The 115,343-nt window shown below is 65.2% G+C and carries 90 protein-coding genes and 1 pseudogene (2 of these 91 cut by a window edge); 47 read left to right on the forward strand and 44 right to left on the reverse strand.

Features of this window, described 5'->3' with window-relative positions; translation table 11 throughout:
* Window positions 1-830: the 3' portion of a LysR family transcriptional regulator gene (locus P8T11_RS10015; RefSeq protein ID WP_268082081.1), read on the forward strand. Its footprint begins 76 nt before the window's first position; only the last 830 of its 906 coding nucleotides appear in the window; its start codon lies off the left edge, out of view; the stop codon is at window positions 828-830.
* 133 nt (window positions 831-963) lie between these two features.
* Window positions 964-1,404, forward strand: a complete 441-nt coding sequence (locus tag P8T11_RS10020; RefSeq protein WP_268082080.1) for a CBS domain-containing protein — start codon at window positions 964-966, stop codon at window positions 1,402-1,404.
* Between the two features lie 39 nt (window positions 1,405-1,443).
* Here P8T11_RS10020 and P8T11_RS10025 read toward each other — a convergent pair whose 3' ends face one another.
* Complete coding sequence (locus tag P8T11_RS10025) at window positions 1,444-2,208, reverse strand: sulfite exporter TauE/SafE family protein (RefSeq protein WP_268082079.1); 765 nt, start codon at window positions 2,206-2,208, stop codon at window positions 1,444-1,446.
* A gap of 210 nt (window positions 2,209-2,418) precedes the next feature.
* Between P8T11_RS10025 and P8T11_RS10030 the strand changes: the two genes are divergently transcribed.
* The 4 genes from P8T11_RS10030 to P8T11_RS10045 all read left to right on the forward strand — a co-directional run bounded on the left by P8T11_RS10030 (window position 2,419) and on the right by P8T11_RS10045 (window position 7,841).
* Window positions 2,419-3,306, forward strand: a complete 888-nt coding sequence (locus P8T11_RS10030) for an FxLYD domain-containing protein (RefSeq protein WP_268082078.1) — start codon at window positions 2,419-2,421, stop codon at window positions 3,304-3,306.
* The gene (locus P8T11_RS10035) at window positions 3,296-4,132 is read left to right on the forward strand and encodes an FxLYD domain-containing protein (protein ID WP_268082077.1); all 837 of its coding nucleotides are present in this window, start codon (window positions 3,296-3,298) and stop codon (window positions 4,130-4,132) included. Before P8T11_RS10030 ends, P8T11_RS10035 begins: the two co-directional genes overlap by 11 nt.
* Before the next feature lie 219 nt (window positions 4,133-4,351).
* Window positions 4,352-6,943, forward strand: coding sequence for a bifunctional aconitate hydratase 2/2-methylisocitrate dehydratase (gene acnB, locus P8T11_RS10040; protein WP_268082076.1), 2,592 nt, complete (start codon window positions 4,352-4,354; stop codon window positions 6,941-6,943).
* Window positions 6,944-7,235: 292 nt separating this feature from the next.
* Entirely contained in the window at window positions 7,236-7,841 is a 606-nt protein-coding gene (locus tag P8T11_RS10045; protein WP_278072170.1) for a hypothetical protein, read from the forward strand.
* A gap of 111 nt (window positions 7,842-7,952) precedes the next feature.
* Here P8T11_RS10045 and P8T11_RS10050 read toward each other — a convergent pair whose 3' ends face one another.
* Window positions 7,953-10,175, reverse strand: coding sequence for a TonB-dependent receptor (locus tag P8T11_RS10050; protein WP_268082074.1), 2,223 nt, complete (start codon window positions 10,173-10,175; stop codon window positions 7,953-7,955).
* Between the two features lie 263 nt (window positions 10,176-10,438).
* On the reverse strand, window positions 10,439-11,239 hold the full coding sequence (locus tag P8T11_RS10055; protein ID WP_268082073.1) for a pirin family protein: 801 nt from the start codon (window positions 11,237-11,239) through the stop codon (window positions 10,439-10,441).
* 369 nt (window positions 11,240-11,608) lie between these two features.
* Between P8T11_RS10055 and P8T11_RS10060 the strand changes: the two genes are divergently transcribed.
* Window positions 11,609-12,520 carry a LysR substrate-binding domain-containing protein gene (locus P8T11_RS10060; RefSeq protein WP_268082072.1) on the forward strand — a complete coding sequence of 304 codons (912 nt, stop codon included), beginning with the start codon at window positions 11,609-11,611 and terminating at the stop codon, window positions 12,518-12,520.
* Window positions 12,521-12,583: 63 nt separating this feature from the next.
* On the opposite strand, the gene P8T11_RS10065 is transcribed toward P8T11_RS10060, so the two are convergent.
* The 3 genes from P8T11_RS10065 to P8T11_RS10075 form a co-directional block, all read right to left on the reverse strand.
* Window positions 12,584-13,567 carry a Bug family tripartite tricarboxylate transporter substrate binding protein gene (locus P8T11_RS10065; protein WP_418910313.1) on the reverse strand — a complete coding sequence of 328 codons (984 nt, stop codon included), beginning with the start codon at window positions 13,565-13,567 and terminating at the stop codon, window positions 12,584-12,586.
* A gap of 92 nt (window positions 13,568-13,659) precedes the next feature.
* Complete coding sequence (locus P8T11_RS10070) at window positions 13,660-15,186, reverse strand: AMP-binding protein (RefSeq protein WP_268082071.1); 1,527 nt, start codon at window positions 15,184-15,186, stop codon at window positions 13,660-13,662.
* Complete coding sequence (locus tag P8T11_RS10075; protein WP_268082395.1) at window positions 15,183-16,070, reverse strand: SDR family oxidoreductase; 888 nt, start codon at window positions 16,068-16,070, stop codon at window positions 15,183-15,185. The genes P8T11_RS10070 and P8T11_RS10075 overlap by 4 nt, the downstream gene beginning before the upstream one ends.
* Window positions 16,071-16,206: 136 nt before the next feature.
* On the opposite strand from P8T11_RS10075, the gene P8T11_RS10080 reads away from it, so the two are divergent.
* Both P8T11_RS10080 and acnA read left to right on the forward strand, forming a co-directional pair.
* On the forward strand, window positions 16,207-17,136 hold the full coding sequence (locus P8T11_RS10080; protein WP_268082070.1) for a LysR family transcriptional regulator: 930 nt from the start codon (window positions 16,207-16,209) through the stop codon (window positions 17,134-17,136).
* A 299-nt stretch (window positions 17,137-17,435) separates the two neighbouring features.
* The gene (acnA, locus tag P8T11_RS10085; RefSeq protein ID WP_268082069.1) at window positions 17,436-20,141 is read left to right on the forward strand and encodes an aconitate hydratase AcnA; all 2,706 of its coding nucleotides are present in this window, start codon (window positions 17,436-17,438) and stop codon (window positions 20,139-20,141) included.
* Window positions 20,142-20,238: 97 nt separating this feature from the next.
* Here the strand turns inward: acnA and P8T11_RS10090 are convergent, their stop codons facing one another.
* Window positions 20,239-21,015, reverse strand: coding sequence for a DODA-type extradiol aromatic ring-opening family dioxygenase (locus P8T11_RS10090; protein WP_268082068.1), 777 nt, complete (start codon window positions 21,013-21,015; stop codon window positions 20,239-20,241).
* 229 nt (window positions 21,016-21,244) lie between these two features.
* Here P8T11_RS10090 and P8T11_RS10095 point away from each other — a divergent pair, with 229 nt between their 5' ends.
* The 3 genes from P8T11_RS10095 to efp all read left to right on the forward strand — a co-directional run bounded on the left by P8T11_RS10095 (window position 21,245) and on the right by efp (window position 24,323).
* Window positions 21,245-22,447 carry a DUF2863 family protein gene (locus P8T11_RS10095; protein ID WP_268082067.1) on the forward strand — a complete coding sequence of 401 codons (1,203 nt, stop codon included), beginning with the start codon at window positions 21,245-21,247 and terminating at the stop codon, window positions 22,445-22,447.
* A 6-nt stretch (window positions 22,448-22,453) separates the two neighbouring features.
* Window positions 22,454-23,581, forward strand: a complete 1,128-nt coding sequence (earP, locus tag P8T11_RS10100; protein ID WP_268082066.1) for an elongation factor P maturation arginine rhamnosyltransferase EarP — start codon at window positions 22,454-22,456, stop codon at window positions 23,579-23,581.
* 184 nt (window positions 23,582-23,765) lie between these two features.
* Complete coding sequence (efp, locus tag P8T11_RS10105) at window positions 23,766-24,323, forward strand: elongation factor P (RefSeq protein WP_046804079.1); 558 nt, start codon at window positions 23,766-23,768, stop codon at window positions 24,321-24,323.
* 110 nt (window positions 24,324-24,433) lie between these two features.
* On the opposite strand, the gene P8T11_RS10110 is transcribed toward efp, so the two are convergent.
* The 17 genes from P8T11_RS10110 to P8T11_RS10190 form a co-directional block, all read right to left on the reverse strand.
* Window positions 24,434-24,892 (reverse strand): DUF1178 family protein, encoded by a 459-nt coding sequence (locus P8T11_RS10110; RefSeq protein ID WP_268082065.1) that lies wholly within the window; start codon window positions 24,890-24,892, stop codon window positions 24,434-24,436.
* A gap of 144 nt (window positions 24,893-25,036) precedes the next feature.
* Window positions 25,037-25,744: a DUF2968 domain-containing protein gene (locus P8T11_RS10115; protein ID WP_268082064.1), complete on the reverse strand. Its 708-nt coding sequence runs from the start codon at window positions 25,742-25,744 to the stop codon at window positions 25,037-25,039.
* 117 nt (window positions 25,745-25,861) lie between these two features.
* Entirely contained in the window at window positions 25,862-27,262 is a 1,401-nt protein-coding gene (locus P8T11_RS10120; RefSeq protein WP_268082063.1) for a sigma 54-interacting transcriptional regulator, read from the reverse strand.
* Window positions 27,263-27,311: 49 nt separating this feature from the next.
* A complete protein-coding gene (locus P8T11_RS10125) occupies window positions 27,312-29,408 on the reverse strand; it encodes a TadG family pilus assembly protein (protein WP_268082062.1) in 2,097 nt (698 codons plus the stop codon).
* A 42-nt stretch (window positions 29,409-29,450) separates the two neighbouring features.
* Complete coding sequence (locus P8T11_RS10130) at window positions 29,451-29,927, reverse strand: DUF3613 domain-containing protein (protein WP_268082061.1); 477 nt, start codon at window positions 29,925-29,927, stop codon at window positions 29,451-29,453.
* A gap of 21 nt (window positions 29,928-29,948) precedes the next feature.
* A complete protein-coding gene (locus P8T11_RS10135) occupies window positions 29,949-30,824 on the reverse strand; it encodes a tetratricopeptide repeat protein (RefSeq protein ID WP_268082060.1) in 876 nt (291 codons plus the stop codon).
* Window positions 30,824-31,822 (reverse strand): type II secretion system F family protein, encoded by a 999-nt coding sequence (locus P8T11_RS10140; protein ID WP_268082059.1) that lies wholly within the window; start codon window positions 31,820-31,822, stop codon window positions 30,824-30,826. Before P8T11_RS10140 ends, P8T11_RS10135 begins: the two co-directional genes overlap by 1 nt.
* A 12-nt stretch (window positions 31,823-31,834) precedes the next feature.
* The gene (locus tag P8T11_RS10145; RefSeq protein ID WP_268082058.1) at window positions 31,835-32,758 is read right to left on the reverse strand and encodes a type II secretion system F family protein; all 924 of its coding nucleotides are present in this window, start codon (window positions 32,756-32,758) and stop codon (window positions 31,835-31,837) included.
* Window positions 32,758-34,116 carry a CpaF family protein gene (locus P8T11_RS10150; protein ID WP_268082057.1) on the reverse strand — a complete coding sequence of 453 codons (1,359 nt, stop codon included), beginning with the start codon at window positions 34,114-34,116 and terminating at the stop codon, window positions 32,758-32,760. Before P8T11_RS10150 ends, P8T11_RS10145 begins: the two co-directional genes overlap by 1 nt.
* 34 nt (window positions 34,117-34,150) lie before the next feature.
* Complete coding sequence (locus tag P8T11_RS10155) at window positions 34,151-35,491, reverse strand: pilus assembly protein CpaE (RefSeq protein WP_268082056.1); 1,341 nt, start codon at window positions 35,489-35,491, stop codon at window positions 34,151-34,153.
* Window positions 35,488-36,870: a type II and III secretion system protein family protein gene (locus P8T11_RS10160; RefSeq protein WP_268082055.1), complete on the reverse strand. Its 1,383-nt coding sequence runs from the start codon at window positions 36,868-36,870 to the stop codon at window positions 35,488-35,490. The genes P8T11_RS10155 and P8T11_RS10160 overlap by 4 nt, the downstream gene beginning before the upstream one ends.
* Window positions 36,871-36,935: 65 nt before the next feature.
* A complete protein-coding gene (gene cpaB, locus P8T11_RS10165; protein WP_268082054.1) occupies window positions 36,936-37,886 on the reverse strand; it encodes a Flp pilus assembly protein CpaB in 951 nt (316 codons plus the stop codon).
* A complete protein-coding gene (locus P8T11_RS10170) occupies window positions 37,883-38,383 on the reverse strand; it encodes a TadE family protein (protein ID WP_268082053.1) in 501 nt (166 codons plus the stop codon). The genes cpaB and P8T11_RS10170 overlap by 4 nt, the downstream gene beginning before the upstream one ends.
* A 1-nt stretch (window position 38,384) precedes the next feature.
* On the reverse strand, window positions 38,385-38,822 hold the full coding sequence (locus P8T11_RS10175) for a TadE/TadG family type IV pilus assembly protein (RefSeq protein WP_418910312.1): 438 nt from the start codon (window positions 38,820-38,822) through the stop codon (window positions 38,385-38,387).
* A complete protein-coding gene (locus P8T11_RS10180; RefSeq protein WP_268082051.1) occupies window positions 38,792-39,319 on the reverse strand; it encodes a prepilin peptidase in 528 nt (175 codons plus the stop codon). The genes P8T11_RS10175 and P8T11_RS10180 overlap by 31 nt, the downstream gene beginning before the upstream one ends.
* A 145-nt stretch (window positions 39,320-39,464) precedes the next feature.
* A complete protein-coding gene (locus P8T11_RS10185) occupies window positions 39,465-39,647 on the reverse strand; it encodes a Flp family type IVb pilin (RefSeq protein WP_268082050.1) in 183 nt (60 codons plus the stop codon).
* Between the two features lie 116 nt (window positions 39,648-39,763).
* Window positions 39,764-40,594: an MHYT domain-containing protein gene (locus tag P8T11_RS10190; protein ID WP_268082049.1), complete on the reverse strand. Its 831-nt coding sequence runs from the start codon at window positions 40,592-40,594 to the stop codon at window positions 39,764-39,766.
* Window positions 40,595-41,082: 488 nt separating this feature from the next.
* Here P8T11_RS10190 and P8T11_RS10195 point away from each other — a divergent pair, with 488 nt between their 5' ends.
* The 3 genes from P8T11_RS10195 to P8T11_RS10205 all read left to right on the forward strand — a co-directional run bounded on the left by P8T11_RS10195 (window position 41,083) and on the right by P8T11_RS10205 (window position 45,463).
* Window positions 41,083-42,792: a ShlB/FhaC/HecB family hemolysin secretion/activation protein gene (locus P8T11_RS10195; protein WP_268082048.1), complete on the forward strand. Its 1,710-nt coding sequence runs from the start codon at window positions 41,083-41,085 to the stop codon at window positions 42,790-42,792.
* 393 nt (window positions 42,793-43,185) lie between these two features.
* Entirely contained in the window at window positions 43,186-44,886 is a 1,701-nt protein-coding gene (locus P8T11_RS10200; protein ID WP_268082047.1) for a collagen-like triple helix repeat-containing protein, read from the forward strand.
* 28 nt (window positions 44,887-44,914) lie between these two features.
* Entirely contained in the window at window positions 44,915-45,463 is a 549-nt protein-coding gene (locus P8T11_RS10205) for a MarR family winged helix-turn-helix transcriptional regulator (RefSeq protein ID WP_268082046.1), read from the forward strand.
* Window positions 45,464-45,589: 126 nt separating this feature from the next.
* On the opposite strand, the gene P8T11_RS10210 is transcribed toward P8T11_RS10205, so the two are convergent.
* The 7 genes from P8T11_RS10210 to P8T11_RS10240 form a co-directional block, all read right to left on the reverse strand.
* The gene (locus tag P8T11_RS10210; RefSeq protein ID WP_268082045.1) at window positions 45,590-47,296 is read right to left on the reverse strand and encodes an ABC transporter ATP-binding protein; all 1,707 of its coding nucleotides are present in this window, start codon (window positions 47,294-47,296) and stop codon (window positions 45,590-45,592) included.
* Window positions 47,293-48,801 (reverse strand): ABC transporter permease, encoded by a 1,509-nt coding sequence (locus tag P8T11_RS10215; protein ID WP_268082044.1) that lies wholly within the window; start codon window positions 48,799-48,801, stop codon window positions 47,293-47,295. The genes P8T11_RS10210 and P8T11_RS10215 overlap by 4 nt, the downstream gene beginning before the upstream one ends.
* Before the next feature lie 5 nt (window positions 48,802-48,806).
* The gene (locus P8T11_RS10220; protein WP_268082043.1) at window positions 48,807-49,784 is read right to left on the reverse strand and encodes an ABC transporter permease; all 978 of its coding nucleotides are present in this window, start codon (window positions 49,782-49,784) and stop codon (window positions 48,807-48,809) included.
* Complete coding sequence (locus tag P8T11_RS10225) at window positions 49,781-52,015, reverse strand: ABC transporter substrate-binding protein (RefSeq protein ID WP_268082042.1); 2,235 nt, start codon at window positions 52,013-52,015, stop codon at window positions 49,781-49,783. The genes P8T11_RS10220 and P8T11_RS10225 overlap by 4 nt, the downstream gene beginning before the upstream one ends.
* 140 nt (window positions 52,016-52,155) lie before the next feature.
* Window positions 52,156-52,830 carry a thermonuclease family protein gene (locus P8T11_RS10230; protein ID WP_268082041.1) on the reverse strand — a complete coding sequence of 225 codons (675 nt, stop codon included), beginning with the start codon at window positions 52,828-52,830 and terminating at the stop codon, window positions 52,156-52,158.
* A gap of 176 nt (window positions 52,831-53,006) precedes the next feature.
* Window positions 53,007-54,059 (reverse strand): magnesium and cobalt transport protein CorA, encoded by a 1,053-nt coding sequence (locus tag P8T11_RS10235; RefSeq protein WP_268082040.1) that lies wholly within the window; start codon window positions 54,057-54,059, stop codon window positions 53,007-53,009.
* 64 nt (window positions 54,060-54,123) lie between these two features.
* Window positions 54,124-56,244, reverse strand: coding sequence for an ATP-dependent helicase (locus P8T11_RS10240; protein ID WP_268082039.1), 2,121 nt, complete (start codon window positions 56,242-56,244; stop codon window positions 54,124-54,126).
* A gap of 92 nt (window positions 56,245-56,336) precedes the next feature.
* On the opposite strand from P8T11_RS10240, the gene P8T11_RS10245 reads away from it, so the two are divergent.
* Complete coding sequence (locus P8T11_RS10245) at window positions 56,337-57,233, forward strand: DUF72 domain-containing protein (protein ID WP_268082038.1); 897 nt, start codon at window positions 56,337-56,339, stop codon at window positions 57,231-57,233.
* A 47-nt stretch (window positions 57,234-57,280) separates the two neighbouring features.
* Here P8T11_RS10245 and P8T11_RS10250 read toward each other — a convergent pair whose 3' ends face one another.
* Window positions 57,281-58,774, reverse strand: coding sequence for a PLP-dependent aminotransferase family protein (locus P8T11_RS10250; RefSeq protein WP_418910311.1), 1,494 nt, complete (start codon window positions 58,772-58,774; stop codon window positions 57,281-57,283).
* Window positions 58,775-58,870: 96 nt separating this feature from the next.
* Between P8T11_RS10250 and P8T11_RS10255 the strand changes: the two genes are divergently transcribed.
* The 3 genes from P8T11_RS10255 to P8T11_RS10265 all read left to right on the forward strand — a co-directional run bounded on the left by P8T11_RS10255 (window position 58,871) and on the right by P8T11_RS10265 (window position 62,794).
* On the forward strand, window positions 58,871-60,133 hold the full coding sequence (locus tag P8T11_RS10255) for a 4-aminobutyrate--2-oxoglutarate transaminase (protein WP_268082037.1): 1,263 nt from the start codon (window positions 58,871-58,873) through the stop codon (window positions 60,131-60,133).
* Window positions 60,134-60,260: 127 nt separating this feature from the next.
* Window positions 60,261-61,730, forward strand: coding sequence for an NAD-dependent succinate-semialdehyde dehydrogenase (locus P8T11_RS10260; protein WP_268082036.1), 1,470 nt, complete (start codon window positions 60,261-60,263; stop codon window positions 61,728-61,730).
* Between the two features lie 209 nt (window positions 61,731-61,939).
* Window positions 61,940-62,794, forward strand: a complete 855-nt coding sequence (locus tag P8T11_RS10265) for an inositol monophosphatase family protein (protein ID WP_268082035.1) — start codon at window positions 61,940-61,942, stop codon at window positions 62,792-62,794.
* Between the two features lie 138 nt (window positions 62,795-62,932).
* Here P8T11_RS10265 and P8T11_RS10270 read toward each other — a convergent pair whose 3' ends face one another.
* The 7 genes from P8T11_RS10270 to P8T11_RS10300 all read right to left on the reverse strand — a co-directional run bounded on the left by P8T11_RS10270 (window position 62,933) and on the right by P8T11_RS10300 (window position 72,646).
* Entirely contained in the window at window positions 62,933-63,751 is an 819-nt protein-coding gene (locus tag P8T11_RS10270) for an NAD-dependent protein deacetylase (RefSeq protein WP_268082034.1), read from the reverse strand.
* Between the two features lie 73 nt (window positions 63,752-63,824).
* Complete coding sequence (epsC, locus tag P8T11_RS10275) at window positions 63,825-64,772, reverse strand: serine O-acetyltransferase EpsC (RefSeq protein WP_259245995.1); 948 nt, start codon at window positions 64,770-64,772, stop codon at window positions 63,825-63,827.
* Between the two features lie 148 nt (window positions 64,773-64,920).
* Window positions 64,921-65,988 carry a UDP-glucose 4-epimerase GalE gene (galE, locus tag P8T11_RS10280; protein WP_268082033.1) on the reverse strand — a complete coding sequence of 356 codons (1,068 nt, stop codon included), beginning with the start codon at window positions 65,986-65,988 and terminating at the stop codon, window positions 64,921-64,923.
* Between the two features lie 71 nt (window positions 65,989-66,059).
* Window positions 66,060-67,727 carry a glucose-6-phosphate isomerase gene (gene pgi, locus P8T11_RS10285; protein ID WP_268082032.1) on the reverse strand — a complete coding sequence of 556 codons (1,668 nt, stop codon included), beginning with the start codon at window positions 67,725-67,727 and terminating at the stop codon, window positions 66,060-66,062.
* Window positions 67,728-67,740: 13 nt separating this feature from the next.
* Entirely contained in the window at window positions 67,741-69,144 is a 1,404-nt protein-coding gene (locus P8T11_RS10290) for a phosphomannomutase/phosphoglucomutase (RefSeq protein WP_268082031.1), read from the reverse strand.
* A gap of 20 nt (window positions 69,145-69,164) precedes the next feature.
* Window positions 69,165-71,426 carry a GNVR domain-containing protein gene (locus P8T11_RS10295; RefSeq protein ID WP_268082030.1) on the reverse strand — a complete coding sequence of 754 codons (2,262 nt, stop codon included), beginning with the start codon at window positions 71,424-71,426 and terminating at the stop codon, window positions 69,165-69,167.
* 83 nt (window positions 71,427-71,509) lie between these two features.
* Window positions 71,510-72,646: a polysaccharide biosynthesis/export family protein gene (locus P8T11_RS10300; RefSeq protein WP_268082029.1), complete on the reverse strand. Its 1,137-nt coding sequence runs from the start codon at window positions 72,644-72,646 to the stop codon at window positions 71,510-71,512.
* 244 nt (window positions 72,647-72,890) lie between these two features.
* Between P8T11_RS10300 and P8T11_RS10305 the strand changes: the two genes are divergently transcribed.
* The 13 genes from P8T11_RS10305 (at window position 72,891) to P8T11_RS10365 (ending at window position 86,170) form a co-directional block, all read left to right on the forward strand.
* A complete protein-coding gene (locus P8T11_RS10305; RefSeq protein ID WP_268082028.1) occupies window positions 72,891-74,300 on the forward strand; it encodes an undecaprenyl-phosphate glucose phosphotransferase in 1,410 nt (469 codons plus the stop codon).
* Between the two features lie 112 nt (window positions 74,301-74,412).
* Window positions 74,413-74,829: a GDP-mannose mannosyl hydrolase gene (locus tag P8T11_RS10310; RefSeq protein ID WP_259249216.1), complete on the forward strand. Its 417-nt coding sequence runs from the start codon at window positions 74,413-74,415 to the stop codon at window positions 74,827-74,829.
* A gap of 5 nt (window positions 74,830-74,834) precedes the next feature.
* Window positions 74,835-76,265, forward strand: a complete 1,431-nt coding sequence (locus tag P8T11_RS10315) for a mannose-1-phosphate guanylyltransferase/mannose-6-phosphate isomerase (protein WP_268082027.1) — start codon at window positions 74,835-74,837, stop codon at window positions 76,263-76,265.
* The gene (locus tag P8T11_RS10320) at window positions 76,252-76,662 is read left to right on the forward strand and encodes a VanZ family protein (RefSeq protein ID WP_268082026.1); all 411 of its coding nucleotides are present in this window, start codon (window positions 76,252-76,254) and stop codon (window positions 76,660-76,662) included. The genes P8T11_RS10315 and P8T11_RS10320 overlap by 14 nt, the downstream gene beginning before the upstream one ends.
* Before the next feature lie 10 nt (window positions 76,663-76,672).
* The gene (gene gmd, locus P8T11_RS10325) at window positions 76,673-77,782 is read left to right on the forward strand and encodes a GDP-mannose 4,6-dehydratase (protein WP_100856592.1); all 1,110 of its coding nucleotides are present in this window, start codon (window positions 76,673-76,675) and stop codon (window positions 77,780-77,782) included.
* A gap of 6 nt (window positions 77,783-77,788) precedes the next feature.
* On the forward strand, window positions 77,789-78,751 hold the full coding sequence (locus tag P8T11_RS10330; RefSeq protein WP_268082025.1) for a GDP-L-fucose synthase family protein: 963 nt from the start codon (window positions 77,789-77,791) through the stop codon (window positions 78,749-78,751).
* Window positions 78,752-78,783: 32 nt separating this feature from the next.
* A complete protein-coding gene (locus P8T11_RS10335) occupies window positions 78,784-80,100 on the forward strand; it encodes an oligosaccharide flippase family protein (RefSeq protein WP_268082024.1) in 1,317 nt (438 codons plus the stop codon).
* Window positions 80,101-80,122: 22 nt separating this feature from the next.
* Complete coding sequence (locus P8T11_RS10340) at window positions 80,123-81,025, forward strand: glycosyltransferase family 2 protein (protein ID WP_100856595.1); 903 nt, start codon at window positions 80,123-80,125, stop codon at window positions 81,023-81,025.
* A 12-nt stretch (window positions 81,026-81,037) separates the two neighbouring features.
* A complete protein-coding gene (locus P8T11_RS10345) occupies window positions 81,038-82,342 on the forward strand; it encodes an O-antigen ligase family protein (protein WP_268082023.1) in 1,305 nt (434 codons plus the stop codon).
* A complete protein-coding gene (locus P8T11_RS10350) occupies window positions 82,335-83,462 on the forward strand; it encodes a glycosyltransferase (RefSeq protein ID WP_268082022.1) in 1,128 nt (375 codons plus the stop codon). Before P8T11_RS10345 ends, P8T11_RS10350 begins: the two co-directional genes overlap by 8 nt.
* 13 nt (window positions 83,463-83,475) lie before the next feature.
* The gene (locus P8T11_RS10355) at window positions 83,476-84,369 is read left to right on the forward strand and encodes a glycosyltransferase family 2 protein (protein ID WP_268082021.1); all 894 of its coding nucleotides are present in this window, start codon (window positions 83,476-83,478) and stop codon (window positions 84,367-84,369) included.
* Window positions 84,366-84,926 (forward strand): putative colanic acid biosynthesis acetyltransferase, encoded by a 561-nt coding sequence (locus P8T11_RS10360; protein WP_268082020.1) that lies wholly within the window; start codon window positions 84,366-84,368, stop codon window positions 84,924-84,926. Before P8T11_RS10355 ends, P8T11_RS10360 begins: the two co-directional genes overlap by 4 nt.
* Entirely contained in the window at window positions 84,923-86,170 is a 1,248-nt protein-coding gene (locus P8T11_RS10365; RefSeq protein WP_268082019.1) for a glycosyltransferase WbuB, read from the forward strand. The genes P8T11_RS10360 and P8T11_RS10365 overlap by 4 nt, the downstream gene beginning before the upstream one ends.
* Before the next feature lie 1,279 nt (window positions 86,171-87,449).
* Here the strand turns inward: P8T11_RS10365 and P8T11_RS10370 are convergent.
* The 3 genes from P8T11_RS10370 to P8T11_RS10380 form a co-directional block, all read right to left on the reverse strand.
* The gene (locus P8T11_RS10370) at window positions 87,450-88,115 is read right to left on the reverse strand and encodes a response regulator transcription factor (RefSeq protein ID WP_268082018.1); all 666 of its coding nucleotides are present in this window, start codon (window positions 88,113-88,115) and stop codon (window positions 87,450-87,452) included.
* Window positions 88,116-88,468: 353 nt separating this feature from the next.
* On the reverse strand, window positions 88,469-89,221 hold the full coding sequence (locus tag P8T11_RS10375; protein WP_268082017.1) for a response regulator transcription factor: 753 nt from the start codon (window positions 89,219-89,221) through the stop codon (window positions 88,469-88,471).
* A gap of 562 nt (window positions 89,222-89,783) precedes the next feature.
* On the reverse strand, window positions 89,784-91,388 hold the full coding sequence (locus P8T11_RS10380; protein ID WP_268082016.1) for a glucosamine inositolphosphorylceramide transferase family protein: 1,605 nt from the start codon (window positions 91,386-91,388) through the stop codon (window positions 89,784-89,786).
* Window positions 91,389-91,776: 388 nt separating this feature from the next.
* Between P8T11_RS10380 and P8T11_RS10385 the strand changes: the two genes are divergently transcribed.
* The 10 genes from P8T11_RS10385 to P8T11_RS10430 all read left to right on the forward strand — a co-directional run bounded on the left by P8T11_RS10385 (window position 91,777) and on the right by P8T11_RS10430 (window position 106,161).
* Window positions 91,777-92,448, forward strand: a complete 672-nt coding sequence (locus P8T11_RS10385) for a TetR/AcrR family transcriptional regulator (RefSeq protein ID WP_050448705.1) — start codon at window positions 91,777-91,779, stop codon at window positions 92,446-92,448.
* A 72-nt stretch (window positions 92,449-92,520) separates the two neighbouring features.
* On the forward strand, window positions 92,521-94,869 hold the full coding sequence (locus P8T11_RS10390) for an acyl-CoA dehydrogenase (protein WP_268082015.1): 2,349 nt from the start codon (window positions 92,521-92,523) through the stop codon (window positions 94,867-94,869).
* A gap of 12 nt (window positions 94,870-94,881) precedes the next feature.
* Window positions 94,882-96,177, forward strand: a complete 1,296-nt coding sequence (locus P8T11_RS10395; RefSeq protein WP_268082014.1) for an acetyl-CoA C-acetyltransferase — start codon at window positions 94,882-94,884, stop codon at window positions 96,175-96,177.
* Complete coding sequence (locus tag P8T11_RS10400; protein ID WP_268082013.1) at window positions 96,174-98,252, forward strand: 3-hydroxyacyl-CoA dehydrogenase NAD-binding domain-containing protein; 2,079 nt, start codon at window positions 96,174-96,176, stop codon at window positions 98,250-98,252. The genes P8T11_RS10395 and P8T11_RS10400 overlap by 4 nt, the downstream gene beginning before the upstream one ends.
* 64 nt (window positions 98,253-98,316) lie before the next feature.
* On the forward strand, window positions 98,317-99,639 hold the full coding sequence (locus P8T11_RS10405) for an OmpP1/FadL family transporter (protein ID WP_268082012.1): 1,323 nt from the start codon (window positions 98,317-98,319) through the stop codon (window positions 99,637-99,639).
* Window positions 99,640-99,694: 55 nt separating this feature from the next.
* Window positions 99,695-102,085 (forward strand): 3-hydroxyacyl-CoA dehydrogenase/enoyl-CoA hydratase family protein, encoded by a 2,391-nt coding sequence (locus P8T11_RS10410; protein WP_268082011.1) that lies wholly within the window; start codon window positions 99,695-99,697, stop codon window positions 102,083-102,085.
* A 10-nt stretch (window positions 102,086-102,095) separates the two neighbouring features.
* Complete coding sequence (locus P8T11_RS10415; RefSeq protein WP_268082010.1) at window positions 102,096-103,295, forward strand: acetyl-CoA C-acyltransferase; 1,200 nt, start codon at window positions 102,096-102,098, stop codon at window positions 103,293-103,295.
* Between the two features lie 53 nt (window positions 103,296-103,348).
* A complete protein-coding gene (locus P8T11_RS10420) occupies window positions 103,349-103,894 on the forward strand; it encodes a DUF4442 domain-containing protein (protein ID WP_268082009.1) in 546 nt (181 codons plus the stop codon).
* A complete protein-coding gene (locus P8T11_RS10425; RefSeq protein ID WP_268082008.1) occupies window positions 103,858-104,448 on the forward strand; it encodes a chalcone isomerase family protein in 591 nt (196 codons plus the stop codon). The genes P8T11_RS10420 and P8T11_RS10425 overlap by 37 nt, the downstream gene beginning before the upstream one ends.
* A 15-nt stretch (window positions 104,449-104,463) precedes the next feature.
* Window positions 104,464-106,161, forward strand: a complete 1,698-nt coding sequence (locus tag P8T11_RS10430) for an AMP-binding protein (protein ID WP_268082007.1) — start codon at window positions 104,464-104,466, stop codon at window positions 106,159-106,161.
* A gap of 515 nt (window positions 106,162-106,676) precedes the next feature.
* Here the strand turns inward: P8T11_RS10430 and P8T11_RS10435 are convergent.
* A pseudogene (locus P8T11_RS10435) lies at window positions 106,677-108,280 on the reverse strand (sulfatase-like hydrolase/transferase).
* Between the two features lie 8 nt (window positions 108,281-108,288).
* Entirely contained in the window at window positions 108,289-109,251 is a 963-nt protein-coding gene (locus tag P8T11_RS10440) for a Bug family tripartite tricarboxylate transporter substrate binding protein (protein ID WP_268082393.1), read from the reverse strand.
* Between the two features lie 311 nt (window positions 109,252-109,562).
* Between P8T11_RS10440 and P8T11_RS10445 the strand changes: the two genes are divergently transcribed.
* The 5 genes from P8T11_RS10445 to pdxA all read left to right on the forward strand — a co-directional run.
* On the forward strand, window positions 109,563-110,045 hold the full coding sequence (locus P8T11_RS10445) for a MarR family winged helix-turn-helix transcriptional regulator (RefSeq protein ID WP_268082392.1): 483 nt from the start codon (window positions 109,563-109,565) through the stop codon (window positions 110,043-110,045).
* 241 nt (window positions 110,046-110,286) lie between these two features.
* Window positions 110,287-112,410, forward strand: coding sequence for a TonB-dependent siderophore receptor (locus tag P8T11_RS10450; protein WP_418910310.1), 2,124 nt, complete (start codon window positions 110,287-110,289; stop codon window positions 112,408-112,410).
* A gap of 217 nt (window positions 112,411-112,627) precedes the next feature.
* Window positions 112,628-113,620, forward strand: a complete 993-nt coding sequence (locus tag P8T11_RS10455; protein ID WP_083447492.1) for a 2-keto-3-deoxygluconate permease — start codon at window positions 112,628-112,630, stop codon at window positions 113,618-113,620.
* Window positions 113,617-114,834, forward strand: coding sequence for a D-threonate kinase (dtnK, locus tag P8T11_RS10460; protein ID WP_268082005.1), 1,218 nt, complete (start codon window positions 113,617-113,619; stop codon window positions 114,832-114,834). Before P8T11_RS10455 ends, dtnK begins: the two co-directional genes overlap by 4 nt.
* Window positions 114,831-115,343 carry the beginning of a 4-hydroxythreonine-4-phosphate dehydrogenase PdxA gene (gene pdxA / locus P8T11_RS10465; RefSeq protein ID WP_050448674.1) on the forward strand. The gene runs 540 nt beyond the window's last position, so only the first 513 of its 1,053 coding nucleotides appear in the window; the start codon lies at window positions 114,831-114,833; the stop codon falls past the right edge of the window. Before dtnK ends, pdxA begins: the two co-directional genes overlap by 4 nt.

Below are 115,343 nucleotides of genomic sequence, written 5' to 3' on the forward strand. Positions count from 1 at the left end.
ATATGTCGCAGCCGCCGCTGTCGGTGTCGATCCGCAAGCTGGAAGAGAGCGTGGGCGTGCCGCTGTTCGTGCGCGGCCGCCAAGGCGTGCAACTGACCGAGGCCGGCCTGGCGGCGCTGGACGAAGCGCGCCGCGCCTTGTTCCATGCCGAGCAATTCCGGCTGGCCGCGCGCGCCGGCGCGGCGGGCGAAGGTGGCACGGTGCGCGTCGGCTTCGTCGGGTCGGCCACGCACGCCATCCTGCCGCGCGTGCTGCCCTTGTTCCGCCAACGCTATCCGGGCGTGACGGTGGTGCTGCGCGAAGCCACGTCCATCCGCATCATGCAGGACCTGGCCGACGACGCCCTGGAAGTCGGCATCGTGCGCGTGCCGGTGGCCATGGGCTCGAACGTTCGGCTTGCCCCCCTGACCACCGAGAACTTCGTGCTGGCCGTGCCCAAGGGCCATGCCCTGGCGCGCCGGGGCCGACTTCGGCTGGCCGACCTGGCCGACGAGGCCTTCATCATGTACACCGCAACCGAAGCCGCGGGCTTGCGCATGGCCGCCATCAACGCTTGCCAGTTGCGCGGCTTCACGCCCCGCATCACGCAAGAGGCGGTGCAGGTGCAAACCTTGTTGAGCCTGGTTGAAAGCGGGCTGGGGGTCGCGCTGGTTCCGGCCGGCGCCCGCCGCCATCCCGGTTCGAACGTGGTCACCAAGACACTGTCGGATTTTCCCGCCGACACCACGATTGGCATCTCCCTGGCCTGGAATCCCGCTACCGAACGCAGCGCCGCGCGCAACCTGCGCGAGCTGGCCGTCCACGCCTTTCGCCCCCGGCCAGCCAAATAACGGCGCCGCGCTTGCGGCAAGGTGGCCGGCAGGCTTAGGATGGAGCATGACCGCGCCGCGCCGCCCTGACCTTTATCGCAGGGCGCAACGCGCGGTCCGCGGTTGAACCTTGTCAGCGATACGGGAGCACATCGTGAAAACAGTGGCTGAGATTCTCAGGGAAAAGTCGAACCATTCCGTGGTGACGGTTTCACCCGATTCCTCGGTGTTCGACGCCATCAAGACCATGGCGGAACGCGGCATCGGCGCGGTGGTGGTCGTGGAAGGGGAAACGGTGCTGGGCATGCTCTCCGAGCGCGATTACGCCCGCAAAGTCGTCCTGCAGGATCGTTCATCGCGCAGCACCAAAGTGCGCGACATCATGACCGACTCGGTCTATTACGTGGGGCCTGCCGATACGCGGGAACACTGTATGGCCATGATGACCGAACGGCATTTTCGCCATCTTCCGGTCATCGACAAGCAAAAGCTCATTGGCCTGCTCTCCATTGGCGACTTGGTCAAGGACGTCATGAGCGAACAGAAATTCATCATCCACGAGCTGGAACGCTACATCAGCGGCGGGCACGCCTAGGCTGCTTGGCGCAACCCCGCGCCAACGCGGCGCTGGCGGCTACCCCGCCGCCAGTATCCGCGCCGCCGGCACGATCAGGCCCATGCCTGCCGCCAGCAACAGCACGAACACCATGCGCTTGACGGTCTTCATGGACCCGGACGTGCTGAAACGCCGCGCCGCCCACGTCACGATGATCACAACGGGCAGCGCATACACGCTGAGCCAGAACGACGAGGCCTCGAATTCGCCCTGCCCGGTCACCAGCGTCAGGCGCACCACGGAATTCAGCGAAAACAGCACCAGCAGGCTGTTGCGGATGGCCACCAAGGGCAAGGGTTGGCGATACAGGTGATACACCATCGGCGGCCCGGCGCTGGAAAACAGGCCGCCCAACACCCCGGATATGCCACCAAAGAACCAGAAGGACGCCTTGGACGACAGGCGTTCCAACGGTTTGGCGCGCGCCACCAGCAGCACGGCACAAGCCAGGATCGTGATGCCCAGCAGCAACTGCAACAACACCGTCATTGAGCCGCTGATCCACGTCAACGCGGCAACACCCACGCCCACGCCGACAAAGCTGGCGATCATGGCGGGCCGCATCAGCGACCAGTTCACTTGCGGCTTGGTGCGCGCCAGCGTGACGGCGGCATTCACCAGCGACAGCACGCTGACCACATTGGCTACTTCGGCCACCGAGGCCAACTGGAATACGCCGGACAGGCCCAGAAGCACGAGACCGAACGCAAAGCCGGTCATGGTCTGGGCATAGGTGGCGAGCGCCACGCAGGCCAGGAATAGCAAGTGATGGGTGAGGGTCATGCGGAGGGGTGGGGTGTAGTCGCGGCGATGATATCACCCAGGCATCGGTGGCTTAGGCCAGGGCCACGAGCCAAAAGCGGGCAGCCACCGTCAACGGCAGGCACATATTGTCACAACCGGAAGCGCACCCGCACCCCGAGAGCGATGCCCTGCCGCTATCCTTCCCGCCCTGTCCCCCTGTCCGCTTTGCCCCGGTCAACCCCGCACAGAATGACGCCCCGACACACTACGATCAACACGGTCACGCTGACCTGCTCGACTTGCGGCAGCGCACAGTTCACCAAGCTCGCCCCCAACGAATACCGCTGCAATCACTGCCACGCGCTGACGCTGGTAGAGGACGACGTTGCGCAGCGGCTGGAGAAGATCCTGGCGGGCATGCAGCGGCCCGCCCACCCTGCGCCGATCAAGCCCCGCGTGGTGGCGATCATCGCGCTGGTGGTGGCGGCGGTAGTGGCCATTCCGCTGGTGGCGTCGATGTTGACCTCAAGTCGCCCGTCGGCGCCCTACCGCGCGCAACCCGTCACGCCGCCCATCGATGCCGCCAAGGTCAAGCTGACGGACGTGCGCGAAACCCAGACGCATGGGCGCAAGCAGTTGGTGATGATCATGCGCAACGAAACCGGCAGGAAGATCGACCCGCCCCGCGTCACGGCAACCTTCTACCAAGGCGAGCTGACGCTGTCGTCATCGTCGGCATCGCCGTCGGCGCGCTCGTTGCAGCCGGGTGAATACGTGCCCGTGCTGATCTCGGTGCCTGACAAGACCTACTCGCGCTACACGCTTGAGGTGGCCACGCCCAGGGCCGCGCGCGGCAAGAACAACCAGGTCACGCCCAGCAAGGTGCAACTGGTGAAGAACGACGGCGCCTACCGCCTGGTGGGCCTGGTGAAAAACGAGGGCGACGCGCAGGCGGGCAGCACGCAGATCACCGTCATGCTGTACGGCGAAGACGGCACGATGATCGGCACCGGCAACGGCTACGCCACGGCCAACCCGCTGGCGCCCGGTGCGCTGACGGCGTTCGACGTGCGTTGTGAAATGCTGGCCGACGGCAAGGTCGCGTCCTACGACTACATGGTGCAAAGTGAAAGCTGATCGTCGCGGCGCCCCGCCGCTGTCCTGGCCGATCAAGGCCGTATCGGTGCTGATGATTTTGACGGCCGCCCAGGCGTCCTCAAGGGCGGAAACGCCCAAGGAAGCCGATTCCGCGTCCCGCATCGTGCGGGTCAGCCCGGCCGAGGTGCGGGTGATCGACCACGTGCGCCTGACCACCGAAGAACTGCTGGACCCCGGCTTTGCGCTGTTCGATAACAAAGCGCTGACCTTGTCCCCGCCGCGCCGCCTGCTGGATGAAATTGACCGGCCACTTATGTACGCGGAAGTCGTCAACACCAGCCCGGACTACGTGGCGCTGTCGCCCAAGGCACAGATCACCGTGTTCGACGGCTCGACCCCGCTGAAGGTACGGCAGGACTGGACCCTACCCGCCTATCTGTACCCGGGCGAGCGCGTGCCGGTGGCGCTGGTTGGCGGCAGCTACGACCGCTATACCGAGGTCAAGACCGACTGGATGCCCGCCAAGCGAGCCGCCCTGCCCGGCCCCCGGCCAAAGCTGGACATCAGTGTCGACAACACCGAGACCGGTATCGGCACCGGGACGCTGAACTTCAGCTACCGCTACCGTTACAAATACGTCACCGTGACGGGCCGCGTGCGCAATGAAGACCAGGCGGAAGTGAACAACGTGCGGGTCTGGGTCAGCCTGTATGACGCCCAGGACAAGCTCAGCGGCGCCACTTTCAAGGAACTGCGCCTGCCCAAGCTGCAACCGGGCGAGAGCGCCCCGTTCGAGGTCATCGTCAAGCAGCACGGCGGGAATTTTGCACGGGTGGGCGTGGTGTACGACGTCGCGGCGCGCTAGTCGGCGCTAGTGCCGGCACCTGTTGGCGTCTGTGCCTGCGTCTGTGCTGGCGTCTGTGCCGGCCCGCACCCAGCGTGGCGCCCACCCCGCGTCGCCGCAACGCAACAGCTATCGGCTCAGGTCTTATATAAGATATAAGACATTTGCTAGCGCCTTCTGTTGCCTCTACAATTCCGCCCGACAACCCTTCTTCCAACCCGACTTTTGAGCAGGCCTCACATGCTGGATAACTACCGCCAACACGTTGCCGAACGCGCGGCTCTGGGGATTCCCCCGCTGCCCCTGACGGCTAAACAAACCGCCGAACTGATCGAACTGCTGAAGAACCCGCCCGCTGGCGAGGAGCAGAACCTGGTCGAACTGCTGACCCACCGTGTGCCGGCCGGCGTGGACGATGCCGCCAAGGTGAAGGCGTCCTACCTGGCCGCCGTGGCGCTGGGCAAGGAAGCTTGTGCGCTGATCAGCCGTGCCAAGGCGACGGAACTGCTGGGCACGATGCTCGGCGGCTACAACATTGGCCCGCTGGTCGACCTGCTGGACGATGCGGAAATCGGCACCATCGCCGCCGATGCGCTGAAAAAGACCCTGTTGATGTTCGACGCCTTCCATGACGTGAAGGAAAAGGCCGACAAGGGCAACGCCAACGCCAAGTCCGTGATGCAAAGCTGGGCTGACGCCGAATGGTTCACCAGCCGTCCGGAACTGCCGGAAAGCCTGACCATCACCGTCTTCAAGGTGCCTGGCGAAACCAACACCGACGACCTGTCGCCCGCGCCCGACGCCACCACCCGCCCCGACATCCCGATGCACGCCCTGGCGATGCTGAAGAACAAGCGCGACGGCGCGGCGTTCGAACCGGAAGAAGACGGCAAGCGCGGCCCGGTCAAGTTCATTGAATCGTTGAAGGAACAAGGCCACCTGGTTGCCTACGTGGGCGACGTGGTCGGTACGGGTTCGTCGCGCAAGTCGGCCACCAACTCGGTGCTGTGGTTCACGGGCGAAGACATTCCCTTCGTGCCGAACAAGCGTTTTGGCGGCGTGTGCCTGGGCAACAAGATTGCCCCCATCTTCTACAACACGATGGAAGACGCCGGCGCGCTGCCGATCGAACTCGACGTTTCCAAGATGGAAATGGGCGACGTCGTCGAACTGCGCCCGTACGAAGGCAAAGCCATCAAGAACGGCCAAGTCATCGCTGAATTCGAAGTGAAGTCCGACGTGCTGTTCGACGAAGTGCGCGCCGGTGGCCGCATTCCGCTGATCATCGGCCGTGGCCTGACCAGCAAGGCGCGCGAAGCACTGGGCCTGGCCCCGTCGACGCTGTTCCGCCTGCCCAATGACCCGGTCGATACCGGCAAGGGTTACACGCTGGCCCAGAAGATGGTTGGCCGTGCCTGCGGCCTGCCGGACGGCAAGGGCATCCGCCCGGGCACCTACTGCGAACCGAAGATGACCTCGGTCGGCAGCCAGGACACCACCGGCCCGATGACCCGCGACGAACTGAAGGACCTGGCTTGCCTGGGCTTCTCGGCTGACCTCGTGATGCAGTCGTTCTGCCACACGGCCGCCTACCCCAAGCCCGTGGACGTCAAGACGCACCACACGCTGCCGGAATTCATCAGCACCCGTGGCGGCGTGTCGCTGCGTCCGGGTGACGGCGTGATCCACTCGTGGCTGAACCGCATGCTGTTGCCCGACACCGTCGGCACCGGCGGCGATTCGCACACGCGCTTCCCGATCGGCATTTCGTTCCCCGCCGGTTCGGGCCTGGTCGCCTTTGCCGCCGCCACCGGCGTGATGCCGCTGGACATGCCGGAATCGGTGCTGGTCCGCTTCAAGGGCAAGCTGCAACCTGGCGTCACCCTGCGCGACCTGGTCAACGCCATCCCGCTGTACGCCATCAAGCAAGGTTTGCTGACGGTTGCCAAGCAAGGCAAGAAGAACATCTTCTCGGGTCGCATCCTGGAAATCGAAGGCCTGCCGGACCTGAAGGTCGAGCAAGCTTTCGAACTGTCGGACGCGTCCGCTGAACGTTCGGCCGCCGGCTGCTCGGTGTTCCTGAACAAGGAACCGATCATCGAATACATCAACAGCAACATCGTGATGTTGAAGTGGATGATCGCCAACGGCTACGAAGACGAACGCACGCTGGGCCGCCGCATCAAGGCCATGGAAGCCTGGCTTGCCGACCCCAAGCTGCTGGAACCGGACGCCGACGCCGAATACGCCGCCATCATCGAAATCGACCTGGCCGACGTGCACGAGCCCATCGTGGCCTGCCCGAACGACCCGGACGACGTGAAGACGCTGTCGGAAGTCGCCGGCGCCAAGATCGACGAAGTGTTCATCGGCAGCTGCATGACCAATATCGGCCACTTCCGCGCGGCGTCCAAGCTGCTGGAAGGCAAGCGCGACATCCCGGTCAAGCTGTGGGTTGCCCCGCCCACCAAGATGGACGCCACGCAGTTGACTGAAGAAGGCCACTATGGCGTCTTCGGCACCGCCGGCGCCCGCACGGAAATGCCGGGCTGCTCGCTGTGCATGGGTAACCAGGCACAAGTACGCGAAGGCGCGACCGTCATGTCGACCAGCACCCGCAACTTCCCGAACCGCCTGGGCAAGAACACGAACGTGTACCTGGGGTCGGCGGAACTTGCCGCCATCTGCTCGAAGCTGGGCCGCATCCCGACCAAGGACGAGTACATGGCCGACATGGGCGTCATCAACAAGAGCGGCGACCAGATCTATCAGTACCTGAACTTCGACAAGATCGCGGACTACAAGGACGTGGCGGACGTGATCGAGGTGTAAGCCTTGCACGCTAGCCAGGTGTCTTGACCTGCTTGCGGTAGGAACGACGGCCCCGGAGCAATCCGGGGCCGTTTTCTTTGCGGGGCGGATTTCGGAAGGTGGACTTCAGACGGCGAGCTTTCGGCATCAGGTGCCGGCATCGGCTTTCAGCGGCTCCTGCCTGAACGCCTGAGCAAGCATCCGAACAGGAAACTTTTCCCTCGATACGTTTTCATACAATCGCGGTACTTTGTGACCCTTGCCTCGGCGCAGCAATCCGCGCGCGCCATGACCCGAAGGAGGAAGCCCGCCAATGACCCGGCTTTTGCTGCCGCCGCTGCTACTGCTGGCGCTTGCCGGTTGCGCCACGGCGCCGCCATCCAACCCCGAGAACATTTGTGCGATCTTCCGCGAAAAGCCGGACTGGCACGACGCCGCCCTGAAGGTGCAAAAGAAATGGGGCGCCCCCGTGCCGGTGCCCATGGCGATGATGTATCAGGAGTCCTCCTACAAACAGGACGCCCTGCCGCCCCGCTACTACTTCCTGGGCTTCATCCCCTGGGGCCGCGTCAGTTCCGCCTACGGCTACGCGCAAGCCAAGGACGAAACCTGGGCCGACTACAAGCGCGATGCCGGAAGCTGGGGCGCCAGCCGCGACGACTTCGCCGACGCCCTGGACTTCATGGGCTGGTACATGAGCAAAAGCCAGCGCATCAACGGCGTATCCAAATGGGACGCGTACGGCCAATACCTGAACTACCACGAAGGCTGGACGGGCTACCGCAACCGCAGCTACGACCGCAAGGCATGGTTGAAAACGGTGTCGCTGAAGGTCAAGGCGCGCGCGGATAAGTTCACGTCGCAATACAAGAGCTGCGAGGCGGATTTGACGCGCGGGGGTGGTTTTGGTGAGGGATGATTAAGGCGTTTCAAGATGCCGCCTGATATCCCCCTGCTTTCCCCCCAAAATAAAAATCCCGGCACCAGGCCAGGATTTTTGTGGCATGCCGGCCGAAGCCGGCCGCCTCGATCAGAAGTCCATGCTTGCCGACAGCAGGAAGGTGCGCGGGCCGCCCAGCACCAGGTAGCCGTTGCCCGGGTAGCCGCCCACCGACGACCAGTAGTTGCGGTTGGCGATGTTCTCCACGCGGGCGCGCAAGGTGACCAGATGGCCGCCTACGTCCGTCATGTAGCGCACGCCAGCGTCAAAGCGGGTCCAGCCGGGGACTTTGAGCGTGTTGGCGTCATCCGCGTAGGACGAACCGGTGTAGACGACGCGGCCGTCCACGGCCAGACCTTGCACACCCGGGATATCCCATTCCACGCCCATGTTGGCCTGGAAGCGCGGCACGCCGATCACGCGGTTGCCATCCAGCGAGGCGTTGCCGGTGGAACGTTGCTCGGCATCCAGCCAGGTCAAGCCGCCCAGCACACGCACGCTCTTGATGGGCTCGCCGTAGACGGTCAGCTCCGCACCTTGGTGGCGGTCTTTGCCCGACGTGGTCAGCTCGTTGTTGGCGTTGTACAAGGCGCGCGGCTTGTCGGTGGAGAACAGGGCCAAGCCAGCGCCAAGGCCGTCGCCTTCGTACTTCACGCCGATTTCCTTTTGCTTGGACACGTACGGTTGCAGGCTTTGGCCGACGTTAGGCACCGGCTTGCCGTTGGCATTGGCGGGCGCGGTCGGCCCCGCGACCAAGGCTTCGATGTAGTTGGCGTACAGCGAAACACTGGGTGCCACCTTGAAGACGATACCGGCGGCCGGCGAGTTGCGGCTGGCATCGTAGGCGCCACTTTCATTACCCGTGTTGTAGGCGTAATCACGCTGCGACAAGCGCTGATGACGGATGCCCAAGGTGAGCAGCACCTTGTCGTCCAGGAACGACATCGTGTCGCCCAGCGCGTAGCTGCTCATCCGCGTGCGTCCTTGCAACGCGGGGTTGTCGATATCGTTGCCGCGCAATGCACCCGCGCTGAAGGCAGGCTTGTCGTAGGAGATCGGGTCGTAGATATTCGTCGGGAATGTGTTCCCGAAATCCATGATGTAGGCGTTCTTCTTCTTAAGATCGAAGAAGGATGCCGATGCGACGATTTCGTGGCCGACCGGGCCAGTACGCACTTTGGCGCGCAGGCCGAATTCGCCCGTATTGACGCTGTCTTCACGGGTGTTGTCAAAGCGGTAGAACGTGCCATCGCCCGTGCTGCCGTTCGTCAACGTCACGTTGCCCAATGAGTTCGCTTCGTCGCTGCGGCGGAAGCCATACGCGGCCCAGCCGGTCAGCTTGTCGCTGAAGTCATGTTCCGCGCGCACGGTGCCGAACACATCACGCTCATTTGAATACGACCACGGTTGCGCGTAGTTGGAGCTTGCGTCCGGCGCATCGGGCACGGTGGTCACCCCCGAGCCCAGCGTCACATTCGGACGCGCCCGCTTCAGCTTGTTTTCCTGCCAGCCGATATCCGCCGACAAGCGCGTGTCCGCCGAGCGCCAATCCAGGCCCAACGACACCAGGCTGGTGCGCGAATGTTCGTCGTCAATGCCCGTGTCGCCACTGCGTTGCGCGGCGTTCAGGCGGATGCCGGTGCTGTCGTCCGGGCCAAAGCGGCGGGCGATGTCGGTGGAGACCTGGAACTGGCCGCCGCTGGAAACGCCGGTGGTGATGCGGGTCAGCGGCTCGTTCGGGGCGCGCTTGGGCACCAGGTTGATCACGCCGCCGATGCCGCCGCCGCCGGGCGTGGCGCCCGTCAGGAAAGCGGTTGCGCCGCGCAGCACTTCCACGCGCTCGAACAGTTCGGTGGCGATGTACTGGCGCGGCAGCAGGCTGTACAGGCCGTTGTAGGCCACGTCGTCCGAACTGAGGATGAAGCCGCGGATGAAATAGGACTCTTGGAAATTGCCGAAGCCGCGTGCCACGCGCACGCCCGAATCGTTCTGCAAGACATCGCCCACGCTGCGGGCCTGCTTGTCCTGGATCAGTTCGTTCGTGTAGCTGGTGATGCTGAACGGCGTGCTCATGTTGTCCAGCGTGCCCAACACGCCCACCCGGCCGCCCGTGGCCACCTGCCCGCCCGCGAACGCCGGAGCCAGGCCGCCGGCCGATGCGTCGGCGCTGGCCTCTACCTTGATGGCTTGCATCGACACCACCGAGCTGCTGTCCGTGGCGGGTTGCGCTTGGACAGGGGTGGCGGTTTGCGCGTGGACGACGCCCATGCATGGCAGCGTCGCGGCCATGCAAGCGAGAGTTCGAATTTTCATATCGGGATCAAGAGAGGAAGGTGAGGCGCGTTGCCGCGCGAAAAAACACACAATCCCGATTGGGTCACGCACGGAAAACGGCTTATCAGTGGGCACTACCGCGGAAGCCTGGCATCAGGCCCTGACCGAGCCCGTTCACCAAGGGGGTCTTGAGGTCTTGAGTCGCAAATGTTATCAAACCGATAATCATTCTCAATACTTCCCCATTATTTGCGTTGATTGACGTTGCCGTCACACAACAGACATCCCTGATGCCAGCAGGGTCAAGCCGCGACTGACTTGGCGCCATTACGTCGGGACATTGCCGACGGCGGTACGCTGACCGCCCCGACCGCGCTGCTAATGCCGCCGACCAGCACAAAGTGAGCGGGCACCCTGCCCGCCATCAAGACCAGCACACCTTCTTCGTCGCCGACCGAGGACGACGCGACCAGGGCCGATCCCGCGTCAAGCACCGCGAAGTCCAGGTCGCCACCCGCTTGCCGGGGCAAGGGCGGCGCCCCGATTCGACGATGCCTGGCCCGCACCCCAAGCTCGCCGGATACCGCGTAGACCCAGGCGCTCCAGCCCGGCGCCAGCGGCACCAACTGGGTTGCGCCGGGGCGCAGCCAGGCGTCCAGAATGGTCATGGGCGCAGGCGTGGCCAGGGGCGACTGCGAACCGGCATGGCTACCCGCCGCCACCCGAATGCGGCCTGCATCGGTCTGTATCACCGGCATCTGCCAGCCACGCAGCAACGCAGGCGTGGCGCGCAAAGCCTGGGGTTCAGATTCGGATTCCGGGCCGGCTCCCGGTTCGGACTCGCCATGCAGGCCCACCACCATGCGCAGGCCGTTCAACCGTAGCTCAGCGCTCGGCGACGCTCCCTCCCCTGGCGCCCGGGCTCGCATGACGCCGGCGTCTTCCCGAGTCCAGAGCAGATCCCCGGCCTGCAGTTGATGGTCTTCGCCGTTGCCGCCCAGGCGATGCATTAGGCCTCGGCAATCCTCCAGCATCAGCGTCGCCACCCACAGGCCAGGCCGCGCGCCGGGCACCGACGGGAACACGGCGTCCGACGCGGTCATGGCGAAATGGTCCATCCGGATCAAAGGCGAAGAAGCCCGGGAAGGCGCCTGATGAGAAACCGCGGAAGCCTCGCGGTAAAAATCGGCGTGGCAAAACGGACGGATCGTGCAGGAATCGCCGGCTGCTTGCGGCTGGCTGGCAACGACGTTGCTGAGATGAATAGTCAAAAAGCTGCTGCCTGATTGGGATGACGCTTGCTGGGGCGAAGCGCGGGGGAATGAGGCTTGCCGTGCCCAAGCGCGTGTGAAACGACGTTTGAAGTGCCGAAGCTTATTCGTTCCACCTGGCGGACAATAGAGGCCAATTTCAGGAATCGTTGTCCTGCCATACAGGACAATTCACCTCTTCCCCCTCTAGCCGCCTCATCAATGCCCCCGCCCCTGTATCACCTTGACGATCTGCTGCTGTTCAGCGAAGTGGTCGCGAAAGGCGGCTTCTCGGCTGCCGCGCGCGTGTTGAACATGCAGCGTTCCAAGCTCAGCCGGCGCGTGGCCGAACTGGAGGCGCGGCTGGGCGTGCGGCTACTTCATCGCAACACGCGTCGCGTGTCGCTGACGCCGATGGGTGAACAGATTTACGTACACGCCCAAGCCGTGGCCCGCGAGGCCCGTACTGCATTCGACCTGGCGGCGTCCATGGGCGACACGCCCAGCGGCCTGATGCGCATCACCGCGCCTTCGCCGCTGGCGGTCACGTTGCTGGGCGATATGGTGGCCCGCTTCTGCCTGGCGCATCCCGGCGTGCGCGTGCTGCTGGACACGCGGGATGAAATCATCGACCTGGTGGGCGAAGGCTATGACCTGGCGTTTCGCGCCATGGGTGCGCCGCTGACGGATTCGCGGCTGATCGGCCGCGAGTTGGCGCTGGCGCCCTTGACGCTGATCGGCACGCCGGCACTGATAAAGGCGACCGCGCCGCGCCATCCGCGCGACCTGGCCGCGCTGCCGCTCCTGGCCCATGCCACGCAAGACAATCTGCACACTTGGCGCTTTACCGGCCCGGGCGGCGAAGCGGCGTCGCTGGAGTTTCAGCCGCGTTGCCTGAGCAGCAATATGGCAACGCTGCGCTCCATGGTGCTGACGGGGCTGGGCGCGGCGTTGATTCCGCACTACCTGTGCGCCAACATGCTGGCCCAGGGCGAGCTGGTCGAGATACTGCCGGGCTGGCGGGCCGCGCCGTCGCGCATCTACGCCATCATGCCCGCGCGCCGGGGCGAGCCCCTGGCTTTGCGCCGCTTCCTGGAAGTGGCGGCGGTCGAACTACCCGCCTTGCTGGCGTGACACGACCCGCTGGTGTGATGTGATCCGCTGGCGCGCCGTGCCCTCTGCCGTAACGCCGCCCGCTTAGTCCAGCTTGATGTGGTTCGCCCGGATCACCTCGCCCCAACGCTTGCGGTCTTCCTCCACGTAGCGTTCGGTCTCGGCCTGGTCACGCGGCGCCTGGATCACCAGCCCCAAGGCCTGAAAGCGTTCGCGGAAATCCGGCTGGCGCATGACCCGGGCTACCGCGTCCCGCAGGGCGCCGGCCTCGGCCGCCGGGGTTTCCGCAGGCACGGCAACCCCGAACCACGTGGCCGCGCGAAACCCGGGGAAGCCGCTTTCGGCCACCGTGGGCACCTCGGGCAGCACCGGCAGGCGTTCGGCCGTGGTCACCGCCAGGGCCTTGATCTTGCCCTCCTTGACCAGCGGCAACGACGTGCTGATCACATCGACCATCAACTGTGTGTCATTGGCCATCAGCGAACTGAGCGCGGGCGCGCTGCCGTTGTAGGGAATGTGCGCCACGTCCATGCCGGTGCGCGATTTCAGCAGCTCCGTCGCCAGTTGCAGCGGGTTGCCGATGCCGACCGAGGCGTAGTTCAGCTTGCCGGGCCGCGCCTTGGCCACGCTGACGAATTGCGCCAGCGTGGCTGCCGGCACCTGGTTGTTGGCCACCACCACCAGCGGCAGTTCGGCCACCACGGACAGCACGCGGAAGTCGCGCGCCGCGTCGTAGGCGATCTTTTGGTAGAGCATCGGGTTCAGCACCATGCTGGCGTTGCTGGCCAGGAACAAGGTGTAGCCGTCGGGCTGCGAGCGCGCCACCTGCGTGGCGGCAATCATGGTGTTGGCGCCGGGCTTGTTTTCAACGACGACCGGCTGCGCCAGTTCCCGCGACAGGCGCTCGGCCAGCACGCGCGACAACTGGTCGGCCGCGCCGCCCGGCGTATACGGCACCACCAGCTTCAGCGGCCGGTCGGGAAACGCCGCCACCGCAGGCGACGCGGCGGCCGCGCAAACGCACATCGCGGCCGCGGCGCGGCCGATCCAACGATTCATCTTCAACATGCTTGTCTCCCGAGTCTTTGGCGACTCTGATTTTTTGACGTCTATCGTGGTGTTGCCCGGCAATCGGGCGGTGCTGCGTGGCGGCCCGGCACTTACACCTTGCGCGCCTGGCCTGCCCAAAACTCGGCGCGCAAGCGGCGCTTGGCGATCTTGCCGTTGTCGTCGCGCGGCAGCGCCGGGCGCAACAGCAATTCGCGCGGCACCTTGTAGCGGGCGATGCGGGTGGACAGCCATTGCATCAGGTCCTGCACGTTGATGTCGGTGTCGGCCGCGGGCTGGATCAGCCCCAGCAAGCGTTCGCCGAATTCCGCGTCCGGCACGCCGAACACGGCGCAGTCGGCCACGCCCGGGTACTGGGTCAGGTGATGTTCGATTTCGGCGGGATAAATGTTCACACCGCCCGAGATCACCAGGTCTGATTCGCGGTCGCACACGAACAGGTAGCCGTCTTCGTCCACATAGCCCAGGTCGCCCAGGCCGATCAGCCCGTCGCGTTCCACTGCTTGGCGGGCTTCGGGATGGTTGCGGTAGGTGAAGTCGGCGTAGGCGGGCTGACGCACGTAGATGCGGCCGACTTCGCCGGGCGCGCAGACGCGGCCGTCGTCGCCGTAAACGCGCACTTGCGCCGGCCCGATCGGCCGCCCCGCGCTGCCGGGCTTGGCCAGCGCTTCGTGCGAATCAATCACGGTCACCATGCCCGCTTCACTGGACGCATAGGTTTCATGGATGACCGGCCCCAGCCAGTCGATCATCGCGCGCTTGAGTTCGGGCGCGCAGGGAGCGCCGGTGGACGCCACGAAGCGCAAGGAGGACAGGTCGAACGACGCCCGCGTGCGCGCATCCAGCTTCAGCAGGCGCACATACATGATGGGCACGAGATAGACGGTGTCGATGCGGTGCTGCTCGATCAGACGCAAGACTTCAAGCGGGTCGAACCGCGCCGTCAGCACCAGCGTGTCGCACACGCGCAGCGCCACCTGCGCGAAGACGCTGGGCGCGCTGTGATAGATCGGCGCCGGCAGCAGCGCGCGGCAGCCCTGCCGCAGGCCGTAGGCCTGTTCCACCACGGACTCCACCGCCGCCAGATGCTCGGCCAGACGGTCCACCGGGAACGGCTGGCGCACCACGCCCTTGGGCCGGCCGGTCGTGCCCGAGGTGTACGCCATGTGGCCGCGCGGGGCGACCACCGGGCCGTCGTAGCGGGGCTGTGCGTTGCGCCAGGCGTTGTAGTCGGCGCTATCGCCACCGTCTTCGCTGCGCGGAGCAGCCACCGCATCGCCCGTTGCCGCGACTCGCAGCGCGGGCAGGCCAGCGGGCAAGGTGGCGTGCACCTGACGCCACAGATCATCTTCAGCGATCAACACCCTGGCGCCGCTGTCGGCCACCAGGAACGCCACCTCGTCAGCCGTGTAGTGCCAATTGATGGGGCAGTAATAACAACCCAGCCGCTTGCAGGCCTGGATGATTTCCAGGTACGGCATGCCGTTGCGCAGCAGCACCGCGATGACGTCGCCTTCGCGTACGCCCATCGCCGCCAGGCCCGCCGCGACCTGCTCGCCCCGGGCCACCAGCGCCTCGCGCGTCAGGCTCAGGTCCCCGGCAATGATGCGTGCCGTCATGCCGGCTTCCCCGCGCGTTGCGCCTTGTCTTCCGCGGTGCGCGCTTCGATGGCGGTGCGGGCGGCGGCCCAGTCTTCGTCGGACCAATCGAAGTACTGCTTGAAGTAGGCACCGTTGGCCAGGTAATCGCCCCCGTCCAGTGCAATCGTCTGGCCATTGATCCAATCGTTGCCCGGCCCCAGCAGAAAGGCCGCCAGTTCGCCGATGTCGTGCCCGGTGCCCAGGCGCCGCATGGGGTTTTGTTGCGTCAGGGCGTCCTGCCCGTCGCCATTGGGACGCAAGCGCGCCGTCGCGCCCTCAGTAGGAATAACCCCCGGCGCAATGGCGTTCAGGCGGATGCCATGCCTGCCCCACTCCACCGCCAGCGATTTGGTCATGGCGTCGATGCCGGCCTTGGACATGGCCGAGGGCACCACGAACGGCGATCCGGTCCACACCCAGGTCACCACGATGGACACCACCGCGCCGTGCGTGCCGGACGCGATCCAGCGTTTGCCCACCGCCTGCGTCATGTAGAAGGTGCCACGAAACACGGTGTCGGCGATGGCGTTGAAGCCGCGCGCCGACAATTTCTCGGTGGGGCTGATGAAGTTGCCCGCCGCGTTGTTGACCAGGCCGTCCAACCCGCCGTGCGTGGTCCAGATGCCTGCAACCATGGCATCCACCGCGTCGGCGTCGCGGATGTCGACGGCATGCGCGTAGGCCTGGACGCCGTACTTGGCGCGCAACGCGGCGGCGGCGTCTTCCACCACGGTCTGGCGGCGGCCGCACACATGCACGGTGGCGCCCAGCGAGGCCAATTGTTCGGCCATGGCCAGGCCCAGCCCCGTGCCGCCTCCCGTAACGAGGATGCGCTGGCCGCGGAACAGGTCCGCGCGGAACATGCTTTGCACCATGGTTTGTCTCCTTGATCTGATCGCAATGCCGGTGTGGGAAGCAGATTATCAACGCACCGATAGCGCGACAATCCTTCAGCCTGAGTAAACTCTGTTTCCTCAGAGGCAACAATCCAAGACAGCCATGTCCGCCTTGCCCGCGCTAGACCTGAACCTGATCCAACTGTTCGTGACCATCGTCGAGGCCGGCACGCTAAGCGAGGCTGCCTTGCGCCAAGGGGTGACGCGGTCGCACGTCAGCCGCAAGCTGCAAAAGCTGGAACGCGCGTTCGGCGCCCAGTTGATCCGGCGCACCACCCGCCGCCTGGAACTGACCCAGCAGGGCACGGTGCTGTACGAACACGGGGCGCGCATGGCGCGCGAAGTGGAGTCGGCGCGGCATGCCTTGCAGAAGCTGGGCACGGAACCCACCGGCCACGTCCGCTTGTCCCTGCCCACCGGCCTGGGCGAACTGGACGCGCTGCGCCCCCTGCTGGTGCGCTTTGCGCTGGAGCACCCCAGCCTGAGCCTGCGGGTTCTGTTTTCCAACCGCGTCAGCGATCTGATTTCGTCAGAGATCGACGTGGCGTTGCGGGTAATTTCGCAGCCGCCGCAAGACTACGTGGCCCGCGAGCTGGGCGACGTGAAATGGCACTTGTGCGCCGCTCCCGATTATTTGCAGCGCGTCGGCATGCCCGCGCACCCGCGCGACCTGGCCCGGTTTGACTTGCTATGCCCGCCCGGCCCGAAGCCGCAGGCAACGTTGCGGCTGACCCGCAAGGGGCAAACCTATGAAGCCAAGCTGGCGCCCCGTCTGCAATCCGAATACTTCCCTTTTCTGGCCCAGGCCGCGCGCGACGGCGCGGGCATCGCCTTACTGCCCGCCTACATCGTGCAACCCGACCTGGAATCGCAGCGGCTGCGTGAAGTGCTGCCCGCCTATCGGGCAGAAGGCCCCGGTGACAAGCTGTTCATTCTGACGTCGCCCACGCCTTACCCGTCTACCGCCCAACGCGCCCTGGTCGCCTTCCTGAAACGGGAGCTGGAGCCGCTGCTGCGCGGCTATTTGAATTGATCCGGGCAGCCGCTTCCCGGGCAACACCCGTCGCCACGCCGCTGTAGGACAACCCTGGTAAAACCACGGGGTCTTGCGGGCTTGCTCCATGTCCGCCAAAGTAGGGGTTTCGCAGTCGCTGAACGGGACCTGACTGGACTTGGGCTTGAACTTTGACGTGCGCCCCAAGTCTTATATAAGATATAAGACATACGGCCGCGCGCGGGCTTGTGTCCCCTACAATGACAAACGCGCAAAAACGCCAGAAAATGCCGCCTGCGCCTGGCCGAACACAGCCGGGCAAAACCACGGAGTCCATCATGCCGCACAACACCCTAGACACTCTCAAGAATTTCAAGATCGGCAATAAATCCTGTCAGTACTATTCGCTGCCGGCGCTGGGCAAGTCCCTCGGCATCGATGTGCAGCGGCTCCCGGTATCGATCCGCGTCGTGCTGGAATCCGTGCTGCGCAACTGTGATGGCAAGAAGGTCACGGAAGAACACGTCAAGCAACTCGCCAACTGGCAGGCCAACGCGCGCCGCGAAGACGAAATCCCCTTCGTCGTGGCGCGCGTCGTGCTGCAGGACTTCACCGGCGTGCCGCTGTTGGCTGATATCGCCGCGATGCGGTCGGTGGCCGACAAGATGGGCAAGAGCCCCAAGAGCATTGAACCGTTGGTGCCGGTTGACCTGGTCGTCGACCACTCGGTCATGATCGACTACTTCGGCACCAAGAATGCGCTGGACCTGAACATGAAGCTGGAATTCAAGCGCAACCAAGAGCGCTACCAGTTCATGAAATGGGGCATGCAGGCGTTTGATACCTTCGGCGTCGTGCCCCCGGGCTTTGGCATCGTCCACCAGGTCAACCTGGAATACCTGGCGCGCGGCGTGCACCAGGACAAGAAGAACAACGTCTATTACCCCGATTCGCTGGTGGGCACCGACAGCCACACCACGATGATCAACGGTATCGGCGTGGTGGGCTGGGGCGTGGGCGGCATCGAAGCCGAAGCCGGCATGCTGGGCCAGCCCGTGTACTTCCTGACGCCCGACGTGGTGGGCGTTGAACTCAAGGGCCAGTTGCGCGGCGGCGTCACCGCCACCGACCTGGTGCTGACCATTACCGAAATGCTGCGCCGTGAAAAAGTGGTGGGCAAGTTCGTTGAATTCTGCGGTGAAGGCACCGCCAGCCTGACCGTGGCCGAACGCGCCACCATCGGCAACATGGCGCCGGAATACGGCGCCACCATGGGCTTCTTCCCGGTTGACGAACGCACCATCGCATACTTCCGTGGCACCGGCCGCACGGAAGACGAAATCGCCGCCTTCGAAGCCTATTTCAAGGCACAGAAGATGTTCGGCATCCCCGCTGCCCAAGACATCAACTTCACCAAGCTGCTGACGCTGGACCTGTCCACCGTGGCGCCGTCGCTGGCCGGCCCGAAGCGTCCGCAAGACCGCATCGAAATCGGCAACGTCAAGAACACCTTCATTGACCTGTTCTCCAAGCCGGTCGCCGAAAACGGCTTCAACCAGCCGGCCGAAAAGCTGAACCAGACCTTCACCACCAGCACCGGCACCAAGATCAAGAACGGCGACATCCTGATTGCGGCCATCACGTCCTGCACCAACACGTCCAACCCGAACGTGCTGCTGGCCGCCGGCCTGTTGGCCAAGAAGGCGGTCGAAGCCGGCTTGAAGGTGCCCAAGCACATCAAGACGTCGCTGGCCCCTGGATCGCGCGTGGTGACCGACTACCTGACCAAGACGGGTTTGCTGCCCTACCTGGAAAAGCTGGGCTTTGACGTGGCCGCCTATGGCTGCACCACCTGCATCGGCAACGCCGGCGACCTCACGCCCGACCTGAACGAAGCCATCATCGGCAACGACCTGGTCTGCTCGGCGGTGCTGTCCGGCAACCGCAACTTCGAAGCGCGCATCCACCCGAACATCAAGGCCAACTTCCTGGCCTCGCCCCCGCTGGTGGTGGCCTACGCGCTGGCCGGCACCGTCACCCGCGACCTGATGACCGAACCGGTTGGCAAGGGCAAGAACGGCGACGTCTGGCTGGGCGACATCTGGCCCACGGCCGAAGAAGTCGAAGCGCTGATGAAGCATGCGCTGGACCCGAAGGTGTTCGAGGCCAACTATGGCCAGGTCAAGAGCAACCCCGGCAAGCTGTGGGAAAACATCAAGGGCGTGGCTGGCGACACCTACAACTGGCCCGACTCCACCTACATTGCCGAACCGCCCTTCTTCGAAGGCTTCGACATGACGCCGGCCGCGATGCCCACCGTCAAGGGCGCGCGCGCGCTGGGCGTGTTTGGTGATTCCGTCACCACCGATCACATCTCGCCCGCGGGCTCCATCAAGGAAACCTCGCCGGCCGGCAAGTGGTTGAAGGAAAACGGCGTCATGAAGGCCGACTTCAACAGCTACGGCTCGCGTCGCGGCAACCACGAAATCATGATGCGCGGCACCTTCGCCAACGTGCGCATCAAGAACCTGATGATCCCGTCGCTGCCGGACGGCAGCCGTTTTGAAGGCGGCGAAACCCTGTTCCAGCCCACCGGCGAACAGATGTCCATCTACGACGCGGCCATGAAGTACGTGGCGCAGGGCACGCCCACCGTCGTCTTCGGCGGCGAAGAATACGGCACCGGCTCGTCGCGCGACTGGGCGGCCAAGGGCACGCAACTGCTGGGCGTCAAGGCCGTGATCACCCGCAGCTTTGAACGCATCCACCGCAGCAACCTGGTGGGCATGGGCGTGCTGCCGCTGCAATTCAAGGGCGCCGACAGCGTGGAGTCGCTGGGCATCACCGGCGAAGAAACCTACGACATCTCGGGCCTGGAAAACGGCATCAAGCCGATGCAGGACGTGACGCTGACGATCACCCGCAAGGACGGTTCGAAGCAGGACGTGACGGTGCTGCTGCGCATCGACACCCCGATCGAGGTCGATTACTACCAGCACGGCGGCATCCTGCCCTTCGTGCTGCGCCAACTGCTGGCGGCCTGACCCCGCCACTCGCTTGCGCCGCCCTCACGGCGGCGCAATGCACAAGCCCCGAAGCCATGCGGCTTCGGGGCTTTTTACTGTCCAGGCACTTCGCGTGTCAGTCGTCGAACTGATAGGCATCCATGGCCAGTGCGCTGTACGAGATCTCGTCATTCAAGCGCTTGGCCGACGCGCCGCCCGCGCCCAGCGCCACATACAGCGGCATCAGGTGATCGTCATGCGGATGGGCCTGCGATGCGCCCGGCGCCTGCGCCTGCCAGTCCAGCAATGCCGGCACGTTGTTGTCGGCCAGGTTGCGCGCATACCAGTTTTGAAACTCGGGCACATAGGGCGCCGCCGGTGCGTCTTGCGGCATGCGCAGGTGGCGCAGATTGTGTGTCAGCGAGCCCGAGCCGATGATCAGGATGCCCTCGTCGCGCAGCGGCGCCAGCGCGAGCCCCAGCGCCAACTGGCCGGCAGCGTCGCGGCCCATGTCCAGCGACAGTTGCACCACCGGCACGTCGACATCGGGATACAGGTAGCGCAGCGGCACCCAGGCGCCATGGTCCAGTGGGCGGCGCGGGTCGCGGTCGGCGGCGATGCCCGACTCGGCCAGCAGCGCCTGCACGCGCGCGCCCAGTTCGGGCGAACCGGGCGCCGCGTATTGCAGCGTGTAGAGCTCGGGCGGAAAGCCGCCGAAGTCGTGCCAGGCCACTTGCTGGTCGCGGGTGGACAGCGCCAGGCCTTCGCCCATCCAATGCGGTGACACCACCAGGATGCCGCGCGGCTTGCGGCCCTGGGCCTGGCTCCAGGCCGCCAGCACGGGGCCGGTCAGCCCGGGTTCAACGGCCAGCATGGGCGAACCGTGGGAAACGAATAGCGTAGGCCAACGCATGGCGAAGCCTCCAGGAAATAAAGTCGATGCCTGGATTTTCGAACGTTTCCGATCAGCAATAAACCCCTACGACGGGGATGATCTATTGCCGATCCGGCATCAATACGGAAGCGCAGCGCCGCCCCCGTGCCCAGCCGCCCCTGTCCTTGCAAACCCTAGCGTCCACGCCGACGCGCGCGGCGGGCGTTAAACTACGTCGTTACACACTTACTGGACGTCCCTCGAAGTTATGGCCCGATCCCGCAGCCAATCCGCTCCCCGCATGACCCGCGACGCCACCCGCCTGGTGGCGCTGTCCCAAGCGCTTAACCGCTCGGGCAGCCGCGTTGAAGACGTGTTCTGGGAGAACCAGCTTGGCGAAGCGATTCCCAAGCTGCTCAAGGCGGGGCAGGACGCCCCGCTGGAAGCGGCCCTGGACCACCTCGCGCAAAGCGACATAGGCGCCTACGAAGTCTTGATCGAACAGGCGGAAACGCTGTCCGAATCCATGAAGATCGAGAAAGACGGCGTCGTGCACGACGTGCTGCTTATCGTCGCGCCGATTGTCGCCTGGACCCGCTACGCCATTCCAACCGGCCCCGTTTCCGCCAGCGCCCAGCAGGCGCTGCTGGCGCAGTTGCACGGCCATGTGCTGTCCAGCCATGCGCGCACCGCGCTGATGCCGATGCTGGTCAGCGTGGACCAGATGCCGCGCACCTTCGGCGAAACCTGGCAGTGGCTGCAACGCCTGGGCTCGCAGGCCCTGGGCGGCGAAGCCACCAAGCCCGTGCTGAACACCGAAGTGGAAACGGCCAACATGCTGGCCGACACGCGCTACATCATCGGCGCGGTCGCCGTGCCCGAAAACGCGCCCATTTTCCGCTGGCAGGAAAGCCTGGGCGAAGCCGACGCCACGCGCGACGCCTGCCAGGAACAATGGGCCGCCCAGGCGCAACCCACGCTGGCGGCGCTGCTGCCCGGCTGCGGCTTTGAGGCCTTGCTGCCCGACGCCTACTACGTCAGCAACCGCGAAGCCGACCGGCGCGTGCGCCCCCTGTCGCTGCGCGCGGCCGTGAGTTGGCTGGAAGGCGCGGTCAGCCTGGAGGCCTCGCAGCTGCGCGCGGTGGTGGCCGGCTGCGGCGAAAACCGCATCGACGAATACCGCATCAGCTTCACGGCGCGCAACAGCAATGACGTGTATTACGGCTGCGTATGGCCCTTGTATGGCCGCGAGGAAGAAACCCCGTCCGACGAAGGCCAACCCGACGTGGTCGATGAAATCGCAGCTTTGCTGAAGGAATATGGCGTCACGGAAATGCGCCGTATCCCGGGCGTGCTGCCCGCGGAATACTGCGAAGACTGCGGCGCGCCCTACTTCCCGAATCCGCTGGGCGAATTGGTACACGCCGAATTGCCCGAGGACGCCGAAGCCGCGCCGGCCAAGTTCCACTAACCCCCCATGCAAGCGGATATTTTCTGCCGAGTCGTCGATAACTATGGCGACATCGGCGTGTGCTGGCGGCTGGCCCGCCGGCTGTCCCAGGGTTTCGGCTGGGATATCCGCTTGTGGGTGGACGATCTGGCCAGCTTCGCCCGCATCCAGCCGGGCGTAGCCGACAACGCCGCGCGGCAACGCTGCGCGGGCGTGGATGTCGTGCGCTGGTCCGACACCCCCGACCCGACCCTGGGCGCGCGCGATGTCGTCATCGAGGCCTTCGCCTGCGATCCCCCGGACGCCTTCCTGCAAAGCATGCGCCAGGTGCACCCGGCCTGGATCAATCTGGAATATTTAAGCGCTGAAGCCTGGGTGGAAAGCTGCCACGGCCTGCCTTCGCAACGGCCAGATGGGCTGGTGAAGCACTTTTTCTTTCCCGGCTTCACCGCCGCCACGGGCGGCCTGCTGCGCGAACCGGGCCTGAGCGCGGAACGCGACGCGCTGCAGGCGTCGATAGAACAACAAAACAACTTTTTGCACGCGCTGGGTGTGGACGACGCCGTGCTCTCGCGCCGCCGCGACGGCGCGCGCACGGTCAGCCTGTTCTGCTATCCCACGGCGCCGGTGCAGGCATTGGTCAGTGCCCTGGCGGCCGACTCCCGGCCCAGCGTGCTGCTGGCGCCCATCGGCATCGCGCCGGGCCTGGAGGGCGCCTGCGCGGAGGCCGCCTGCGCGGCGCCGGGCGCCCCGCTGCTGGCGCGCCTGCCCTTTGTGGCACAGCCGGATTTCGACCGTGTGCTGTGGTTGTCGGACCTGAACTTCGTACGCGGCGAAGACTCGTTCATCCGCGCCGCCTGGGCAGCGCGTCCGCTGGTGTGGCAAATTTACCCGCAGGATCAGAACACGCACCTGGAAAAGCTTGAAGCCTGGCTGGCCCGCTATCCGGCCCCGGAATCCGCGCAGTCGTTGATACGGGCCTGGAACGCACCGCAAGGCGAACAGACCGTTGCGGCGGCCTCCGCGGCGCTGGCGCCGGACGCCTGGCACGCCTGGGCCAAGGCCGCCCGCGACTGGGACGCCAAGCAGGCGGCGCTACCCGATCTGGCTGAAAATCTGGCTGGGTTTTGCGCAGACCTGGCCAAGAAACGTTAGAATAGAGAGTTTTCTGAGCTGCCCTGAATTTTGTCGGGCCTCAACATGACGCCTCCCGGGGTGTGCAAAAAGTCGCAAGTACGCAATGCAAGTACGCAATGCAAGTACGCAATGCAAGTACGAGTAAGCGTACAGCGGCTTTTTGCAAGCACGGCGAGTGCACCCTACCCCCGGAGTTTTATCGATGAAAACCGCTCAGGAATTGCGAGTCGGCAACGTGGTCATGGTCGGCAAGGATCCCCTCGTGGTCCAGAAAGCCGAATACAACAAGTCTGGCCGTAACGCTGCTGTTGTGAAGCTGAAGTTCAAGAACCTGCTGACCGCCTCGGCCAGCGAATCGGTCTACAAGGCCGACGAAAAGTTCGAAGTCGTTCAACTGGATCGCAAGGAGTGCACCTACTCCTACTTCGGCGACCCGATGTACGTCTTCATGGACGAAGAGTACAACCAGTACGAAATCGAAGCGGAAAGCATGGGCGACGCCCTGAACTACCTGGAAGAAGCGATGCCAGTGGAAGTGGTCTTCTACGACGGCCGCGCCATTTCGGTGGAACTGCCCACGACGATCGTTCGCGAAATCACCTACACCGAACCCGCCGTGCGTGGCGATACGTCGGGCAAGGTCACCAAGCCGGCCAAGATCAACACCGGCTACGAACTGAACGTGCCGCTGTTCTGCGCCATTGGCGACAAGATCGAAATCGACACCCGTACCAACGAATACCGCAGCCGCGTTCAATAATTGATTCGGCAGCAGGTACGAAAAAGCCAGGCCCTGACAACAGGGCCTGGCTTTTTTTCATGGGCGCGCCGTTCTGAAACGAGCACGCGTGCTTATTGCGTACGACGTGCCTACTGCAAGCGTTCGTCGTCCAGGAAGTCAGGCACCGCCATGACTTCAATGCCGTCCTCGGCCAGGGCCTCGCGTTCTTCCGGCGTTGCGGTGCCACGGATGGGGCGCTCGTCGGCGTCGCCGTCGTGGATGCGGCGGGCTTCTTCCGCAAAGCGGGGGCCGACGTTTTCGGTGCTGCGCAACAGCGCCCGCACCTGCTTCATGACCACGGCCTGCACGGCCGCCATTTTCTCGGCGTCCGACGCGCCGGCCGGCACCGCGGGCGGCTGGGCCGGCGCATGCAGGTGCGACACGTTCAGGCGCGGCGCCGACAGCCGCTTGGTGATGCTGGCCGAGCCGCAAACAGGGCACGTGACCAGACCACGCGCCTGTTGCGCGTCATAGTCGTCGTGCGAACCGAACCAGCCTTCAAAGATGTGGCTGTGCTCGCACTGCAGGTCGAAAACTTTAAGAGCCATGGTCGGTATATGGGGGCCAGCGGCCAGAATACAAGAATCTGCCCGCCGCGCGTGCTATCCCCTTGAAAGCGCAGGGACAAGGCGCCGCGCCCCAAGAAAAAACGGGCCCGCGGGCCCGTCTTGGCACGGCGTAACGAACAACACTTACTTGCCGCGTTTGGCGCCCGGGCCCGCGTCGATCTTGGCTTGCTGGGCTTGCAGCGAATCAATCTGGCGCTGCAAATCACGCAGTTGCTGGCGCACGTCCTTTTGCTGGTCTGCCAGCGCCGTGGTTTCCTGGCGCGACTGCTCCTGACGCGCGGCCACCTGCTGTTCCTGCTGCATGCGCAATGCGCGGTCGGCTTGCAGCGTGCTGAGCTGGGCGCTGCGGCTGGCCAGCAGCTTTTCGGCATGCGCGTATTCGGCTTGCAGCTTGATGCGCTTGATGTCGACTTCGGCCAGCTCCGCCGACTGCGCGGCAAACGCGCGGTAAGTGGATTCGGCCTGCTTTTCGGACACGGTCTTCAGCACGCGCCAAAAATCTTTCTGCTGGAACAAGGCCACGTAATAGGTCAGGTCCTCGGGCTTGAACAGCAGGCTGGCGCCATACGTACCGTTATAGGCGGTGCGCAGTTCCGACACCTGGCGGCTTTGGATCAGCTCTTGCAATTCGGCCACCGTGGACGACGGCCGTGCGGGCGCGACCGGTGCGGCGGGCGGGGTCACCGGCGTGGCAGCGGCCTGCGGGTCTTCGACCTGCTTGACCGTGGGCCGCGGCGCTTCGGGCTGCGCGCTGGCGCACGCCGCCAAGCCGGACATCACCGTGCCTAACAGCGCCATGCGTGTGGCGGCACGGATAAATTGGACGTTCATGCCTTCCCCAAAAAAATCGTTGCGGAACTATAGCAATTTATTTCGCTCACGGCTGATCCGCTTACATTAGCCGCTGGCGAATTGTCGCCCCCTAGGGGGCTTCCCCAATTGCAGCAATCAAGATGCCTCGACGACCCCTTCCGCCGTTTCACCCTGGCCGCCGCCCAGATGCAGTTTTCGCATTTTTTCCCATAGCACCTTGCGGCTGATGCCCAGCGTGTTGGCGGTGTCCTGGCGGCGCCAGCCGTTGACGTCCAGGGCAGCCAGGATGCGGGCGCGCTCGGCGCGTTCGGCGTCAGTGAATACCGGCGGTTCGCACATCGCGCTGGTGGCGCCCAAGGCGCCCGCGGCACGCAGCGGCTCGGCAATCTGGTCAAAAATGCGCTCGATGCGGGCTTGGTCCCAGCTTTGGAATTGCCGGCGCATGATGGCCACGCGCTCAGCCACGTTGGACAGTTCACGCACATTGCCGGCGTATCGGGTGCGCGCCACGCGCTCCAGCAGCCAATCCGGTGGCTCGCCCTCACCGCCCATGCGCTCAAGCAATGCACGGAAAATGGCGACCTTTTCTTCGCCGCCGCGTTGTTCCAGGTTGGGGATGCGCAGTTCGATCACCGCCAGGCGGTAATAGAGATCCGCGCGGAATTCATCCTGGCCAACCAGCACGCGCAGGTCTTTGTTGGTGGCCGCGACCAGGCGGAAATCCACCGGAATTTCTACCGTCGAGCCCAGCCGCGTCACGGCGTTTTGCTCCAGCACGCGCAAAAGCTTGACCTGTTGATACAAGGGCAAGTCGCCGATTTCGTCCAGGAACAACGTGCCGCCATTCGCCTGTTCGAAATAGCCCTTGTGCGCGCCGACCGCGCCGGTGAACGCGCCCTTGGCGTGGCCGAAGAAATGCGCCTCAAACAGCCCTTCCGGAATGGCGCCGCAGTTCACAGCCACGAAGGGGCCGTCGGACCAGGCCGCGCGATCGTGCAGCAGCCGCGCAATGCGTTCCTTGCCCACGCCGGTTTCACCGTGGATCAGCGCGTTGCTGCGGCAATCGGCAAACATCTCGGCCTCGGCCAGCAGCGCCCGCATGGGCTCGGAAACGGCGATCAGCGGCTGCTCGCGCTTGGGCGCGGATCGATTGAACTGATCCAGCGTGCCCAACAGTTCATACAGCAGCTTGCGCAAGTCAGAGGTCGTGAACGACAACGGCAAGGTGTAGGAATATTCAGGCGGGTAATAGCGCGAATCGCGCCCTCGCGCCTCGGCCGACACCCATATCACCGGCATGGCTTGGGCCGATAACCAGTCGTAGCCGCTGAAGCGGTTGTCGCCCATGACCGACACCGACACCAGGGCCACCGCGGGGCGCGTCGGGTCGCGCGGCGGCGGGAAAGCGGTGCCGGCATCCGCGCGCACCAGCGTCACGTCCATGCCGGCCAGGCAGCGTTCCGCGCGGCCGGCAATGTCGGACGTGCCTTCCCAGACATACACATCGAACTCGTCGCGAGCAAATTTTTGGGTCATCGCAGACACCATGCCGACAAAGAAAGGGCGAAGTCCAAAAGCATCCTCATCAGTACACCAAGCGGGGTTGCCCGCAATCCACGGACAGCAGCGACACGTCGGTCTGACCCACGCTGACGCCCAGCGTGTCCAGCAGTTGCTGTAGCAAGGCCGACAGGGGCGCCAGCACGGGCTGCAACAGATTCACCACGATGGACAGCACCCCGCCCACCTGCGAACCGCCGTCCAGCGCCAGCGCCGCAACCGAATTGATGCGGCACTGGCGGATGGCGCTGGGCGTGATCGCCAGCGTGCAGACCAGGTCATTCACGGGCGCCACCAGCAGCGACGTGAGGATATTGCCCACCAGTTGCAGCGTGCCGCCCAGCACGCCCGTCAAGCCGCCCGTGGACAGCCGGTTGCCCAACTGATTCAGCGCGGCCGAGGACCACTGCATGTCGTTGAATACCTGCGTGATCGACTTGCCGGCATTGTTGCCACCGCCGCCGACCAGGTTGGTGGCTAGCGCCGTGCGCTCCGCCGCGGTCAGCGGCGTACCGGCATTGACCAGATCACCCAGGATGCCGCCCACCACGGCGTCCGCCAGGTTCGAAGCCAAGCTGCCCAGATCAATGGACGTGGCGTTCACCGTCTGGGTGGACGGCGCGCCCGGCGGTTCCGTCAGCGTGACGGACACCGGCGCCGTGGAATTGAAGACCGGCAAGGTGACCTTGGCGGTCAGGGGCAGAATGCCCAGCACGTTCAACACCTGGTGGCGCTGGATGGCGCCAAACGAACTGGGCTGGCAGCTATTGGTCAGCGACACGAAATTCGCGGCAGTCTGATCGGTGCTGGAGGTCATGCCGGGAAAGCGCCCCAGGCAGATGCTGGCCGCCGACGCGGTCACCGCAATGGTGGCCTGATGCTCGGTCAGCGGCGCCTGGCACAGGTTGGTCAGCGTGCCGGTGGATTGCGCCACATCGATGATGATGGGCAGGTCAACCCGTGTACCCAGGGTGTTTGCCAACAAGGGCCCCACCAGCGGAATGTTGCTGGTGTTCAAGCGCAGGTAGACGCGGATGCCCGCACTGGTGGCCTGGGTGCCGATACCGCCAATGGCCAGCGTGGGCGGTTCCACCACGCGCACCCGGGCGTCCACGCCCAGCAACGGCACGCTCAAACCCAGGTTGATCAGGTTCTCGCCATTAGCCACAACCAGCGCGGTTTCCAATAGATTGAGCGCGTTCACGTTCGCCGCCAGGGCGCCTGTGGCGTCTCCCCCCACCACCGACAGATCCAGCACGCCGCCATCGCCAAACAGCTTCACGGGCAGGTTCAGCGGCATTACCGCCAGCACCGTGTTGATGGCGTCGCTGATCAGGCCGATGTCGGCCGCTGCCGTGCCGCTTTGGTTGACGACCGTCAGCGTGGCCTGCAGCAACTGCCCCAGGGTCAGGTTGTCGAGCGCCGCCAGTTCCGTCGGCGTGCCCACGCCGGTGGCTACCGACAGCGGCAGGCCCAGCGCCTGCAGCAGGCCCGACGGCGTAATGTTGACGCTGGCCAGGCCGGCCGCGTCCAGCACGTCCAATTGCGCGGGCGAGGCACCCACGGTCGACAGCAATTGCGACAGCAAGCCACCCCGTTCCAGGCGCAGCAAGCGCGAACCCACGGTGAATGCCGCCACAGGCTGCGTATTGGTGGCAACGGCGCTGACAGACACGGTCGTGCTCAACCCCAAGGTGCCGAACAGGCTGGCCAGTTCCTTGCGAATGGTCAGGCGCACGGCGTTGAGCGCTTCACCGCCCGCGGGGTCGAACACATGCATGCCGCTGGCGTCAGCGCGGGTGGAATCCCACAGCTTGCATTCCACCGTGACGTCGCCGGCTTCGAAGGTGTCAAAGATGTTGGGCAGGTTGGCCAGGGCGGATGTCTTGCCGGCCGCGCTGGCCCGCGTGCAATCCGCTGGGGACCCCATGCCCAGCACCTGAACCGCCGACAGCGCGGCCAGGTCCGCGGCCTTTTGCACTTCGCGCTTCATGTAGTAGCCGTAGCCCAGTTGCGCCACGCCCAGCATCGCCACGCCCACCAGCACCGCGAATACGACGGCCACGGCCATGCTGCCGCGCTGGCGGGGCAGAGACGCACAACGATGAGGTCTGGCGGGCATGGGGCAATCCTGGACTGCAGCGGTGAGGAGGGTGGGCCGGGTTCAATTGGTGTTCTTGGTCTCTACGCGCTTTTGCAAAAATTCGGGGATCGGATGCGAAAAACTCTCCAGATAGCGGTTCCAGGCGGCGGTGGACACCGGCCCCAGCACGGGCAGCATGTTCCCCGCGCGGCGGCCGTCGGCCTGCGCGGCCAACAAGCCGCGCGTGACGTCGCCAAACGCTTCCTCGGCCGGGGCGGCTGGCTGAGCGCCTTGGGCGGGCTGCGCGACTTGTGTGGAAGCGGCGGCGGATGCGGCCGGCTGCGGCATCGGCGTCTGCACCTGCTGCACCACCGGCCGCGCGGGCAGTTGCGCCTGCGGCAAGGCCTGGGCCGGCGCGGCAGCGGGCGGGCTGCTGGTCATGCCGCCGGTCAGCGGCGCGTTCGATTGCGCCTGGCTGGTCAACGGCGCCAAGGCCATCAGCGTGGTGGCCAGCGCGGCGGTCAGGACTTGCGAAGCGGAATAACGGGAGTCAGACATGGATCTCTTCCTGAATTCGGGTTAGCGCACGATGGGTCCATTGCCCAGGCCTTCCATCAACGGACTCATCACCGGCATGATCATGCCGCCGCCGCTCGACACGCGGGTCGCCGATGCATCGGCCGCCACGGGCACCGGCATCGGCGCACGCTGCGCGCGAATGTCGGAGGCCATGCGCAGTACCTGGTTGCGTGCCTCGTCGGTGAGCTTGGCCTGGTCCATCAGCCGCTGCGCACGCACGGGCTCTCCCTCCACCAGCAGCAACACCGCCAGATTGGCCAGCACCTTGCCGTTGTCGGGCGCAAGCTCGGCCGCCTGCCCCAAGGGCACACGCGCGCCTGCCGGATCCCCGGCGCGCAACCTCGCATAGCCCAGGTCCCCCAGAATGCGCGCATCCATCGGCGACAACTTCGCCGCGCGCGCAAAGTCATCGGCGGCCTGGTCGAATTGACCGCGCGATCCGGCGATCAAGCCCAGGCCATGCCAGCCATCGGCCGCCTGATCGGTGCCAAGCAGCGCGCGATACGCCTGTTCGCTCAGCACCATCTGACCGGTCTGGCGCAAGGCTTCCGCCCGCAGCACCGACACGCGTGCATCGTTGCCGAACCGTTGTTGATAGGCGTCGATATACGCCAGCGACGCGAAATAGCGCTCTTGGCGCTGCGCTTCGGAAATCAGAGACAGCATCATCTCGGGTTCTTTGGGGCGGCCCTTGGCATCGCCCTCTTCTTCCTTCTGCCGCGCCAGCGCCTGTTCCTGCTGTTGCTGCTGGATAAGCTGCCAGGCCGACTCCGCGCTATTGGTCTTGCATCCGGTCAACCCCGCGCCGGCAGCCGCCGTGGCCGCCACCAGGGCCCACCGCAAGACGCGCGCCTTGCTGTTGATTACGCCAGCCATTACATCCCCCCCATGCGCGACATGCCGCGCAATACCGCGATGAACCCCGCCCCGCCCGTCACGATCAACAGCGCGGGCAGCAAGGTCACGATCATGACCCCCGTCATCTTGACGGTGGTCTTGCCGACCTTTTCCTTCAACTCCAGCCTGCGCTTGTCGCGCAGACGCTCGCCAAACCGATTCAAGGGCTCTTGCACCGCGCCGCCGTGCTGGTCCACCTGCGCAATCAAGCGGCAGATGGCCGACAGGTCGTCGTTGTCAAAGCCCGAAGCCAGCCGCGCCAGCGATTGCTCGCGGCTACGCCCGCGCACATGCAGTTCGGACGCCAGCCGCAGCTCATGCGACAGCACCGGCAGCACCTGCGCGAATTCCTTGATCAGCACCTGCATGCTTTGATCAATGGACAGCCCCACCCCTTGCAGCAAGCGCAACAGGTCGATCAGCAGCGGCAGCTCGTCGCTGGCCATCCGCTTGCGGCGCGACAGGCGCCGGCTGACCACCCACTTGGGCAGCATGTAGCCGATGGCGAAGCCGAAGAAGGCGGCGATGAGGCCGCCCATCGGGGAATCAATCCACTGCTTCTGCTGGTTGAGCAGCACCGCCGCGATGGGCAGCACGATGGCCAGGCCAAAGCGCGCCGCCACAAAGCGCGACCGCGCGGTGCCGGCATTCGCATAACCGGCCATGTCGACCATCTTGCGGTCTTCGGCGGCCAGCAGCGTGTCGGCCAGGCGGCCTTCGCTCAAGCGTTTGCCGAACGCGTCGGCGGCGCGGGTGGCCGATGAAAACCGCCCTTCGCCCGGGTCAGCGGGAATCATCGTCGCCGTCGCGCCAGGGTTCTGCCGCGTTGCCAGTGCCTGGTCGATCACCTGGCGGCTGCGGTCCTGCCCGCGCAGGCGCCGCGCCATGCCGATGCCCAGCACCAACAGCGCGGCGGCCACCAGCATCAGCGCCGCCGCCAGCACGGTTGAGGCATTCCAGGATTGCAGCATTTCCATCGTCGCCATCCCTTAAATTGACTTGGCCATGCGATACAGCCAATAGCAGCCGCCAATCTGCAACACCACTGCGGTCAGCAGCATCTTGAAGCCCAGCGGGTCTTCCCACAGCCCCATGAAGAGCTTGTTGTTCGCCATCATGATGAAGCCGGCAATGCCCACCGGCAGCAAGGCCAGGATCCAGGCGGACAAGCGCACCTCGGCGGAACTGGCGGTCAATTCGTTGCGGGCCTGCGCCACGTCCCGCATGAAGGCGGCCATGCGTTCCAGCACCTGGTCGCTACGACCGCCGAACCGCATCGCCAGCGACACCACGGCAGCCACCATGTACAACTCTTTCAAGCCATACATGCGCGACACCTGCACCAGCGCCGCATCCAGCTCCTTGGCCGACCGGCTCAGGCTGGCCGCCGTTTCCACCACTTCCAGCAAGGGCTGGTCGGTTGACGCCGCGGCCGTCTGGAATGCAGCGCCCATGCTGTTGCCGATGGTGATCAGGCGCACGATGTTGTCCAGGAAGGCGGGCAGTTGCGAGATCATTCGGCGGCGGCGTTTGTCGGCGCGCAGCCAGAGCAGGAAGTACGTCAGCACGGCCAGCATGATGAACGACACCACGCCGGACAAGGGCCCGAGAAACACCCAGGCCAGCACCGCGCCCGCCACCACGGGAATGGAGATCCGCAGATAGAAGCCCACGCTTTGACGCACGCCCGCCAGCAGCAGCAGGCGGTCCCAACTGGAGAACCCGCTGCGCATCGCGCGCCCGCCTTCGGCGAACGGCGCCGCTTCGGGCGCTTCGCGGCCCCGTTTGAGCTGGTTGTCCAGGAACGCGGAACTGGCGGCGCGGCGCGCGCCGCTATTGGCATGGCGCCACAGCAGCACCGCGCCGGAAGCCAGCACCAACGCCAACGCGCCCAGGATCAAAGCGTCTTGCATCAGCGCCTCCGGCTCCAGAATCCGCCGCCGCCGTCGTTGTCGCCGGGCGGAGGGTCATTGACGCGCGCGTCGTTGCGCAGCTTTGCCAGCTTGGGCGTGTGCGGATGGATGCCCAGCCAGTTCCAGCGGTCCTTCTCTTCGCCCTCGGGCGTGGTGAAGGTTTCGTGGCGGTACAGCTCTTGCGTCGAGATGACGTTGTCGCCCATGCCGGTGACCTCGGTCACCGACAGCACGCGGCGCTTGCCGTTGGACAGGCGACCGATCTGCACAATGAAGTCCAGCGCGCTGGCGATCTGGCGGCGCAGGCTGTCCTCACTACCCTGAAAGCCCGCGAAGCCCGCCAGCATTTCAATGCGGTACAGGCATTCACGCGGTGAGTTGGCGTGGATGGTGGCCATGGAACCTTCGTGGCCGGTGTTCATGGCTTGCAGCATGTCCATGACTTCGGCGCCGCGAACTTCGCCCACCACCACGCGGTCAGGCCGCATTCGCAGGCTGTTGCGGATCAGCTCGCGGATGCTGACCGCGCCGCTGCCGTCAAAGCCGCCCTGGCGCGATTCCAGCCGCACCACGTGCGGATGGTTCAGCGACAGTTCGGCGGTGTCTTCCACCGTCACCACGCGTTCCGTTTCCGGAATGAAAAACGCCAGCGCGTTCAACAGCGAGGTCTTGCCCGAGCTGGTGCCGCCCGACACCAGCACGTTGCAGCGGTTCTTCACCGCTTCGTGCAGCAGCCGGTAGATGTCTTCGTCAAAGGTGCCCAGCGTCAGCAGGTCGGCGGGCTTGAGCGGATCCTGGCGGAACTTGCGGATGGACACCATCGGGCCATCGACGGCCAGCGGTTCAATCACCACGTTCAGGCGGCCACCGTCGGGCAAGCGCGCATCCACCATGGGGCTGGACTCGTCCAGCCGCCGGCCGATGGGCGCGAGGATGCGGCGCACGATGCGCAACACATGCTGGTTGTCGGTGAAGCGCAGCGTCTCGCGGGCCAGCACCCCGCGCCGCGACACGAACACGTTGTCATAGCCGTTGATCAAAATGTCTTCAACGGCCGGGTCTGCCAGCAGATCTTCCAGCGGGCCAAGGCCCGCCAATTCCTTGGTCAGCGCCTCGGCAATCTGGCGCATCTCGCCTTCGTTGATCGGTACGCGGCGCAAGCGCACGAAGCTGGCGACTTCGATGTCGACGAATTCCTGGATCGCCGAGCGCGCCCAGCGGCCGAACTCGGCCCCCAGCTCCTCGATACGGGAAAGCAGGTGTTCGTACGCCGCCGTCTTGACTTCCTGAAACCGGTTCGACGAGGCAAAGCCCTTGTCGCCGTCACCGCCGAATTCTATGGTCGCTGTCATGATCATGTCGGATTCCGCCGCCGTCCCGTGAATCTTGCCGTTAACCGACGATCATGCGGCGGTGCACGCCGGGCAGCCACGTGGCCAGCCAGCTTGCCCGCCCGCCGGGCGTGTTTTCTTCCGCGCTGAGTTTTTCCGCCAGGGTCTGCACCGCGCGCACATACACGTCGCGCTCGGCCTCCTCGTGCAGCAGGTGGCCCTGGTTCGTGCAGACCATCAGGGCCAGCGTGCGATCGGGCAAGGTGCCCACCAGGTCCAGCTGAAAACGGTCCGCGATCTGCTGCGCGGTCATGCCGTAGCGCTCGTCGTAGCGGTTGACGATCAGGCCAAGGCTGCGGCGGTCCACGTGCATTTGCTCAAGCTCTTGCAGCAGGCCGGCCAGCGACACCAGCGCTCCGACGCTTTGGTCGGTCACGATCCAGTTCTGTTGAGACGAACGCGCCAACCCCGCCACGAACTCCGGGTTCGTGAAGCCGCCCGCATCCGCTACGACCACGCCGAAGTGTTGGCGCATGCGCTCGAACACCAGCAGGGAGTCGGACTGCGAGACGTCGCGCATTTGAGCCAGGTCGCGCGGCAATGCCAGCACGCTCAGGCCGTTGGCGGTGTGCGCCATCGCCGAGCCCAACAAGGTGGAATCGAGCCGGCGCAGGTTGCGCGCGGCTTCCGCAAAATCAAAGTCGCTGCCGATATTCAGGTAGAGCTGGCAATCGCCCACGGGCCAGCCCAGGTCCATCAAGGCCACGCGGCTAGCCAGCGGCAGCATGGCGCCCGTTTGCTCGGCCGGCTTGGCGGGCTTGCCGCCGTTGGCCGAGGTGCGCGTGGCATGCATCTGCTTCAAGCGGTCTTGCACCATACCCGCCAAATGCACGGCCAGCGTACTGGTACCCACGCCGGGGCGCGCGCCCAGCAGCAACACACTGCGGCGTGATCCATCCATGCGGCCGCCGCCCGCCGGCACATCCAGCAGGCGCAGCACGACGTCTTTCACTTCCTCGGGGGCAACGGTGGGGTCGACGAAATCGCTGACGCCCGCACGCAGCGCGGCGATGGCGCCTTCAGGCTGGCTCAGCAAGCCCACCGCCACGCGCGGCACGGTGGGCGCAATGCGCGCCAACACACGCGCCAGCTCCGCCGACTTGAACAGCTTGCCCGGTTCGTCTTCGCTTAGCGTGAAGTCCAGGAACACCACCTGCGGTGCAATCTCGGTCAAACGCCGCGCCAGCTCTTCGATGCCCGGGGTTTCCTGGGTCAACATACCCATGTCTCCCAAGGCCTGTCCAAGCTGCGCGGCTACACCATCGCCTTTTGAGCAAAACAGGAACCGCTTCCCGTTTTGCAGGCCAACCCACTCGCTGGCATGTGTCTTCATATTACTCACCGTGAAAAGCCCGGCATTTGCTGCCCGCCTACGGGGCCCATCAGGTAATAGCCCCAGGCATTGAAAGTCGAATCCGATACTTCTTGCCGCCCGCCCGGCAGCGGCAACGTCACGCCGCGCGCAATCGGGCGCACCAGTCGCGGCGTCACCACGATCACCAGTTCGGTGTCTTCTTGCGAATAATCGACGCTGCGAAAGAACGCCCCAATGATCGGCAGGTCACCCAGCATCGGCACTTTGTTGACCATCGCCTTGGTCTGCCGCGACACCAGACCGCTGATCACGAAGCTTTCGCCATCGCCCAATTCAACGGTGGTGTCCGCGCGGCGCGTGCGCAGCGCCGGAATGAACGCGGGGTTGTCTGAACCGGGGTTGATGAGGATGGCGTTGCTGTAGTCCAGCTCGCTTGCCTCGGGCGCCACCTTCAAGGAAATGCGGTCGCGCGACAGCACGGTGGGGGTCACTGTCAGGCCGATACCAAAGGGCTTGAAGGTGACGGTGGTGGTACCCAGGCCGCCGGCCTCCGGAATCGGCAATTCGCCGCCCGCCAGGAAGCTGGCGCTCTGGCCGGTCAGCGCCACCAGCGTGGGCTCGGCCAGCACGCGCGCCATGCCGTTGCTTTGCAAGAGGCGCAGGCGCGCCGCAAAGTTGTTGGAGTCGTAGAACAACGAGAAACCCGAGGCGATGGCGCCAGCCGGGTTGAAGCCCAGCGGCGAGGACAGGCCCGAGAGCGCCTGCGAACTGGTGCCCGCCCAGGGGCCACCGCTGGCCGCGAAGTTGATGCCGGCCTGCTTGAGCACCGTCCGCGACACTTCCACGACCTTGACCTCGACCTGGACCACGCCGCCCGTGCCCGCGGTCGACACGTCGACGACGTTCTTGTCGCCCACGGCCGCGGCGGCGGCCTTTGCCGCGGCAATCTGCGCCAGCGGGGTTTCGGAATAGCCGGAAACGACGGCGCGGTCGCCAGCGATGTCGACGTTGACCCCGCCTTCGATGCCACGGCTGGCCAGCGCGGCTTGCACCGACGACGCCACGCGCACGTTCCAGATCTGCGGCGCGGCATTGTTGCCGGTCCAGATCTGAAGCTGCGTGGTGCCCGCCTTTTTGCCGTAGATCAGCAGCGAGCCCGCGCGCTTGCCCGAGGCCGGCAGGATTTTCACATCGGCTACCTCGGGGTCGCCAATGGCGATGCGGCGCGGCGTGGCACCATCAAGCATGAGGGATTGCTGGCCCTTGACGGCCACCGCGATATCACGGACGGGTGCATTCGCCCCCGTCGCGGGCGCGGCGGTTTGCGCCAGGCTGACGACACCGTATGTCATCGCCGCTGCGGCCGACAGGACGCAGATCATGGTGGTGCGCTGATATCTCTTCATTGTGCCGGATCTGGTTATTTTGAAAGGTCCAGCCGCGGGCGGCACCTGGCCACGCGCGGCGATGATCAATAGCGAACGCGCTCGGATTTATCTCCCCGCACGATTTCGATGGTTCTGCCACCGCCACCCGTCGTCGCCACGCGGTTGACGGGGGCCCGGGCAGCGGGCGTGGTGCCTTCCAGTTGCAGCAGGCTCTCACCCGCATACGCGCGGTTCGGACCGACCAGCAAGGCCTCGCGCTGCGCCGGCGTCAGATCCGCGCGCGTGGGCAACACCGTGCCGCGCTTGGCGAACAGCGTCTCGTCGGGCACGGCGTCGTCGCCTACCGGGCGCAAGGCCAATTGCAGGCGGCCGGCGCGGCTTGCCAGGATCAGCTCGTTGATATGTTCGACGGGCACCGCCAGCACCGCCGTGCGCGCTGGCTGGCTGGGGCCTTGCTGCAGCGCCGATTTTTCTTCCGGGCCATCCACCGAGGCCTTGCCGTATGCCAGCACGCGCAGTTGCGCTTGCAGCAGCCGGGCCTGGCCGCCCGAGATTTCCTGGTTCTTTTCCACCATGAAGAACACGTCGACCATGTCGCCCGGTGCAATGCGGTTGCCACCGCCCACCACTTCATCGACCGCAATGGCGACGGCGCGCTCGCCAGGCTTGAGCTGCCTGGCAAGGCCTTGCGCCAAAAGGCTGGGCACGATGGGGTCGCCCGCCGCGATGTCCACGCGCGTCACCGACCCTTCCAAGGGCGCGGTGTTGTCAAAGCTGTTGGACAGCGACACCTGCCATTGCGCCACCGACAGCATTTTTTCGGCTTCGATCCGGGTGCCGGCGGGAATGGCTTCCTTGGCTACCACGACGGGATAAAACTTGACCGGCGGCGCGGCGGGCGCGGGGGCCGTGGCCACCGGAACCGGGCTTGCCGGCGGCGCGCTGGGGTGCGACGCCAGGCGCCAGGCCAGAAAGGCCAGCACCATGCCCGCCACCAACAAAATGCCCGCGATGATCTTGCTAAGACTGCTCATGGTGTCCCTTGCGATATCTGTACGATGGCTTTCGACGACAACCTGCTTGGCACCCAGTCCTTGTTGGTGCCAGGCAACAGGACGATGAACGACTGCAAGGTGGCCAGCAAGGGCCAGGACTGGGTGTTGTAGGTCATGGCGACGGTGGCGCAGTTGGCCACCTGGCCGCCGGATCCGGCCCACGTGCATGGGGCGCGCGTGGTGGCGCAGGCAACGGCCGAACCCGTCGTGAAGACGCTCATGGCGGCGGTGCAGGCGTCGCCCTGCACGTTCGGGCTGCCGGTGATCTGCGCGTGCACGGCGGCGCGCGCGCCTTCGCCGGCGGCGGCGGCCAGTTGTTGCTGCATCCAGAACAGCACGCCGTAACCGACCACGGCGCAGATGAAGATCAGCAGCATGGTCAAGGTCAACGACAGCTCAAGCGCGGCAATGCCGCGTTGGCGGATCAATCGGGGGCAAGGGCGAAGAGGACGGCGCAGAGGCATGGGTTGGGTCATGTCAGCCTCCCACGCCAACCGTGTTGCCCAGATGGACCGTGGCGCGCGCGCTCAACACGCTGGACGCCGGCATCATGGCCAACTGCAACAGCGGGAACGACGGAATCAGGGGATTCGCGCCATAGGCGTATGAGACCGTCACTTCAATCTGGTCAGGCGCCAAGGGCTGGCCGCTGCAGGTGCCGCCAGCGCTGCTGCTCAAGGTTCCCCCGCTATCGCACACCGCCACCTTGATGGACGCGGACGACATCGACGACATCCATTGAGCGATATCCAATGCCGTGTCGCGACCGGCGTTGGCCCGCGCTGCCAGCGAGGCCGAACCGGCCTGCCATTGCAGCACCTTGCGCGCGCCGTCCTGCGCTGCCAGGGTCACCGAATTTTGTGCAAGAAACACCAGCCCGTAGGTCAGGATGCCGTAGAGCACCAGGAAGAACACCACGAATACCAGGGCGAATTCAAGGGCATAAGAACCACGCTGAGCGCGGCGACGCCCAGATACATCGCAAAGGGAACCTGGCTCCAGCGTTGCGTCAACGCCCAGTAGCGCGACACCACCACGACCGCCAGACTGTGCAGCCCCGCCAGCACGCTGGCCAGCACCAGCACCAGCACCAGCACCAGCGGCGCCAGGCCCAGCCACAGCCCCAGAATGGCGATGGCCTTGATGTCGCCCGCGCTCATCAGGCGCCGCCCCCAAAGCGGCAGGAACAGAAAGGCGGCCAGAAAGCCCGCCAAGGTCATCAGCCAACCCGTCCAACGCGGGGGGAACATCCATCCGGGCACGAGCGCGGCGGCAGCCAACCAAAGCAGTTGCGCCGCGAATCCCGCCACGATCAACGTGTTGGGTACGCGGCGATAGCGCAGATCGTTGTAGATCAGCGCCCCACTCCAGCATACGAACAACAGCAGCCACAGCACTTCCCCTGGATACAAGGCAGGACCTTCTTATCAATCAGATTCAACGGCAGGCGCGTTCATCCAGACGAACGTGCCCCGGTCAAGCAACTGATACAGACCGCGTACCGCGAGGGCTCACCACACTGAGCCGCCACGGTACGCGTAGCAAGACAGGGCGTGATTAAGTACCGCCGCCGGCCGTATCGAGCTTGCCGCCCAGCCCCGTGAACATATCGCCGAGGGCATCAGTGAAGGTGCCCACGGCAGCGATCAGGGCCACTGCCACCAGACCTGCGATCAGCCCGTATTCCAGGGCGGTGATGCCGTCTTCGTCGTTCCAGAACTGCGCAAGTTTCGCTTTCATTTCGAACTCCTGACACTCGCTTGATAATTGAGCCGATCCGCGATGCGGCGCCGACCCCCTATTCCCGGTATTTCTGCTTCGCGAATGCCCTGCATCCGTTCGCAGACCGGGCCCTGCTAACCCGGCCCCAGCGTGGAGCCAGGCGCCTTGCCTGGTTCAGCCACAGGCGCCGATTCAATGAAAGAGTCGATCCGCTGCGCCATGCGCGCGCGGAAACGGTTTGACGCCCGCTGCAATTGCCAACGCATGATCAGCAACATGACCGCGGACAGCACGAAAGCGATATACGGCAGCATGACCCCGCCAATTTGCAGGCTGGTGCTGTCGCGCGGGGCGGTGCAGATAACCGTGCCAGCCGCCGCGCCGGTGTAATGCATGCCACACACGGCCACCGCCATCAAAATGGCCGCGCCGCCGCGCTGAAACTCGTTCTGGGTATTGAAAGCCAGCCACAGTGCGGCCGAAGCGGCAATTACGGCGATAAGCACCGATAAAACGACAATGGGCAAATTCCACATCAACACCGCCGGCATGCGCATGGCGCCCATGCCCAGATAATGCATGGCGGCAACTCCCAGGCCGGCGGCCAGGCCGCCCATGACGCAGCGGCCGAACGTGAAGTTCGCGCGTCCGACGTACCAGAACGCCCAGCCGGAAAAGCCCGCGGCCACCAGGAAACTCAGTATGGTCAGACCAAGCTGATAACCCACATCGAAAGGCAGGTTCTGCGCTTGCATGCCAATGAAGTGCATGCTCCAGATACCGACACCGCCCATCGCCACGGCACCGATGAGGATGTAACCGATGCGGATATCACCGTCTTGGGTTTCGGTGCGGATGCCGGCCGCCGCCAGCAAGGCGACATACGAACCCAGCACTGCTGTCAGGAATGACAAAGCAACCAGGCCGCTGTTGAACGACAGCGGAACGATATCGCCCGGGTTCATGAACGGCCCCATTGAAGGCGCCGCAAACCAAAGAGCGGGATCGGTTGATCGCGCCAAGCATTATTAGGGTGATGCGCGCCCATTTTGTGGACTCCCGGTGGCTCATAACCGATGTGTTTTTGATACGTTTATATAGTCTTATCTATTAACATTTAATACACATCAGGGTTTTTACCTATATTCGCTATTATGCGGCTACAGACATGTAACCGATACAGCAAAATTCGCGCCAAATAGATTAAAAACCCCTAGTTAACCCTTATATATCGTGAATATTTTCGTTCCTGAGAATTTCTATATGTTGTAATCCTGTCGTGCCCATATGGTCACAATGAAATAATTTGTTATTACTACTCGCCACTGGCACCATACTACCCACGGCGCACCGAAGACCTTTTACCAATGTTGTGTCCCTTTATATATTCAATATATCGGCAATACCGAATATTCATCGGGACTGCGTCGGCGGAAACCGAGACACATAGGCAATGAGACGTACGTACCCGGCAAGTTCGCTTACCCTCGCCCTTATATGCATCTTTGCCCTTGGCGCCCAAGCGCGGGCAGATGGCCCGCTTCGGGGCAACCCCGTGGATGCCCTGCCGCAGCTTGAAAGGCCGCCCGGCGCCACGCAGCCACCACCCGTGGTGCAGACCGCCACGCCAGAGCAATTGGCGTTGCAGGCCAGGCTGGCGCAACGCATCGTGCCGCTGAACTTTGACGTAAGCGGCGTACACGCCATTCCCTTCGACGAGGTTTCCGCGATACTCAGCCCACTGTCGGGCAAGGAGATCAGCCTGGGCGAACTGGTCCAGCAAGTCGACAAGATCACACAGCTATACCGCGACAAGGGCTATCCGCTGTCGTTCGCGCTGGTGCAGAACCAGACGTTCGCCAACGGCCTGGTCGTGGTGACCGTGGTGGAAGGGTTTATTGCCAATGTGCGGATTGAAGGCGACATCGGTAACGCGCAGGGTCGTTTGGACACGCTGGCCGGCCCGCTCACGGAAGAGCGCCCGCTGAAACAGGCCACGCTTGAGCGCCAATTGAATCTGATGCGAACCGTACCCGGCGTGAAGTTCACGCCCAGCCTGGATTTGCCGCGCCGCGCCGATGGCGCCACTGAACTGGTATTGGCGGCCACGCGCCACCCGTTCAGTTTGACGGGCGGCATCGCAGACCTGGGTACCGGCATGCAACCCTTGGTCAATATGGGCGCGAACAGCCTCACGCCACTGGGCGAACAGGTGAAACTGACGGCGGCGGTGCCATTCAATACCGATGACGTCAAATACGTCATGGGCGAAATCAGCGTGCCCATCGGACCCGACGGTTTGGCGGTCAAGGTGGATGGCTACCACTATGACGCCAAACCCCAGGACGACGCGATCGAATACCTGGGTTTTGAAAGGCGCGTCAAGAACGACCGCATCGGCATCGGCCTCAGCTACCCGATTTTGCTGAACAACACGCGCTCACTGACCGGCACGGTGGGTATGTATGCGGCCAATTCCAAAGACCGGTATGAAGCGCGCAATTCAGATCGTTGGTTGCAACAAGACGCCCGCGTGCGCGCCGCTAATATCGAACTACGATATATACAGGTGTCTGAAAGCCAAACCACGGACGTCAGCGGCAGCGTGTCCAAGGGGTTTGACGGGGCGGGCGCCAAGAAGGACATCTCGACCAATTACGGTTATTCAGCCACACCAATCCTGGACCTGGATTTCGTCCGCTATAACCTCAATGCCAAACAAACGTTTGCCCTGCCCGCCCAGTTCGGACTGGTCTTCTCTGGCGCGGCGCAGTATTCCAGCAATATCTTGCCGTCTTCGGAACAGGTATCGTTCGGCAGTTGGCGCTATGCCATGGGATACCCGCAAGGCGAACAAAGTGGCGACAAAGGCGTGGGCGTATCAGCGGAAGTCAACCGGCGCTTTGGCACCGGCTGGGAATACCTGCCCAGCGTCCAGCCTTATGCGCTGATCGACTATGCGCGCACCTGGTACAACAACAAGGACTTGCAAGCCTTGAACCAGCGGCACCTGTCATCGGTGGCGCTGGGCCTGCGGTTCACGGACGACAAATACTATTTGTTCGACTTCAACGTGGCCAAGCCCATCGGCTCCGCCACCGTCAACAATGACCGAGACGTGCAGTTCAACGCCAACTACTCGCTGTTCTACGACGCCTTCTGATATTGGCTGCCCGTGGCCCGGGCACACCGCGGTTACCCAAAAGCGCCTGTTTCGACAGGCGCTTTTTCATGGGCGCGTCACATCGCGGATGTCGATTATTTATGAATGTCCCCCACACGACGTTACGTAACGTGGCCCGTAACGTAACGTCGGATTACCGGCCATTCGTAACATTCGCAGGGTTTTTGTGGTCGCAAATCTGCGACCATCGCCCGCTAGTACAAACCCTGAAACCAACCGAATAAGGCACTGATAAATAAGCACTTTTTCTCTAAAAGGACGTAACACGGCCATGCACATCCTGGGGTTTTGAAAAATCTTGGCACGGTTTATGCATCTAGAGCCGTATCGGGCAGTTTCTTTGCCTGGACCATCCAACCCGAGGAGCTCGTCATGATTTCGAAGATTGAAGCAAACCGCATTCAACGTATTTTGACCGCCACCGTCATGGCAGCTGCCTTGGCTGGCGCTTTGTCCGCTTGCGGCGGTGGTGGTGGCGGCGGAGATAAGTCAGCCGGCCTGCCTGGCACCGACATTCCCACGAATCCGGGTGGCAACAACCCGGGCGGCAACAACCCCGGTGGCACGGACCCGAACAACCCTGGCGGCACCGATCCCAATAATCCGGTCAATCCCGTCACGGCCGGATTGCTGCAAACGACGCTGGGTAATACCGGCGGCGCCGTTGACAATACCCTGCCGTTGAACTTGGGCGAGACCCTGGGCGGCGTGGGCAAGGCACTGGATCCCACCGTGGCGCCCGTAGCCGATACCGTGGTGGGCCTGACGCAGCAAATCGGCGCCACGAGCGGCTTGGGCGCCCCCGTGGATGGCATCACCACGCAAGCGGGCGGCCTGGTCAGCGACCTGGGCACGACGCTCCAAGGCACCGGCCTGCCGGGCGGCCTGAGCACCGGTGTCGGCGGTTTGGTGGATGGCCTGGGCAAGACCGTGGCCAGCACGGGCGACCTGTTGAATGCAGACCCCGCCAACCCCATGCCCTTGACGACCGTGCTGGGCAACGCCACGAATGCCGTCGGTGCGCTGACCGCCGGCCTGTCGGGCCAGGGTGGCTTGCTGAACCCGGTTACCCAAGCGTTGGGCGGCGTGACCGGCGGCGTGTTGGACGGCCCGGGAAGCCCCGTGCTGCAACCCGCCTTGTCCAACACCGGCAAAGCCGTGGACAACGTGTTGCCCTTGGGCCTGCAGCCTGCACTGGGCGGCGTCGGCGCCGCACTGGACGTGAACGTGGCGCCGGTTGCCGGCGTGGTGACCAACCTGACGCAGCAAGTGGGCGCAACCACCAATCTGGGCGCACCGGTGGCCGGGCTGCTTTCCAGCCTGGGCGGCACGGTGGCGGGGGCCGGCAGCACGCTGCCTGGCAACACGGCTGGCTTGAATGGGGTGCTGCAAGGCTTGGGCGGCGCGGTCGCCAGCGCCGGCGGCCTGCTCCACGCCACGCCGGGCAATACCAACCCGCTGGGCGCCACGCTGGCTAATGCAACCGGCGCGGTCGCCTCGTTGACGGGCGGCCTGGGCTTGGGCGGCGCCACGGGTGGCCTGACGGGTGGCGGCACGGGCGGCTTGCTCAGCCCCATCACCGGCATCCTGGGCGGTGTCGGCGGCATCGGCGGCACGCCGGCCGCGGGCGGCGTGGGTGGCCTGCTGGCACCGGTGACCGGCCTCTTGGGCGGTGTGACGGGTGCCGTGGGCGGCGCGACGGGCGGCACAGCGGGTGGCGCGGCCAATGGCGGCCTGCTGGGCGGTTTGCTGAGCGGCGTGACCGGTGGTGCCACGGGCGCCGCGGGCGGTGCGGGTGGCGCCGCGGGAGGTGGCCTGCTGGGCGGTGTGCTGGGTGGCGTGGTTGGCGGCGTATCGGTCGGCGCCACGACAGGCACCGGCGCCAGTGCGGGAGCCAGCGCGGGTGCCGGCGCGGGTGGCGCGGCCGGTGCGGGAACGGCTGCCAATGGCGGCTTGCTGGGTGGTTTGCTGGGCGGCGTCACGAGCGGCTTGACGGGCGGTACGACGGCGGGCGGCACCAACAACGGCGGCTTGCTGGGCGGTCTGCTCGGCGGCTTGTCGGCACAGAAGTAATCGACCCTATCCGCTACGGAGCGACATCATGCTGCAACAAGAAACGATGGTCCACCATGAGCATGTGACCGTGATGCCTGAATCCCGCACGAGTGACCTGCGACCTGGAATGCTGGACGATATCGCCCTGATGCTGGGTCGACAGTTCTCGGTGTACAACGCCGCCTGCCAGTCGGCCTTGGCGGAACGGCTGGGCATCCCCCTGGCGGACCTGAAAGCGCTGGAACTGGTGATGGAGTTCGACGCCTTGCCCACCGGGCAGCTTGCCCAACTGATGGGCATCAGTTCCGGCGGCGCCACCGCCTTGATCAACCGGCTGGAGGCGGCAGGCTATGTGCAGCGTGGCCGCCACCCGCTGGACCGCCGGATGATCGTGATCCGGCCGGTCGAGGAACAGTGCCAGCAGTTGGCGCAGGAGCGCCAATGGGTCACGGACGCAGTGATGCTGATGGCGCGGCGCTACGACACCGCCGAACTGGAAACCGTGCATGCCTTCCTGGCGCAATGCGTGCGCGCCTTGCGGCACGACACCCTGGTCTGGCTGGAAACGCCCACCGCCCATCGCGACGACCTGTAAACCCGCCTGCGTCCGCCGCGACGCCAGCGGGCCACGCGCCCTGATTCCAAGGAGTCAGGGCGCGTTTTTCATGGAAGCGCGACGGGGATGTGAGACAGGCACCGCAAGACGCGGCCTGGGGTCAATTCAAACCGCGCTTGGCGTGCCGAACTCCAGGCGCGGCACCGCCGCCAGCAGCCGGCGCGTCAATTCCTGGCGCGGCGCGTGCAACACGGTGTCGGCATCGCCCAGCTCAACGATGCGGCCCCCGTCCATGACGGCGATGCGGTCCGCCAGATACTCGACCACACCGAAGTTGTGGGTGATGAACAGATACGCAATGCCCAGTTCGGCCTGAAGCTCGCGCAGCAGGTCCAGAATCTGCGCCTGCACCGACACGTCCAGGGCTGACGTGGGTTCGTCGCAGATCAGTACCTTGGGTTCCACCGCCAGCGCGCGTGCAATGGCGATACGCTGGCGTTGGCCGCCCGAGAATTCATGCGGATAGCGCGTCAGCGTATTGGCCGGCAAGCCCACGCGCTCGATCAACTGCGCGGCGTGCGCGGCCCGCGCCTGCTGGCTCATGCCCCCCCGCAACGACGCCAGGCCCTCGTCGAGGATGTCGCCCACGCGCATGCGCGGGTCGAGCGATGCATACGGATCCTGGAACACAATCTGGATGTCTTGCCGCAGATCGCGCAGGGTGCGGCGGTCGGCGGACAGCACGTCCTTGCCTTGCAGCATGGCGCGACCCGAGATGCGCGCACCGTCGATCAGCCGCAGCAGCGCCTTGCCCGTGGTGGTTTTGCCGCAGCCGGACTCGCCCAACAGGGCCAGTGTTTCGCCCGCGCGCAGCGTGAACGTCACGCCGTCCACGGCCTTGACCCAGGACACGATGCGCCGCAGCGGCCCCTTGCGCACGGGGTAATGCACTTTCAGGTCCTGCACGTCCAGCACCAAGCCCCCTGCCGCGCGCTGCGTGGTTCGCTGCGTGCCTTGCTGTGCGCCGTCTTGCGCGATGGCATCACGCGCCTGCGCCGTCAGCGGCGCGCCGCGCTTGGCGAAGGTGGGGATGGCTTCAAACAATTGCCGTGCGTACGGATGCTTGGGCGCACGGAGAAAATCATCGGCGCTGGCGCTTTCAACGATTTCGCCGCCGCGCATCAGCGCCACGTGATGCGCCACGTTTTTCACCACGGCCAGGTCATGCGTGATCAGCAGCACCGCCATGCCCATTTCGCGCTGGATGTCGGCCAGCAGGTCCAGCACCTGCGCCTGCACCGTGACGTCCAGCGCGGTGGTGGGTTCGTCCGCGATCAGCAGCAGCGGCTCGGCGGCCAACGCGATGGCGATCATGACGCGCTGCTTCTGTCCGCCCGAAAACTGGAACGGGTAATCGTCCACGCGCCGTTCGGGCTCAGGGATCCCCACGCGGCGCAGCCATTCGATGGCCCGCGCGCGCGCCGCCGCGCCGCGCAAGGGCGTGTGCGCCGTCAGGGTTTCGATGATCTGATCACCCACCCGCATGACGGGGTTCAGGCTGGTCGACGGTTCCTGGAAGATGATGCCGATACGGCCGCCACGCACGCCGCGCATCGCGCTTTCGGGCAGCCGGTTCAAGTCTTGCCCGTCCAGGTCGATCTGCCCGCCCACGATGCGGCCAGCGTCCGGCAGCAAGCGCAGCAACGCCAAGGCGGTGATGCTTTTTCCGCAGCCGGATTCACCCACCAGCGCAAAGGTCTCGCGCTGCGAAATGGCCAGTTCCAGCCGCTTGACGGCATGCGTCATGCCGGATTCGCCGGCGATGTCCACCTGCAGGCCGCGCACGTCCAGCAATGGAGTATCCAAGCTCATGGCGCTTCTCCCGATTTCGAGGCGCGCGGTTCGGCGGCCAACACCTGGCGGCGGCCGAACACGCTGCCCAAGCGCGCCAGGCGGCTGGGTTTATAGCGGCGGGTGCGCGGGTCGAAGGCATCGCGCACGGCGTCGGCAAACAGATTGGCCGCCAGCACCAGCGCCAGCATGAAGAGGAAAGCGGTCATCAGGCTCCACCAGATCATGGGATCGCGAGACATTTCCAGGCGCGCCCCATCAATCATCGACCCAAAGGAATTCATGCTGGGGTCCACACCAATGCCCAGGTAGGACAGCACGGCCTCATACAGCACCAGGCCCGAGAATTCCAGCACCACGGTAATCAGCACCAGATGCGCCACATTGGGCAGCAGGTGCCGCGTCATGATGCGCCAGTGCGACACGCCGAACGCGCGCGCCGCCTGCACGTATTCCAGTTCACGCAGCTTGAGCGCCTCGGCGCGCAGCAGGCGGCACAGGCCCGCCCAGCCCGTCAGCCCAAGAATCATGCAGAGCAGGAACAGCCGCAGGTCGGCGCGCGCGACCGAGGTGTCGAACAGGTCAGCATGGTTGTCGATATACACCTGCATCATCAACGCGCAGGCGGCCACCAGCAGCACGCCGGGAATGGCCGTGATGGTGGTGTAGAGGTATTGGATGGCGTCGTCGACCTTGCCTTTGAAGTAGCCCGCGGCAATGCCGAAAACAATGGCCGGCGGCAGCATGGCGATAGTGGTCAGGCTGCCGATGACCAGCGCCGTGCGGATGCTTTTCAGTGCCTGCCACAAGACGTCGTTGCCGATGCGGTCGGTGCCCAGCGCGTGGTAAGCGCTGGACAGCCCGGCCAGCGCGCCGACCGTCATGCATAGCAAGGCAAAGGTGACCGCCATGGCCCGCCAGGGCACATCGGATTCACCCCGCAGCAATACCTGGCCCGCGTGCGACGCCGACCCCAGGCGGCGCGCCAGGCAGGCGTAGAGCACGGCCGCCGCAAGCAGCGCCACGCCCAGGCCACCCGCCACGCCCCACCCCAGGCGTTTCAAGACATCGCCCACATGTTGCGTGTCGGGGTCGGTCAAATGCGTGGCGGCGCCGCGCAGTCGCGGAAAATCGCGCACCGGCTTGTCGTCCACCAACATGGTTTCCTTCAGGAACAGCTTGGTGGCCAGGGGCTGCGAGTAGTTTCGTTCCGGTTGCGTCAGCACCGTGCCGGCCAACAGGCCGTCCAGCGCGGACTTGACCACGGGCGCATAGATGGGCGCGGCATCGGCGGCAGCCCCCGGCGCGGGCGGCAGTTGCGGGCGGTAGTGCACCGAGTCCAGCAGCCCCACCACGGTGAACGCGGCCAGAATGACGGCCGAGCACATGGCGGGGGCATCGCGCGCCACGCGCCCCCAGGTGGCGCGCAGGTTCGGGCTGCGGCGCACGTGCCACAGGTAGGCCAGCGCGCTCAGCACCATCAGCCACAGCGCGATGTCGGTCCACAGGAAGACGATCTTGGGCATGGCGGCTACTCGAATCGAACGCGGGGGTCAGCCAGCGTGTAGGAAATGTCGGCCAGGATCAGCCCCACGATGTAGAGCGCCGCGCCCAGGAACACCATGGCGCGCACCACGGAAAAATCTTGCGCGTTGATGGCGTCTATCGTGTAGCTGCCCAGCCCGGGAATACCGAAGAACGATTCGGCGATCAGGCTGCCCATGAACAGCAGCGGCAAGGCGGCAACCGTGCCGGTCAGGATGGGCAGCATGGCGTTGCGCAGCACATGTCGGAACAGCACCACGCGCTCGGCCAGGCCCTTGGCGCGCGCGGTGCGCACGTAGTCCTTGCCGATTTCTTCCAGGAACAGCGTGCGGTAGAAACGCGCTTCGGGGCCCAGCCGGGAAATGATGGCGATAAGCACCGGCAGCGCCAGGAACTTGACCACGTCCAGCCCGCCCGAAAACCCCGAGAACGGCACCAGCCGCATCAGCTTGGCGAACACCCACTGGCCCGCGATGATGTAGAACAGGCTGGATATCGACAGCAGCAGCACGCATACCACCACGCCCCAGAAGTCCAGCCGCGTGGCGCGAAAATACACCAGCGTCAGCGAAAACACGATGCTGACGAACAGCCCCAGCACAAAGGTGGGCACGGCCAGCGCCAGGCTGGGACCCATCCGCGTCTGGATTTCGCGGCCGATGTCGCGCCCGCTGTCCGACGCGCCAAAGTCCATGGCCAGGAGCGGCACCGAACGCTGATAGAAAATGGTGTCGGTCAGTTGCGCCGCGCCTTGTGCCTGCGCATTGAAGAACAGCGGCTTGTCATAGCCGCGCTCGACCTTCCATTTTTCCACCGCGTCCTGGCTGGCGCGTTGCCCGCCGATGGCCAGGCGCGCCATGTCGTCGGGCGTATTGACCGCGAAGAACAGGATGAACGTGAACAGGTTCACGCCGATCAGGATCAGCACGCCATACAGCAGCCGGCGGATCACGTAGCCGATCATGATTGATGCTCCTTCTTCACGGCCGGGTCGAAGGCGGTCTGGCGTTCACGGCGCTTGAGCGCGACGTAGGACGGCCAGATCGCCAACGCCAATAACAGCACGAACAGGCCGATCGGCCACCACCGAGGGACGTTCCATTCGTTGATCTTCTGCTGCCGCAGTTGCGGATCGATCTTCATGTACTGAAGCGTGTTGCGCACCATCTGCGTGGGCTTGGCGTTGCCGACCCACTGCTGGTAGGCGCCGCCCGACATCGGAAAATAGCCAAACATCCACGGCGCGTCGCGTTGCACCACGGCCACCATCTTGGCGATCAATTGTTCTTTCTCGGGGCCGTCGTCCAGGAACTTCATCTGCTCGAAAAGCTTGTTGAATTCGGGGCTGTCGTAGTTGGCCGCGTTCTCGCCGCCCCCGCGCGCCTTGGCGTTGGGGCCGTAAAGCAGGAACAGGAAGTTTTCAGCGTCGGGATAATCGGCGTTCCAGCCCCACAGGAAAATCTGCGCGGCGCCGCGCTTCATCTTGTCCTGGAAGCGGTTGTAGTCGGTGGAGCGCACGTCCAGCTGCACGCCAATCTTGGCCATCTGCCGACGCATCCAGTCAAAGCGTGGGTTCGAGCCGCCACCCTGCATCGCGTCGTAATACAGCACCAGCGGCGCGCCGGTCTCGGCGCTGCGCCCGTTCGGGTAGCCTGCTTCGGCCAGCAAGCGCTTGGCCACGTCCACCGATTTGCGCACCGGCTTGCCGTCCACCAGGTTGTAGACGACGGGGTTCACGCCTTCGGGCGGTTCACGGTAACCCAGCACGCCAGGCGGCACCGGGCCTTGCGCCACCGAGGCCTGATCGTTTTCGAACACAGTGACGAACTCTTCCCAGTCGAACACGATGCTGATGGCCTGGCGCAGCTTGCGGTTCTTTTCCGCCTGCTCGGGCGTGTCGCCCTTGCCCACCACCGGGTCCAGCCAGTTGAAGCCCATGTACCAGTTGGCGGTTTCCACCGTGGTGGGCAGGCGGATGCCGTGCTCGCGGTACTGCTTGGCCTTGTCCTGGCTGTCGCCGGCGGCCACCAGCATGGCCACGCCGTACTCGCCGCGTTCGATCTGCGGCACGTCGTAATAGCCCTGCATGAATTTGCCGATCAGCGGAATGGCTTCTTTTTCCAGGCTGAATACCGCGCGGTCGATGAAAGGCGTGGGCTTGCCGCAGTCGGCCAGCAGGCCCGCGGCCTTGTCGCCGGGTTCGCCCTCGCAGGGGTAGGCTTCGCCGTGGTAGTTGGGATTGCGCACGAGCACGTGGCGGCGGTTCTGCAACGATTCCGCCATCATGTAGGGGCCGGTGCCCACCGGCCAGGTGTTCAAGGACAGATCGTGCTCGGCCATGCCGGGCTGGTTATAGAAGCGGTCGGCCTCCCAGGGAATGGGCGCCGTGAACGTCATCGCCAGCCAGTATTTGAACTGCGGATACTTGCCTTTGACGCGGATGCGCAGCGTGTGCGGGTCCAGCGCCTGGACGCCGGTAAAGCCGTCGGCCTCGCGCAGGTCCAGCCATGTCGCGGCGCCCCCTGCGGGAAGATCGCGGCGCGCGGCCTGGTCGCGTTGGCGCAGCCGGTCACCATATTCCTGCATGCCCACCACGTGGTCGGCCATCACGGAATAGATGGGCGACACGACGCGCGGGCTGGCCAGGCGGCGAAAGGCGTAGACGTAGTCGTCCGCCGTCAGCTCGCGCGTGCCGGTGCGCGGAAAGTCGGGAATGTAGTACTTGTCCTTGAGTTCGCCGTCGGCAAGCGGGTAGTAGTCGTAGCTGCCGTCCGCCTTGCGGGCAAAGGCGGGGTGCGGCTGATAGCGCACGCCTGGCCGGATCTTGATGTCGTAAATGCTTTCCGCGATGGATTCACCCGGCGCGTCGGCCGGCAACGGCTGGCCTTGGGCATCCAGATACTGAGGCGGGTCGATGGACTGCGCGGCGCGCGGCACCAGTTCGTAGGGCCGCTTCAGGTAGTGATAGCCGTACAAGGGTTCGTAGATGTTGTACGTATAGGGCGTTTCGTCGCCGGAATAGGAGCTTGCCGGGTCCAGGTACTTGGGCGAACGCTGCACGAACGCGGAGTAGAACGTGTTCTGGCTTTCGGCGCCGGACGGATACGGACTGTTGATGGGCCCTTCTTTCGAGCAGCCCGCCAGCGCCAGCAACATCAGCATGGCTGTTGCCCCGAGCCGCTTCATAGCAAGCATGGAAACCTTCCCTTCAAATCGTAGCGACAGAGAATAGCAAACGCGGGACAGCGCCCATACCCAGGCATCCCCCTAGCGGGTGCGGGGAGTGCGCGGATTGTTCGGGGTCCCTGGGGTGCATGAGTGCGAACTCGCCCGCATCAACCGCATTGCCGCTGACGCCAGCAGTCATAGCGCCACTTCCAGGGCTGCATGGCGGCCGGCTGCGCCCAAAGGCCGCGCTTGGCGTCCTTGGCCTGGCGTTGCAGGCCGGGCATGGCCTTGTCACGCAAATAATCGCCCTTTCTGGCGGTGTAGGCCCAGGCATAGCCCGCTTCCACCTGCAAGCGGTTGGCCGAGCGTCCGTCGTCCAGGATCAGCGCGCACACGTCGCGGCCGTACTGGTCTTGTTCGTAACACTGGGCGGTCAGGGTCTTGCCCGCCACCAGGCCGGCCAGATGCTTGCGCGAGGCGTCGGCATAGGGCTGGCCGGGTTGGTCGGCGCCATGGCCCTCTTCGGGCGCATCAATGCTGTCCATGCGGATGCGCCGTTGGCCGCCGCTGGCGCGCAGCGTGACGGTGTCGCCGTCGGCCACGTTGACGATCGCGCCGGTCAGCGTGTAGCTGCCCGCGGGAATCCCGCCCGACAGCGCGGGGCCGGGCCGCGACGACGGCGCGGGCGCGCCTTGCGATGGGGGTGGGAGTGAGGCCGGCGGGGAATCGCCGCGCCCCGAGGGCTGCAGCCAATTGACGATGGCGCCCGCGGCCGCAAGGATCAGGGCAACGATCAGGGCGGTCAGCTTGCCGCCGCCGCGAAATGGGGGTTTGCCACGCACCGACCGGGCTCCAGATGAGAAACGCGGCAAGTGTGCCACAGGCGGGGCGCGATTTTGCAAAAACCGCGCGAAAACCGCCCTGCCGGCTATACGCTATCGCTGCCCGCTATCGCCGCCCGCCATGGCCGCCTGCTGTGACCGACTCTTTGATGCCAGCCCCCCCCATCGCTTGCCGCCTACAGCCAGCCCGATTTCCGGAAGCGCCAGTACAGGACCGAACAGATCGACACAATGACGCCCAGCGTGACGGGATAGCCCCACGGTGATTTCAGTTCCGGCATGAATTCGAAGTTCATGCCGTAAATACCCGCGATAGCGGTCGGCACCGCCAGAATGGCGGCCCAGGACGCCAGCTTGCGCGTGGTGTCGTTCTGCGCGGCCTGGCCGATCATCAGGCTGGCTTCGAACGCGAAGGCTAATGATTCCCGCAAGGCGTTGAAGAGTTCATCCACCCGCAATACGCGGTCGGCGACCTCGCCGAAGTACGGCCTGGCATGTTCATCCACGGCGGACATCTCGACTCGGGCCAGGCGGCGGCAGATCTCGGCCATGGGCGACACCACGGTGTGAATGCGCAACAGGTCGCGGCGCTGGCGGTACAGCTTGCGGATGTCGGAATCCTTGGCGCCACGGATCAGCAGCTTTTGCTCGGCGCCTTCCACCACGCTTTCGATCTTGCCGGCCGCCGCCACGTAGCGATCAACCAGCCAGTCCAGCACCTCGGAAGCCACGTAGTCGCTGCCGCGCTTGAGCAAGTCGGGCGAGGCTTCCAGCCGTTCGCGCAACGGGCTGTGCGCCGCCGTGGCGCCGCGCCGCACGGTGACCAGGAAGCCGTCGCCGATCAAGAGCTGGGTTTCGCCGAAGACCGGGCGTTCGGCCTCGACCTCGACGGTGATGGTCACGATCAGGACCATGTTGCCGTAGTCGATGATCTTCGGCCGCCGATGCGGCTCCAGCATCTCTTCCTGGTTTTTGTCGCAGGCGCCGAGTTCTCCGGCGACGCGGGCCAGCAGTTCGGGCGTAGGGTTGCGCAGGCCGATCCACAGCATGCCGGGCAGTTGAGCCGGCGTTTTGCTGTCGCTTTTGTTGTCGCTTTGACTGCTGAATTGGGCGATGTACTGGCCCACCTCGTCGATGGGCACTTCGCGGTCGCGGCGACCGTTCACATAGGCAATCGACGCAACCACCTCGCCCTTGTGGACCTCGGCAAAATTCTCTTCAGCGGACATGGACACCCTCTGGCAATGCGATCCGTGCCGAACAACTCATGGCATCGGGCGATGATAGCCCAGGCTATGAGAAGAGACTGCGCACCCGCTTGGTGACGTCGATAGCGGGCGCCTGCGGTTCTTTGGCAGCGCCGCCGCCGGGCAGGTCGGCCAGCGCGGGCGGCTTGGGCAGGTGATCAAACAGCGGCAGCATGGCATTGGTGATGTAGCGCGTGCGCGACCCGTAGACGTGGCGGTCGCCCATGCCCGTCTGCTGATGCACGTAGAAGCGCTGCGGCACGATCAATTGCAGGCGTTCCTTGGCGCGCGTCATGGCCACATACAGCAGGCGGCGTTCTTCCTCGATCTCTTCGGCGGTGCCGGTGCTCATGTCGGAAGGGATGCAGCCATCAACCACGTTCAGCACATAGACCGCCTTCCATTCCTGGCCCTTGGCCGAGTGGATGGTGGACAGGATCATGTAGTCCTCGTCGCGCGAGGGCGCGCCGGATTCGTCGCTGGTGGCGTCGGGCGGGTCCAGCGTGAGCTCGGTCAGGAAGCGTTCACGCGATGGGTAGCCCGCCGCCAGCCGCACCAACTGGTCCAGGTCGGTCTTGCGCACGCGGGCGTCGTCATACAGGCGTTCAAGCTGGCCGGCGTACCAACGCAAGGCCAGGTCCACGTCGGCGGGCCAGCGCAGGGCGGGGTCGCACAGCGCCGCATAGGTGTCGGCAAACGCGCCCCATTCCTGCTGCGCCGCCGCGCCCGGCTTGAATTCACGCAACGCGCGCAGCGGTTCGGCGCTGGCGGACATGGCGTCCATCAGCTTGCCGGCGGTGGCGGGGCCTATGCCGGGCATCAACTGCGCCACGCGAAACCCCGCCATGCGGCCGCGCGGATTTTCCGCCCAGCGCAATAGCGACAACAAGTCTTTCACGTGCGCGGCTTCCAGAAAGCGCAGGCCGCCGAACTTCACGAAGGGAATGTTGCGCCGGGTCAGTTCAAGTTCCAGCGCGGCGCTGTGGCTGGCGGTGCGGAACAACGCGGCTTGCGACTTCAGCGTGGCGCCGCCTTCGCGCTGCGCCAGCACCTGGTCGGCCACCCAGCGCGCTTGCCCGGCTTCGTCGCTGACCGTCACCAGTTCCGGCAATTGCGAGGACGCGCGATCGGTCCAGAGGTCTTTGGCGAAGCGCTCTGTTGCCAGCCCGATCACCGCGTTGGAAGCGTTCAGGATGGGCTGGGTCGAGCGGTAGTTGCGGTCCAGCGTGATGACGCGGGCGGGCTTGGGAAACTGCGTTGGAAAATCCAGGATATTGCGCACGGTGGCCGCGCGAAACGAATAAATGGATTGCGCGTCGTCGCCCACCACCGTGAGGCCGCGGCCGTCGGGTTTCATGGCCAGCAGAATGGCGGATTGCAGGCGGTTGGTGTCCTGGTATTCGTCCACCAGCACATGGTCGAAGCGCGCGCCGACATCCGCCGCGATGCCGAGGTCCGACATCATCTCGGCCCAGTACAGCAGCAGATCGTCGTAGTCCAGCACCTGCTGGTCCTGCTTGGCCGCCACGTAGCCGCGAAACAGCGTCTTCAGTTCGTCTTCCCATTGCGCGCACCAGGGGAACGAGGTCTTCAGCACATCGGCCACCGGGCTCTGGCTGTTGACCACGCGCGAATAGATGGCCAGGCAGGTGCCCTTCAAGGGAAAGCGCGACTTGGTCGACGACAGGCCCTGTTCGTGGCGGACCATGCCCATCAGGTCTTCGGCGTCGCCACGGTCGTGGATGGTGAAGGCTTCCGACAGCCCGATGCGCAGCGCGCAATCACGCAGCAGCCGCGCGCCGATGGCGTGGAAGGTGCCCGCCCACGGCAGCGACGGCGCCTGCTGCGAGCCGCGCAGGTTCATCACCCGCTGCAGCACGCTGCCCACGCGGCGATCCATTTCCTGGGCCGCGCGGCGCGAAAACGTCAGCAGCAGCATGCGCTGCGGGTCGGCGCCGTTAAGAATCAGGTGGGCAACGCGGTGCGCCAGCGTGTTGGTCTTGCCCGAGCCCGCCCCGGCGATCACCAGCAAGGGGCCATCGTCGCCCGCAGCCAGGCTCCCGCCCCCGCCCGCGCTCACGCCGAATTCGGCGGCTTCACGCTGGGCGGGGTTCAGGTCGGCTAGGGGGTCGGGGCGGGAATTCAAAGGGGGATTGTGGTCGGACATGACGGCAAAGTAGGCCAAATGACTGGCTATTTATCCAGCTATCATAGCAGCGTAGCCGCTGCGCCCCCCGCCTCATCCGTCGACCTTTCGCCATGCGTATCCTGACCGGCACCGCCTCCTGGACCGACCCCACCCTACTCGCCTGCGGGCGCTTTTACCCGCCCGACGTGCGTGGCGCCGAGGCGCGGCTGCGCTTCTACGCCACGCGCTTTGCCATGGCCGAAATCGATTCCAGCTACTACGCCCTGCCCTCGGCCAACAACGCTTATCTTTGGGCGCAGCGCACACCCGACGATTTCATATTCAACATCAAGGCGTTCCGGCTGTTCACCGGCCACCAGACGCCGCTTGCCGCCTTGCCCCGGGATATTGCGCGCGAACTGGAAGACTGGCCGGAACCCATGATCTACCACCACCACATGCCCGAGGACTTGCGCGACGAACTCTGGCGCTGCTATCAACTGGCGCTGGAGCCGCTGCGCATGCCCGGCAAGCTGGGCGCGGTGCATTTTCAGTTTCCGCCGTGGATCCGTCGTGACGCCCGAGGCCGCGCGCATGTGGCCGATTGTGCGCAGCGCATGCAAGAGCACCTGATATCCGTGGAATTCCGCCATCGCAGTTGGTTCGACAGCCCGGCGGCCATCGCGGACACGCTGGCGTTTGAACGCGATCTGGGCGTGGTGCATACCGTGGTCGATGCGCCGCAGGGCTTTGACAACACGGTGCCCGCCGTGTGGGAAAGCACGCATCCCGACCTGACTTTGCTGCGCCTGCATGGCCGCAATGCGGCAGCATGGAACGCGTCTGGCCCCGCTTCGTCCAGCCGTTTTCAATACGAATACACGGAACAGGAACTGGCGGAACTGGCCGAACGCTTCACGCGCCTGGCCGCGCAAAGCGCCCAGGCGCATGCGGTATTCAATACCAACTTTGAAGATCAGGGCATGCGCAACGCCGCGGCCTTTGCCACCGCGCTGTTGCCTTTTTAATCGCCTGCCTGATTAGCTTTCTGATCGGCCCGTCTGACCCAACGCCGTCAGGCAACGACCGGTTTGCGGGCCACTTCGGCCAGGCTTTCCAGCAGCACTTCAAACTTGCGCGCAATGTCGTGTTCGGGCACACAGGCGTAGCCCAGCAGCAAGCCCGGCCGCCGACCCTCGGCGTTGACGTAATAGCGCGACAGCGCGCGCGTCAGCACGCCCTTGCCGCGCGCCACGTCCACCACGCGCAGGTCGTCCATGTCCGGTGGCAAGGTCAGCACCAGATGCAGCCCCGCCATGCTGGCGTCGCGATGCAGCCAGTCGGGCCCCAGGCGGCGTTCGATCAGGTTGACCAGCATGGCGCGGCGCTTGCCATACAGCATGCGCATGCGGCGAATATGCGCGGCGTAATGCCCTTCGGAGATGAACGTGGCCAGCGCCGCGTGCGTCATCAGATGGCCTTCGCGGTAGAGCTCGGCGTGCGCCGCCTGGAACGCGGCGGTCAAGGGCTTGGGCAAGACCAGGTAGCCCACACGCAGGCCCGGATACAGCGTTTTGCTGAACGTGCCCATGTAGATGACCGGCGCGTCGGGTTCCAGCCCCAGCAACGATGCAATGGGCCGGCCCGAGAACCGGAATTCGCTGTCGTAATCGTCTTCGATGATCCAGCTGCCGCTTTGCCGCGCCACCGCCAGCAACTGGCGGCGGCGCGTCAGGGACATCACCGGCCCCAGCGGATACTGGTGCGACGGCGTGACGAAAATGAAGCGTGGCGGCGTGCCGCCTGGTTCGGGCAGGCGCATGCCCTCTTCGTCCACCGGCAGGTGCACCGTGTGCAGGCCGTTGGCCTGCAGGATGGTGCGGGCGCCCCAGTAGCCGGGGTCTTCGACCCAGGCCGTTTCGCCCGCTTCGCCCAGGATACGGGTGGTCAGGTCGATGGCTTGGTGCGAGCCTTCAGTGATGATGATCTGGTCCGGGTCGCAGTCGATGGATCGCGTCAAGGCCAGATGCTGGGCCAACGCTTCACGCAGCGCCGGCAGGCCGCCGCCGTAGGCGTAGGTCAGCAGGTCGGGCGAAGGATTGCGCCACAGGCTGCTGAATATGCGGCCAAACTTCTTGTGCGGGAATTCCGTCAGGTCGGGCACGCCGGGCATGAAGGCGCCCCATTGGTAGGGCGAGGCCGACACGCCGTCCACAATGGCCGCGCCGCGCGCCGACAGCGCGGCACCCGCTTGGGCCTGGGCAGGGTGACGCAGCCGGCGGCCGCTGGCCAGGTAGGAATCAGGCACCGAGGCGTTGACGAAGGTGCCGTTGCCCTGCCGGCTGCGGGTATAGCCTTCGGCCAGCAGTTGGCTATAGACGTGAACCACCGTGTTGCGGGCGATGCCGAGCTCGGTAGCGAGGTCGCGCGAGGCGGGCAAACGCGAGTCCGCCGCGATGGCGCCATCCAGGATGGCTTCGCGTATGCCGCGATACAGCCGCTTGTTCATCGGCTCGCTGGATGCCTCGGCCAGACGCAGCAGCAGCAAGTCACCTACAATGGACCGCAATTGGTTCTACCTGTTTTATCAAAGTGGTTCCCACAAGTGGGGCCATCGTAGCATTAAATAAGGTTTTTCCCGCCCACCCTGTTCATCGAGGCTGAGATGAAGAATCAAGACCTGAATACCCGCCGTTCCCTGGCCACACCGCGCGGCGTTGGCGTCATGTGCGACTTCTATGCGGTGCGCGCCGAGAACGCCACCCTGTGGGACGCCAACGGCAAGGAATACATCGATTTCGCCGGCGGCATCGCCGTGTTGAACACGGGCCACCTGCACCCCAAGGTCAAGGCCGCCGTCGCCGCGCAGTTGGACAACTTCACGCACACGGCCTACCAGATCGTTCCGTACGAAAGCTACATCTCGCTGGCCGAACGCATCAACCGCCTGGCTCCCATCGACGGCCTGAAGAAGACCGCCTTCTTCACCACCGGCGTCGAAGCCGTTGAAAACGCCATCAAGATCGCGCGCTCGGCCACCGGCCGCTCGGGCGTCATCGCGTTTTCGGGCTCGTTCCACGGCCGCACCATGCTGGGCATGGCGCTGACCGGCAAGGTCGCCCCGTACAAGCTGTCGTTCGGCCCGATGCCCGGCGACATCTATCACGTGCCGTTCCCCAATGGCACGCAAGCCATCAGCGTGGCCGATTCGCTCAAGGCGCTGGACCTGCTGTTCAAGTGCGACATCGACCCCAAGCGCGTCGCCGCCATCATCATTGAACCGGTGCAAGGCGAAGGCGGTTTCAACATTACCCCGCCCGAACTGATGAGCGCGCTGCGCAAGATCTGCGACGAGCACGGCATCCTGCTGATCGCCGACGAAGTGCAAACGGGCTTTGGCCGTACCGGCAAGCTGTACGCCATGGAACACCATTCGGTGCAGGCCGACCTGATCACCATGGCCAAGAGCCTGGGTGGCGGCTTCCCGATCTCGGGCGTGGTCGGCCGTGCCGACGTCATGGACGGCCCGGCCGCTGGCGGCCTGGGCGGCACCTACGCCGGCAACCCGCTGGCGGTTGCCGCGGCCCACGCCGTGCTGGACGTGATTGCCGAAGAAAAGCTGTGCGATCGCGCCAACGTGCTGGGCGAAAAGCTGCGCGGCCACCTGGAAGGCCTGCGCGCCAAGGTGCCGGGCATTGCCGACGTGCGCGGCCTGGGTTCGATGGTGGCGCTGGAGCTGAACGACGCCAGCGGCAAGCCGGACGCCGAAGCCGTCAAGCGCGTGCAAGCGCGCGCGCTGGAACAAGGGCTTATCCTGTTGAGCTGCGGCGTGTATGGCAACGTGCTGCGTTTCCTGTACCCGCTGACCATCCCCGACGCGCAATTCGACCGCGCGCTGGAGATTCTGTCCGACGCACTGGCAGCGTAACGTTCACGGCCTGAACCCTTTATTTCAGGGGGCCACAGGCACGGTAATTGCGGGCGTCGCGGATTTATCCGCCGCGCCCGCTAGTGTTTGCTGGCCCCGCTGAATCCCAATCAAGGAGACTTCAATAATGACCGCATTGACTCATCCCCTGTCGCGCCCGGATCTGCTGCGCGACGCCTGCTATATCGACGGCAAGTGGGTTGGCGCCGGCAACGGCGCGTCGATCCCGGTAGACAACCCCTCCACCGGCAAGACCATCGTGTCGGTGCCAAAGCTGGGTCGCAAGGAAACCGAAGACGCCATCGCCAGCGCGCAAGCCGCGCTGCCCGCCTGGAGCGCCAAGACCGGCAAGGAACGCGCCGCGATCCTGCTGAAGTGGTCGCAACTGATGATGCAGAACCAGCAAGACCTGGCCGCCATCATGACGTCCGAACAGGGCAAGCCCGTGACCGAAGCCGCGGGCGAAATCGCCTACGCGGCCTCGTTCCTGGAATGGTTTGCCGAAGAAGCCAAGCGCATCGACGGCGACGTGCTGCAAAGCCCGAAGGCCGGCCAGCGCCTGCTGGCGTTGAAGCAGCCCATCGGCGTTACCGCCGCCATCACGCCGTGGAACTTCCCGGCCGCCATGATCACCCGCAAGGTCGGCCCGGCACTCGCCGCCGGCTGCACCATGGTGGTCAAGCCCGCCCAGCAGACCCCGCTGACCGCGCTGGCGCTGGCCGTGCTGGCTGAAGAAGCCGGCGTGCCCGCGGGCGTGTTCCACGTCATCACCGGCAGCTCGCGCGATATCGGCGCCGCCCTGTGCGAAAGCGATGTGGTGCGCAAGCTGAGCTTCACCGGTTCCACCGAAGTGGGCCGCACGCTGATGGAGCAATGCGCCCCCACCATCAAAAAGCTGTCGCTGGAACTGGGCGGCAACGCGCCGTTCATCGTGTTCGACGACGCCGACCTGGACCGCGCCGTTGACGGCATCCTGGCCTCCAAGTACCGCAACGCCGGCCAGACCTGCGTGTGCGCCAACCGCATCTACGTGCAGGCCGGCGTGTACGAGGAAATCGCCAAGCGCCTGGTCGCCAAGGTCGAAGCCATGAAGGTCGGCGACGGCTTTGCCGACGGCGTGACGCAAGGTCCGCTGATCGACAAGAACGCCATCGAAAAGGTGCAGGAACACATCGCCGACGCCACCTCGCATGGCGCCAAGGTTATTGCCGGCGGCAAGCCGCATGCACTGGGCGGCACGTTCTTTGAACCGACCGTGGTGCGCGACGTGACGCAGTCGATGCGCTTTGCCACCGAAGAAACCTTCGGCCCGGTGGCCCCGCTGTTCCGCTTCGACACCGAAGAAGAAGTCATCGGCATGGCCAACGACACCATCTTCGGCCTGGCCGCCTACTTCTTCACCCGCGACTACGCCCGCATCTGGCGCGTGTCGGAAGCGCTGGAGTACGGCATTGTCGGTATCAACACCGGCCTGATCTCCAACGAAGTCGGCCCGTTCGGCGGCGTCAAGCAGTCGGGCCTGGGCCGTGAAGGCTCGAAGTACGGTATCGAGGAATACCTCGAAATCAAGTATCTGTGCGTGGACCTGGGCGCCTGAGCCCGAAGCGGTGCGCGGCGCTCGCCGCGCACCGGGGATAAGCGGTGTTCAACAGCGGTGTTCAACGCCGCTTATCCCCAACAACTGTGGACAACCTGGCCGATAAGTCCTGCATAGCCCGGAAAAGTCCTTTCAATCCAGTCACTTGCGAATCGCGATCAAATGCCGCCCAGGCGTGATAGATTTGCGCGTTCCCTGGATGGATCCGTATGAGCAAAACCTTCTCCCTTGAGGACACCCGCAAGCTGGCCGCCGTGCTGGCCGAAACGGCCCTGACAGAGGTCATGCCGCGCTTTCGCAACCTGCCCGAAGGCTCGGTGCGCGGCAAGAGCTCGCCGCGTGACCTGGTCACCGATGCGGACGAAGCGGCTGAACGCATGATCGCCGCGCGCCTGTCCAAGCTGCATCCGGGCGCCGTGCTCATCGGCGAAGAAGCCTCCGCGCGCAACCCCGCGCTGCTGAACATGCTGGTCGACGCCGATCTGGCCTTTCTGATCGACCCCATCGACGGCACCCGCAACTACGTGGCGGGCCTGCCCTTGTTCGGCATGATGATCGCGGCCTGTCACCGCGGCGACGTGATCGCCGGCGTGATCTACGACCCCGTCAGCCGCGACAGCGCGCTGGCCGTGCGCGGCGAAGGCGCCTGGATGGAATACGAGAACGGCCGGCGCGTGCCGCTGACCGTGGCCGCCCCCGCCCCGCTGGAAGACATGGACGGCTTCATCTCCACAGGCGCCGTGCCCGAGCCGCTGCGCACCACCGTCAACAGCCACCTGTCGCGCCTGGCCAGCACCGCGTCGCTGCGCTGCGCCGCGCACGAATACCGCATGCTGGCGGCGGGCCATTGCCACATTGCGCTGTACAACCAACTGACCGCCTGGGACCACGCCGCCGGCTGGCTGCTGCACCGCGAAGCCGGCGGCTACGCGGCGCGCTTCGATGGCTCGCCCTACAAGCCCACGCATCGCACAGGCGGGTTGTTGTATGCGCCGGATGCCGGCAGTTGGCATGCCGCGCGCAAAGCGTTGTTGGGCGAGGGGCTGGAAGGGGCAGAGGGCTGAAAAACCCGGGTATTCCCTAGGGATTTATCCACAGTTCCTGTGGACAACCCTATGGAAAGGTCTGTAACAGCGCGAAAAATCCCTGACAGGGCAAGCACTTGCTTAGACCGGTCAAAAACCGGCCGGTTACACCTTGGCTTACAGCGCGTCCAGCGCCAGCGCGCAAGGCTGTTCCACCTTCAGGGTCAACAGGCTGTCGGCCCGGGTGCGGCCCAGGTTGATGGCGGCGATGGGCATGCCGTTGCGCGACGCTGCCGTCACGAAGCGGTAGCCCGAATACACCATCAGCGACGAACCCACCACCAGCACCGCGTCGGCGCTCATCAGCCCGGCGTTGGCGCGGTCGACGCGGTCACGCGGGACGGTTTCACCGAAGAAGACCACATCGGGTTTGACGATGCCGCCACAGCGTGGGCACGGCGGCACGGTGAATTGCGAAAAGTCCTGGCCGTCCAGGTCGGCGTCGCCGTCCGGCGCATCGGTGGCGTCCAGCAAGGCCCAGGCGGGGTTGGCTTGTTGCAGGCGATCTTGCCAGTCGTGGCGGCCACCGCGCCAGTCGCATTGCATGCAGCGCACTTCGTCCAGCCGGCCGTGCAAGTCCACCACCTCGCGGCTGCCGGCGGCGGCATGCAGGCCGTCTACGTTCTGCGTCACCAGCACGCTGAGGCGCCCACGCGATTCCAGGCGGGCCAGCGCCCGGTGTGAATCGTTGGGCTTGACCTGGCCAAAGCGGCGCCAGCCCACCATGCTGCGCGCCCAGTAGCGGGCGCGCGCCAGTTCCGTGCCCATGAAGGTTTGCAGGGTCATGGGCGGGGAACGTTTCCATTCGCCTTCCGTGTCGCGATAGTCCGGGATGCCGGAATCGGTGCTGACGCCCGCCCCCGTCAACACGAACAGCCGCGGGTGGCGGTCAACAAAGCCGCGCAACGCGGCCAGATCCGAGACTTGCGTGTCCATCCTGGCTCCTATCCCTGGCTGCCCTTGGGCATCCTCACTGGCGATGCTGGCCGGTTGCCCTGGCCGCTTGCCATCAACCGCCCAAGCCGCAGTCGGGCATGTCGCTGACCAGGCTGGCCTGCGTGACGTTGCTGCCCGGGGGCACGCTGCGCGTCAGCCAGACGTTGCCGCCGATGGTCGACCCCTTGCCGATCGTGACGCGGCCCAGGATCGTGGCGCCCGCGTAGATCACCACGTCGTCTTCGATCAATGGATGGCGCGGCAAGCCTTTTTTAAGCTCGCCGTTTTCGCCGGGCGGAAAGCGTTTGGCGCCCAGCGTCACCATCTGGTAGAGCCGCACGCGGTCACCGATGATGGCCGTTTCGCCGATGACGACACCGGTGCCGTGGTCGATGAAAAAGCTGCGGCCGATGGTGGCGCCCGGATGGATGTCGATGCCGGTGTCGGCATGCGCGATCTCGGCCACGATACGGGCCAACATCGGCACGTTCAGCCGATACAGCACATTGGCCAGGCGGTGATGGATCATTGCCGCCACGCCGGGATAGCACAGCAACACTTCGTCCACGCTGTGCGCGGCCGGGTCGCCCTGGTAGGCCGCGGTCACGTCCAGGTCCAGGGCGGCGCGCACGCGCGGCAGCTCGGCGCCAAACTGGCGCACGATCTCGATGGCGCGGCGCTGGGTCTCGGCCGGGTCGACGTGTTCGTTGCGGCCCACATATTGCAGCTCAAGGCAGACCTGATGCAGCAGCGCGTCCAGCGCGGCGCCGATGGTGTGGCCCACATAGAAATCTTCGACTTCTTCGCGCAGATCGATGGGGCCAAGCCGCATCGGGAACAAGGCGCCACAGAGGTCCTTGATGATCTGGCGCAGGCTTTCCTGCGACGGGAATTCACGCAGGCCCGCGTCTTCGCGCAGGCGGCCACGCGGGCCGCGCCAGGCGACGCGCGCTTCGCGCAAGCCGGACACGATGCTGTCCAGGTTCCAGTGGGCGGGCGGAAGATGGGTGGGCCCGTTCATTGGGACTGCCCCTGGCGGTTGCGGGGGAGCCCGGGCTGGGAATGGGTTTCAAACATGGAAGTGCCTCGCTGACGGTGCTACGCAATAGTCCCGTCAACTGTAACCGCTAGCGCCCCGTTTCCGGAAAACCTCCGATATGGCATCGGGGTTATGCGGCGGCCTGGGTGGGGGTTTCCGGGGCGTAGCCCAGCGGATTGCCTTGCTGCCAGCGCCAGCCGTCGGCGCACATGGCGGCCACGTCGTAGGTGCTGCGCCAGCCCAGCAGCGACTCGGCAAGCGAAGGGTCGGCCCAGGTGCGCGCCACGTCTCCAGGCCGTCGAGCCAGGGTGCGCAGCGGAATCCGGCAACCGCTGGCCTGTTCAAACGCACGCACCAGCTCCAGCACGCTGGTGCCTCGCCCCGTACCCAGATTGACCGCGATGAACCCGGGGTGGTCCGCGCAATACGCCAGCGCCCGCACATGGCCTTGCGCCAGGTCCATGACGTGCAGATAGTCGCGCACGCCCGTGCCATCGGCGGTGTCGTAATCGTCGCCAAACACCCGCAGGAACGGCTGGCGGCCCACCGCCACCTGGGTGATGAAGGGGAACAGGTTGTTGGGCAGGTCGCGCGGGCTTTCGCCGATCTGTCCGCTGGGGTGCGCGCCGATGGGGTTGAAGTAGCGCAGCGTGACGGCGCTGAAGGCGGGGTCAGCCGTGCAGACGTCGCGCAGCATCTCTTCCACCATCAGCTTGGTGCGGCCGTAGGGGTTGGCCGGCGCCAGCGGATGCGCCTCGGTAAACGGCAGGGTTTGCGGCTCGCCATACACGGTGGCCGACGAGCTGAACACCAGCCGAGTGACGCCCGCCTGGCGCATGGCCTGCAGCAGCACCATCGAACCCGCGACGTTGTTGTCGTAGTACTTGAGCGGGTCCGCCACCGATTCCCCCACCGCCTTGCAGCCGGCTAGATGCAGCACGGCCCGCACCGGCTGACCGCGTGCCGCCGCGTCCGACAGCACGCTTTCGATCAGGCCCGGCGTGCGGATATCCCCTTCAATCAGGGGTATTGGCACGCCGCACAGGCGTTCGACGCGGCGCACGGCCTCGCGGCTGCCGTTGCTGAAGTTGTCCAGCACCAGCGGCTGCTGGCCGGCCGCCAGCATCGCAATCAAGGTATGCGTGCCGATGTAGCCTGCCCCGCCCGTGACCAGGACGCGCAGATTTGAATCTGGCATGTCCGGGGCTTGTACGCCAGGCGCTTGGATGGGCGCATCTGGCAGGTCTGCGTCTGGCATCCTCGCCCCCGTCACAGATGCGCCGCCACGCCTGGCACCCACGCATGCCGGGGACGCGGCGCCTGCGCGTGGCCACGGTAGCGATCGATCCAGTACGACGTCGACGCATCATGGCCCCAATCGACCACGCCGGCCGACACGGGCACCGCCAGTTCGCGCTCGATGCCCGAGGCCAGCCGCTTGCCCAGTTCCACACCCCATTGATCGAAGGGGTTGATGCCCCACACCACGCTCTGCACAAAGACCTTGTGCTCATACAGGGCAAGCAGCGCGCCCAGGCCGCGCGGGTCCAGTTGGCGCAGCACGACCAGAGTGGACGGCCGCCCGCCCGGATGCACCATGTGCTGCGCCAGGCTCAGGGCGCGTTCCTGGTCGTCGATATGCGCCACGTCCTGCAAGGCTTCTTCCAGGCTCTTGCCGCGCAGCAGCGCCTGACGCTGCGCCAGGCAGTTGGCCAGCAGCAGGCGGTGCGCGTCCGGGCTGTCCGCATGGCCTTGCAGGCTGGCGATGAAATCAACCGGTGCGCCGTTCTCGCTTTGATGCAGCCACTGGAAAAACGTGTGCTGGCCGTCGGTGCCCGGCATGCCCCAGATGATGGGCGCGGTGGGCACGCCGACCGCCGTGCCGTCGCCCGCCACCCGTTTGCCCAGCGACTCCATTTCCAACTGCTGCAGGTAGGTCACCAAATGCAGCAGACGCGCGCTATAGGCGGCGATGTTCAAGGAGTTGTGGCCCAGCACGCTGCAATTGACCAGGCCGGCCAAGGCCAGCTGGATCGGTGCGTTCGCGGCGAACGGCGCCTGCTGGAAATGCTGGTCCATGGCTTCGGCGCCGGCCCGCATGCCGATCAGCACCTCGGCGCCCACGGTCAGCGCGATGGACAGGCCGGCCACCGACCAGACGGAATAGCGTCCGCCCACCCAGTCGCACATCTTGAACGTGTGGCTGGCCGGCACGCCCAGGGCGCGCGCCGCCGACACGTTGGCGGTGACCGCCGCCAGGTGCTCGGACACATCGGCCACCCCGCCCTGCTTGAGCCAGGCCATGGCCGCGCGCGCGTTGTGCAGGGTTTCAGAGGTGGTGAAGGACTTGGACGAAATCACCACCAGGCAGCGGCGCGGGTCCAGGCCGGCCACGGCATCATGGAAGGCGTGGCCGTCGATGTTGGACACGAAACGGATCTGGCGGCGCTGCGACGGGCCGCCAAACGCCTGGACCGCCAGGCGCGGGCCCCAGTCGCTGCCGCCGATGCCGATGTGCAGCACGGTTGAAAAATCCGCCGTCTGGTCCAGCTTGCGCACGAAGTCGGTCATGCGCGAATACTCGCAGACCGAATCCGCGTCCAGGCCGTCGGGCTGCTCGCGGGTGCGCCCCGCCCGCAACGCGGTATGCCAGGCGGGCCGGCCTTCCGTCCAGTTGACGGGCTCGCCCGCGAACAGCGCGTGGCGGGCGTCCGCCAACCCACGTGCCTGCAGCAGATTCAATGCCGCCGCTTCCAGCGCGGGTGACTGGCGTTGCATGGTCAGGTCCACGCACAAGCCTGCGGCCTCGATCACTTTCAGCGTATTGGCGTCAAGTTCGGCGGCCTCGGCGGCCTGCGCGAACGCCTGCCACTCAGGGCTCTGCGCCAGGCCGGAATTCGCCCTTAACGCCTCAATCGCATAGTTGGCCTTTCCCATCGCGTGATGCTCCTTAGAACGGTAAACGAACATGAGGTGCAATGCGCCGGAACGCGTTGCGGAAATCCTCCTCGATACGGGCCAATGCGGCCACGGTGTCTCCTTCAAAACGCATCACCACCGTTGGCGTGGTGTTTGATGGACGCGCCAGGCCGAAGCCATCGACGTAGTCCACCCGCACACCGTCCAGATCGTTGATGGACACCGCGCTGGGGAATTCCCCTTGTTGGCGCAGCATTTCCACCAGTTCGAACTGTTCGCCTTCGGCGGTGTCCAGCTTGATTTCGGGGGTAGCGCAAGACTGCGGCAGGCTTTCCAGCAGGCCCGACGGGTCCGGCGCCGCCGACAGGATCTCCAGCAGCCGGGCAGCGGCGTAGATGCCATCGTCAAAGCCGTACCAGCGCTCTTTGAAAAACATGTGGCCGCTCATCTCTCCAGCAAGTAGCGCTCCCGACTCGCGCATCTTGGCCTTGATCAGGGAATGCCCGGTCTTGCACATGGTGGGTTTGCCCCCGGCCTCGAAGATGGCGCGGGCCACGTGGCGGCTGCATTTCACGTCGTAGAGCACTTCGGCGCCGGGGTTGCGCGCCAGCACGTCGCGGGCGAACAAAATCAGTTGCCGATCGGGCCAGATGATCTGTCCCGATTTCGACACCACGCCCAGGCGGTCGCCGTCGCCATCGAACGCGAGGCCGACCTCGCAATCGGAATAGCGCAGGCAATAGATCAGGTCCTGCAGGTTCTGGGGGTCGGCCGGATCGGGGTGGTGGCCGGGGAAAGACCCGTCCACCTCGCAGAACAGCTCGGTCACATCGCAGCCCAGCGCGCGGAACAAGGCCGGCGCCACCGCGCCCGCCACGCCGTTGCCGCAGTCGATGGCGATCTTCATCGGACGCGCCATGCGGATGTCGCCCACCAGGCGCGCGGCATAGCAGGGTTGGATCTGCATCTGCGTGCGCCCGCCCGACACGCTGGCCGACTCGATCGGCAAACGCATGGCATCGCGCAACGCGGTAATGCCGTCGCCGTACAGCGACGCGCCGTCCAGCACGATCTTGAAGCCGTTGTGCGACGGCGGGTTGTGGCTGCCCGTGACCGCGATACCCGCCCCCGTGTCCATCAGACGCGTGGCGAAATACACCATCGGCGTGGTCGCCATGCCGATGTCGATGACATGCATGCCCGCCGAACGCAGCCCGGCCTGCAACGCCGCCGCCAGCTCCACGCTGCTCAGGCGGCCATCGCGACCCACCACCATCGAACGCGCCCCCTGCGCGTGCGCCTGGGTGCCCGCCGCCATGCCCAGGCTGTGGGCAAAGCGTGCGTCAATCTCGTCCGGTACCGTTCCTCTTATGTCGTAAGCCTTGAAAACCGCATCCAGAATTTGCGGGGTATCCCAGCCAAAAGTTCCGTGCATGCCAGTTTCTCCGGGTGGCGTTACTTGGGACCGTTCTGTTTGAAATCGCCGTAATACGCCGCACGGGAGTATCGATAATTCCCATACTTGGACCGGAAGCCGAAACGTTCCGGCATGAGCTTGAGGCCGTTGAACAGCACGCCATCCACGGGCGCGCCGGCCTGGATCAGCCGCTTGGCCGTTTCGCGGATTTCGCCAACCGTGTTCATGCCCGAGCGCACCACCACCATGACGGCGGCGGCATGCGTGCCCACCACCGCCGCGTCGGGCGAGGACAGCACGGGCGCGGTGTCCAGGATCACCATGTCGTACTGCGACGACAGTTCGCGCAGGGTCGCGCCAAACACGGGCGAGGCCAGCAGTTCCGACGGGTCGAAGGTGACCGCGCCGGTGGCAATGAAGTCCACGCCTTCGGACACGCTGTGCTTTCTGACGCGCGTCAGCGGAATCGTGCCCGACAGCACTTCGAACAGGCCATCTTCCTTGGGCACGCCGAAATAGCGGTTCAACTGGCCCTTGCGGAAATCGGCGTCGATCAGCAGCACGCGCTTGCCCACGCCGCCCTGGATGAAGGCGAAGTTGGCCGACAGGAACGACTTGCCCACGCCCGCCACCGGGCCGGTGAACATCACCATGTTGTTGGCCGACTGGCGCAGCGACGCTTGCAGCACGTTGCGGAACGATCGCAGGCTTTCGATGGGTGGTGAACTGCCCTGGCTTTGCGCCAGCAACGCGGGCACCGTGGCGTTCTTGCGCCGACTGCGGCGCCACAGCTTGTCTTGAATGTCGCTGTACGGAATGGCCGCCAGCACCGGCAGGCCGGTGTAGCGTTCGACGTCGTCCGGCTCCGACAGCCCGCCGAACAATGCGTTGCGCACAAACGCGCACAGCATGCCGAAGATCAAGCCGATGACGGTAGCCACGCCGATGATGATTGCTGCCTTCGGACGCACGGGGCGGTCGGGCTGCACCGCGGCATCCAGGATGCGCACGTTGCCCACCTTGCCCGCACGGATCAGGCGCAGTTGTTGCGCGTTGTTCAAGAGGCCCGTGTACAGCTCGGTATTGACCCGCACATCGCGCACCAGGCGCACCACGTCCTGCTCCAGGTCCGGCAGCTGCTTGATGTTGTTGCCGATACGATTGACGTCGCTGGACAGCGAAGCAATCTGGCGGTCGATGGACACGATGCTGGGATGGTTGGGCGCAAAGCGCGTAATCAGTTCCTGGCGCTTGGCGCGCAGGTCCATCACCCGGGTTTGCGCTTCAACCGACTGTCCCAGGATCAGCTTGGCCTCTTCGCTCAGGTCGATGGTGCCGCGCTTGTTGCGCAAGGCGTTGTACTTGGTTTCGGCCGCGTCCAGCTCGCCCTTGAGCAGCGGCAGCTGCTGTTCCAGGAAGCTCAGTGACTTCTCAGCCTGCGCCGCCTTGCGGTTCACGTTCTGCTGCACGTATTCCTGGCCGATCTGGTTCAGCACGGCGGTGGTCAGCGCCGGGTCGTTGCCTTCCAGCGTGACACCGATCACGCCCGACGCGCGGCCGCGCTCGAAGATGCCCATGTGCGACTGCACGTTTTCAATCGCCGCCAGGCGCGAGCTGCGCGAGATGGTGAACTGCGTGCCGGGACGGCCGGTCAGCGCGTCGATATGCACGTCCATCACGCCGCCACCTGGCAGGCGGAACTGTTCGGGCTTGCCCACCGCGCCGCTGAACGTGGCGCCGGTGAACTTGTCGGTCAGCGTGTAGCGCCCTTCGCCTTGCGTGGTCACGATGAACGGCTTGCCCAGCCATTCGTTGGGCACGTCCAGATGCGAGATCGCGATCGTCTCGCCGCCCCAGGCGTAGCCGCCGCGCGGCAGGCTCGACGGATACGGCAAGGCTTCGTAGCGCTGGGCCAGCCATTCGCCGATCACCGGGAAGTAGCGCGGCTTGGCGTGGATGTACAGCAGGAATTTATCGACCGCGGGGCCTACCACCATGCGCGAACGCAGCACTTCCATTTCGCCCGAGGTCTCTGCCTTGGTGTCGAACATGGAAGACACATCGCCCAACAGGCTGCGCGCCTGCCCGTTGGGCGCTTCCTCTTCAACCTGCACGATGATGTCGGCCGAATACACCGATGGGGTGACCATGACATAGGCCAGCGCGCCCAGAAAGGCGAGCAGCGTGATCGCGATGATCATCCACCGGTTGCTGATGATGGCATCCACGTGCGAGGACAATGGGGTTTCCTGCTGGCGAGCCGGGACGTTCGGCTCGAATGATTCGATGGGCAACGACATGCAGCTCTCCAGACGTGGGCGCCGCCGCGGATGCGGCGCCCCCAAAAGGCGTTGTTTAGGGCCCGTTGGCCCTGAAAGGCGGTTTAATCGATCGACTTCACGGTCTGCACCGTTTGCGCGCTCGGGAACAGGTTGCTGATGAAGCGGTTCCACCGCACCAGCGAGGCCGTATCCACGAACACGACGTCTTTGGGGTCCAACTCAAACTTCGCTCCCACTGCCAGAGCCTGCGGCGATTTGGCGTTCAGGTGGAACACCTCGGGCGTCGCCTGCTCGGTACTGCGCACCACAAACACTTGCGAGGCATCGGCCGTCAACTGATTGGGGCCTCCCGCCATGCCCAGCGCCTCGGTCAACGACATGCGTCCATCGCGCATCACGACCGTGGTGGGCACAAACACTTCACCCATCACAAAGACCTTGCTGTCGTCGCGCGGCGTCACACGCACGATGTCGCCCGACCTCAGCATCACCTGGTTCAAGTCCTGGCCGCGTTCAACCAGCGCGGGCAGGTTCACACGAGTGCGGCGGCCATCGCGAATGACATAGACGGCGCTGCGGTCGGCGGTGGGCAACATGCCACCCGCGCGGTTGACCGCTTCGAGCAGAGTCATCGGAATGTCGTTGATGGCAACCGTGCCCGGGAACTTGACTTCGCCTTCCACGTAGACGCGCTTGCTTCGATAGCCCAGCACGCGTACCGTGATCTGCGGATCCTGGATGTACTTGCCGGAGCTATTCACTATGAGATTGCGCGCCTGAAGTTCCGTCAACCCCGCCACTTTCAGCAATCCCGTATAGGGAAATTGGATATATCCAGTGGATGAGACGGTATACCCCGGTATGCCCGAGGCGGTATCCCCCATGACTAGTTCGGTCACCCCAGTCCCGATGGCATAGGTTTGCGTCGGAAGGACGAGTTCAGGGTGATCCCACACCACGATCGAAAGAATGTCGCCCGGCCCGATGCGGTAGGGCTCGGGGGTTCCCACCAGCTTTTCGACGCCATCGTTGTTGATCAAGGCCTGGCGGTTGCGCAGGTCGTCGACGACCAGCGACGGCGTGATTTCCTTGATCGTCGCCACCGAATTCGGATCCAGGGGATCAACGAGGTGGTCGGCTTTAAAGGTCATACCGGGGGACAAGGCGCAAGCGCCCAGCGAGGACACGAGCGCGATAGCGGCGATGGCTCGGCTCAACGTTCCGATAAATGTCGTCATGGCAAATCCACAGTGAATGACTTCGTTGCTTGGAATGGAGCCCGATGCGTAACGGGTTGCGACATTCCACTCTCTTTTCGAAGTCCCGCACATTCGACGGATGCCCTAAGCCTTCTCCTACATCGTTTGGAGGTTTCGAGTAAGCCTCGCACTCAATAAGATTTCGTCGGTAGCCACATGTTTTGCGGCAGTGCATCGTTTTTTCTTTCGCCGCAAGAAGACGCCCCACGAACAGGAGTGCGCGATGGACCCGTCCCAATCGGACACATCGGCAAGATTCAGCGGAGCAAGCTATCTGTACCGCCTGCTCGACGCCGCGATCGTCATCACCTGCGGCCTGACTGCCACCGGCTTGAAATTCTCGGACGATGCAATGGCGGAGCCTCCGCAGATTCATCTGTTCCTGATCTATCTGTGCGGCCTGGGGGTGATTGCCCTGTTCCCGGCCTTTCGCCTGTACGTGTCATGGCGCGGCCGGCTATTGACTGACCTGATCGTGCGCAGCCTGGCCGCGTGGGCGACCGTCTTCGCGCTGGGCATCCTTATCAGTTTTCTCATGCATCAGACCGCCGCGATATCGCGCATGTGGGCGGGTACCTGGTTCGGCATGGCCGCCCTGACGCTGGCGGGCGTACGCATCGCGGTCTACGCCGCGCTGGGCGCCGCGCGCGATCGCGGCCTGAACAAGAAACACGTGCTGCTGGTGGGCTTCGGCGCGCTGGGCCATGACCTGTGGCGCCGCGTCGAGCGCTATCGCGGCGCGGGCTATGAAGTAGCCGGTATCTACGCCGAGCCGCACGAAAGCCTGCCGCCGCAAGTCCGCCGCCTGCACGAGCTGGACAACCTGCACACCTTCGTGCGCGAACACAATGTGCGCGAGATCTGGATCGTCCTTCCGATGGAGGCGGGCCAGGAACTACGCGAAGTGCTGTATCACCTGCGCAACGACCTGGTGGATATCCGCTGGATTCCGGATGTGATGTCGATTCAGTTGCTGGGCCATCGCATTGGCGAATTCCTGGGCCTGCCCGCCATCCAGCTCAACAGCCTGCCGGCCGCCGGCGTGCGCGGCTGGGCCAAGGAAGTGTTTGACCGCAGCTTCGCGTTCTTCGCCCTGATCGGCCTGGCGCCCTTGATGCTGTCCATTGCGCTGGCCATCAAGCTGACTTCGCGCGGGCCGGTGTTCTTCACGCAGCCCCGGCTGGGCGTGGACGGCAAGGTGTTCCACGTCTACAAGTTTCGCACCATGACCGTGCACCAGGAACGGGGCACGGTGACGCAGGCCACGCGCAACGATTCCCGCATTACCCGCATCGGCGGCTTCCTGCGCCGCACCAGCCTGGACGAGCTACCGCAGTTCCTGAACGTGCTGATGGGCGACATGTCGGTGGTGGGGCCGCGTCCCCACGCGCTAGAGCACAACGAAATGTACAAGGACCTGGTGCAGCGCTACATGATGCGCCACCGCGTCAAACCGGGCATTACCGGCTGGGCTCAGGTCAACGGCTTTCGCGGGCAGACGGACACGCTGCGCAAGATGAGCGACCGCGTCGAGCACGATATCTACTACATCCAGCATTGGACGTTTCGGATGGACCTCTTGATCATCGCCCGCACGGCCGTGTCGGGATGGACGGGCCGCAATGTCTACTAGCCCCTTGGGATGGCCCGCCACGCGCACGCGGCCGGCGTCGGGGGCCACCACCGTGCCCAGCGCCACACCGGAAGGCGTATTGCCGCCCGCGGACTTCCGCCACGCCGTGCAGATGCTGCCGCTGGTCTCCATCGACCTGTTGCTGCGCGACGCCGGCGGCCGCTACCTGACCGGGCTGCGCACCAACCCGCCCGCGCGCGGCGCCTGGTTCGTGCCGGGCGGACGCATCCGCAAGAACGAGCCCCTGCGCGCCGCGCTGGACCGCATTGCCCGTGAGGAACTGGGCCTGGCCATCGCGCCCGATGCCTGGACACCACGCGGCGTGTACGAACACTTCTACGGCACCAATTTCGCGGGTGAAGCGGGACGCTCCACCCATTACGTCGTCCTCGCCTACGAGGCCGAGCTTTCGTTGGACACCGCAAGCCTTCCGCGCGGCCAGCACCACGGCTACCGCTGGCTGCAAGCGGAAGAGATCGCCGCCGATCCCGGCGTGCATCCGTACACCCAGGCCTACTTCAAGGAGTGAGCGCCATGACGAATCCCCCTCCCGCCTACCGGGCAGTCATCCTTTGCGGCGGTTCCGGCTCGCGCCTGTGGCCGCTGTCGCGCGAACTGCTGCCGAAGCAGTTCATCCGTTTGACCGATTCGCGCAGCCTGTTGCAAAACACGCTGCTGCGCCTTTCGTCGGCGGGCGCGCAAGCCAAGCCGATGCTGGTCTGCAACGACGCCCACCAGTACATTGCCGCCGAGCAGGCGCAGGAGCTGGGCATCAATGACGCGGAAGTGATTCTGGAGCCGTTTGCGCGCAACACCGCGCCGGCCATTGCCGCCGCCACGCTGCTCGCCATGCGCGACGGCGAAGACCCCATCATGCTGATCATGCCGTCCGACCATGTGCTGGAAGACGGCGAGGTGCTTCGGGCCGCCTTCGCTCAAGCCTATGAGGCGGCGCGCCAGGGCGCGCTGGTCACCTTCGGCATTACGCCCACCGCGCCGCTCAGCGGCTATGGCTATATCCAGTCGGACGAACCCGGCGTGATGGCCCCGGCGCGCCGGGTGCTGCGCTTCGTGGAAAAGCCCTCGCCCGAGGTGGCGCAACGCCTGATTGAAGACGGCGGCTATTACTGGAACAGCGGCATGTTCGCCTTCCAGGCGTCGGTGTTCCTGGCCGAGATGGGCCGGCTGGCGCCGAAGATGCTGGCGCAGGTGGAAGCGGCGGTGGCCAACGGCCTGGGGGAAGACGCGCTGTTCCATCTGGACGGCCCGGCGTTCGAGGCCTGCCCCAGCGACTCGATGGACTACGCCATCATGGAACGCACCGACAGCGCTGTGGTGATTCCGCTGGCGGCGTCGTGGAGCGACGTGGGGGCCTGGGACGCGGTCTGGGGCATCGCCCAGAAGACCGAGGAAGGCAATTCCACCACGGGCGACGTGATGGTGGAGGACTCGCGCAACTGCCTGATCCATTCCACCAGCCGGCTGGTCGCCTCGGTGGGCCTGGACGACATTGTGGTGATCGAAACGGCGGACGCCGTGCTGGTGGCGCACAAGTCGCGCTCGCAGGACGTCAAGCGGCTGGTGGAGACGTTCAAGACCCAGCACCGCTCCGAACTGAACCACCACCGCGAGGTGCAGCGCCCGTGGGGCTCGTATGACTCGGTGGGCCACGGCCCGCGTTACCAGGTCAAGCGGATCACGGTAAAGCCCGGCGCGCGCCTGTCGTCGCAGATGCATCACCACCGCGCGGAGCACTGGATCGTGGTGTCGGGCACGGCGCGCATCTACAACGGCGACAAGCAGTACCTGCTGACGGAGAACCAGTCGACCTACATCCCGTTGGGTGAAACCCACAGCCTGGAAAACCCGGGGAAGATCCCGCTGGAGATCATTGAAGTCCAGTCCGGCGCGTATCTCGGTGAAGACGACATCGTGCGTTTTCAGGACATGTATGGCCGAGTCTGAAGGGGTGTCTTCCGTCCCTTTCTGGCGACCGGGCGTCGCCAGGCTCTGCCTGCCGGCGGCCGGCCTGTTCTTCCTGGTGCTGGTCACCGTGGGCAACCTGCCCGGCCTGGCCGCCGACATGTCCGACGCCTTTGGCGACAAGCGCCTGCACCTTGTGGCCTACGCCGTCCTGACGGGCTTGATTTACCTGTCGGTCAACCGGCGCCCGGCGCTGGTGGCCCTGCTGGCCGTGACCGCGCTGGGCGTGGTGGACGAAACCATCCAATCCCTTTTTCCCTACCGACAGGCTGAACTCTTAGACCTTTTGGCCGATATCTTGGCGGCGGGTGCAACAGTAATCTCATTGCACATCGGTTCCACAGCCTTCGGCTCCTTTCGTGAAGTCACTAAGTCTTAAGGACACAACCATGCCAAAACGGGCACTGATTACCGGCGTTACCGGCCAAGACGGCGCCTATCTGGCGGAGTTCCTGCTGGCCAAGGGCTATGAGGTCCACGGCATCAAGCGGCGCGCTTCGCTGTTCAACACCGCGCGCATCGACCATCTGTACCAGGACCCCCACGACAAGCCGCGCAACTTCGTGCTGCACCACGGCGACATGACGGACTCTTGCAGCCTGATCCGCATCGTGCAATCGGTGCAACCCGACGAAATCTATAACCTGGCCGCCCAAAGCCATGTGGGAGTTTCGTTTGAAGAGCCGGAGTACACCGCCAACGCCGACGGCCTGGGCACCTTGCGCCTGTTGGAAGCCATCCGCATCCTGAAGCTGGAAAACAAGTCGCGCTTCTATCAGGCGTCGACCTCTGAGCTGTACGGCCTGGTGCAAGAAACGCCGCAGAAGGAAACCACCCCCTTCTACCCGCGCAGCCCCTATGCCGCCGCCAAGCTCTACGCCTATTGGATCAGCGTGAACTACCGCGAAGCGTATGGCATGTACGCCTGCAACGGAATTCTGTTCAACCACGAATCCCCCAAGCGCGGCGAAACCTTCGTCACGCGCAAGATCACGCGCGGGCTGGCGCGCATTGTGCTGGGCCTGCAGGAATGCCTGTACCTGGGCAACCTGTCCGCCTTGCGCGACTGGGGCCATGCGCGCGACTACGTCGAAATGCAGTGGCTGATGCTGCAACAGGACACCCCCGAGGACTACGTCATCGCCACCGGCTTGCAGTACAGCGTGCGCGAATTCATCAATACGGCGGCGCGCGAGCTGGGCATTCTGCTGGCCTGGGAAGGCGAAGGGCTGGAAGAAACGGCCACCGTGCTGTTCTCGCCCGTGCATGACGTAAAGCCCGGCCAGGTGATCGTGCGCGTGGACCCGCGCTACTTCCGCCCGACCGAAGTGGAAACCCTGTTGGGCGACCCCACCAAGGCGCGCGAAAAGCTGGGCTGGTCGCCGCGCACCACGTTCGCGGAATTGGTCAAGGAAATGGTGGAGGCCGACCTGAAGGATGCGCGTCGCGATGCGCTGGTCGAACAGAACGGCTACGAAATCTACGCCTACAAGGAGTAGCCCGCCATGACGAACCTGGACCAACGCGTGTTTGTCGCGGGCCATCGCGGCATGGTCGGCGCCGCGATCACCCGCGAGCTGCACCGCCGTGGCTATCAGCACGTGCTGACCCGCAGCCGGACCGAGCTGGACCTGGAAAACCAGAACCAGGTGCATCGTTTTTTCTCGACCACGCCGGTCGACGTGGTGTACCTGGCGGCCGCCAAGGTGGGCGGCATCCTGGCCAACCAGAACCATCCCGTCGACTTTCTCTACAAGAACCTGATGATCCAGTGCAACGTGATCCGCGCCGCCTATGCGGCCGGGGTACGCAAGCTGCTGTTCCTGGGTTCGTCCTGCATCTACCCGCGCGAAGCCCCGCAGCCCATCCGCGAAGACGCCTTGCTGACCGGCCCGCTGGAAGCCACCAACGAGCCCTACGCCATCGCCAAGATCGCGGGCCTGAAGCTGTGCGAAGCCTACCAGCGGGAGTACGGCGCGCGCTTTATCTGCGCCATGCCCACCAACCTGTACGGCCCGCACGACAACTACGACCTGCACAGCAGCCACGTGCTGCCGGCACTGATCCGCAAATTCCATGAAGGCCGCGAAGCCGGCCAGGAAAGCGTGACGATCTGGGGCACGGGCACGCCGCTGCGGGAATTCCTGTACGTGGACGACCTGGCGAAAGGCTGCGTGATGCTGATGGAACATCCTGACGCCGAGGGCATCTACAACATCGGCGCGGGCAAGGACATCAGCATCGCGGATCTGGCGGCGCTGGTGGCGCGCGTGGTCGGCTACCAAGGCCGCATCGTGTACGACACCGGCAAGCCCGACGGCACGCCGCGCAAGCTGATGGATTCGTCGCGGGTTCAGGCGCTGGGCTGGCAACCCACCGTGTCCTTGAGCGACGGCATCGCGCTGGCCTACCAGCACTTTCTGCGCGAACGTGCCGATCAATCCCAACCGGCGCTGCCCGTGGCCTGAGGGCCGCGCCAGCATCAACCACAGGTTCCCCGATGTTTGGATTCCTCAGGAAACACATCGCCGGCAACGCCTCGTTCTGGGGGCTGGTGGAATACGGCATCGGCCCGGTCGCGGCGCTGATCGCCCTGCCCATCCTGTTCCGCCAGTTGGGCACGGTGGGCTTTGGCCAGTATTCGATGATCATCGCGCTGGCCGGGTTCGGCAACGCCGCCAATCTGGGCGCGGCGGTCACCGGCACCAAGCTGGTGTCCGAACGCCTGCACGAACCGGGCGGCGCCTACCGCGCGGCGGGGGTCAGCATGTCGCTGATCGGCTGCGCGCTGGGCGTGGTCACGCTGGCGGCCGTGTTGCTGTGGGCGGTGGTGGGCCTGGCCTGGCCAGCCGCCACGTTCGGCGGCGTGGCCGTGACGCTGTTGGCCATGCCCGCGCTGGCCATCTACCTGACCCAGCAATACGACCAATTATTTTCGGGTTGTCTGAAAGGCCGCGAGGACTTCCGCGCCACCGCGCTGTGCGAAGTGTTCAGCCGCAGCGGCACCATGGCGCTGGCCTGCGCGACGGCCTGGTACACCGCGTCGCCCACCTACACCGGGCTGGCGCAGGCAGCCGGCCTGTTGATCGCGGGCAGCGTGAAGATGCGCGTGTTCTCGCGCGCCTATGGCCGTATCGTGGTGCGGCCGGTGCGCGACCGGAGCGCCATGATGGACGCCTTCAAGTTTTCGCGCTGGTCCTGGCTGAACAGCCTGAGCGCGCTGGCCTTCGGCTCGGTGGACCGGGTGCTGGTGGGCAGCATGATGGGGCCGGCCGCGCTGGCGATCTACACCGTGGGCGTGCAGGTGGGCCAGATCATCCACACCGCCGCCGTCGCGATCTTCCAGAAGGCGATGCCGCGCGTAACGCGTCTGTCGGTGTCGCCCCCTTATGCGGGCGCCGCCGAACGCGAGATCCGCCGCATGATGCTGTGGAACCTGGCGCTGTCGTCGACCGCCACGCTGGCTGTGCTGGCGGTCAGCCGCCCGCTCTTGAATCTGCTGCTGGGTGACAACGTGGCGGCGGGCCACTTGGGCACCTTCCAGTTGCTGATCGTGGCCTCCGGGCTGCTGTCACTGAACGCCGCGGCCCACTTCTCGCTGTTGGGGCTGGGCAATTCCCGCGCCGTCGCCATCCTGAACGGGTTGGGCGGACTGGCGATGTTGTGCGTCATGGCGGGGTTGGTGCACGCCGCGGGCGAACATGCGGCGGCGTGGGGCCGCATGGCTTATGCGGCGATCACGCTGGCCGGCGTGGCACTTGCTATCCGTCAATCGCGCCCCGAGTATCCGGGCGCGTTACCCGCGGCCACCCGATAACACCAACATGCTGAGGTCTTACATGCGCAAGCGTCATAACGAGTATTCACGTCAGCTCATCGACTTCGTCCGCGAGCTGCGTCCGCCCGCGCCGATCGCCGGCGGCCTGTTGCCCAAAGTGACCATCGTGACCCCGTCGTTCAACCAGGCCAAGTTCCTGGAGCGCACCATTCTGTCGGTGCTGAACCAGGGGTATCCGCGTCTGGAATACATCATCATCGACGGCGGCTCGACCGACGGCAGCGTGGACATCATCCGCAAGTACGAGCGCTACCTGAGTTACTGGGAAAGCACGCCGGACCGCGGGCAGTCGCACGCCATCAACAAAGGCTTCGAGCGCGCCACGGGCGACTACGTCGGCTGGCAGAATTCAGACGACCTGTATTTTCCCGGCGCGCTGCGCAAGCTGGGCGCGGCGGCCTCGCGCGGGCGCGCGCCGATCGTCAGCGGCAACCTGTTCGTGGCCGATGCCAACAACCACATCTTCCGCAAGATCCACTACACCCCGGTCAACCGGGGCACGCTGACGGTGGTGAAGGCGTCCATTCCGAACCAGTCGGCCATCTTCCGCCGCGACCTGCTGCGCAAATACGGGCTGCTGCAGGAAAGCATGCGCTACTGCATGGACCTGGAACTCTGGAGCCGCCTGCTGCGCGAAGGCAAGAACCTGATCGTGCCCGACGCGCTGGGCGTCTACACCGCCCACGACGAAACCAAGACGGCGCTGATGCAGGACGTGCTGCTGGAAGAACGCGAGCAGATCGTCACACGTATACGGCGCACGGAGCCCGGGCTGGGCCGCCTGTTCGAGCTGTCGTGCCGCGCGTCCAAGGTGGCCGCTCACGCCCGCCAGGGCGACCTGACCTACCTGTTCGAAAAGCTGACCACGAAGATCTTCGGACGTGACGACTGGGCCGCGCACTAGGACGATGCCGACATGAGCCCGCACCGCCGCTTCTCCACCTTGCATCTGCTGGGGCTGTTCGCCTTCACCGCGCTGGCCCTGAACGATGACCGCTTCATCCTGGGCGTCGGCAGCTTCAAGCTGTCGCCCTTCGATGTGCTGTTCGTGATGATTCTGGCGGTCAAGGCGCTGCGGCTGGCGGAGCCCAGCGCCTATGCACTGCCGCGCGGCGTGCTGGGCGCGCTGCTGGGCTTGCAAACCTTGTCGGTCATCTATCTGCTGCTGGTGTCGATGGACCATCCCGGCATTGAAACGGGCGACGTGGCGCGCGACCTGCGCATCGTGTTCTATTTCCTGTGCACGCCGTTCCTTTGCTACAAGGACATCGACAGCCCCGCCGCCTACGCCGTGCTGCAGAAGTACATCGTGGCGGCCTGCCTGTTCGTGGCCGTGCAGATGTTGCTGGAGCAGGCCATGGGCTTCAGCGTATCGGACCCCTTGCGCAACGTGCGCTTGGGCGTCTGGGCCATTCCCTTCGGCGTGGTGTCGCTATTGACCTTCCGGCGCACCTTGAACGTGTCCGGCCCCAAGGCCTATGCGCTGACGCTGTTCATGTTGCTGGCACTGGTGTTTTCGCTGAACCGCAGCCAGTACCTGCAATTGGCGGTGTCCGTCTTCATCGCGGTGCTGCTGGGCACGGGCCCGGAAATTCGCCGGCGCGCGGTGCTGATCTTCGTGCCGGCGGCCGTGGCGGGCGTGCTGGTGTTTGCCAGCATCGGCTACCTGGACGTGCTGGCCAACCGCATCTTCAGCGTCGAAAAGCTGGATGAGGATTCCAGCTACGGCGCGCGTATCCAGGAAATGGAAGGGCAGATGGACTTCTTCGCCGAAAGCCCGGTGTTTGGCAAAGGCGCGGGCTTTCGCAGTTGGGTCATGGGTGAAAACGGGTTCGAGCTCAGCACCTTCGCGCACAACTCCTGGGCCTTCTACCTGATGAAGTTCGGCGTGGTGGGCACCACCATGATCATGCTGCCGCCCTTGCTGATCCTGCTGCTGACCTTGCTCAGGCGGTACGCGCATCCCGGGCTGGAAATGCACCGGCGCTACCTGCTGGCCACCGCGCCCATCTATATCTTCATTGATTCGTTGTCCGGCGGGCTGGCCTATGCGCCCAAGACCGCCTTCACCGGATTCCTGCTGTGCTACTGCCTGTCGTTGATGCGAAATGCCCAGATCATGCCCGTGCCCAGGGCGGATGCGCCCGTGGCCCGGCGCCCCCCCAGCCACCGTCCGGATGCCGCGCACCGGTCGCCACCTCGAGTGATACCCCATGCCTGATGTCTTGTTTGTCGCGCCAGACTTGCACGGCGGCGTCGGAAGATGCGTTGCCTTCATCGTGGATGCCTTGCCGGAACAGGGCGTTGATTCCGCCCTGTTCCTGCTGCGTTCGCGCAACCGGGAATATCCTGTCTCCAACCCGAAGGTGACGCGCGCCCTGCCCATCATTGAATCGTCCACCAAGCTGCGGCTGATGCTGCCCTTTGCCTTCATGCAGTTGATGGCCCAGATCCGCCGCGACAAGCCGGCCATCGTGTGTTCGCACGGACTGCTGTGCAACATGCTGGTGGTGCTGGCCAGGAAGATGCTGCGCGGCAAGTTCCGCACCGTGGCCTTTGAACACAGCAGCCCCGCCATCCATTACGGGGCGTCGAAAATGCGGCGCCTGAAGTGCTGGCTGGTCAGCCAGACCTATCGCCGGCATGACGCGGTAGTGGGCGTGTCGCGCGGCGTGAAGGAAGACCTGGTCAGCATGTTTCCGCCGCTGCGCGGCAAGGTCCATACGATCTACAACGGCGTGCCCCTGGACAATGTGCGCCGGCAAGGCGCGCAGCGCATCGAAGGCGACGGCGCGGCGCCCTATCAGGTGGTGGCGGTGGGCAGGCTGGAAGCCGTGAAGGACTACGCCACCTTGATCGACGCCGCCGCCTTGCTGGACGACCCCGGCATCGCCTTCACCATCCTGGGCGAAGGCTCCGAGCATGCCGCCCTGCAAAAGCGTATCGAGGAGCGCGCCTCGCGCAGCCCCGTCACGCTGGCCGGGCATATCGACAACCCCTTTCCCGTCATCGCCAGCGCGGGCGCCTTCGCCTTGACCTCCATCCGCGAAAGCTTCGGCAACGTGCTGGTCGAAGCCTTGTGCCTGGGCGTGCCGGTGATCTCCACCGACTGTCCCCACGGCCCCGCCGAAATTCTTGACGCCGGCCGCTATGGCCTGTTGGTGCCGGTGGGCGACGCGGCGGCGCTGGCCGACGCCGTGCGCCGGCTGGCCTACGACGCGAAGATGCGCGAGCAACTGGCCGCGCAAGGCCCCGAGCGCGCCGACGCCTTTTCCCTAGAGCGGCACTGCCGCAACGTCATCGCGCTATTCCAGCCGCTGATGCAACGCGGCACGCCTTGAACAGGAAGGAATCATGCAGAAAATACCGGTTTCCGTGGTGGTCATGACGAAGAACGAAGAGCGCAACATCACCAAGTGCCTGAAGGCGCTGGTGGATTTTGACGAAGTCTTCGTGGTGGATTCCAACAGCACCGACGCCACCTGCGCGATGGCGACAGCGCTGGGCGCCCGCGTCTCCAACTTCCAATGGAACGGCAAGTACCCGAAGAAAAAGCAATGGTGCCTGGAGCAATTGCCCTTCTCGCATCCCGTCGTGCTGTACGTGGACGCCGACGAGGAAATGACCCCGGCCCTGGCCGAGGAAATCCGCGAGGTGCTGCCTCGCTTTGCGGCGGGCGCGGGCGGCGCCTTCGTGCCGTTCGACTACGTGTTCTGCGGCAAGAAGCTGGAACACGGCCACCGTGTCTACAAGCTGGCGCTGCTGGCGCGCAATCAATCGCGCTTCCTGGATTACGACGACCTGGACGTGGCGCATATGTGGGAAGTGGAAGGCCATTACCAGCCGCAGGTCAAGGGCGAGACCTTTGCCTTGCGACAGCGCATGGTGCACAACGACCACGATTCGCTCTTCCATTATTTCGACAAGCACAACCGCTATTCGGATTGGGAAGCCAACCTGCGCACCAAGGGCCTGATGAACGATCCGCGCGAAGCCAACGTGGGTGCCCGGGCCCTGCTCAAGCGCATATTTCAGGCCATGCCCTTCAAGGCGCCGATCTCGTTCCTGCATTCCTACGTGTTCCGGCTGGGCTTCCTGGACGGTAAGGCGGGCTATGACTACGCGGTGGCGCGCGCCATGTATTACTGGCAGATCCGCATCAAGACCGAAGAACTGCAAAAGACGCGGCTGGCGCGCGCCGGCGAGGCCGAGGCCGACGCCGACGCCGTGACCGGAGCCGCCAAATGAGCACATTGCAGCAACTGGATCGTTTTGCGCTGGCGCCAGGCCAACGTGGCCGCTCCGCGTTGACCGTGCAACTGTGGTGGACGGTGCAGAGCACCTTGTTTCGGTGGTCGCCCCAAGTGGCGTATGGCTTTCGGCGCTGGCTGCTGCGCTGCTTTGGCGCGCAAGTGGGCAAGAAGGTGCTGATCCGGCCGAGCGCCACGGTGACCTATCCGTGGAAGGTGCAGATTGGGGACTATGCCTGGATCGGCGACGACGCCGTCCTTTACAGCCTGGGCCCCATCCAGATCGGCGCGCATGCCGTCGTGTCGCAGCGCAGTTATTTGTGCGCGGCGGATCACGACGCCGGCCAGCCGGACTTTCCCCTGCGCGAACGCGCGGTCCGCGTGGAGGATGGCGCCTGGGTGGCGACCGATGTCTTCGTCGGCCCCGGCGTCACCATTGGTCGCGAAGCCGTGGTGGGCGCGCGCAGTTCGGTCTTTCGCAACATGCCGCCCGCGATGGTCTGCCACGGCAACCCCTGCCGCCCGGTGCGCCCGCGCATGGCGACGGCACCATGAAGATCCTGATCTACGGGATCAACTACGCGCCCGAACTGACCGGCATCGGCAAGTACAGCGCGGAGCTGGCCGAATGGCTGGCCGCGCACGGCCACGAGGTCAGCGTGGTGACCGCCCCGCCCTATTACCCGCAGTGGCGGGTACACGACGGCTACCGTGCGGGACGCTACCAGAAGGAAGTGCGGCGCGGTGTTACCGTGCGCCGCGCACCGCTGTGGGTGCCCGCGCGTCCCGGGGGGCTGAAGCGCCTGATCCACCTGGCCAGCTTCGCGCTGTGCAGCCTGCCCTCGCTGCTGCGCGCGGCGGCGGGGCGGCCGGACTTGATCCTGGTGGTGGAGCCCGCGTTGTTCTGTGCGCCGGCCGCCTGGATCACGGCGCGCCTGTGCGGCGCGCGCGCGTGGCTGCATATACAGGACTACGAAGTGGATGCCGCGTTTGAACTGGGCCTGCTCAAGGGCGCCGGCCTGCGCGCGGTGGTGAAGCGGGCCGAGCGCTGGTTGATGCGCCGCTTTGATCGGGTGTCGACCATATCCCAGCGCATGCTGGACCTGGCGCTGGCCAAGGGCGTGGAGCCCGACCGCGCGGTGCTGCTGCCCAACTGGATCGACGTCAACGCCATCACGCCGCGCGCGGAGGGTGGTGACTATCGCGCCGAGCTGGGCATTCCCGATAACGCCATCGTGGCGCTTTATTCCGGAAACATGGGTGGCAAGCAAGGCTTGCAGACGCTGGCGGACGTGGCGCACCGATTGAGCCGCGAGAGCCGGCTGTGGTTCGTGTTTTGCGGGCAAGGCCCGGAACGCGCACCATTGGAAGCGGCGTGCGAGGGATTGGCGCGCGTGGTGTTTCTGGATTTGCAGCCGGCCGATCGGCTGGGCGCGTTGTTGAACACCGCGGATATTCATTTGCTGCCGCAACGCGCCGGCGCGGCCGACCTGGTGATGCCGTCGAAGCTGACGGGAATGCTGGCCAGCGGAAGGCCCGTGGTGTGCGGCGCGGCGCGGGGGACCGAGCTGGCGAGCGTGGTGGCGCGCTGCGGGCTGGTGACGCCGCCCGAGGATGCCGAGGCGATGGCCGAAGCGGTACGCAAGCTGAGCTACAACGCAGCGATCCGCGAGACGCTGGGCGCGGCGGCAAGGTTGTATGCGCTGAATAATCTGGATGTGGACGCGGTACTGGCGGCGGCGGAACGGGAGTTTGGGAAGGTGGTGGGGGGGAAGGAGGCGGCGGCGGTGGGGAGGTAGATTCTGGCGTGCGATGTATCTGGATGGAGAAAGGGACGGGCGTTTTTCTGCCGTCCTTTTTTTGTTTCGGCGCTGCATGATGGGTTCCGCGCGATTGGCGTCGGCGTTCTTGGGACGGCGGGTGCGCGCTACACCCATCCTACGGGCGCTGCGCCGTGGCGTCGTAGGATGGGTGAAGCGCGGCATGACCTCGGCAAGAACACAACACCGATCGCGCGCAACCCATCTTGCAACGGTTGCTATGTGGCAAGGCCGCGGATGAATTGGGGCGCTGCTTGATGGGTTCCGCGCGATTGGCGTCGGCGTTCTTGGGACGGCGGGTGCGCGCTACACCCATCCTACGGGCGCTGCGCCGTGGCGTCGTAGGATGGGTGAAGCGCGGCATGACCTCGGCAAGAACACAACACCGATCGCGCGCAACCCATCTTGCAACGGTTGCTATGTGGCAAAGCCGCGGAAGAATTGGGGCGCTGCTTGATGGGTTCCGCGCGATTGGCGTCGGCGTTCTTGGGACGGCGGGTGCGCGCTGCACCCATCCTACGGGCGCTGCGCCGTGGCGTCGTAGGATGGGTGAAGCGCGGCATGATCTCGGCAAGAACACAACACCGATCGCGCGCAACCCATCTTGCAACGGTTGCTATGTGGCAAAGCCGCGGAAGAATTGGGGCGTTGCTTGATGGGTTTCGCGCGATTGGCGGCGGCGTTTTTGGGACGGCGGGTGCGCGCTACACCCATCCTACGGGCGCTGCGCCGTGGCGTCGTAGGATGGGTGAAGCGCGGCATGATCTCGGCAAGAACACAACACCGATCGCGCGCAACCCATCTTGCAACGGTTGCTATGTGGCAAGGCCGCGGATGAATTGGGGCGCTGCTTGATGGGTTCCGCGCGATTGGCGTCGGCGTTCTTGGGACGGCGGGTGCGCGCTACACCCATCCTACGGGCGCTGCGCCGTGGCATCGTAGGATGGGTGAAGCGCGGCATGATCTCGGCAAGAACACAACACCGATCGCGCGCAACCCATCTTGCAACGGTTGCTATGTGGCAAGGCCGCGGATGAATTGGGGCGCTGCTTGATGGGTTCCGCGCGATTGGCGTCGGCGTTCTTGGGACGGCGGGTGCGCGCTACACCCATCCTACGGGCGCTGCGCCGTGGCGTCGTAGGATGGGTGTAGCGCGGCATGACCTCGGCAAGAACACAACACCGATCGCGCGCAACCCATCTTGCAACGGTTGCTATGTGGCAAGACCGCGGAAGAATTGGGGCCGTTCGTGTGCGTGTTAGCTGGGCTGCTCTTTCTTGGCGGGGGGGAGGACGGCGCCGCTTCTTACCAGGCCCATTTGTACGGCGATGTAGGCGGCTTCAGCTTGGTTGCGGGCGTTGAGTTTCCAGTAGAGCGTGCGCGCGTGGCTCTTTACCGTGGCAACCGATATGCCGACGTGTTGGCCGATTTCGCGCATGGTTTTGCCTTGCACCAACAGTTGCAGGATTTCCTCTTGCCGTTGCGTCAATTCGCGCAGTTCATGCAGGGGCGCTTGCGACAGGCCTTGCTGGCGGCCCGCGGGCTGCGGATAGCATTCGCCACCCGCCACCACCAGGCTGACGGCCGCGGCCAGCGCGTCGGGGCTGGAGGCCTTGGGCAGATAGCCCGCCACGCCTGCGCGCGCGCAGGTGCCCATCACCGCCGGATCCAGCGCTGAATACAGCACCAACACCAGCCGCGGCATGAAGAACGCCATGGACTGCGAGATAAGCCCGATGTCCTGATCGGCAACGCCGCTGCAACCAATCACCAGTAGTTCCACTGGACGGTTGATTGAACTGGACATATTGAGCAGATGCGCTGGCGAAATGGCCAGGATGTCGTCGGCGTTGCGCACGCGTTCCAGGACATGCTGGATGGCGACGCGGAGCAGCGCGTAGTCTTCTATTAGTACGGTTGTCATCCCGGAGAGAACCTTGTGACACAGGGCCCATGCACGGTTCCCATGACGTCGGCGCATCACGCTGCGAACAGCAGGTTATGTGCGGCGCCAGCCCCAAGGGAATCTTGCCCGCGCTATTGGATCGGCGTCGCGAGGCGTTGTGATTCGCGCTCTCGATCCATGCTTGCGGACACAACCCATGCTATCAGCGGCACCGTTCGCTGAATCTCGTTCAGGAGGATGATTGGAGGAGGAAAACCGCACCCGGGCGGGCGCGGATACTGCGGTGTATGACTTAGGCGGGATGGTGGGGCGCACCCGGCAGCAACGGAACAGACTCGTTCCTGGCCGCCGGGCAGGCGGCGCGCCTGTCATTACCCAAGCTTGCGCCCATAGATCTGCCCGGTGTCCGACTCCCTGCCATTGTTCGGTTCATGCCATTCCAAGGTCGCACCGCGTTGCAACGCCGCGTACACGGCTTCGCCCTTGTTCTTGACATGCAAACGCTGGTAGAGCGTGCAAGCGTGCGTCTTTGCCGTGGCGACCGAGATGTTGAGCATCCGGCTGACGGTCTTGATCGGATAGCCCCTGGCCAACAGCACCAGCACCTCATATTGACGCGGCGTGATCTGAAGCAGTTGCGCCCCGGCGCTGACCGGCATCGTGGCCTTGGCGGATGCATCGTCGCCATCCCGGGTCGGTAGCGCGCAAACACTGGAGGCCGGGGCCTGCAACGCCTGCTCGCTGGGAAAGCACTGCCCGCCCGCCATGACCAGGCGAATCGCGGCCTCAAGGATTTCGACCGAAGCCGTCTTCATCAAGCAGCCGTACACGCTGGCCCCGGGCAAGCCCTGCACCGGCATGGGCAAGGGCATCACATCCGTCAACAGCAGAATCCGCTTGGGCGTGAGGACGCGCTGAATTTCGTGCAGCGCACTCCATGCTTCATCGGTTTCCACCGGCAACCCGTAGATCAAGAGATCGGCGCCCGCGTGCGCACCGTCGGCCTTGGACAAATCCGCCAAGCCCATACCCTCGATTTCCCAAACATCATCCAACTTGCTAAGTATCTGCCACAACCCCAACCGCAGTAGCGGATGGGCTTCAATCAGGACCATCTTGGCCATGGTGTCCTCCCGGTTTTTCGACGGGCCTAGAAGGGATCTTCGCTGTGCTGAAGACTATTTTTTTTCCAACCCTACGGGGGTGGTCCGCAATATCCCGGAATATCTAATGAAGCTGGACCGAGACACTTGGGCTGGGCAACTTTGGTAGCCAACATAACGGATGGCATGAACCCATCTTATGGTTCGAAACCTTCAAAATCAAGACGTTTCAGGGCGATATAATCCGATAAAAACAGAAATCATTCGTTAGCCTTAATCACCCTCGTAAATACGGATGAGGCAGCTCCCTCCGCCTTTTTACCGCTAGGGTTTTCACCCACTTCCCTATGCAAGCTACGCCTTCCCCCCTGGGAAACACCCGTCTACGAGGCTTGTTTTGTCACGATGCAGCCCTGCGGGCAGGCGAAAAAAAGCCGCGGCGAGGCAAAGGCCTCCCACGGCAAGAAACGCCAATTCTGAGGGAAAAAGCTCTCAATATGTTTCCGCGGACACATCGCGCCTCGGCGCGGATCGATCACACGCAATATAGGTAACATTTTTATTTTAGTGCCGGAAACATCATTTACTCCATATAGGCGAAGTCAAATACGGTATGACCGCCCTGATGGTGCCAATGGTGCATTGAAGCATGACGCTTGCTTAAAAAGTTGGCGTAGTGGATTTCGCCGTCGGTTTCGACGTAGGTTGACGGCGTCAGCTCTTCGATGCGGTTCAGCGACACCCCCTTGCCGTAGTGGCAGAAGCCTTGGTACTGGGCGCAGCGGATCACCTCTCCGCTAGGCGAGACAACGATTCCGGCGTTTCTGGCCCGCATGGGGTTGCGCACGATGGGGTTGCAGGCATGGGGCGTCCACTCGGTCGAGCGCGGCGAATCCGAGAAAAACGCGAAAAGCTCGTCACAGTGGCTTTGGCCGTCGGTACGATCAATATTGGTTAATAACCACCAATATTCTCCGTGCTTGAAAATAATGGTATCGACGGCCGATATATTGGTCATTAACGTGACATCAAGCTCCCATTTCAGCGGGAATTCAGTGCATTTCCACAATTCAATACTGCGATTTCCGCACGTCTCCGGCACCATGTACGTGACGCCATCGTGTTCAAAAATGTACGGAAAAGATAAATGATACGGCAGGTTCAAGGCGGTGCCCAACAGCCGGAAAGCCCCGTCCGAGTAGGTTGCGACCGAAATCGTACCCTTGCGGGAAGTAAAATCGTAATCTTCAAAAAATATATACGGTTTTTTATCGTGGGTATATACAAACGGATCTGCGAAGAACCTACCTTTGGGAGGTTGCAGCACCATGGCTTCCGATACTACCGCCTGCTGCCTTGACGACGGAAACATACCGATCCGCCATCGAATATTGCGCTTCATGATGCGCCGCACAATCAAATCACTGATTAACCAGGCCTGACGCGCGATATAGGCAGCGCTGTCCCACTCGACCGGATCCGCGCGTCGCGGGCCGCTCATGATCTGCATGTCGGGCGCCGGCTCGCTTTGCCTGGCCCGGGCCAGCGCCTGCAGGGCGTCGTAGACCATGAAGTTGCCAAGGCTGAAGGCGCGCGCCTGGTTTTTCAACCAGAACACTTCGGTATTGAAACTGCGCTGGTCCAGCAGTTCGTCCTGCTCGGGCTCGGGCCCCACCCGCCAGAGTTTCACGGTGGTGTGGTCCTGGCGCTGGAACACTTCCCAAAAACCCGCGTACCGGCTGGTCGACACGGCAATGTCGGAATAGCTCAACTGCCACACGCCCAGCCGCGCCCACCCCATCATCTGCTTGCGCGTGGCGCGCGAAGCACCCAGGGTGATGACCAGATCCAAGCCCAGCGCCGCCACCGCGTCCTGCGCCCCCTCTCCACCATCACCGACTTCAAGCGGCAGCACCGGCACCGAGGCAGACGGCATGCGCTGACGCATGTCGCCGCAAGACAGCATCTGACGCTGCTTGGCGGGCAGCATGCGGGCCTCGAAGCGCGACAGCGTGCCGAACAAAGCCTTGACGCCCAGACGCGGCGCTTTCTCGGCACCCGGGCCGTCCATCACCAACAAGGCGGAGATATCGAAATCCTGGCTATGGATGAGCCAGTCCACCATCTCATGCATCCAGCCGGGCTGCTCATACCCGTCAACCAACAGTCCCACTCGGTAGGTTTTCATTTGTCCCGCTCCTGTGTCAGGGCGTCTTGGGCACCCACGCCTGCCGGGCGCGCGGGGTCGCCGCCGGCCGCGCCGATGCAACGCAATTAAGTCCTCGCGCTGATACTGCGGGGTTTTTCCCGTGCCTTCCAGACCACATACATCCTAGGTCGGGCGCCCGAGGACGAACGGCTCAGGCTCGTGCCGCTGGCGTAGCGGCGGCTCGTCCGACGGCGCCCCGCTTCATCCTTCCGGGCTAGCTGATCCGGTGCAGTGGCACCGCCAACTAGTGCGTTGACCCTGGCCTCTCCGCACTTTAGGGGTAAACCCTATTGGGGATAGCCGAGGCTCGCTTCTCCTTCCTGGCTAACGCATAATTGCTTTTAAACAAACGTTTGAATTCAACTTTATGCAAGAAATCAGAACTCCCAACACCCGCGATTCCATCCTGGACACGGCCGAAGCGCTCTTTGCGCAGCAGGGCCACGACGGCACGTCGATGCGCCAGATCACGGGTGCGGCCGGCGTCAACCTGGCCTCGGTGAACTATCACTTCGGATCGAAAGAGTCACTCGTCCAGGCGGTGCTCAAGCGGCGCCTGGAAGTGCTGAACCGCGAGCGCATGCGGCTGCTGGACGAGCTTGAGGCGCAGTCCGAAGGCAAGCCCTTGAAGCCCTCGCAAATCGTCGATGCCTTCTTCGGCACGCTGCTGCGCCTGGCCGCTGATCCGGCCCAGGCCGGCAGCACCTTCCTGCCGCTGCTGGAACGCACCATGACCCACCCGTCCGACTTCATCCGCGCGCTGTTCGCCGAGGAATACGCCGACGTGCTGGAGCGCTACCGCAATGCGCTGTTCGCCGCCCTGCCCGACGTACCCAAGGCAGAAATCGTGTGGCGCTTCCAGTTCATGCTGGGCGCCACGTCGTACGCCATCATCGGCACCGATCTGCTGCGCTCCGTCACGGGCTGGCAGATTGATGAATCCGAACAACCCGACAACCCCGACATGCTGCTGCCCCGGCTGATGAGCTTTCTGCTGGGCGGCCTGCGCGCGCCCTTGCCACCCGTGGCCGGCTCCTAGCGGCCACGGCAGGCGCAAGACCCGGCACCAGACCAGACCCAGCGCAAGACAGAACTTACGGAGACAAAAGAAATGAACGCAGTGATCCTCACGCTCATCGTTATCGTGGCGCTTGCCGCCATCGTGCTGTCCGTGCGGCCGCTGCGCCGGGCGCTGCTGTCCGCGCCCATCTTCAACCTGTACCGCAAGGTGCTGCCGCAGATGTCCGACACCGAGCGCGACGCGCTGGAGGCCGGCACGGTGTGGTGGGAAGGCGAGCTGTTCCGCGGCCGCCCTGACTGGAGCCGCCTGCTGGCCTACCCGCGCCCGCGCCTGACCGACGAAGAGCAGCACTTTCTGGATAACCAGGCCGAAACCGCCTGCCGCATGGTCAATGACTGGAGCGTCACGCACGAACACCACGACCTGCCGGCCGAGCTCTGGACCTATCTGAAGACCCAGGGCTTCCTGGGCATGATCATCCCCAAGGAATATGGCGGCCTGGCGTTCTCCGCCTATGCGCATTCCGAGATTGTGACCAAGCTGTCGACGCGTTCGTCCGCGCTGGCGGTGTCGGTCATGGTGCCCAATTCATTGGGCCCCGCCGAACTGCTGCTGCACTACGGCACCGATGAACAAAAGAACCACTACCTGCCGCGCCTGGCGCGCGGCGAAGACGTGCCTGCCTTTGCGCTGACCAGCCCATGGGCGGGTTCCGACGCCGCCGCCATTCCCGATAGCGGCATTGTCTGCAAGGGCGAATGGCAGGGCCGCGAAGTGCTCGGCATGCGCGTCACCTGGGACAAGCGCTACATCACGCTGGCCCCGGTCTGCACGCTGCTGGGCCTGGCGTTCCGCCTGTATGACCCTGACGGCCTGTTGGGCGGCAAGAAAGACCTGGGCATCACTTGCGCGCTGGTGCCGCACGACCATCCTGGCGTGGACACCGGCCGCCGCCACTTCCCGCTGAACGCCATGTTCATGAACGGCCCCACGCGCGGCACGGACGTCTTCATGCCGCTGGACTTCATCATCGGCGGCCCCGCCATGGCCGGCCAGGGCTGGCGCATGCTGATGGAATGCCTGGCCGCGGGGCGTTCGATTTCGCTGCCCTCTTCCAACACCGGCATGTCCAAGCTGACGGCACGCGCCGTGGGCGGGTATGCGCGCGTGCGCAGCCAGTTCCGCATGCCCGTCGGCAAGTTCGAAGGCGTGGAAGAGGCGTTGGCCCGCATCGGCGGCCACACCTACATGATGGACGCCGCGCGCAGCATGACGGCGGGCGCGGTGGACCTGGGTGAAAAGCCCTCGGTTGTGTCGGCCATCGTCAAATACCACGTGACCGAACGCGCGCGCCAGGTCGTCAACGACGGCATGGACGTGATTGGCGGCAAGGGCATCTGCCTGGGTCCCAACAACTTCCTGGGCCGGGCGTACCAGCAGATTCCCATTGGCATCACCGTCGAAGGCGCCAACATCCTGACGCGCAGCCTGATCATCTTCGGGCAGGGCGCCATCCGCTGCCATCCCTACGTGCTGGCTGAAATGCAGGCCGCGCAATCGCCGGACGCCAAGCAGGGGCTGACCGACTTCGATGCCGCCTTCTGGGGCCACGTGGGTTTTGTGGCCAAGAACAAGCTGCGCACCCTGGGCACCGCCTTGACCGGCGCGCGCTGGGTCAAGGTAAACGCCGACGTGGCGCCCGACATGAAACGCTACTACCAGTTGCTCAGCCGCTATTCGGCCGCCTTCGCGCTGCTGGCCGATACGTCGATGCTGGTGCTGGGTGGCAGCCTGAAGCGCCGCGAACGCCTGTCGGCGCGCCTGGGCGACGTGCTCTCGCAGATGTACCTGATCAGCGCCACGCTCAAGCGCTTCGAGGACGAAGGCCGCCAGGCCGCCGATGCGCCGCTTGCGCATTGGTCGATCCAGGACGCGCTGTTCAAGTTGCAGGAAGCGTTCAACGGCGTGCTGGACAACTTCCCCAACCGCTTTGTGGCCTGGAGCATGGCGCGGCTGATTTTCCCCTGGGGCCGCACGCAGGCGCAGCCCTCGGACCTTCTGGGCCAGGACGTGGCGCGGCTGTTGATCAACCCCGGCGCCACGCGCGACCGCCTGACCTCGGGCTGCCACCTGCCCGCCACCGCCGACGAGCCCGTAGGCGCCATCGAACAAGCGCTGGCCGCCACGCTGGAAGCCGAGCCCATCGACGCGAAGATTCGCGAACTGGAAAAGCGCGGCACGTTGGAAGACAACCCGCAAGCCAACGTGCGCGACATCGCCGATGCCGCCTACGCGGCAGGCGGCATCACGGCGGAAGAATATGCCGTGGTGAAACGCCGCAATGTCTTGCGCGATACCGTGGTGAAAGTGGATGATTTCCCCTTTGATCTTGGCGCGTCGCAGGCCAGCCGGCCTGACGTTGAACGCAAGGTCGCTTGACGGAGGGCCCCGATGGCATTCAAACCGGTTTACGTCGTGGATGGCGCCCGTACGCCCTTCCTGAAAGCCCGCACCGGGCCCGGCCCATTCTCGGCGGGCGACCTGGCGGTGCAGGCCGGCCGCGCCCTGTTGCTGCGCCAGCCCTATGCCCCCGCCGATCTGGACGAAGTCATCGTGGGCTGCGCCGCGCCCTCGCCCGATGAAGTCAACATCGGCCGCGTGATTGCACTGCGCCTGGGCTGCGGCAACCAGGTCCCCGGCTGGACGGTGATGCGCAATTGCGCGTCCGGCATGCAGGCGCTGGATTCCGGCATTGCCAACATCCAGTCCGGCCGTTCGCAATTGGTGCTGGCCGGCGGCACGGATGCGCTGTCGCGCGCGCCGCTGTTGTTTTCAGACGATATGGTGCGCTGGCTGTCCGGCTGGTATGCGGCGCGCGGCGTGGGCGCCAAACTGGCGGCCTTGCGCGGCTTCAAACTGAAAAGCCTGGCGCCGGTCATCGGCCTGCTCAAGGGCCTGACGGACCCGGTAGTGGGCCTGTCGATGGGCCAGACCGCCGAAAACGTCGCTACCCGTTTCGGCATCGACCGCGCCGCCATGGACGCATACGCGGCGGGCAGCCACCAGCGTGTGCTGGCCGCGCGCGCGGCGGGCGCGCTGGGTGAAATCACGCCGCTGATCGATAACCAGGGCAAGCTGTACCCCGACGATGACGGCGTGCGCGAAGACTCCACGCCCGACAAACTGGCCAAGCTCAGGCCCGTGTTCGACAAGCCCTGGGGCAACATCACGGCGGGCAACAGCTCGCAGGTGACCGACGGCGCGGCCATGCTGGTGCTGGCTTCCGAAGAGGCCGTGGCCCGCTGGAACCTGCGCCCCATCGGCCGCATTGTCGACAGCCAATGGGCCGGCCTGGACCCCGCGCAGATGGGCTTGGGCCCCGTGCATGCCGCCACCCCCATCCTGCAACGCCACGGCTTGGGCTTGAACGACCTGGACTTGTGGGAAATCAACGAAGCCTTCGCCGCGCAGGTGCTGGGCTGCCTGGCGGCGTGGCGCGACGAAGCCTATTGCCAGGAGCATTTCGGGACGCCGGCCTGGGGATCGCTGGACCCCGCCAAACTCAACGTCGATGGCGGCGCCATCGCCATCGGGCACCCGGTGGGCGCGTCCGGCGCGCGCATCGTGCTGCACCTGCTTGACGCGCTCAAGCGCCGCGGCGCCAGGCGCGGCATGGCGGCCATCTGCATCGGCGGCGGCCAAGGCGGCGCCATGCTGGTTGAAACCCTGGACGAGGACCGCCCATGACGACCATCGACACGCTTTCCCACTGGCGCCTGGAGCGCGACACCGACGGCCTGGCATGGCTGACGTTCGACCGCGCCGGCAGCGCCGTGAACGCGCTGTCGGCCGACACCATGGCCGAGCTGGCCGTGGTGCTGGACGCGCTGGACGCCGCCCCGCCCAAGGGGCTGATCATCCAGTCCGGCAAGGCCACGGGCTTTATCGTGGGCGCCGACGTCAACGAATTCGCCAACCTGGACACCCCGGAACAAGCGCGCGCGCTGGTGGCCCGTGGCTGGAACCTGTTCAACCGCCTGGCCGCCGTGCGCTATCCCACGCTGGCCCTGATCCAGGGCCATTGCCTGGGCGGCGGACTGGAGCTGGCGCTGGCTTGCCGCTACCGGCTGGTGGCCGATCAGCCCGGCACCTCGCTGGCGCTGCCAGAAGTCATGCTGGGCATCTTTCCTGGCTGGGGCGGCATGCTGCGTCTGCCGCAAGTCATCGGCGCGCCCGCCGCGCTGGACATGATGCTGACGGGCCGTGGCGCGGATGCCCGCCGCGCGGCCGCGCTGGGCCTGGCCGACGCGCGCGTGCCCACGCGCCTGCTGCACGCCGCCGCGCGCCAGACCGTGCTGTCGAAAAAGCCCCCGCGCCGCGCGCGCGGGTTGGGAGGCCTGGCCAACCGCTGGCCGTTCAAGGCCATCGTCGCCAACCGCGCGCGCAAGCAGATCGCCGAGAAAGATCCGCTGGGGCACTACCCCGCCGCGCCCGCCATCGTCACGTTATGGGAAAAGCATGGCGGCAACGCCTTGCAGGCCCCTGAGTTGATCGACCGCATCATTTCGTCGGACACCGCGCGCAACCTGCTGCGCGTGTTCCGCTTGCAGGAACGGCTGAAGGCCAACGGCAAGCAGCCGGGTGTCGCCCCCGCGCGCCATGTGCATGTGGTGGGCGCGGGCACGATGGGTGGCGACATCGCGGCGTGGTGCGCGCTCAAGGGCATGACGGTGACCTTGCAAGACCAGGACATGGCTCGCATCGCCCCCGCCATCAAACGCGCGGCCGCGCTGTATGCGCGCCGCTTGAAAGATTCGCGCCTGGCGCGCGCCGCGCTGGACCGCCTGATCCCCGACCCCGCGGGCGGTGGCGTGCCGCGCGCCGACATCATCATCGAAGCCATCAGCGAACAAGCCGAGGCCAAGCGCGCGCTGTATGCGTCGCTGGAACCCCGCATGAAGACCGACGCGCTGCTGGCCACCAACACGTCCAGCCTGTCGCTGGAAACCTTGCGCGCCGGGCTGGCGCGGCCCGAACGATTGGTGGGCATCCACTTTTTCAACCCGGTGGCCAAGATGCCGCTGGTGGAGGTGGTGCATGCCGACGGTGACATGGCGGGCAACGCCGCGAACAACGCGGGGGACAACGCGGACGGCACTCCGGGCGGCAACTTGAGCGACGCCACCGCGCGCGCCTGCGCCTTTGTGGGCCAGATCGACAAGCTGGCGCTTCCTGTCAAGAGCGCGCCGGGATTCCTCGTGAACGCCGTGCTGGCGCCCTATATGCTGCAAGCCATGCGCAGCGTGGATGAAGGCCTGGCGCCGGAAACCGTCGACGCCGCCATGGTGGCCTTCGGCATGCCGATGGGCCCGCTGGAACTGGCCGATACCGTGGGCCTGGATATCGCCCGCGCGGCGGGCGAAGCCCTGGCGGATGGCGCCGAGCCGCCCCGCTGCCTGGCCGACCGCTTGGCGCGCGGCGACCTCGGCAAGAAAAGCGGCAAGGGCTTCTACATCTGGCGCGACGGCAAGCCGGTCAAAGCGGAAAAGGCCAACGCAACCAAGGGCAAAGCAGCCCGGGACAAAGCCAACGCCGCGCTCGCCGCCGCCCCCGTCGCCGCCCCCGCAGGGCTGGCGCAGCGCCTGATCCAACCCTTGGTGGACGCCACCCGGCAGCGCGTGGAGGACGGCGTGGTTGCCGATGCCGACCTGGCCGACGCCGGCGTGATTTTCGGAACGGGGTTTGCTCCTTTCACGGGCGGACCCTTGCATTACCAGGGCAGCAATGCCTGGCATCAACGTGGAACGGCTCATGCCGATTAGACCGGCCCCGCAAACAGACCGGCAGTGCAATAGAGACATACATCCAACTCGAGGAGGCAGTACCATGCGCAGACGTTCATTGTCCCTGAGCACCTTGTCGGCCATCGTGGTCGGCTTGGGCGCGTCCGCAACGTCCTACGCTGCCGGCTTTCAGCTCTTAGAGCAGAACGCCAGTGGCCTGGGCAACGCCTACGCGGGCTCGGCGGCAAATCCGGAAAACGCCAGCATCATCTACTACAACCCGGCAGGCATGACGTATCTGCCGGGCGTGAACTTTTCGGGCGGGGTCAATCTGATCAAGCCGTCGTTCAAGTTCAAGGACAACGGCGACAGCCGCAACCCCAGCGTTCCCGGCATTCCGGGCTCGGGGCTGAACGGCTCGGTGCCCACGGGCGGCAACGGCGGGGACGCCGGCAACCTGGGCGTGGTACCCAACCTGTATGCCTCGTGGCAGTTGAATGAACAGTGGTTCATCGGCCTGGGCGTCGGCGCCCCCTTTGGCCTGATGACCGAGTACGACGACGACTGGGTGGGCCAGTACCACTCCAACAAGTTCGAGATCAAGACCATCAACGTGAACCCCTCGATCGCCTACAAGGTCAACGACAAGTTCTCGATGGGCTTTGGCGTGAACTGGCAGCACATCGACGCCAACTACAAGAAAAAAACGGTGGTGCCGATTGCCGGGCTGCCGGTCGCCACCAATGGCGACGCCGACCTGAACCTGAAGGGCGACGCCTGGGGCTGGAACGTCGGCTTCATGTTGCAACCCACGGAAGACACCCGCATCGGCCTGTCGTACCGTTCAAAGATCAAGCACACCGCCAAGGGCGATACCGACATCACCAACATCGGCCCCACCGGGCAATCGGTGTCGTTCGACGCCAAGGCCTCGGTTGACCTGCCCGATACGCTGATCCTCAGCGCCGCGCACCAGTTGAACGAACGCTGGGAACTGCTGGGCGACGTGTCGTGGACGGGTTGGAGCAGCATTCCCGAGCTGAAGATCCGAAACTCCGGCCCGGGCGCGCGTGACGATGACCTGCCCCTGAACTTCCGCGACACCTGGCGCATTGCCGTGGGCGCGAACTACAAGTTCGCGCCGGCCTGGAAGTGGAAGTTCGGCTTGGCGTATGACCAGTCGCCGGTCCACAACGAAGCCGACCGCCCAACGTCCCTGCCCGACAACAATCGCTACTGGTTCTCGACCGGCGTACAGTGGGAAGCCACCAAGACCACCACGCTGGACCTGGGCTACACCTATCTGTACCTGCGCGACACGGACATCGACACCACGTCCGGCAGTGCGGCGACCAAGGGCCGCGTGGCTGGCACCTATAACAGCAACGCCCACATCGTCGGCCTGCAACTGACGTCCCGCTTCTAGGCTTGCAAGGGCGGGCGGCCGCGCGCCGCCCCCCGTTTTTTGAAGGAGATTCCCCTTGAGCAAGTTCGTCGTCAAACACGTTGCCGTCCTGGGCGCCGGCGTCATGGGCGCGCAGATCGCCGCCCACCTGGCCAATGCCGGCGTGCCCGTCACGCTGTTCGACCTGGCCGCGTCCGAAGGCGACCGCAACGGCATCGTCAACAAGGCCCTGGCCGGCCTGAAAAAGCTGGAACCCGCCCCGCTGGCCGGCGCGGCCCGCATCGCCCTGATCACCCCCGCGAACTACGATGACCACCTGGACGCCCTGCGCGGCTGCGACCTGGTCATCGAAGCCATCGCCGAACGCATGGACTGGAAGACGGCGCTTTACGAGCGCATTGCCCCGCATGTGTCGCCCGACGCCATTGTTGCGTCCAACACGTCCGGCCTGTCGATCGACGCGCTGGCCAACGCCCTGCCCGCAAGCCTGCGCGAGCGCTTCTGCGGCATCCACTTCTTCAATCCGCCCCGCTACATGCGGCTGGTGGAAATCATTGCCACATCGCATACGCAGCCGGCCGTGCTGGACCAGTTGGAAACCTGGCTCACGTCCACGCTGGGCAAGGGCGTGATCCGCGCGCTGGACACGCCCAACTTCGTGGCCAACCGCATCGGCGTGTTCTCCATCCTGGCCGCCATGCACCACACCGCGCGCCTGGGGCTGGGGTTTGACGAGGTCGACGCGCTGACCGGCCCGAAGATCGGCCGCCCCAAGAGCGCCACCTATCGCACGGCGGACGTGGTTGGGCTGGACACGCTGGCCCACGTGGTGGGCACCATGGAAAAGAACCTGCCCGACGACCCCTGGCACCGCTACTTTGCGCTGCCGGCATGGTTGTCGGCCCTGATCCAAAAAGGCGCGCTGGGCCAGAAGACCGGTGCGGGCGTCTACCGCAAGCAAGGCCGCGACATCCTGGTGCTGGACCTGAAGGCGCAAGACTACGTGCCCAGCGCCGGCAAGCTGGCCGATGAGGTCGCCGCCCTCTTGAAGGAACGCAATCCCGCCAAGCGCTTTGCCGCGCTGCGTGCCAGCGAGCACCCGCAGGCGCAGTTCCTGTGGAGCCTGTTCCGCGACATCTTCCACTACAGCGCCGTGCAGCTTGAACACGTGGCCGACAACGCGCGCGACCTGGACCTGGCCATGCGCTGGGGCTTCGGCTGGGCGCAAGGCCCGTTCGAAACCTGGCAGGCGGCCGGCTGGCAGGACATTGCCGCCGCCGTGGCCGAAGACATCGCCGCCGGCCGCGCCATGAGCAACGCGCCCCTGCCCGCCTGGGTACAAGAACCCGACCGCCACGGCGTGCATGCGCCCGAGGGCTCGTATTCCGCGCGCACCGGCACCTTGCATCCGCGTTCTGCCTTGCCGGTGTATCGCCGCCAGTTGTTCCCCGAGCGTGTCTTCGGTGAAGGCCCGGATGACCGTGGCGTCACCGTGTGGGAAAACGAAGGCGTGCGCTTGTGGAACCTGCCGGACGTGGATGCGGGCATCGCCATCCTGTCCGTCACATCGAAGAACCACACGCTGGGCGGCGAAGTATTGGAAGGCGTGCTGCAAGCCGTGGCGCGCGCTGAACGTGATTTCGACGGCCTGGTCATCTGGCACGAACCGCCCTTTGCCGTGGGCGCCAATCTGCAGCAAGTGGTGCAGGCGTGCGCCGAGGGCCAGTTCGACATGCTGGAAGCCATGGTCGAAAAATTCCAGCGCGCGTCCCAGTCGTTCAAATACGCGCGCATTCCCACCGTGGCCGCCGTGCAGGGCATGGCGCTGGGCGGAGGCTGCGAATTCCTGATGCATGCTTCGCACCGCGTGCTGACGCTGGAAAGCTATATCGGCCTGGTGGAAGCCGGTGTCGGGCTGATCCCGGCCGGTGGCGGCAGCAAGGAATTTGCCGGCCGCGCGGCCGCGCTGGCGGCCAAGACCGCCACGCCGGGCGAGGTCTTCCCCTACCTGCAACCCGTCTTCCAGACCATCGCCATGGCGCAGGTGGCCAAGAGCGCGCTGGAAGCCATCGACGCGGGTTTCGCGCGCGAACACGACGTCGTGCTGTTTCACCCCGACGAACTGCTGTTTGTTGCCATCGGCCAGGCCCGTGCCGCGGCCCAGGCGGGCTACACGCCGCCGCCGCGACTGTCGAACATTCCGGTGGCGGGCCGCAACGGCATCGCCAACTTCGAGATGGTGCTGGTCAACATGCGCGAAGGCGGCATGATCAGCGCGCACGATTACCGCGTGGCGCGCAGCGCCGCCGTGGCTCTGTGCGGCGGCGAAGTCGAAACCGGCACGAAGGTGGACGAAGAATGGCTGTTGGCGGTTGAGCGCCGCGAATTCGTCGCGCTCTTGCGCACGCCTGAAACCCAGGCCCGCATCCGCCACACGCTGGAAACCGGCAAGCCGTTGCGCAACTGAGGAAAGCATCATGACCAAGCAGATACAAGACGCCTACATCGTCGCCGCCACGCGCCTGCCGGTGGGCAAGCGCAATGGCGCCTACATCACCACGCGCCCCGACGACATGCTGGCCGCCGCGCTGAACGGCGCGCTGGCGCAGGTGCCAGCGCTGGACACCGCGCGCATCGAAGACGTGATTGCCGGCTGCGCCATGCCGGAAGCCGAACAAGGCATGAACGTGGCGCGCATCGGCCTGCTGCTGGCGGGCCTGCCGCAAAGCGTGGCGGGCGTGACCGTCAACCGCTTCTGCGCGTCGGGCTTGCAGGCGGTGGCCGACGCCGCCGCGCGCATCCGCATGGGCGAGGCCGACATCATGATCGGGGCGGGCACCGAATCCATGAGCGCCATGCCGCAGATCATGGGCAACAAGGTGTCGATGAACCCCGAGATCTTCGCCCACGACGAGAACATCGGCATGGCCTTCGGCATGGGGCTGACCGGTGAAAAGGTGGCTGAACGCTGGAAGGTCTCGCGCGAGGATCAGGACGCCTTCGCGCTGGCTTCCCACCAAAAAGCCTGCGCCGCGATCGCGGCCGGCCATTTCCGCGCTGAAACCACGCCGTATGAAGTGGTGTCGCATCTGCCGGACGGCGCCAGCGGCGCGCTGCGCGTGGTGCGCCGCCTGGTCGAAGTGGACGAAGGCCCGCGCCCGGACAGCAACGCCGAAGCCTTGGCGCGGCTGCGTCCCGTGTTCTCGACGCGCGGCAGCGTCACGGCCGGCAATAGCTCGCAGATGTCCGACGGCGCGGCCGCCGTGGTGCTGGTGTCCGACCGTATCCTGCGCGAATTCAACCTGAGCCCGCTGGCGCGCTTTGTCAGCTTCGCGGTGGCCGGCGTGCCGCCCGAAGTGATGGGCATCGGCCCCGTCGCGGCGATCCCCAAGGTGCTGGAACGCGCCGGCATCACGCAAGACGCGCTGGACTGGATTGAGCTGAACGAGGCCTTCGCGGCCCAATCGCTGGCGGTGATCCGCGAACTGAAGCTGGACCCCAGCAAGGTCAACCCACTGGGCGGCGCCATCGCGCTGGGCCACCCGCTGGGCGCCACCGGCGCCATCCGCACTGCCACCATCACGCACGGCCTGCGCCGCACGGGCGGCAAGTACGGGCTGGTCACCATGTGCATCGGCACCGGCATGGGCGCGGCCGGGCTGTTCGAAGCGATGTAGGGCCTGGCGCAACCCAGCAAAACCACCATGCGACATAACCCGGCATGCCCAGCATGAAGCCCTATTGGTTCAAGAACCTGTCGCCGGAATGGCGCGCGCGCCTGATGCGGGTGGGCTTCAACCTGCACCCGGCGTTTCGCGCCACCGGCGGCCGTGTGATGCATGTGTCGCCGGACTTCCAGCACATCCGCATCAAGCTGCCGCTGTTGCGGCGCACGCGCAATATCGTGGGCTCGATGTACGGCGGGTCGCTGTTCGCGGTGACGGACGGCGCCCATCCCACCATGCTGATGTCGGCGTTGGGGCCGGACCACATCGTGTGGGACAAGGCGGCGTCGATCCGCTTTCGCAAGCCGGCCTACACGACCCTGTATGCCGACTTCCGGCTGCCACCCGGAGAAATCGCGGAGATACGCGGCGTGCTCGCGCGCGACCACGAAACCACCCGCACCTACACGGTGGAATTGAAGGACAAGGACGGCGTGGTGTATGCCGTGGTGGAACGCACGATCTATATCGCCGACAAGAAGTTCTACAAGCGAAAGAACACAGGAGGAGACACATGCAATGCATCTCTGGAGGGCGATACACCGCCCTGAGCCTGATCCTTGCCGCCAGCCTGGCGGTTGCGCCCGCGTTCGCCGCCGACAGGGAGGTTGGCGGCCTGCGCGTGCCGGAACATATGTCCGAGGGTGGCCGCACGCTGGTGCTCAACGGGGCGGGCCTGCGTACAAGATTCGTCGTGAAGGTCTACGTGGCCGCGCTGTACGTCACCACAAAAAGCCAGGACGCCACGGCGCTGATCAACAGCACGGAACCGCGCCGCATCCGTTTGCAATTGCTGCGCGACGTGGACAGCGAGAGTCTTGACGAAGCGCTGCAAGACGGCTTGCGCGACAACACGCCGCCTAAGGAACTTGCCATGCTGAAGGCGTCGGCGGACCGCCTGAAAAGCCTGGTGGCCGATCTGGGCATTGCCCGCGAGGGCGATGTGGTCGACGTGGACTTCGACGCCCAAGGCGTGGCCGTGGCCCACAACGGCAAGCACCGGGGCCGCGTCGACAACCCCGATTTCGCGCGCGCCTTGCTCCGCGTCTGGCTGGGCGACAAGCCCGCGCAGACTTCCCTGAAGAATGCCCTGTTGGGCAACTAGGCGGAACCGCACACGATGGAACGAATCTGGCACAAGAGCTATCCCGCGGGCGTTCCCGCGGAGATCGAGGTGGACGGCGTCACCACGCTGGTCACGGTCGTGCGGGACAGTTGCCGCTGCTACGCGGACAAGACCGCGTATCTGAGCATGGGCAAGTCCATCAGCTACGCCGAACTGGACGGGCTGACGCGCGACTTCGCCGCCTGGCTGCACGCGAATGGCCTGGGCAAAGGCGACCGCATCGCGCTCATGATGCCCAACCTGCTGCAATACCCCGTCTGCCTGTTCGGCGCCTTGCGCGCCGGGTGCATCGTGGTCAACTGCAACCCGCTCTACACGGCGCACGAGCTTGCACACCAGTTGGCGGACTCGGGCGCGCGTGCCATCGTGGTGGCGGACAATTTCGCGGCCACGGTGCAAAAAGCCCTGCCCGGCAGCGCGGTCGAACGCGTGCTGGTGACGTCCATCGGCGAAATGCTGGGCCCGCTGAAAGGCCGGCTGGTGGACTTCGTCATCCGCCGCGTCAAGCGCATGGTGCCGGCGTGGTCGCTGCCCGGTCACGTGCGCCTGGGCGATGCGCTGCGCGCGGGCCGCCAGGCGCCGTTTACTGAAGTGCCGCTGGACCAGCGCGACCTGGCCTGCCTGCAATACACGGGCGGCACCACCGGCGTGGCCAAGGCCGCGATGCTGTCGCACGGCAATCTGGTGGCCAACCTGAACCAGGCGCACGCCTGGATCAAGCCGCTGGTCAAGGATGGCGAAGAGTGCATCGTCACGGCCTTGCCGCTGTATCACATCTTTGCGCTGACGGCGAACTGCCTGACATTCATGAAGATAGGCGCCAGCAACCTGCTGATCATCAATCCGCGCGACATTGCCGGGCTGATCAAGGAAATGAGCCTGGTGCCGTTTTCAGCGTTCACCGGCGTCAACACGCTGTTCAACGCACTGCTGAATCATCCGGACTTCGCCAAGCTGGATTTCTCGCGCTTGCGCCTGACGATGGGCGGAGGCATGGCGGTGCAGCGCGCCGTGGCCGACCGCTGGCGCGCGGTCACGGGCAAGTCGCTGGCACAGGCCTACGGGCTGACCGAGACCTCGCCCGCCGTCACGGTCAACCCGCTGGACGTCAAGGAATTCACCGGGTCGATCGGCCTGCCGGTGCCGTCCACCGACATTTCCATCCGCAACGATGACGGCGTGGAACTGGGCCTGGGCGAAACGGGCGAGATCTGCGTGCGCGGCCCGCAGGTCACGCAGGGCTACTGGAACCGTCCCGACGAAACCGCGCTGGTGCTGACCGCGGACGGCTACTTGCGCACGGGCGACATCGGCTACGTGGACCAGGACGGCTACGTGTTCCTGATCGACCGCAAGAAAGACATGATCCTGGTGTCGGGCTTCAACGTGTATCCCAACGAGGTCGAGGACGCCGCCGCGCTGCATCCCGGCGTGCGCGAAGTGGCCGCGGTCGGCGTGCCGGACGAACGCTCGGGCGAAGTGGTCAAACTATATGTGATCCGCAAGGATCCCACGCTGGATGCCGAAACGCTGATCGCCCATTGCCGCACGCAACTGACGGGCTACAAGGTGCCGCGCCAGGTAGAATTTCGCGATGACCTGCCACGCACCAACGTAGGCAAGATCCTGCGGCGGGAATTGAAACCCGACGCCGCCCCGCAGGCGGAAAAGCAAAGCGTGGATCAGGGTTGAAAACCCCCACGGCTAGCGCAACCCGTAGGATGGGTGCAGCGCGGCAAGGCAACAAAAAGAACGACACCCCCGATCGCGCGAAACCCATCAAGCAGCACCCCAATTCTTCCGCAGCCTTGCCAAATAGCAACCGCTGCAAGATGGGTTCCGCGCGATCAGCGCCAGGGGTTCTGGGCATGACCTTGCCGCGCTGCACCCATCCTACATGTCACGGCTGGCGCAACCCGTAGGATGGGTGCAGCGCGGCAAGGCAACAAAAAGAACGACACCACCGATCGCGCGAAACCCATCAAGCAGCCCCCCAATTCTTCCGCAGCCTTGCCACATAACAACCATTGCAAGATGGGTTCCGCGCGATCAGCGCCAGGGGTTCTGGGCATGACCTTGCCGCGCTGCACCCATCCTACATGTCACGGCTGGCGCAACCCGTAGGATGGGTGCAGCGCGGCAAAGCAACAAAAAGAACGAAATCGCCGATTCTGGGCATCTTGACCTCCTTCCTTGCCCTTCCCTCGCTACCACTGCCCGAAGAACACCCCCGCCCGCTTATGCGCGTTGGTGGCTTTCTCCACGGCTTCGTCGCTGATGGTGGTGCGCCGCTTGCCACGCAGCATCCAGTCCAACAAGCGCTGGCGCAGTTCCAGCCGTATCGCCGCATGCGAGGCGCTGGTGCCCAGGTCCTGGAACTCATCCGGGTCGGCGTGCAGGTCAAACAGCTGCTCGGGCTCGTCCAGCCAGTACACATAGCGCCAACGGTCTGTGCGCACCGACCAGGCGCGCGCATTCTGCGGCGTCTTGCCGCGCAGGATGCGGGCCTGGCGGAAGCTGTAGTCCAGCTCCGAGAACACGCAGTCGCGCCATCCCGTGGTGGACGCAGCGCCGGATGCGATACCGGATGCAGAGCCCCCCCTAGACCATGCAGCAGCGTTTGCAATTCCCTGCCTTCCAGCCGATGCGACGGCCCGGGCGTGCCCAAGGCGCGCAGCACCGTAGGCACCACGTCCACGCTTTCCACCATATCGTTCAAAACCTGCCCGCGCGTGGCATCGGCCGCCGCCGACGGGTCCATCACAATGAACGGCACGCGCTGCACGGTGTCGTAAAACAGTTCTTTTTCGCCCAGCCAGTGGTCGCCCAGGAAATCGCCGTGGTCGGCCGTGAACACGATCAGCGTGTTCTTCATCAGGCCCGCGCCTTCCATGTAGTCGAACAATCTGCCCAGGTGATCGTCCAGTTGCTGGATCAGCCCCTGGTACGCCGGCCGCACCACGCGCACGCATTCATCGCTGGAAAAGCTGACGCTCTCTTCCTGCTGGCGATAGGCGGCCACCACGGGGTGCGCGTTCGCCAGCTCTTCCTGGTTGCGTCGCACGGGCAGGCATTGGTCGGCGGTATAGCGCTGGTGATACGGGGCCGGCGCCATGTAGGGCCAGTGCGGCTTGACGTAGCTCAGGTGCAGCACCCAGGGCTGGCTGCCACGGCGTTGCATGAAGTCCAGCGCCTGATCCGTCATGTAAGCAGTTTCGGAATGCGCTTCGGCCACGCGCGACGGCAGATGCACGTTGCGCATGTTCCAGCCGCTGGCGATCTGGCCATTGGCGTCCACGCCCGCAATCACGTAATCGGTCCAGGGGTCGGCGCTGTCGTAGCCGTGGCGGCGCAGGAAGGCCGGATAGCCGCTTTCCTGACCAGGCGTGTGATGGCCGTCGTAGCGGTCCAGTTCCGTGAAGCCGCCTCGGCTGAGCAGCACGCCCAGCTCGGACGCGCCGTCGATGGCCAGCCGTTCCATGCCGGCCTTGTCGGGAATGATGTGGGTCTTGCCGGCCAGGGCCAGCTCGCGCCCCTGCCCCGCCAGATATTCGCCCAGCGTAATCTCGTTGACCGACAGCGGCACGCGGTTCCAGGTAGCGCCGTGGCGCGAGGGGTAGCGGCCCGTGTAGTAGCTCATGCGCGACGGGCCGCACACGCCGGAATTCACGAAGGCGCGGTCAAAGCGCACGCCGCGCGCCGCCAGCGCATCCAGGCTGGGCGTTTGCAAATAAGGATGGCCATAGCAGCCAAGGTGATCCGCCCGCAACTGGTCGGCCATGATGAACAACACATTCTGCACCGTGCTCATTGCCGCCCCTATTGCGTGGCCGTGAAGCCGGAGTCGCGCACCACCGGTTCCCATTGCTTGCGGTAGGCGTCCAGCGCCTTGGCGGTGCCGGCTGCATCCTGCGACACCGGTTCCAGGTATACGCTGCGCACGGCCTTTTCCATGGCGGGGTCACGCAGAATGGCGGCGATGTCCGCGCCCAGGCGATCAGCCTTGGCCTTGGGCATGGCGGCGGGCGCGAAGAAGGCGTTCCAGCCGTCGGCGGCCAGGTCCACGCCGCTTTCCTTGAAAGTGGGCACGTCTTGCAGATCGGCATCGCGTGTGTCGCCGGACGTGGCCAGGATGCGGATCTTGCCGGCGCGGTGCTGCGGCAGCAGGGTGTCCAGCGTGTCGATGCCTTGCGGCAGAATGCCGCCGATCAGTTCAGAGATCAACGGCGCGGACCCGCGATAGCCAATCACTTCCGGATCCTGCTTGATCTCGCGGCCCAGCATCAGCGCGAAGAAGTGCGGCAGGCTGCCGGTGGCCGGCACGCCCACCGTGAACTGCTTGGGGTTGGCGCGCAGCCACTCGCGCAGGGCGGGCACGTCCTTGATGGGCGAGCTGGCCGGCACGGCCAGGGCAAACTTGTAGCGGCTGACCAGCGACACCGGCGTAAAGTCGCGCTTGGCGTCATACCCGGGTTGGGCGTAGACCAGCGGCGCCACGACCATGACGGCGGGGTTGGCCAGCATCAGCACGTTCTGCTCGGCCGGCGCCGCATGCAGCGTCTGCGCCGCGATGCGCCCGCCCGCGCCGGTCTTGTTTTCAACCACCACCGGCACGCCCAAGCGGTCCTTCAGGCGGTCCGCCACCAGCCGCGCGATGCGGTCTGAGCTGCCGCCCGGGGGGTAGCCGACCACGATCGTCAAGTTGCCGTCCAGCGGCGCCTGCTGCGCACAGGCCAACGAGGCCCCCGTGGCCATGACCGTGGCCACGATGGCTTTTACCATCCATCCCTTGGTCCATTGATGCATCGTCTTCTCCTATGGACAGTGGCCCGCTGTCGGTTATGGTTCTGTCTGCCTGGCCAAACCTCAAATAAGCAGAATCAATGTAGCAACGCGGCCGTTGCTTGATCTAATCCAGGACTTTCGATAACGATATGCAGCACGCGCCGCGCGGGACGCGGCCCGCACTGCGGCAAGGAGGAGACGCCATGCCAACCCGCCTGATACCCGATCGGCCCCCGACAGAGCAGACCGCATCACAGCAGACCGCATCAGGGCTGCCCGCATCCGACCCGCCTCCTCATCTATCCGACATGCTGATGTACCGGCTGTACCAGGCATGGTCGCAGTCCAACCCGGTTTTCGTGCGGCTATGTGAAGGCCGTTTCGGCATCACGCGCCGGGAATGGCGCATTCTGGCCTGCGCCATCGAAGGCGGCGTGATGAACTCGGCCGAGCTGGCGGCCGCCGCCAAGCTGGATCTTGCCCGCACATCACGCACGCTGGGCGCGCTGTGTGCGAAGGGCTGGTTGCGACGTCTGCACGACAGCAGCGACCGCCGCGTGGTGCGGGTCGAGGCCACCGCCGAGGGCCAGGCCCGTTATCAGGCGCTGCTGCCCGAAGTCTTGCGGCTGAACGCGCTGCTGGTGCAGGATTTGAGCGACAGCGAGGTTGCCCTGCTGCGCGACTTTCTGGGCCGCATTGAGCAGCGCGGCCGGCGCATGGCTGAAGACAATATCGTGGCGGACAAGGCCAGCCGCCGCGAGGGCGGGACCCGGCGCGCGCAGTATGCGTAAGGCATGGGTGTCGCGCCGGTCCAACAATCCAGCAGGGCAGGCGCCGCCTGAAAACCCTGCGGCAAGCTGCTGAAAAAAAAGGCTTTTACCTGTCCGAACGTGGTGGCCTGCATGGTTTGCAGGCCTTTTTTACATCTGGGATTGCCCCGGCGCCTAGTCGCGCGGACGCAGCGCAATTAATAATAATTATCGTTGCCATTCCTATATGTAATCAGCGACCACCGCGTCGCAGGGGACTCATTTGAAACGCCATCCAACCCGGGCTACCCGCCGCGCGCGCCCGCAGACCCTATTGCCCGCCGCCGCGCTGGCCGCCTGCCTGGGCGCCACGGCCCACGCCCAAACCGCCCCCGCCGCCGGCCCCACCACCGTGCTGCCCGCCGTGCAGGTGACCGGCACGGCCGAAGCCGCCACCGGCCCGGTCGCGGGCTATGTGGCCACGCGCAGCGCAACCGGCACCAAGACCGACACCCCCCTGTCAGAAACGCCGCAGGCCATCACGGTGATTCCGCGCGATCAGATCGTGGACCAGGGCGCGCAGAACGTGCAGGACGCCATGAACTACGCCGCTGGCGTGCGCCCCAACGCCTACGGCGTGGACAACCGCGGCGACTACGTCCGCATTCGCGGCGTGGAACCGGCGCAGTACCTGGACGGCTTGCGCCAGTTCTTCAACTACAACAACCCGCGCACCGAGGTCTACGGCATGGAACGCGTGGAAGTGCTGCGCGGCCCCTCGTCGATGCTGTACGGACAGGGCAGCACCGGCGGCATCGTCAACCTGGTCAGCAAGCGTCCGCAAGCCGAAGCGCAACGCGAGATCGGCGTGGTGCTGGGCAACGACAACCGCCGCGAAATCCATACCGACCTGACCGGCCCGGTGACGGAAGACGGGCAATGGCTATACCGCGTGGTGGCCGTGGGCCGCGACAGCGACACCCAGGTGCAGTATGCGCAGGACGACCGCCTGATGTTGGCGCCGTCGCTCACGTGGCGGCCCAGCGCCGCCACCTCGCTGACCTTGCAGGCGCTGTGGCAAAAGGACAAGGCCGGCACCACGCAGTCGTTCCTGCCCTGGAGCGGGTCGGTGCAAGAGAACCCGAACGGCCGCATCCCCACCCGCCGCTTCGTCAGCGAGCCGGGCTGGGACGCCTACGACACCGAACAATTCAGCGTGGGCTGGCTGTTTGAACACCAGTTCAACGACACCTGGAAATTCCGCCAGAATTTCCGCAACACGGTCAGCCGCGTGGACTACCAATCGCTGTACCCGAACGTCTACGGCGAGCGCCGTGGCGATTCCTATATCGATGCCGCCCAGACCACCACGGACCGCTACTTCTACGTCAACAAGCCGCGCATGCGCACGCTGCTGGCCGATCAGAACATAGAAGGCAAGCTCAACTGGGGCCGCACCGAGCACACCGTCATCCTGGGCATGGACTATTCGCACTACCGCGAAACCAGCCAGACGGCATCTGGCCTGGGCGCGCCGCTGAACCTGTACCACCCTGTGTACGGCAACCTGCCGGAATATGAACTGTCGGACACGCCCAAGCAAAAGCAGCAGCAACTGGGCTTCTACGCGCAAGACCAGATCAAGTTCGACAAGAACTGGATCTTCCTGGCGGGCATCCGCCGCGACCGCGCCGACAACCGCATCGACGGCCAGGACAAGGAAACCGACTACGCCACCACCAAGCGCTTCGGCCTGATGTACGCGGCCGACAACGGCTGGTCGCCCTACCTGAGCTACAGCGAATCGTTCACGCCGATTGCCGGATCGAACTTCTACAACGAACGCTACAAGCCCATGCGCGGCAAACAGGTCGAGGCCGGCATCAAGTACATGCCCCGCGACGCCGACATCGAGTTCACCGCCGCCGCCTACGACCTGCGCGAAAAGAACCGCCAGACCAACGACCCCGAAAACCCCAACAACCAGATCCAGGCTGGCAAGACGCGCACGCGCGGCGTTGAACTGGAGCTGCGCGGCCGCGTCACCAAGAACGTGGACGTGATCGCCAACTACATCTACACCGATGTCGACCCGCAACTGGAAGGCTTGCCCAAGCACATGGCGTCGTTGTGGAGCAAGTACCGCTTTGCGCTGGCCGGCCAACCCGGCTTCGCGGTGGGCGCGGGCGTGCGCTACCTGACGGCCTTCCGCGATGGCGGCGCACCGGAAACGCCCGCCGTCACGCTGTTTGACGCCATGGTCAGCTACGACAATGGCCCGTGGCGCTATGCCTTGAACGTCAACAACATCGCCGACCGCACCTATGAAACGGTCTGCCTGGACCGGGGCGACTGCTTCTACGGCGCGCGCCGCACGGTCATGCTGAGCGGGGCGTACCGCTTCTGATCCAACGCGGCGCAGGCCGCCGCCCTTCCGCCCCCTATATCGACCCTCCAGGACGGAGAAACCTGTACGTACAGGCAGTACGTACAGGTGTACACTAGCGGTTTTTCAACCCCCACTGACAGACGCGCCCACGAACGTCTGCAATCCACCAGAACCGTCCTGGAGACTTACGCAAGTGTCGACCACCGCTTCTTCCCGTTCGCCTTTTTTTGGCACCATGCAGAAAATCCCCGGTGGATTGATGCTCGTGCCGCTGATCCTGGGTTCCCTGATCGGCACCTTCGCCCCTGATGCGCTTGCCATCGGCGGCTTTACCACCGCCCTCTTCAAGAACAGCGCCCTGCCGCTGATCGCCCTGCTGATCTTCGCGACCGGCACGCAAGTCAACGCCCGCACCGGCGGCCCCATCCTGGCTACCGCCGGCACCCTGCTGCTGATGAAGACGCTGGTGCCCGCCACCCTGATCATCATCCTGGGCAGCTATGTGGGCCTGGACGGCGTGATGGGCGTGTCGATCCTGGCCTTGCTGGCCGCGTTCGACAACAGCAACGGCGGCCTGTGGCTGGCCTACACCGGCCAGTACGGTGACGCCCGCGACCGTGGCGCCTACGTTGCCAGCGCGGTCAACGACGGCCCCTTCTTCAGCCTGCTGTTCCTGGGCGCCTCGGGCCTGGCCGATATTCCGATGATTGCCCTGGTGGCCGCGCTGGTGCCGTTCCTGCTGGGCGTGGTGGTCGGCAACCTGGACCCGAAGTGGCGCGACGTGCTCAAGCCCGTGCCCAACATCGTGATCCCGTTCTTCGCCTTCGCGCTGGGCACCGGCATCAACCTGGGCGCGGTCGTCAGCGGCGGCATGAGCGGCCTGATCCTGGGCCTGATCATCAGCCCCATCACCGGCGGCCTGGTCTACCTGGGCTATCGCCTGATTCTGCGCCGTGGCGGCAAGAGCGGCCTGGGCTTCGCGGCCGGCACGACGGCTGGCAACGCCATCGCCACGCCCGCCGTGGTCGCGGCGGCCGACCCCAACTTCCAGCAATACGTGTCGACCGCCACCGCGCAGGTTGCCGCCTGCGTGCTGATCAGTTCGATCCTGGCGCCGATGCTGGCCTCGTACTTCCTCAAGCGCGCAGGTGAACTCAAGTCCGAAGACGCCGATGCGGACGGCAGCGCCACGCCGACGTTGGCCAGCGCGCGCGGAGAGGCGCTTTGACGCCCACCATCGCCATCGTCGCCGATGACCTGACCGGTTCGGGCGACACCGCGGTGCAGTTTGTGCGCGCGGGCTGGAGCACGCACCTGTCCATCGGCGGCGCCGACGAGGCGCTGGCCGGCCCGGCCACCGCCGGCGTCGAAGTGCTGGCGGTCACGACGCACAGCCGCGCCCTGCCCGCCGCCGACGCCGCCCGCGTCATTGAACAGAACGTGCGCCAACTGCGCGCGGCCGGCGTATCGCGCCTGTACAAGAAGGTGGACTCCACCTTGCGCGGCGCCTTCAAGGCCGAGATCGACGCGGCGCGCGATGCCTGGGGCCCGGACACGGTGGCGGTGATCTGCCCCGCGTTCCCCGCCACCGGCCGTACCGTGGAACAGGGCGTACTGCTGGTGAACGGCAAGCCGGTCACCGAGACGTCCGCCGCCACCGACCCGGTGACCCCGGTGACCGAAAGCCATATCCCCACCCTGCTGGGCTGCGCCCACGTGGCGGCGCAAGACGGCGACACGCCCGACACGCTGGCCGCGCGCATCCGGCAGGCCGGCAACACGGTGGTGGTTGACGCCAGCACCGACGCCGACCTGGAACGCCTGGCCCGCGCCATCGGCCTGCTGGGCGAACACGCCCTGCCCGTGGGCGCGGGCGGCCTGGCCGTGCCGCTGGCCCGCGTCTGGGCGGGCGCGGACCAGACCGCGCCCGTCGTGGTCGTGGTGACGTCGCAGCACAGCGCGGCGCGCGCCCAAGCCGCCGCGCTGCAAGCCTCGGGCGCAGACACCTGGACGCCCACGCTCGCCCAACTGGCCGACGACGCCGCATGGCAGGCCTGGAGCCAGCCGCTGCTGCAGGCCCACGCCAAAGCGCCCGCCGAGGCGGGCACGGTGCTGTTGCTGGCGCCCGAAGGGCAACTGGAAGGATTGGATTCGGAAAAAGTGGCCGACCGCCTGGGTAGCCTGGCGGCGCAATTGATCGCCACCTCGCGCGCGGCCGGCGTGGTCGCCACGGGCGGCGACGGCGCGCGCAGCGTGCTGGTGGCGCTGAATGCCAGCGGTATCGCGCTGGTGGATGAAGTAATGGGTGGCGTGCCGCTAGGCACGCTGACCGGGGGCACGGCCGCGGGCCTGCCCGTGGTGACCAAGGCCGGCGGCTTTGGCACCGAAGACGTATTGGTTCGCGCCGTGCGCGCGATCCGCGACAGGAGATTCAAGCGATGACACAACCCCAACCGAACAAGCTGCCTTTGCTGGCCGTCACCCTGGGCGACGTGGCCGGCATCGGGCCGGAAATCACGGCCAAGATGCTGATGGGCCACGACGAACTGCGCCAAAAGGCCCGCCTGCTGGTGGTCGGCGATGTGGACGTCATGGTCAACGCCGTGCGCAACCTGGGCGGCGACCCCGCCATCGTAAAGAAGCTGGACCGCGCGGCCGACTGTTCCAACACGCCCGGCACGATCGAAGTGCTGCAGGCCGGCCCGTCGCTGGCTCACGTCAAGCTGGGTGAAATCAGCGCCGACGCGGGCGACGGTTCTGTCCGCTTCGTCACCACCGCCTGCGCCCTGGCGCGCGCCGGTGAAGTCGACGGCATTGTGACCGCGCCGCTGAACAAGGCCGCCATGCACGCTGCCGGCCACAAGTGGCCCGGCCACACCGAACTGCTGGCCCATGAGTTCGGCGTGAAGACCTTTTCGCTGGTGCTGTCGGCCGGCGATCTCTACATCTTC

This window comes from Achromobacter spanius (assembly GCF_029637605.1).
In the GTDB taxonomy this organism is placed as follows: domain Bacteria; phylum Pseudomonadota; class Gammaproteobacteria; order Burkholderiales; family Burkholderiaceae_B; genus Achromobacter; species Achromobacter spanius_E.

What these genes read in the sequence shown, in the direction of transcription:
- P8T11_RS10245 (WP_268082038.1), top strand. Translation starts at nt 56,337, where the DNA reads ATGCGTATCCTGACCGGCACCGCCTCCTGGACCGACCCCACCCTACTC.
- P8T11_RS10055 (WP_268082073.1), bottom strand. Translation starts at nt 11,239, where the DNA reads ATGACCGCGTCGGACGCCGTGTTCCCGTCGGTGCCCGGCGCGCGGCCT.
- P8T11_RS10200 (WP_268082047.1), top strand. Translation starts at nt 43,186, where the DNA reads ATGATTTCGAAGATTGAAGCAAACCGCATTCAACGTATTTTGACCGCC.
- P8T11_RS10310 (WP_259249216.1), top strand. Translation starts at nt 74,413, where the DNA reads ATGCTGCCGCTGGTCTCCATCGACCTGTTGCTGCGCGACGCCGGCGGC.
- P8T11_RS10375 (WP_268082017.1), bottom strand. Translation starts at nt 89,221, where the DNA reads ATGGCCAAGATGGTCCTGATTGAAGCCCATCCGCTACTGCGGTTGGGG.
- P8T11_RS10205 (WP_268082046.1), top strand. Translation starts at nt 44,915, where the DNA reads ATGCTGCAACAAGAAACGATGGTCCACCATGAGCATGTGACCGTGATG.
- earP (WP_268082066.1), top strand. Translation starts at nt 22,454, where the DNA reads ATGCAAGCGGATATTTTCTGCCGAGTCGTCGATAACTATGGCGACATC.
- P8T11_RS10075 (WP_268082395.1), bottom strand. Translation starts at nt 16,070, where the DNA reads ATGTTCCGCGCGGACCTGTTCCGCGGCCAGCGCATCCTCGTTACGGGA.
- P8T11_RS10350 (WP_268082022.1), top strand. Translation starts at nt 82,335, where the DNA reads ATGCCTGATGTCTTGTTTGTCGCGCCAGACTTGCACGGCGGCGTCGGA.
- galE (WP_268082033.1), bottom strand. Translation starts at nt 65,988, where the DNA reads ATGCCAGATTCAAATCTGCGCGTCCTGGTCACGGGCGGGGCAGGCTAC.
- P8T11_RS10345 (WP_268082023.1), top strand. Translation starts at nt 81,038, where the DNA reads ATGAGCCCGCACCGCCGCTTCTCCACCTTGCATCTGCTGGGGCTGTTC.
- P8T11_RS10455 (WP_083447492.1), top strand. Translation starts at nt 112,628, where the DNA reads ATGCAGAAAATCCCCGGTGGATTGATGCTCGTGCCGCTGATCCTGGGT.
- P8T11_RS10160 (WP_268082055.1), bottom strand. Translation starts at nt 36,870, where the DNA reads ATGAAGAGATATCAGCGCACCACCATGATCTGCGTCCTGTCGGCCGCA.
- P8T11_RS10210 (WP_268082045.1), bottom strand. Translation starts at nt 47,296, where the DNA reads ATGAGCTTGGATACTCCATTGCTGGACGTGCGCGGCCTGCAGGTGGAC.
- P8T11_RS10320 (WP_268082026.1), top strand. Translation starts at nt 76,252, where the DNA reads ATGGCCGAGTCTGAAGGGGTGTCTTCCGTCCCTTTCTGGCGACCGGGC.
- P8T11_RS10190 (WP_268082049.1), bottom strand. Translation starts at nt 40,594, where the DNA reads ATGAACCCGGGCGATATCGTTCCGCTGTCGTTCAACAGCGGCCTGGTT.
- P8T11_RS10120 (WP_268082063.1), bottom strand. Translation starts at nt 27,262, where the DNA reads ATGACCCAAAAATTTGCTCGCGACGAGTTCGATGTGTATGTCTGGGAA.
- P8T11_RS10225 (WP_268082042.1), bottom strand. Translation starts at nt 52,015, where the DNA reads ATGCTTGCTATGAAGCGGCTCGGGGCAACAGCCATGCTGATGTTGCTG.
- P8T11_RS10330 (WP_268082025.1), top strand. Translation starts at nt 77,789, where the DNA reads ATGACGAACCTGGACCAACGCGTGTTTGTCGCGGGCCATCGCGGCATG.
- P8T11_RS10065 (WP_418910313.1), bottom strand. Translation starts at nt 13,567, where the DNA reads ATGTTGAAGATGAATCGTTGGATCGGCCGCGCCGCGGCCGCGATGTGC.
- epsC (WP_259245995.1), bottom strand. Translation starts at nt 64,772, where the DNA reads ATGAACGGGCCCACCCATCTTCCGCCCGCCCACTGGAACCTGGACAGC.
- P8T11_RS10440 (WP_268082393.1), bottom strand. Translation starts at nt 109,251, where the DNA reads ATGGTAAAAGCCATCGTGGCCACGGTCATGGCCACGGGGGCCTCGTTG.
- P8T11_RS10395 (WP_268082014.1), top strand. Translation starts at nt 94,882, where the DNA reads ATGGCATTCAAACCGGTTTACGTCGTGGATGGCGCCCGTACGCCCTTC.
- acnA (WP_268082069.1), top strand. Translation starts at nt 17,436, where the DNA reads ATGCCGCACAACACCCTAGACACTCTCAAGAATTTCAAGATCGGCAAT.
- P8T11_RS10070 (WP_268082071.1), bottom strand. Translation starts at nt 15,186, where the DNA reads ATGACGGCACGCATCATTGCCGGGGACCTGAGCCTGACGCGCGAGGCG.
- P8T11_RS10400 (WP_268082013.1), top strand. Translation starts at nt 96,174, where the DNA reads ATGACGACCATCGACACGCTTTCCCACTGGCGCCTGGAGCGCGACACC.
- P8T11_RS10425 (WP_268082008.1), top strand. Translation starts at nt 103,858, where the DNA reads ATGCAATGCATCTCTGGAGGGCGATACACCGCCCTGAGCCTGATCCTT.
- P8T11_RS10260 (WP_268082036.1), top strand. Translation starts at nt 60,261, where the DNA reads ATGACCGCATTGACTCATCCCCTGTCGCGCCCGGATCTGCTGCGCGAC.
- P8T11_RS10305 (WP_268082028.1), top strand. Translation starts at nt 72,891, where the DNA reads ATGGACCCGTCCCAATCGGACACATCGGCAAGATTCAGCGGAGCAAGC.
- P8T11_RS10295 (WP_268082030.1), bottom strand. Translation starts at nt 71,426, where the DNA reads ATGTCGTTGCCCATCGAATCATTCGAGCCGAACGTCCCGGCTCGCCAG.
- P8T11_RS10110 (WP_268082065.1), bottom strand. Translation starts at nt 24,892, where the DNA reads ATGGCTCTTAAAGTTTTCGACCTGCAGTGCGAGCACAGCCACATCTTT.
- P8T11_RS10385 (WP_050448705.1), top strand. Translation starts at nt 91,777, where the DNA reads ATGCAAGAAATCAGAACTCCCAACACCCGCGATTCCATCCTGGACACG.
- P8T11_RS10215 (WP_268082044.1), bottom strand. Translation starts at nt 48,801, where the DNA reads ATGCCCAAGATCGTCTTCCTGTGGACCGACATCGCGCTGTGGCTGATG.
- P8T11_RS10140 (WP_268082059.1), bottom strand. Translation starts at nt 31,822, where the DNA reads ATGGAAATGCTGCAATCCTGGAATGCCTCAACCGTGCTGGCGGCGGCG.
- P8T11_RS10300 (WP_268082029.1), bottom strand. Translation starts at nt 72,646, where the DNA reads ATGACGACATTTATCGGAACGTTGAGCCGAGCCATCGCCGCTATCGCG.
- P8T11_RS10030 (WP_268082078.1), top strand. Translation starts at nt 2,419, where the DNA reads ATGACGCCCCGACACACTACGATCAACACGGTCACGCTGACCTGCTCG.
- P8T11_RS10125 (WP_268082062.1), bottom strand. Translation starts at nt 29,408, where the DNA reads ATGCCCGCCAGACCTCATCGTTGTGCGTCTCTGCCCCGCCAGCGCGGC.
- P8T11_RS10340 (WP_100856595.1), top strand. Translation starts at nt 80,123, where the DNA reads ATGCGCAAGCGTCATAACGAGTATTCACGTCAGCTCATCGACTTCGTC.
- P8T11_RS10445 (WP_268082392.1), top strand. Translation starts at nt 109,563, where the DNA reads ATGCTGATGTACCGGCTGTACCAGGCATGGTCGCAGTCCAACCCGGTT.
- P8T11_RS10290 (WP_268082031.1), bottom strand. Translation starts at nt 69,144, where the DNA reads ATGCACGGAACTTTTGGCTGGGATACCCCGCAAATTCTGGATGCGGTT.
- P8T11_RS10270 (WP_268082034.1), bottom strand. Translation starts at nt 63,751, where the DNA reads ATGGACACGCAAGTCTCGGATCTGGCCGCGTTGCGCGGCTTTGTTGAC.
- P8T11_RS10150 (WP_268082057.1), bottom strand. Translation starts at nt 34,116, where the DNA reads ATGATCATGACAGCGACCATAGAATTCGGCGGTGACGGCGACAAGGGC.
- P8T11_RS10370 (WP_268082018.1), bottom strand. Translation starts at nt 88,115, where the DNA reads ATGACAACCGTACTAATAGAAGACTACGCGCTGCTCCGCGTCGCCATC.
- P8T11_RS10045 (WP_278072170.1), top strand. Translation starts at nt 7,236, where the DNA reads ATGACCCGGCTTTTGCTGCCGCCGCTGCTACTGCTGGCGCTTGCCGGT.
- P8T11_RS10060 (WP_268082072.1), top strand. Translation starts at nt 11,609, where the DNA reads ATGCCCCCGCCCCTGTATCACCTTGACGATCTGCTGCTGTTCAGCGAA.
- P8T11_RS10195 (WP_268082048.1), top strand. Translation starts at nt 41,083, where the DNA reads ATGAGACGTACGTACCCGGCAAGTTCGCTTACCCTCGCCCTTATATGC.
- P8T11_RS10170 (WP_268082053.1), bottom strand. Translation starts at nt 38,383, where the DNA reads ATGACCCAACCCATGCCTCTGCGCCGTCCTCTTCGCCCTTGCCCCCGA.
- P8T11_RS10255 (WP_268082037.1), top strand. Translation starts at nt 58,871, where the DNA reads ATGAAGAATCAAGACCTGAATACCCGCCGTTCCCTGGCCACACCGCGC.
- efp (WP_046804079.1), top strand. Translation starts at nt 23,766, where the DNA reads ATGAAAACCGCTCAGGAATTGCGAGTCGGCAACGTGGTCATGGTCGGC.
- pgi (WP_268082032.1), bottom strand. Translation starts at nt 67,727, where the DNA reads ATGGGAAAGGCCAACTATGCGATTGAGGCGTTAAGGGCGAATTCCGGC.
- P8T11_RS10335 (WP_268082024.1), top strand. Translation starts at nt 78,784, where the DNA reads ATGTTTGGATTCCTCAGGAAACACATCGCCGGCAACGCCTCGTTCTGG.
- P8T11_RS10095 (WP_268082067.1), top strand. Translation starts at nt 21,245, where the DNA reads ATGGCCCGATCCCGCAGCCAATCCGCTCCCCGCATGACCCGCGACGCC.
- P8T11_RS10360 (WP_268082020.1), top strand. Translation starts at nt 84,366, where the DNA reads ATGAGCACATTGCAGCAACTGGATCGTTTTGCGCTGGCGCCAGGCCAA.
- P8T11_RS10025 (WP_268082079.1), bottom strand. Translation starts at nt 2,208, where the DNA reads ATGACCCTCACCCATCACTTGCTATTCCTGGCCTGCGTGGCGCTCGCC.
- P8T11_RS10380 (WP_268082016.1), bottom strand. Translation starts at nt 91,388, where the DNA reads ATGAAAACCTACCGAGTGGGACTGTTGGTTGACGGGTATGAGCAGCCC.
- P8T11_RS10355 (WP_268082021.1), top strand. Translation starts at nt 83,476, where the DNA reads ATGCAGAAAATACCGGTTTCCGTGGTGGTCATGACGAAGAACGAAGAG.
- P8T11_RS10240 (WP_268082039.1), bottom strand. Translation starts at nt 56,244, where the DNA reads ATGTCCGACCACAATCCCCCTTTGAATTCCCGCCCCGACCCCCTAGCC.
- P8T11_RS10265 (WP_268082035.1), top strand. Translation starts at nt 61,940, where the DNA reads ATGAGCAAAACCTTCTCCCTTGAGGACACCCGCAAGCTGGCCGCCGTG.
- P8T11_RS10430 (WP_268082007.1), top strand. Translation starts at nt 104,464, where the DNA reads ATGGAACGAATCTGGCACAAGAGCTATCCCGCGGGCGTTCCCGCGGAG.
- P8T11_RS10405 (WP_268082012.1), top strand. Translation starts at nt 98,317, where the DNA reads ATGCGCAGACGTTCATTGTCCCTGAGCACCTTGTCGGCCATCGTGGTC.
- P8T11_RS10115 (WP_268082064.1), bottom strand. Translation starts at nt 25,744, where the DNA reads ATGAACGTCCAATTTATCCGTGCCGCCACACGCATGGCGCTGTTAGGC.
- P8T11_RS10365 (WP_268082019.1), top strand. Translation starts at nt 84,923, where the DNA reads ATGAAGATCCTGATCTACGGGATCAACTACGCGCCCGAACTGACCGGC.
- P8T11_RS10050 (WP_268082074.1), bottom strand. Translation starts at nt 10,175, where the DNA reads ATGAAAATTCGAACTCTCGCTTGCATGGCCGCGACGCTGCCATGCATG.
- P8T11_RS10415 (WP_268082010.1), top strand. Translation starts at nt 102,096, where the DNA reads ATGACCAAGCAGATACAAGACGCCTACATCGTCGCCGCCACGCGCCTG.
- P8T11_RS10185 (WP_268082050.1), bottom strand. Translation starts at nt 39,647, where the DNA reads ATGAAAGCGAAACTTGCGCAGTTCTGGAACGACGAAGACGGCATCACC.
- cpaB (WP_268082054.1), bottom strand. Translation starts at nt 37,886, where the DNA reads ATGAGCAGTCTTAGCAAGATCATCGCGGGCATTTTGTTGGTGGCGGGC.
- P8T11_RS10080 (WP_268082070.1), top strand. Translation starts at nt 16,207, where the DNA reads ATGTCCGCCTTGCCCGCGCTAGACCTGAACCTGATCCAACTGTTCGTG.
- P8T11_RS10220 (WP_268082043.1), bottom strand. Translation starts at nt 49,784, where the DNA reads ATGATCGGCTACGTGATCCGCCGGCTGCTGTATGGCGTGCTGATCCTG.
- P8T11_RS10090 (WP_268082068.1), bottom strand. Translation starts at nt 21,015, where the DNA reads ATGCGTTGGCCTACGCTATTCGTTTCCCACGGTTCGCCCATGCTGGCC.
- gmd (WP_100856592.1), top strand. Translation starts at nt 76,673, where the DNA reads ATGCCAAAACGGGCACTGATTACCGGCGTTACCGGCCAAGACGGCGCC.
- P8T11_RS10315 (WP_268082027.1), top strand. Translation starts at nt 74,835, where the DNA reads ATGACGAATCCCCCTCCCGCCTACCGGGCAGTCATCCTTTGCGGCGGT.
- acnB (WP_268082076.1), top strand. Translation starts at nt 4,352, where the DNA reads ATGCTGGATAACTACCGCCAACACGTTGCCGAACGCGCGGCTCTGGGG.
- P8T11_RS10130 (WP_268082061.1), bottom strand. Translation starts at nt 29,927, where the DNA reads ATGTCTGACTCCCGTTATTCCGCTTCGCAAGTCCTGACCGCCGCGCTG.
- P8T11_RS10235 (WP_268082040.1), bottom strand. Translation starts at nt 54,059, where the DNA reads ATGTCCGCTGAAGAGAATTTTGCCGAGGTCCACAAGGGCGAGGTGGTT.
- P8T11_RS10420 (WP_268082009.1), top strand. Translation starts at nt 103,349, where the DNA reads ATGAAGCCCTATTGGTTCAAGAACCTGTCGCCGGAATGGCGCGCGCGC.
- P8T11_RS10145 (WP_268082058.1), bottom strand. Translation starts at nt 32,758, where the DNA reads ATGCAAGACGCTTTGATCCTGGGCGCGTTGGCGTTGGTGCTGGCTTCC.
- P8T11_RS10390 (WP_268082015.1), top strand. Translation starts at nt 92,521, where the DNA reads ATGAACGCAGTGATCCTCACGCTCATCGTTATCGTGGCGCTTGCCGCC.
- P8T11_RS10135 (WP_268082060.1), bottom strand. Translation starts at nt 30,824, where the DNA reads ATGGCTGGCGTAATCAACAGCAAGGCGCGCGTCTTGCGGTGGGCCCTG.